Source organism: Arthrobacter luteolus NBRC 107841, from assembly GCF_001552075.1.
GTDB lineage: Bacteria > Actinomycetota > Actinomycetes > Actinomycetales > Micrococcaceae > Arthrobacter_B > Arthrobacter_B luteolus.
Window position 1 is genome coordinate 172,315 of record NZ_BCQM01000002.1, and the last position, 115,343, is coordinate 287,657.

Annotated in this window: 106 protein-coding genes and 1 riboswitch (2 of these 107 only partly in view); of the genes, 76 read left to right on the forward strand and 30 right to left on the reverse strand. The window is 65.6% G+C overall.

Going from position 1 to position 115,343, the window contains the following annotated elements; genetic code table 11:
* Both AL3_RS04820 and AL3_RS04825 read left to right on the forward strand, forming a co-directional pair.
* On the forward strand, positions 1 to 84 hold the final stretch of the coding sequence (locus tag AL3_RS04820) for an ABC transporter permease (RefSeq protein WP_083521455.1). Its footprint begins 786 nt before the window's first position; only the last 84 of its 870 coding nucleotides appear in the window; its start codon lies off the left edge, out of view; the stop codon is at positions 82 to 84.
* 50 nt (positions 85 to 134) lie between these two features.
* Positions 135 to 1,295, forward strand: a complete 1,161-nt coding sequence (locus AL3_RS04825) for an ABC transporter substrate-binding protein (protein WP_066297469.1) — start codon at positions 135 to 137, stop codon at positions 1,293 to 1,295.
* Between the two features lie 80 nt (positions 1,296 to 1,375).
* Here AL3_RS04825 and AL3_RS18775 read toward each other — a convergent pair whose 3' ends face one another.
* The gene (locus tag AL3_RS18775; RefSeq protein WP_205054112.1) at positions 1,376 to 1,612 is read right to left on the reverse strand and encodes an alpha/beta hydrolase family protein; all 237 of its coding nucleotides are present in this window, start codon (positions 1,610 to 1,612) and stop codon (positions 1,376 to 1,378) included.
* A gap of 410 nt (positions 1,613 to 2,022) precedes the next feature.
* On the opposite strand from AL3_RS18775, the gene AL3_RS04835 reads away from it, so the two are divergent.
* A complete protein-coding gene (locus tag AL3_RS04835; RefSeq protein ID WP_151723944.1) occupies positions 2,023 to 4,494 on the forward strand; it encodes a YncE family protein in 2,472 nt (823 codons plus the stop codon).
* Between the two features lie 40 nt (positions 4,495 to 4,534).
* On the forward strand, positions 4,535 to 5,488 hold the full coding sequence (locus tag AL3_RS04840; RefSeq protein ID WP_066297478.1) for a carbon-nitrogen hydrolase family protein: 954 nt from the start codon (positions 4,535 to 4,537) through the stop codon (positions 5,486 to 5,488).
* Between the two features lie 27 nt (positions 5,489 to 5,515).
* Here AL3_RS04840 and AL3_RS04845 read toward each other — a convergent pair whose 3' ends face one another.
* The 4 genes from AL3_RS04845 to AL3_RS04860 are packed head-to-tail and all read right to left on the reverse strand — an operon-like array spanning position 5,516 to position 9,515.
* Positions 5,516 to 6,325, reverse strand: coding sequence for an amidohydrolase family protein (locus tag AL3_RS04845; protein WP_151723943.1), 810 nt, complete (start codon positions 6,323 to 6,325; stop codon positions 5,516 to 5,518).
* Complete coding sequence (locus tag AL3_RS04850; RefSeq protein WP_066297485.1) at positions 6,322 to 7,071, reverse strand: amidohydrolase family protein; 750 nt, start codon at positions 7,069 to 7,071, stop codon at positions 6,322 to 6,324. Before AL3_RS04850 ends, AL3_RS04845 begins: the two co-directional genes overlap by 4 nt.
* On the reverse strand, positions 7,068 to 8,288 hold the full coding sequence (locus tag AL3_RS04855) for an aminotransferase class III-fold pyridoxal phosphate-dependent enzyme (RefSeq protein ID WP_083521457.1): 1,221 nt from the start codon (positions 8,286 to 8,288) through the stop codon (positions 7,068 to 7,070). Before AL3_RS04855 ends, AL3_RS04850 begins: the two co-directional genes overlap by 4 nt.
* 57 nt (positions 8,289 to 8,345) lie before the next feature.
* Positions 8,346 to 9,515 carry an ROK family transcriptional regulator gene (locus tag AL3_RS04860; protein ID WP_066297491.1) on the reverse strand — a complete coding sequence of 390 codons (1,170 nt, stop codon included), beginning with the start codon at positions 9,513 to 9,515 and terminating at the stop codon, positions 8,346 to 8,348.
* 176 nt (positions 9,516 to 9,691) lie between these two features.
* Between AL3_RS04860 and AL3_RS04865 the strand changes: the two genes are divergently transcribed.
* The 6 genes from AL3_RS04865 to AL3_RS04890 all read left to right on the forward strand — a co-directional run bounded on the left by AL3_RS04865 (position 9,692) and on the right by AL3_RS04890 (position 15,998).
* Positions 9,692 to 10,930 carry an ABC transporter substrate-binding protein gene (locus AL3_RS04865; protein WP_066297493.1) on the forward strand — a complete coding sequence of 413 codons (1,239 nt, stop codon included), beginning with the start codon at positions 9,692 to 9,694 and terminating at the stop codon, positions 10,928 to 10,930.
* Positions 10,931 to 11,060: 130 nt separating this feature from the next.
* Positions 11,061 to 11,984: a carbohydrate ABC transporter permease gene (locus AL3_RS04870; RefSeq protein WP_151723993.1), complete on the forward strand. Its 924-nt coding sequence runs from the start codon at positions 11,061 to 11,063 to the stop codon at positions 11,982 to 11,984.
* A complete protein-coding gene (locus AL3_RS04875; protein ID WP_083521458.1) occupies positions 11,981 to 12,883 on the forward strand; it encodes a carbohydrate ABC transporter permease in 903 nt (300 codons plus the stop codon). The genes AL3_RS04870 and AL3_RS04875 overlap by 4 nt, the downstream gene beginning before the upstream one ends.
* Positions 12,884 to 12,924: 41 nt before the next feature.
* Positions 12,925 to 13,959 (forward strand): NAD-dependent epimerase/dehydratase family protein, encoded by a 1,035-nt coding sequence (locus tag AL3_RS04880; RefSeq protein ID WP_066297500.1) that lies wholly within the window; start codon positions 12,925 to 12,927, stop codon positions 13,957 to 13,959.
* A gap of 170 nt (positions 13,960 to 14,129) precedes the next feature.
* Complete coding sequence (locus tag AL3_RS04885; protein WP_246168576.1) at positions 14,130 to 15,023, forward strand: dihydrodipicolinate synthase family protein; 894 nt, start codon at positions 14,130 to 14,132, stop codon at positions 15,021 to 15,023.
* Between the two features lie 12 nt (positions 15,024 to 15,035).
* Entirely contained in the window at positions 15,036 to 15,998 is a 963-nt protein-coding gene (locus tag AL3_RS04890; protein WP_151723942.1) for a Gfo/Idh/MocA family oxidoreductase, read from the forward strand.
* Between the two features lie 48 nt (positions 15,999 to 16,046).
* Here the strand turns inward: AL3_RS04890 and AL3_RS04895 are convergent, their stop codons facing one another.
* Entirely contained in the window at positions 16,047 to 16,949 is a 903-nt protein-coding gene (locus AL3_RS04895) for a class I SAM-dependent methyltransferase (protein ID WP_083521459.1), read from the reverse strand.
* Between the two features lie 47 nt (positions 16,950 to 16,996).
* Between AL3_RS04895 and AL3_RS04900 the strand changes: the two genes are divergently transcribed.
* The 4 genes from AL3_RS04900 (at position 16,997) to AL3_RS04915 (ending at position 19,451) form a co-directional block, all read left to right on the forward strand.
* Positions 16,997 to 17,587 carry a helix-turn-helix domain-containing protein gene (locus AL3_RS04900; RefSeq protein ID WP_066297505.1) on the forward strand — a complete coding sequence of 197 codons (591 nt, stop codon included), beginning with the start codon at positions 16,997 to 16,999 and terminating at the stop codon, positions 17,585 to 17,587.
* Positions 17,588 to 17,675: 88 nt separating this feature from the next.
* A complete protein-coding gene (locus AL3_RS04905; RefSeq protein ID WP_066297509.1) occupies positions 17,676 to 18,140 on the forward strand; it encodes a hypothetical protein in 465 nt (154 codons plus the stop codon).
* Entirely contained in the window at positions 18,137 to 18,328 is a 192-nt protein-coding gene (locus AL3_RS04910) for a helix-turn-helix transcriptional regulator (RefSeq protein WP_066297511.1), read from the forward strand. The genes AL3_RS04905 and AL3_RS04910 overlap by 4 nt, the downstream gene beginning before the upstream one ends.
* A 67-nt stretch (positions 18,329 to 18,395) precedes the next feature.
* Positions 18,396 to 19,451, forward strand: coding sequence for an NAD(P)H-dependent flavin oxidoreductase (locus AL3_RS04915; RefSeq protein WP_066297514.1), 1,056 nt, complete (start codon positions 18,396 to 18,398; stop codon positions 19,449 to 19,451).
* Between the two features lie 65 nt (positions 19,452 to 19,516).
* On the opposite strand, the gene AL3_RS04920 is transcribed toward AL3_RS04915, so the two are convergent.
* A complete protein-coding gene (locus AL3_RS04920; protein ID WP_066297516.1) occupies positions 19,517 to 19,768 on the reverse strand; it encodes a hypothetical protein in 252 nt (83 codons plus the stop codon).
* A 108-nt stretch (positions 19,769 to 19,876) separates the two neighbouring features.
* Between AL3_RS04920 and AL3_RS04925 the strand changes: the two genes are divergently transcribed.
* Positions 19,877 to 20,920 carry an adenosine deaminase gene (locus tag AL3_RS04925; RefSeq protein ID WP_066298425.1) on the forward strand — a complete coding sequence of 348 codons (1,044 nt, stop codon included), beginning with the start codon at positions 19,877 to 19,879 and terminating at the stop codon, positions 20,918 to 20,920.
* Here the strand turns inward: AL3_RS04925 and AL3_RS04930 are convergent, their stop codons facing one another.
* Complete coding sequence (locus tag AL3_RS04930) at positions 20,921 to 22,192, reverse strand: APC family permease (protein ID WP_066297517.1); 1,272 nt, start codon at positions 22,190 to 22,192, stop codon at positions 20,921 to 20,923. It abuts the gene before it with no gap.
* A gap of 126 nt (positions 22,193 to 22,318) precedes the next feature.
* Between AL3_RS04930 and aspS the strand changes: the two genes are divergently transcribed.
* Positions 22,319 to 24,115, forward strand: a complete 1,797-nt coding sequence (gene aspS, locus AL3_RS04935; RefSeq protein ID WP_083521461.1) for an aspartate--tRNA ligase — start codon at positions 22,319 to 22,321, stop codon at positions 24,113 to 24,115.
* Between the two features lie 70 nt (positions 24,116 to 24,185).
* On the opposite strand, the gene AL3_RS04940 is transcribed toward aspS, so the two are convergent.
* Positions 24,186 to 25,049 carry a PhzF family phenazine biosynthesis protein gene (locus AL3_RS04940; RefSeq protein ID WP_246168573.1) on the reverse strand — a complete coding sequence of 288 codons (864 nt, stop codon included), beginning with the start codon at positions 25,047 to 25,049 and terminating at the stop codon, positions 24,186 to 24,188.
* Between the two features lie 264 nt (positions 25,050 to 25,313).
* On the opposite strand from AL3_RS04940, the gene AL3_RS04945 reads away from it, so the two are divergent.
* Positions 25,314 to 28,574, forward strand: a complete 3,261-nt coding sequence (locus AL3_RS04945; protein WP_066297523.1) for a M66 family metalloprotease — start codon at positions 25,314 to 25,316, stop codon at positions 28,572 to 28,574.
* A 121-nt stretch (positions 28,575 to 28,695) separates the two neighbouring features.
* Here the strand turns inward: AL3_RS04945 and AL3_RS04950 are convergent, their stop codons facing one another.
* A complete protein-coding gene (locus tag AL3_RS04950; RefSeq protein ID WP_066297527.1) occupies positions 28,696 to 29,199 on the reverse strand; it encodes a flavin reductase family protein in 504 nt (167 codons plus the stop codon).
* A 48-nt stretch (positions 29,200 to 29,247) separates the two neighbouring features.
* Positions 29,248 to 29,367: riboswitch (SAM riboswitch) on the reverse strand.
* 127 nt (positions 29,368 to 29,494) lie between these two features.
* On the opposite strand from AL3_RS04950, the gene AL3_RS04955 reads away from it, so the two are divergent.
* From AL3_RS04955 to nusB, 14 genes are all read left to right on the forward strand, one after another.
* A complete protein-coding gene (locus tag AL3_RS04955) occupies positions 29,495 to 30,331 on the forward strand; it encodes a PhzF family phenazine biosynthesis protein (RefSeq protein ID WP_066297528.1) in 837 nt (278 codons plus the stop codon).
* A gap of 106 nt (positions 30,332 to 30,437) precedes the next feature.
* Positions 30,438 to 31,841 carry a replication-associated recombination protein A gene (locus tag AL3_RS04960; RefSeq protein WP_066297530.1) on the forward strand — a complete coding sequence of 468 codons (1,404 nt, stop codon included), beginning with the start codon at positions 30,438 to 30,440 and terminating at the stop codon, positions 31,839 to 31,841.
* Between the two features lie 280 nt (positions 31,842 to 32,121).
* Positions 32,122 to 32,748, forward strand: coding sequence for a 30S ribosomal protein S4 (gene rpsD / locus AL3_RS04965; protein ID WP_055242205.1), 627 nt, complete (start codon positions 32,122 to 32,124; stop codon positions 32,746 to 32,748).
* A gap of 199 nt (positions 32,749 to 32,947) precedes the next feature.
* Positions 32,948 to 33,322, forward strand: a complete 375-nt coding sequence (locus AL3_RS04970) for a DUF948 domain-containing protein (RefSeq protein WP_066297533.1) — start codon at positions 32,948 to 32,950, stop codon at positions 33,320 to 33,322.
* Between the two features lie 31 nt (positions 33,323 to 33,353).
* Positions 33,354 to 33,608 carry a hypothetical protein gene (locus tag AL3_RS04975; protein WP_306303023.1) on the forward strand — a complete coding sequence of 85 codons (255 nt, stop codon included), beginning with the start codon at positions 33,354 to 33,356 and terminating at the stop codon, positions 33,606 to 33,608.
* A 61-nt stretch (positions 33,609 to 33,669) separates the two neighbouring features.
* The gene (alaS, locus tag AL3_RS04980) at positions 33,670 to 36,363 is read left to right on the forward strand and encodes an alanine--tRNA ligase (RefSeq protein WP_066297534.1); all 2,694 of its coding nucleotides are present in this window, start codon (positions 33,670 to 33,672) and stop codon (positions 36,361 to 36,363) included.
* Between the two features lie 8 nt (positions 36,364 to 36,371).
* Positions 36,372 to 36,941 carry a Holliday junction resolvase RuvX gene (gene ruvX, locus AL3_RS04985; protein ID WP_066297535.1) on the forward strand — a complete coding sequence of 190 codons (570 nt, stop codon included), beginning with the start codon at positions 36,372 to 36,374 and terminating at the stop codon, positions 36,939 to 36,941.
* On the forward strand, positions 36,938 to 38,266 hold the full coding sequence (gene mltG, locus AL3_RS04990) for an endolytic transglycosylase MltG (RefSeq protein WP_246168570.1): 1,329 nt from the start codon (positions 36,938 to 36,940) through the stop codon (positions 38,264 to 38,266). Before ruvX ends, mltG begins: the two co-directional genes overlap by 4 nt.
* Positions 38,267 to 39,145 (forward strand): shikimate dehydrogenase, encoded by an 879-nt coding sequence (locus tag AL3_RS04995; protein WP_066297537.1) that lies wholly within the window; start codon positions 38,267 to 38,269, stop codon positions 39,143 to 39,145.
* A 32-nt stretch (positions 39,146 to 39,177) separates the two neighbouring features.
* Positions 39,178 to 40,389: a chorismate synthase gene (gene aroC, locus AL3_RS05000; protein WP_066297539.1), complete on the forward strand. Its 1,212-nt coding sequence runs from the start codon at positions 39,178 to 39,180 to the stop codon at positions 40,387 to 40,389.
* Positions 40,382 to 40,897: a shikimate kinase gene (locus AL3_RS05005; protein WP_246168568.1), complete on the forward strand. Its 516-nt coding sequence runs from the start codon at positions 40,382 to 40,384 to the stop codon at positions 40,895 to 40,897. The genes aroC and AL3_RS05005 overlap by 8 nt, the downstream gene beginning before the upstream one ends.
* On the forward strand, positions 40,897 to 42,018 hold the full coding sequence (gene aroB, locus AL3_RS05010) for a 3-dehydroquinate synthase (RefSeq protein WP_066297541.1): 1,122 nt from the start codon (positions 40,897 to 40,899) through the stop codon (positions 42,016 to 42,018). The genes AL3_RS05005 and aroB overlap by 1 nt, the downstream gene beginning before the upstream one ends.
* A gap of 113 nt (positions 42,019 to 42,131) precedes the next feature.
* Positions 42,132 to 42,695 carry an elongation factor P gene (efp, locus tag AL3_RS05015; RefSeq protein WP_066297543.1) on the forward strand — a complete coding sequence of 188 codons (564 nt, stop codon included), beginning with the start codon at positions 42,132 to 42,134 and terminating at the stop codon, positions 42,693 to 42,695.
* The gene (gene nusB, locus AL3_RS05020) at positions 42,692 to 43,102 is read left to right on the forward strand and encodes a transcription antitermination factor NusB (protein ID WP_066297545.1); all 411 of its coding nucleotides are present in this window, start codon (positions 42,692 to 42,694) and stop codon (positions 43,100 to 43,102) included. The genes efp and nusB overlap by 4 nt, the downstream gene beginning before the upstream one ends.
* 112 nt (positions 43,103 to 43,214) lie before the next feature.
* Here nusB and AL3_RS05025 read toward each other — a convergent pair whose 3' ends face one another.
* Entirely contained in the window at positions 43,215 to 44,411 is a 1,197-nt protein-coding gene (locus tag AL3_RS05025) for a PrsW family intramembrane metalloprotease (RefSeq protein ID WP_083521463.1), read from the reverse strand.
* Positions 44,412 to 44,524: 113 nt separating this feature from the next.
* On the opposite strand from AL3_RS05025, the gene pyrR reads away from it, so the two are divergent.
* From pyrR to AL3_RS05095, 14 genes are all read left to right on the forward strand, one after another.
* A complete protein-coding gene (gene pyrR, locus AL3_RS05030) occupies positions 44,525 to 45,106 on the forward strand; it encodes a bifunctional pyr operon transcriptional regulator/uracil phosphoribosyltransferase PyrR (protein WP_066297548.1) in 582 nt (193 codons plus the stop codon).
* Positions 45,103 to 46,101, forward strand: a complete 999-nt coding sequence (locus AL3_RS05035) for an aspartate carbamoyltransferase catalytic subunit (protein WP_066297550.1) — start codon at positions 45,103 to 45,105, stop codon at positions 46,099 to 46,101. The genes pyrR and AL3_RS05035 overlap by 4 nt, the downstream gene beginning before the upstream one ends.
* 56 nt (positions 46,102 to 46,157) lie before the next feature.
* Positions 46,158 to 47,498 (forward strand): dihydroorotase, encoded by a 1,341-nt coding sequence (locus AL3_RS05040; protein ID WP_066298439.1) that lies wholly within the window; start codon positions 46,158 to 46,160, stop codon positions 47,496 to 47,498.
* Entirely contained in the window at positions 47,486 to 48,004 is a 519-nt protein-coding gene (locus tag AL3_RS05045) for a PH-like domain-containing protein (protein WP_066297552.1), read from the forward strand. The genes AL3_RS05040 and AL3_RS05045 overlap by 13 nt, the downstream gene beginning before the upstream one ends.
* A 38-nt stretch (positions 48,005 to 48,042) precedes the next feature.
* The gene (gene carA / locus AL3_RS05050) at positions 48,043 to 49,179 is read left to right on the forward strand and encodes a glutamine-hydrolyzing carbamoyl-phosphate synthase small subunit (protein ID WP_083521518.1); all 1,137 of its coding nucleotides are present in this window, start codon (positions 48,043 to 48,045) and stop codon (positions 49,177 to 49,179) included.
* Positions 49,179 to 52,475: a carbamoyl-phosphate synthase large subunit gene (gene carB, locus AL3_RS05055; protein ID WP_066297556.1), complete on the forward strand. Its 3,297-nt coding sequence runs from the start codon at positions 49,179 to 49,181 to the stop codon at positions 52,473 to 52,475. The genes carA and carB overlap by 1 nt, the downstream gene beginning before the upstream one ends.
* Positions 52,468 to 53,343 carry an orotidine-5'-phosphate decarboxylase gene (gene pyrF / locus AL3_RS05060; protein WP_066297560.1) on the forward strand — a complete coding sequence of 292 codons (876 nt, stop codon included), beginning with the start codon at positions 52,468 to 52,470 and terminating at the stop codon, positions 53,341 to 53,343. The genes carB and pyrF overlap by 8 nt, the downstream gene beginning before the upstream one ends.
* 141 nt (positions 53,344 to 53,484) lie before the next feature.
* Positions 53,485 to 53,802, forward strand: a complete 318-nt coding sequence (gene mihF / locus AL3_RS05065) for an integration host factor, actinobacterial type (RefSeq protein ID WP_066297568.1) — start codon at positions 53,485 to 53,487, stop codon at positions 53,800 to 53,802.
* A gap of 59 nt (positions 53,803 to 53,861) precedes the next feature.
* A complete protein-coding gene (gene gmk, locus AL3_RS05070; RefSeq protein WP_066297571.1) occupies positions 53,862 to 54,431 on the forward strand; it encodes a guanylate kinase in 570 nt (189 codons plus the stop codon).
* 54 nt (positions 54,432 to 54,485) lie between these two features.
* Positions 54,486 to 54,746: a DNA-directed RNA polymerase subunit omega gene (gene rpoZ, locus AL3_RS05075; RefSeq protein WP_066297574.1), complete on the forward strand. Its 261-nt coding sequence runs from the start codon at positions 54,486 to 54,488 to the stop codon at positions 54,744 to 54,746.
* 37 nt (positions 54,747 to 54,783) lie between these two features.
* Positions 54,784 to 56,103 (forward strand): bifunctional phosphopantothenoylcysteine decarboxylase/phosphopantothenate--cysteine ligase CoaBC, encoded by a 1,320-nt coding sequence (gene coaBC, locus AL3_RS05080; RefSeq protein ID WP_066297577.1) that lies wholly within the window; start codon positions 54,784 to 54,786, stop codon positions 56,101 to 56,103.
* Positions 56,104 to 56,209: 106 nt separating this feature from the next.
* Positions 56,210 to 57,436, forward strand: a complete 1,227-nt coding sequence (gene metK / locus AL3_RS05085; protein ID WP_066297579.1) for a methionine adenosyltransferase — start codon at positions 56,210 to 56,212, stop codon at positions 57,434 to 57,436.
* Positions 57,437 to 57,441: 5 nt separating this feature from the next.
* Complete coding sequence (locus tag AL3_RS05090) at positions 57,442 to 59,700, forward strand: primosomal protein N' (protein WP_066297581.1); 2,259 nt, start codon at positions 57,442 to 57,444, stop codon at positions 59,698 to 59,700.
* Between the two features lie 23 nt (positions 59,701 to 59,723).
* Positions 59,724 to 60,245, forward strand: a complete 522-nt coding sequence (locus AL3_RS05095) for a DinB family protein (protein WP_066298441.1) — start codon at positions 59,724 to 59,726, stop codon at positions 60,243 to 60,245.
* Positions 60,246 to 60,274: 29 nt separating this feature from the next.
* Here AL3_RS05095 and AL3_RS05100 read toward each other — a convergent pair whose 3' ends face one another.
* Both AL3_RS05100 and ccmA read right to left on the reverse strand, forming a co-directional pair.
* Complete coding sequence (locus AL3_RS05100) at positions 60,275 to 61,009, reverse strand: ABC transporter permease (protein WP_066297583.1); 735 nt, start codon at positions 61,007 to 61,009, stop codon at positions 60,275 to 60,277.
* Positions 61,006 to 61,722, reverse strand: a complete 717-nt coding sequence (gene ccmA, locus AL3_RS05105) for a heme ABC exporter ATP-binding protein CcmA (protein ID WP_066297585.1) — start codon at positions 61,720 to 61,722, stop codon at positions 61,006 to 61,008. Before ccmA ends, AL3_RS05100 begins: the two co-directional genes overlap by 4 nt.
* A gap of 75 nt (positions 61,723 to 61,797) precedes the next feature.
* Here ccmA and AL3_RS05110 point away from each other — a divergent pair, with 75 nt between their 5' ends.
* Entirely contained in the window at positions 61,798 to 62,811 is a 1,014-nt protein-coding gene (locus AL3_RS05110) for an NADP-dependent oxidoreductase (protein ID WP_066297588.1), read from the forward strand.
* 32 nt (positions 62,812 to 62,843) lie between these two features.
* Here AL3_RS05110 and AL3_RS05115 read toward each other — a convergent pair whose 3' ends face one another.
* The 3 genes from AL3_RS05115 to AL3_RS05125 are packed head-to-tail and all read right to left on the reverse strand — an operon-like array spanning position 62,844 to position 65,701.
* The gene (locus tag AL3_RS05115) at positions 62,844 to 63,941 is read right to left on the reverse strand and encodes a glycosyltransferase family 4 protein (protein WP_066297591.1); all 1,098 of its coding nucleotides are present in this window, start codon (positions 63,939 to 63,941) and stop codon (positions 62,844 to 62,846) included.
* Positions 63,938 to 64,864 (reverse strand): alpha/beta fold hydrolase, encoded by a 927-nt coding sequence (locus AL3_RS05120; protein WP_066297595.1) that lies wholly within the window; start codon positions 64,862 to 64,864, stop codon positions 63,938 to 63,940. The genes AL3_RS05115 and AL3_RS05120 overlap by 4 nt, the downstream gene beginning before the upstream one ends.
* Positions 64,865 to 65,701 carry an aldo/keto reductase gene (locus tag AL3_RS05125; protein WP_066297598.1) on the reverse strand — a complete coding sequence of 279 codons (837 nt, stop codon included), beginning with the start codon at positions 65,699 to 65,701 and terminating at the stop codon, positions 64,865 to 64,867.
* Between the two features lie 264 nt (positions 65,702 to 65,965).
* Between AL3_RS05125 and AL3_RS05130 the strand changes: the two genes are divergently transcribed.
* From AL3_RS05130 to AL3_RS05155, 6 genes are all read left to right on the forward strand, one after another.
* A complete protein-coding gene (locus AL3_RS05130; RefSeq protein ID WP_066298443.1) occupies positions 65,966 to 66,709 on the forward strand; it encodes an MIP/aquaporin family protein in 744 nt (247 codons plus the stop codon).
* Positions 66,710 to 66,755: 46 nt separating this feature from the next.
* Entirely contained in the window at positions 66,756 to 68,282 is a 1,527-nt protein-coding gene (gene glpK / locus AL3_RS05135; protein ID WP_066297601.1) for a glycerol kinase GlpK, read from the forward strand.
* Between the two features lie 317 nt (positions 68,283 to 68,599).
* A complete protein-coding gene (gene leuS / locus AL3_RS05140) occupies positions 68,600 to 71,101 on the forward strand; it encodes a leucine--tRNA ligase (protein ID WP_066297604.1) in 2,502 nt (833 codons plus the stop codon).
* Between the two features lie 11 nt (positions 71,102 to 71,112).
* Positions 71,113 to 72,237 carry a DegV family protein gene (locus AL3_RS05145; protein ID WP_083521465.1) on the forward strand — a complete coding sequence of 375 codons (1,125 nt, stop codon included), beginning with the start codon at positions 71,113 to 71,115 and terminating at the stop codon, positions 72,235 to 72,237.
* A 99-nt stretch (positions 72,238 to 72,336) separates the two neighbouring features.
* Positions 72,337 to 73,434, forward strand: coding sequence for a ComEA family DNA-binding protein (locus AL3_RS05150; protein WP_066297606.1), 1,098 nt, complete (start codon positions 72,337 to 72,339; stop codon positions 73,432 to 73,434).
* Positions 73,435 to 73,670: 236 nt separating this feature from the next.
* On the forward strand, positions 73,671 to 76,202 hold the full coding sequence (locus AL3_RS05155; protein ID WP_066297609.1) for a ComEC/Rec2 family competence protein: 2,532 nt from the start codon (positions 73,671 to 73,673) through the stop codon (positions 76,200 to 76,202).
* A gap of 135 nt (positions 76,203 to 76,337) precedes the next feature.
* Here the strand turns inward: AL3_RS05155 and AL3_RS05160 are convergent, their stop codons facing one another.
* Together AL3_RS05160 and AL3_RS05165 are read right to left on the reverse strand one after the other, a co-directional pair.
* Positions 76,338 to 76,844: a DinB family protein gene (locus tag AL3_RS05160; RefSeq protein WP_066297612.1), complete on the reverse strand. Its 507-nt coding sequence runs from the start codon at positions 76,842 to 76,844 to the stop codon at positions 76,338 to 76,340.
* 58 nt (positions 76,845 to 76,902) lie between these two features.
* Positions 76,903 to 77,859, reverse strand: a complete 957-nt coding sequence (locus tag AL3_RS05165) for a DMT family transporter (RefSeq protein WP_066297615.1) — start codon at positions 77,857 to 77,859, stop codon at positions 76,903 to 76,905.
* A 181-nt stretch (positions 77,860 to 78,040) separates the two neighbouring features.
* Between AL3_RS05165 and holA the strand changes: the two genes are divergently transcribed.
* Complete coding sequence (gene holA / locus AL3_RS05170) at positions 78,041 to 79,060, forward strand: DNA polymerase III subunit delta (protein ID WP_066297619.1); 1,020 nt, start codon at positions 78,041 to 78,043, stop codon at positions 79,058 to 79,060.
* Positions 79,061 to 79,097: 37 nt separating this feature from the next.
* A complete protein-coding gene (locus tag AL3_RS05175; protein WP_066297621.1) occupies positions 79,098 to 79,757 on the forward strand; it encodes a pentapeptide repeat-containing protein in 660 nt (219 codons plus the stop codon).
* 36 nt (positions 79,758 to 79,793) lie between these two features.
* Here the strand turns inward: AL3_RS05175 and AL3_RS05180 are convergent, their stop codons facing one another.
* The 3 genes from AL3_RS05180 to AL3_RS05190 form a co-directional block, all read right to left on the reverse strand.
* Positions 79,794 to 80,771, reverse strand: a complete 978-nt coding sequence (locus tag AL3_RS05180; protein WP_066297623.1) for an NAD-dependent epimerase/dehydratase family protein — start codon at positions 80,769 to 80,771, stop codon at positions 79,794 to 79,796.
* A gap of 117 nt (positions 80,772 to 80,888) precedes the next feature.
* A complete protein-coding gene (rpsT, locus tag AL3_RS05185; RefSeq protein ID WP_066297624.1) occupies positions 80,889 to 81,149 on the reverse strand; it encodes a 30S ribosomal protein S20 in 261 nt (86 codons plus the stop codon).
* Positions 81,150 to 81,348: 199 nt separating this feature from the next.
* The gene (locus AL3_RS05190; protein ID WP_066297631.1) at positions 81,349 to 81,957 is read right to left on the reverse strand and encodes a type II toxin-antitoxin system PemK/MazF family toxin; all 609 of its coding nucleotides are present in this window, start codon (positions 81,955 to 81,957) and stop codon (positions 81,349 to 81,351) included.
* A gap of 217 nt (positions 81,958 to 82,174) precedes the next feature.
* Here AL3_RS05190 and lepA point away from each other — a divergent pair, with 217 nt between their 5' ends.
* Positions 82,175 to 84,028, forward strand: a complete 1,854-nt coding sequence (gene lepA / locus AL3_RS05195) for a translation elongation factor 4 (protein WP_066297636.1) — start codon at positions 82,175 to 82,177, stop codon at positions 84,026 to 84,028.
* Complete coding sequence (hemW, locus tag AL3_RS05200) at positions 84,025 to 85,254, forward strand: radical SAM family heme chaperone HemW (RefSeq protein WP_066297638.1); 1,230 nt, start codon at positions 84,025 to 84,027, stop codon at positions 85,252 to 85,254. Before lepA ends, hemW begins: the two co-directional genes overlap by 4 nt.
* 67 nt (positions 85,255 to 85,321) lie before the next feature.
* On the opposite strand, the gene AL3_RS05205 is transcribed toward hemW, so the two are convergent.
* Both AL3_RS05205 and AL3_RS05210 read right to left on the reverse strand, forming a co-directional pair.
* Entirely contained in the window at positions 85,322 to 85,750 is a 429-nt protein-coding gene (locus AL3_RS05205; RefSeq protein WP_066297640.1) for a DUF4870 domain-containing protein, read from the reverse strand.
* A gap of 164 nt (positions 85,751 to 85,914) precedes the next feature.
* A complete protein-coding gene (locus AL3_RS05210) occupies positions 85,915 to 86,757 on the reverse strand; it encodes a DUF3097 domain-containing protein (protein WP_066297643.1) in 843 nt (280 codons plus the stop codon).
* Between the two features lie 213 nt (positions 86,758 to 86,970).
* Here AL3_RS05210 and hrcA point away from each other — a divergent pair, with 213 nt between their 5' ends.
* From hrcA to AL3_RS05225, 3 genes are all read left to right on the forward strand, one after another.
* Positions 86,971 to 87,984: a heat-inducible transcriptional repressor HrcA gene (gene hrcA / locus AL3_RS05215; protein WP_066297646.1), complete on the forward strand. Its 1,014-nt coding sequence runs from the start codon at positions 86,971 to 86,973 to the stop codon at positions 87,982 to 87,984.
* Positions 87,985 to 88,084: 100 nt separating this feature from the next.
* On the forward strand, positions 88,085 to 89,215 hold the full coding sequence (gene dnaJ / locus AL3_RS05220; RefSeq protein WP_066297647.1) for a molecular chaperone DnaJ: 1,131 nt from the start codon (positions 88,085 to 88,087) through the stop codon (positions 89,213 to 89,215).
* 14 nt (positions 89,216 to 89,229) lie between these two features.
* Positions 89,230 to 90,015, forward strand: coding sequence for a 16S rRNA (uracil(1498)-N(3))-methyltransferase (locus AL3_RS05225; RefSeq protein WP_066297650.1), 786 nt, complete (start codon positions 89,230 to 89,232; stop codon positions 90,013 to 90,015).
* A 27-nt stretch (positions 90,016 to 90,042) separates the two neighbouring features.
* On the opposite strand, the gene AL3_RS05230 is transcribed toward AL3_RS05225, so the two are convergent.
* Positions 90,043 to 90,930, reverse strand: coding sequence for a GerMN domain-containing protein (locus AL3_RS05230; RefSeq protein ID WP_066297653.1), 888 nt, complete (start codon positions 90,928 to 90,930; stop codon positions 90,043 to 90,045).
* Between the two features lie 423 nt (positions 90,931 to 91,353).
* Here AL3_RS05230 and AL3_RS05235 point away from each other — a divergent pair, with 423 nt between their 5' ends.
* The 8 genes from AL3_RS05235 (at position 91,354) to AL3_RS05270 (ending at position 100,317) form a co-directional block, all read left to right on the forward strand.
* Positions 91,354 to 92,391 (forward strand): PhoH family protein, encoded by a 1,038-nt coding sequence (locus AL3_RS05235; protein ID WP_083521470.1) that lies wholly within the window; start codon positions 91,354 to 91,356, stop codon positions 92,389 to 92,391.
* On the forward strand, positions 92,388 to 92,861 hold the full coding sequence (gene ybeY / locus AL3_RS05240) for an rRNA maturation RNase YbeY (RefSeq protein ID WP_066297657.1): 474 nt from the start codon (positions 92,388 to 92,390) through the stop codon (positions 92,859 to 92,861). The genes AL3_RS05235 and ybeY overlap by 4 nt, the downstream gene beginning before the upstream one ends.
* Positions 92,862 to 92,881: 20 nt before the next feature.
* A complete protein-coding gene (locus AL3_RS05245; protein WP_370665093.1) occupies positions 92,882 to 94,192 on the forward strand; it encodes a hemolysin family protein in 1,311 nt (436 codons plus the stop codon).
* The gene (gene era / locus AL3_RS05250; RefSeq protein ID WP_066297661.1) at positions 94,185 to 95,114 is read left to right on the forward strand and encodes a GTPase Era; all 930 of its coding nucleotides are present in this window, start codon (positions 94,185 to 94,187) and stop codon (positions 95,112 to 95,114) included. The genes AL3_RS05245 and era overlap by 8 nt, the downstream gene beginning before the upstream one ends.
* A gap of 112 nt (positions 95,115 to 95,226) precedes the next feature.
* Positions 95,227 to 96,753, forward strand: coding sequence for an LCP family protein (locus tag AL3_RS05255; protein ID WP_066297667.1), 1,527 nt, complete (start codon positions 95,227 to 95,229; stop codon positions 96,751 to 96,753).
* Positions 96,754 to 96,931: 178 nt separating this feature from the next.
* Positions 96,932 to 98,689, forward strand: coding sequence for a 2-isopropylmalate synthase (leuA, locus tag AL3_RS05260; RefSeq protein ID WP_066297670.1), 1,758 nt, complete (start codon positions 96,932 to 96,934; stop codon positions 98,687 to 98,689).
* A 72-nt stretch (positions 98,690 to 98,761) separates the two neighbouring features.
* Positions 98,762 to 99,514, forward strand: coding sequence for a DNA repair protein RecO (gene recO / locus AL3_RS05265; RefSeq protein WP_066297672.1), 753 nt, complete (start codon positions 98,762 to 98,764; stop codon positions 99,512 to 99,514).
* 2 nt (positions 99,515 to 99,516) lie between these two features.
* Positions 99,517 to 100,317: an isoprenyl transferase gene (locus AL3_RS05270; RefSeq protein ID WP_246168567.1), complete on the forward strand. Its 801-nt coding sequence runs from the start codon at positions 99,517 to 99,519 to the stop codon at positions 100,315 to 100,317.
* Between the two features lie 11 nt (positions 100,318 to 100,328).
* Here the strand turns inward: AL3_RS05270 and AL3_RS05275 are convergent, their stop codons facing one another.
* Positions 100,329 to 101,372 carry an alpha/beta hydrolase gene (locus AL3_RS05275; protein WP_066297677.1) on the reverse strand — a complete coding sequence of 348 codons (1,044 nt, stop codon included), beginning with the start codon at positions 101,370 to 101,372 and terminating at the stop codon, positions 100,329 to 100,331.
* 92 nt (positions 101,373 to 101,464) lie between these two features.
* On the opposite strand from AL3_RS05275, the gene AL3_RS05280 reads away from it, so the two are divergent.
* A complete protein-coding gene (locus AL3_RS05280; protein WP_066297679.1) occupies positions 101,465 to 102,541 on the forward strand; it encodes a quinone-dependent dihydroorotate dehydrogenase in 1,077 nt (358 codons plus the stop codon).
* A 147-nt stretch (positions 102,542 to 102,688) separates the two neighbouring features.
* On the opposite strand, the gene AL3_RS05285 is transcribed toward AL3_RS05280, so the two are convergent.
* Entirely contained in the window at positions 102,689 to 103,297 is a 609-nt protein-coding gene (locus tag AL3_RS05285; protein ID WP_066297686.1) for a DUF3043 domain-containing protein, read from the reverse strand.
* Between the two features lie 136 nt (positions 103,298 to 103,433).
* Between AL3_RS05285 and AL3_RS05290 the strand changes: the two genes are divergently transcribed.
* The 7 genes from AL3_RS05290 to AL3_RS05320 all read left to right on the forward strand — a co-directional run bounded on the left by AL3_RS05290 (position 103,434) and on the right by AL3_RS05320 (position 110,140).
* Entirely contained in the window at positions 103,434 to 104,840 is a 1,407-nt protein-coding gene (locus AL3_RS05290) for a dipeptidase (protein WP_066297688.1), read from the forward strand.
* Positions 104,841 to 104,984: 144 nt separating this feature from the next.
* On the forward strand, positions 104,985 to 105,377 hold the full coding sequence (locus AL3_RS05295; protein WP_066297691.1) for a HesB/IscA family protein: 393 nt from the start codon (positions 104,985 to 104,987) through the stop codon (positions 105,375 to 105,377).
* 183 nt (positions 105,378 to 105,560) lie between these two features.
* Positions 105,561 to 106,406, forward strand: coding sequence for an aa3-type cytochrome oxidase subunit II (gene ctaC, locus AL3_RS05300; RefSeq protein ID WP_066297694.1), 846 nt, complete (start codon positions 105,561 to 105,563; stop codon positions 106,404 to 106,406).
* Positions 106,407 to 106,424: 18 nt separating this feature from the next.
* Positions 106,425 to 108,152 (forward strand): aa3-type cytochrome oxidase subunit I, encoded by a 1,728-nt coding sequence (gene ctaD / locus AL3_RS05305; RefSeq protein WP_066297696.1) that lies wholly within the window; start codon positions 106,425 to 106,427, stop codon positions 108,150 to 108,152.
* Positions 108,149 to 108,550: a cytochrome c oxidase subunit 4 gene (locus tag AL3_RS05310; RefSeq protein ID WP_066297700.1), complete on the forward strand. Its 402-nt coding sequence runs from the start codon at positions 108,149 to 108,151 to the stop codon at positions 108,548 to 108,550. Before ctaD ends, AL3_RS05310 begins: the two co-directional genes overlap by 4 nt.
* A gap of 212 nt (positions 108,551 to 108,762) precedes the next feature.
* Entirely contained in the window at positions 108,763 to 109,557 is a 795-nt protein-coding gene (locus AL3_RS05315) for a GntR family transcriptional regulator (protein ID WP_246168635.1), read from the forward strand.
* A gap of 25 nt (positions 109,558 to 109,582) precedes the next feature.
* Positions 109,583 to 110,140 (forward strand): hypothetical protein, encoded by a 558-nt coding sequence (locus AL3_RS05320; protein WP_066297701.1) that lies wholly within the window; start codon positions 109,583 to 109,585, stop codon positions 110,138 to 110,140.
* 96 nt (positions 110,141 to 110,236) lie between these two features.
* Here the strand turns inward: AL3_RS05320 and qcrB are convergent, their stop codons facing one another.
* From qcrB to ctaE, 4 genes are all read right to left on the reverse strand, one after another.
* Positions 110,237 to 111,931 (reverse strand): cytochrome bc1 complex cytochrome b subunit, encoded by a 1,695-nt coding sequence (gene qcrB / locus AL3_RS05325; RefSeq protein WP_066297702.1) that lies wholly within the window; start codon positions 111,929 to 111,931, stop codon positions 110,237 to 110,239.
* 2 nt (positions 111,932 to 111,933) lie between these two features.
* A complete protein-coding gene (gene qcrA, locus AL3_RS05330; protein ID WP_066297703.1) occupies positions 111,934 to 112,959 on the reverse strand; it encodes a cytochrome bc1 complex Rieske iron-sulfur subunit in 1,026 nt (341 codons plus the stop codon).
* Between the two features lie 85 nt (positions 112,960 to 113,044).
* Positions 113,045 to 113,830 (reverse strand): cytochrome bc1 complex diheme cytochrome c subunit, encoded by a 786-nt coding sequence (gene qcrC / locus AL3_RS05335; RefSeq protein ID WP_066297704.1) that lies wholly within the window; start codon positions 113,828 to 113,830, stop codon positions 113,045 to 113,047.
* A 78-nt stretch (positions 113,831 to 113,908) separates the two neighbouring features.
* Positions 113,909 to 114,547 (reverse strand): aa3-type cytochrome oxidase subunit III, encoded by a 639-nt coding sequence (gene ctaE, locus AL3_RS05340; protein ID WP_083521473.1) that lies wholly within the window; start codon positions 114,545 to 114,547, stop codon positions 113,909 to 113,911.
* Between the two features lie 159 nt (positions 114,548 to 114,706).
* On the opposite strand from ctaE, the gene trpD reads away from it, so the two are divergent.
* A protein-coding gene (gene trpD, locus AL3_RS05345) for an anthranilate phosphoribosyltransferase (protein ID WP_066297706.1) crosses the window boundary here: on the forward strand, positions 114,707 to 115,343 show its 5' portion. It continues 410 nt past the right edge of the window; only the first 637 of its 1,047 coding nucleotides appear in the window; the start codon lies at positions 114,707 to 114,709; its stop codon lies off the right edge, out of view.

Consider the following 115,343-nt stretch of genomic DNA (forward strand, 5'->3'; position numbering starts at 1 on the left):
GGGGCGGTCCTGCTGGGACTGCTGTTCTACGCGGTGACTGCCGGCCTGGAGAAGTACTTCTCCCGGCACACTGCGCGCACCTGATACACGCTCCATTTCATCCGCATCATCGTCCGCACGAAAAGGGGAATTCCATGAACCGACAGAACAAACCGGGCCAACGGCTCACTACGGTGGCTGCGGCCGTGGCTGTTTCAGCCCTGGTCCTGGCCGGCTGCGGCGGAGGCGGCGGGGACAGCGGTGACAGTGGCGAGGCAGCCGGGGAGCTGACACCGGTGAAGCTCCAGCTGCAGTGGTTCGCGCAGGCCCAGTTTGCGGGGTACTACGCGGCACTGGACCAGGGCTTCTTCGAGGAGGAAGGCCTCGACGTCGAAATCCTGGAGGGCGGTGCGGACATTGTGCCGCAGGATGTCCTGGCCTCCGGCGACGCCGACTACGCCATCTCCTGGGTGCCCAAGGTGCTCGGTTCGATCGAACAGGGCGCGGCTATCACCAACGTCGCCCAGATCTTCGAGCGGAGCGCCACCCTGCAGGTATCCATGGCGGACTCCGGGATCGACGGCCCCGAAGACCTGGCCGGCAAGAAGGTGGGCTCCTGGGGTTACGGCAACGAATGGGAGCTCTTCGCGGGGATGCAGCAGGCCGGCGTCGAAATCGGTGACATCGAGTTGATCCAGCAGGCGTTCGACATGAACGGCTTCCTCGCCGGGGACATCGATGCCGCCCAGGCCATGACCTACAACGAGTACGCGCAGGTGCTGGAGACCGAGAACCCCGAGACGGGGGAGCTCTACCAGCCGGAGGACCTGTCCGTTATCGACTGGAACGAGGAAGGCACCGCCATGCTCCAGGACGCGGTCTGGGCCGATACCCAGCGCCTGGAAGATGACGAGGAGTACCAGGCTACGACTGTCGCCTTTATTAAGGCTGCCATCAAAGGCTGGGCCTACGCGAAGGACAACCCCGAGGAAGCCGCTTCCATTGTGACCGGCGCCGGATCCACGCTTGGACAAAGCCATCAGCTGTGGATGACCAACGAGACGAACAAGCTGATCTGGCCGTCCACGAATGGTGTCGGCAAGATTGACGAGGCCGCCTGGGAACAGACCGTGGAGATAGCTCTGGGGACCAAGAACGAAACAGGTGCCACCATCATCACCGAGGAGCCGCCGGCCTCCGCCTACACCAACGAGTACGTGGAGAAGGCATTGGCGGAGCTGGAGGAAGAGGGCGTGGACACCAAGGGTGCAGACTATGAGCCCATCGAAGTGACGCTCGTGGCCGGGGGCAACTGACCGTTTGTGCGGCAGAACCACTGGAGTCCTGCTTCAACAACTATCCTGCCCGCTGGGAGCCCCTGCGGGCAGGATAGCTGTTAGACGGTTCTGGCGTAGAAGGCGAACAGCTGGCTGAGCGCTGCCTCCACGTAGGCATCGACCCAGTACGTCTCGATGCGGGTGGCACCGTCGATGAGGAACAGGTCCTTATCCTCGGTTCCCGTTGCCTTGGGCAGCGCTTCCTCGCTCAGATAGCGCGTATCGGCCTTGCTGCCCGCGATCATCAGGAGCGGAACATCAATCAGACCCAGCTGGTCTGTCGCATCAAAACTCATTAAATCGAGGAGACTGCTGAGCGTATACCTAGCCGTCGAGCCTGGGCACACATGGCTTTTCCCGTAGTATTCGAAACCCTGCCGGTACAAGTCGAACGGGAGTGCGGCGATCTGTTCATCCGTCAGGACAGAATCGCCGGCATACAGCACCTCTCCTGGCTGTCAAGGTTTACGACTGCTGCGCAGCCGCGCCGCTGCGGCCTGCCCCGCGACGAACCACAAGGCGCGACGTTGACGCGCACGCCACCCCCCTTTACGCGACACGAGTGTGAAGACGGAGGCGAGTGGGGCACTTCCCCTGGATTTCTAGAGTGTATGGGGCGTTGCTTTATCACATTGCAGTGGGATAAGTTGTCTTCACATCGCGGCGACGCAGTCACGGTGAGGTTCGCGAACATGGAGGTTCTCGATTGCGCAGATCAGCTCTCATCGGTGTGACACTTGTTGCCGCCGCGTTGCTCCTTGTTCCCGCCGCACCCGCGGTTTCTCTGGCGGGGGAGGCTCCGCGCGTTGGAGGCGTGGAGCGTCTCGACGCCGCCGCGGAGCCAGCCGGTCCGGCAGTGACCGATCTGGGCCCAGCCTCCTCTGTCACTTCGACTAATGCCGCCGAGCAGATCGGATCTGAGATCTGGACGGCCACCTCCGGGGTATCTCCGGTCAGGATCGGAGCGTTCGATGTTGGAACCCGGCAAGTCGAGCGCACCATCGATCTGCCCAGCGGCACCGGTGTCTGGGCGATGGCCCACATCGGCACCGATCTCTATGTGGGAACCTACGAGCCGGGGGACCTTTACCGGATCGACACCCTGACCGGCGGGCTGACGAAGGTGGCGTCCTTCGGGTCGTTTATCTGGTCGTTGGCTGCGTCCCCGGATGGAACCATCGTTGCCGGCACTTATCCCGACGCCGGTGTCCACAGCTACAACCCTGCAACCGGGGAGACCCGGTCCTACGGGACAGTGGCGCCTGGTGAAATGTATGTTCGCAGCATCGCTGTCGACGAGCACACAATTTATGCGGGCATCGGTTCGCGTGCGCAGCTGATTACCGTCGACCGGGAGAGCGGCGAGACAGCCAACGTCCTGCCGGCGGAGTTTGCGGACCGGACGTTCGTGGCGACTCTCGCCCTGGAAGGAAACCAGCTGGCTGCCGGATTCTCGCCGACAGGCACGATGGTGGTCTTCGATACCGACGATTTCAGCGCCGCGCCGCGGGTTGTGCAGCCCCCCACCGGTGATCAATATGTGACGGCGATCAGCCATGATCCGGCCAGCGACGACATTTTCTTCGGTACGCGGGCGTCAGGCACGCTCTACCGTGTGGCGGGGGGCAGCAGCGTCCCGGAGCCAATGGGTCAGCCCTACGAGGGGGCGTACTTTAACCGGATCCTGTTCGACGGCGGCCAATTGCGCGCGAGCCTGACCAGCCAGATCGTCACCTACGACCGGGCAACCGGGAAGTTCTCCGGCGTCGACCTCGGTCAGGCCGGCCTGCCGCCGGCACCCGAGCTTGCGAACCAGATCGCCGCGACCAATGAAAGCGTCCTGGTCAGCGGCAAGGCCGGGATCCAGGTGCACGATCTCGCGGCCGGCACGAGCAGCCGGCCGTTCCTGCCGGGAGCGGCCAAAACGATGACCCCCGTGGGGGATGAGGTCTATCTGGGCGTCTACACCCTTGCACGCCTCTGGTCCATGAAGCCCGACGGCGCGAATCTCCGGGAACTGGCACAGATTGAGAATGAGCAGACCCGGCCGACGGATGCCTGGTATGACGAAGAGTCCGGCCGCCTGCTGATCTCCACCGAAGCGGACTACGGCAAGCTCGAAGGGGCACTGGCGACGTACGACGTTGCCGCCGAAGAACTGACCGTCAACCGCGGCGTCGTACCGCGGCAGTCGATTCAGTCAGTCGCGGTCGAGGGCGGCATCGCCTACTTGGGCAGCGCCACCCGCAACAGCCTGGGCACAACACCGATTGAGGTGGAGGCAACGGTCTCCCGGGTGGATCTGGCCACGGGAAACGTTCTCGACCAGATCGTTCCAGTGCCTGGTGCGCAGCTGGTGACGGACCTGATGCCCTACGAGGGACATATCTACGGCACGACCGAGACGGGCGACCTGTTCGTTCTTGACGCCGGCGGCCGCGAAGTGATCACCACCACGAAGATCGGCGACGGCGCGGCTACGCTGGTCCGTGCCCGCGGGGGCCTATACGGCACGGACGGCACACGTATCTTCAAGGTCAAGGGAACTGACGAGGTGGAAGTCACCACGGTCCTCGATGGACTGGCCGCACAGACGTTCACCGTCGGGCTGATTGCCGCCTCACCGGACGGCAACACGCTGTACACGATCAAGGAACGAAACCTGATCGCCGTGACTCTGAAGGAGGACGACCCGGTTGCCCCCGAGCCCACGCCAACGCCCGAACCCACTCCCAGCTCTGAGCCCACGGCAGGACCCGGACCAAGTGCGGCACCGACGTCCGAGCCGGCAGTAGAGCCCACTCTCTCGCTGGGAGCGGCCACCGTCGTCGCCGGCGGATCGCTCATGATCAGCGGGACCGGTTTCGCTCCCAATGCCGGCGCCGGCATCGAACTGCACTCCACCCCTGTCACGTTGGCGGCCATAAAGACGGGCGCCGGCGGGGAACTGCGGGCCACGGTGACGATTCCCACCGATACAGCGCCGGGCCGCCACACGATCGTCGTGGAAGACGCGCAAGGCACCAGGGCCTCAGCGGCCATCTCAATCGGCGCCGCGGTGCTGCCTGCCACCGGCGCAGCCGCGGTAACCCCCTGGATGATTGCCGCCGCGCTGACCCTTCTGCTGGCGGGCGGAGTCCTTATCCTCGCCACGCGCCTGCGCCGGCGCCGGGTGTAACCCCCTCCCGGAATGAACTCTTTTTCGATGAAAGGTGAACATGCGAAACGTTTGCGCGGCAGCCGTTACGGCTCCGCCGCTGGTGCTTTCCAAGGACGTGCGTCCGGGCGAGGCCGTCGACCGCATGCGCGGGCATTGGCGCTCACGCATCGAGCGGGTGCTGCCGGACCGGCCGGACATCATCGTGCTCCCGGAGAACTGCGACCGCCCGCACGGCGCTGGATTCCGGGACGCCTGGTACCAGGAATACCTTGAGGCCAGGGGCGATGGCATCCTCGAAATGCTCTCCGAGCTGGCGCGTTCCCACCGTGCTGCCGTGGCCTACCCCGCGCATCGTCGGGATGAGTCCGGACGCTGGTTCAACTCGACTCGGATAATCGACGATCGCGGGGAGGTCGCGGGAACCTACGACAAGGTCTTTTTGACCATCGGGGAGAACGAGGATGACGGACTGGCCTATGGTGACAAACCCGTGGCCGTGGAACTCGGATTCGGCCGGGTCGCCCCGATCATCTGCTTCGACCTGAATTTTGAGGAACTCCTGGCGCAGGTGCGCACACTGGCACCGGACATGGTGCTCTTCAGTTCTGCCTTCCACGGCGGCTACCTGCAGCAGCATTGGGCCTACACACTGGGTGTTCCTTTTGTGGCCTCCGTATACCCGCCTGCTCCATCCGGGGTCCTGTCGGCGACCGGGGAGCACCTGGCACGGACCACCAACTACAACGAGGAAGTGACAGTCCGGTTGAACCTGGACGCCGGCCTCATCCACATGGCGTACAACGAGGAGCGGTTCGGCGAGATCAAGCTACGTTATGGGTCACGCGTGCGAATCCACGATCCCGGCCGCATTGGTGTCGTCCTGATTTCATCGGAAGACGAGAATCTCGCGATCGAGGACGTGATGGCGGAATACGGGCTTGAGCGGGTACGGGACTACTTCGATCGAGTGCGCTCCCACCGCACTCAGGCAGTCGCCGTCCGGGTGCCCTAACGGCCGGGGGATAGGGTCCTCCCCGGGTCAGCCGCGCTCCGCAAACATCGCCGAGGCGTTCCCCGAGACAATGGCCCGGACATCGTCCTCGTCGAGGGTGGATGCCGCCAGCTGAAGTGCCGTGGCCTCCGGAGTCTGGATGGGAAAGCCGGACCCGAACACCCAACGGCCGGGGTCATTGCCTAATCCGTCGGCGACGTGGGTCGGTCCGTTCATGTGCCAGAGGTCAAGCCGGACCTGCCGCGGCACATGGTCTCCGAGGTGCCGTCCGAGCTCCAGCCACTCGGCCAGGTTCAAGCCGCTCAGCAGTACCGGTGTTTCACCGCAGCTCCGGATAACGTCGGCCACCAGATGAAGTTGCGGATCCACTGCGGGAGAAAGCGGATGCCTTACACGAAAGTCGTCGAGCCGGAAAATAAGCTGCAGCGGCAGGTGGTGCTGTTGGCAGGCGTCGAGCACCGGCTGTAACTGTGCCGGCTGGCGTCCGTGGAAGCCTGGGGCGACGCGGATGCCGTGGAACCCGGCCGCTGCCGCCCACTCCAGCTCCGTGTGCCAGGACGGCTGGCCGGGGTCGATGGTCGCAAACAGCCGGAACAGGGGATCGCCTGCGCATGCCGCCAATGCCGCGTCATTGCCCGTCCGTGTGTCGAAACCGAACAGTGACGCCAGATGCGAGACCCAAACAGAGCGGAGTCCGAGCCGGGCGGCATAGGCCCTCAGCCCATCAACGTCGGCCGCGTTGCCCAGGCGGTAGGGCCACTGCCCGAGGAAGCAGCTGGTGTCGGTGGCACCGAGGCCGGCGAAGTTCCGCAGCAGCATCCGTCCACGATCCGTCATACCGCCACCTCGTTGAGCCAGCCCGCCACTGTTGCGCCGAAGATCCGGTGTTCGTCCGCCGGATCGAGGCTCGCGCCGAGTACCTTGCCCACGTTCGCAGCCAGGTCAATGTGGTGCAGGTCCGAACCGAACACCACGCGGTCGGCACCCAGCCGGCGGACGGCCAATTCCACTTCGCCGGCGCCGATGATCGTCCCCGAGGTGTCTACGGCCACGTTCGGCACATCCCGGACCGTATTCATGGCCGACTCAGCCTGCCCGCCCAGGTGCGCCATAAGGAACCGGACGCCGGGGTGACGCCGTGCAGCTGCGGCAATGTTTTCGGCGGTGGATTCGTAGGGGTATTGCTCGACCGTCTTCTTCCACGCGTGGGCCAGCACGATAAGCCGGTGCTCAGCGGCGTACTCGAGGATAGGGTCACACAACGGGTCGTCGGCGAGAGTCGCGATCCAGAGTTTGATGCCGATCATCCCCTCACCCTCAACATTGCGGCGGAGGTCTTCGAGGCTCTGCGCACCGAAGCGCGGGTTCACGTAGCAGTACCCGCGCAGCCGATCCGGGTAGCGGCGCAACTCGCCGGCGAGGCACTCGTTCATCGCACGCACCTCGTCCAGCCCGGGGTGCGGCTGGAAGGCGCCGAGATTGCTGCAGAGATACAGGCCGATTCCCAGGCGGTCGCCGAGATTGAAGACGGCGGGGTCGAAGCGGCCGTCGTCGAGGTGGGTGTGGGCATCTATACCGATCATGAGATCCCCATTTCGTGCAGGGCGGTGCCGACCCGTTGCAGGGTTTCGTTGATGTCGAGATCCGTGTGCGCGGCGTTAACGTAGACGACGCGGTAGAAAGAGAGGCCGTTCCGGAACGCCGCGCGGAAAAACTCCTGGACGAGTGCCTCATCGCCCGTGAACTGAGGGCAGGCAGGATGTCCCACGAGACGGATATCCATCCGTGCCTCTGCGAAGAGGGCGTTCATGCTATCCCGAAGCCGGGCGCCGGAGACGTGGAGCCGCTCGAGGATCGGCTCGTCGCGCATGGCTGTCATGGTGGCGGTAGCAGCTGCCAGCGACAGCGTCTCCCCACCGTGGGTGCTTGTGACCACTACTTCTCCGCGGTCGAGAACCGACAATACGTCCCGGCGTCCACAATAGACCGACAGCGGCATTCCATTGGCGATACCTTTGCCGAAGACCGACAGGTCCGGAATGACTCCCGTGGTCTCCGCGATCCCGCCGAGCGCTATCCGGAAGCCGGTCACTATCTCGTCGTAGGCGAGCAGCGCGCCGTGCCGGGTGGTGAGTTCGCGCAGATAGCGGTAGAACCCAGCGGCATCCGGAATCGACGGATAGTCCGCCGCAACCAGCACGACAGCAATGTCGGCGCCGTAGGCGTCAAACAGCCGGATCAGCTCATCGCGGTCATCCCAGTCCACCGCGTGGTGCAGTGCGGCGAGGGCTGCCGGCACACCGGGAATGGCATCGGCAGCTGCCCCTGGCAGGACACGTGCTCCCGGGGCCAGGGAATTGAGCCAGCCGTTGTAACCGATCTGCACGACGTGGTCACGTCCGGTGTGTGCGCGGGCAACACGGACGACGGCGGCGAGGGCCTCACCGCCTGTCTTCAGGAAGCGCGCGGCTTCGGCGCTCGTCACGAGGGAGCAGAAGAGCTCGGCGGTAGTTGTCTCCAGCGGGTGCGGATGACCAAACAGGATGCCGTCATCGAGCTGGGCACGAATCGCGGCGTCGACCCGCGGATCGCGGTAGCCGAGCGTAACCGGGCCGAGGGCGCACCGAAAGTCGATGAACTCCCGGCCGCGATCGTCCCTGACACGGCATCCGCTGCCCGCGACGATGACCTCGGGCTCCTCCGGGAGCAGGGTCGGTGCCTTCGAATTTGTGCTGGACCCAACGGGCATGACAGCGAGTGCACGCTCTCGCCACCCGCGAAGCTTGACGGGGGTGCTCATATCTGGCCTCTCTGCCGTATGGAGATGCTGCGAAACTGGTGCGGTGCGATCCGCGGTTCAGAGCCGCGCCGCGCCCTCCGTGGCGCAGACGGGCTTGTCATGCGGGAGCGGGACTATGGATGGCACCCGCATTCCCTCGACGCCGTAGATCTCGACCGAGTGACGCTGGAAAGCGTGAATGACGGCACCGTGCGCCGCAGCCTCGGCGCCGAGCCGCGCCCCGGCGATCGGAACTTGGAACGGCAGATCGATGTACCGGGGGAGTGCCTCCCGAAGCGGAGCGAGCAGCTGCTCGTGAGCTTCGGAAAGCCCGCCGCCAATAACGATCATGGCCGGGTCAACGGTCATGGTTAGCATGGCGATGCCGTGAGCGAGCTCGTCGATGAAGGCGTCCAGCTCGGTCTGTGCCTGTCCATCGCCCGCCAGAGCGAGGGCGAAAACCTCGGCTGCAGTTGGCGCTGTGCGCCAGAGGATCTGGCCCGTCGAGGTTCTCAGGCCGCGGAATGCCAAGCGGCCAATGTCGCCGGCGGCGTTGTGGACGCCTCGGCGCGGCCGCCCCCCGAGGATCAGCCCCATTGCGATCCGGTTCCCGACGGACAGATAGATCACGTCTTCGACCAACTGCGCTACCCCGAGGTGGTGCTCGGCAACGGCGGCCAGCCGCACTCCGTTGTCAACGGACACAGGGCGACCGAACGTGTGCCGCAGCTGCGCGCCGATGTCGATGCCGGACCACTCCGGGATCACGACGGACGTAGTCACGAATCCTGCGTCATCCACGATTCCAGGGAGCGAGACACCGATCGCCCGGACGCGGGAGGGGGGTATCGCAGCGGTTGCGAGCGTCGCGCGGATTCCGTCTGCGACAGCGGCAAGCTTTGCGACACCGTCGAAGTGCGCCGAGACCCCGTCATATGTCTGCTGCGAAACGACGTCGCCGCCCCGGTCGGCCACGATCACGCGAATGCTCGCGACGCCGATATCAACGCCGACGACCACTCCGGCGTCCGTGCGAAATGCATACTGCCGAGCGGGGCGCCCGGCGGCCCCGCTGGTCACGACAGGGCTCTCGGCTACAAGACCAGACTCGATCAGAACGCTGATCGCGTTTTCCACTGACGTACGTGAGAGCTCCAGGCAACGGGACAGCTCATTGACCGTCGCCGGCGCCGCGTCACGCAGATGCAGTGCGACACGCGCTGCAATGGGTGGCTGAATCGCCTCCACCTACTTCACCATCCTCTGGGCTCGTTATGCGAATCAAAATACCATAGTGCGTGCGGATAAAGCTGTTCCCGCAGCATGCCTTATTTAGAGGGCGAATAAATTGCCCCTTGACGGATTATCACATGAGCGTGGCATAATGACGCCCGAATAGCTTTCCGCAAACGCAAAGGAGCATTATGCGCGTCAGCAAGTCCATCGCCATCACCGCCGCAGGCATCGCCACCGCGATGATATTGGGCGGATGTTCGGCCGGAAACAGCAGTAATCCACAAGAGCAGGACATCATGGTCTGGCTCTACCCAGTCATCGCCGATGAGGCCGAGAACAAGGCGTTCTGGGACTCGACGGTCGAAGCGTTCGAGAAAGAGAACGAGGGCATCAACGTCTCGTACGAGATTTTCCCCTGGGCGAATCGCGACGAGGCGCTGCAGACTTCGATCGCAGCCGGTAAGGGACCGGATCTTGTGTACCTGATCCCCGATCAGCTGCCCGCCTACCAGCGGTCAATCGCCCCCCTCAACGACCTGCTCAGCGAAGAGCGGCAGAAGGACCTGCTTCCCAACGTCAAGGCATCTGTGACGATCGACGGCGACATTCTGGGCGTGCCGGTGCTGACAAGCGCGACGCCGCTGCTATGCAACGCCGCGGCGTTCGAGGCGGCCGGTGTTACCGAGTACCCGGAGACGTGGGACGACGTTCGCGACATGGCGCCGGCCTTCGCAGAGAAGGGTATGTACGCGCTGAACTACCCGGGCTCGACTGAAGTCGGACTTAACCTCAGCTTCTACCCGCTGCTGTGGCAGGCAGGCGGGGAAGTGTACGACGAGGACGGTGCCGTGGCCTTCGACAGCCCGGAGGCGGAGGACGCACTGACGTTCCTGTCGGACCTCGTCGAGGCCAAGGCTCTCGACCCGGAGGCAATCACCACCAACGCGCCGGTTGAACAGACGGCGGTGGGCCAGGGCAAGACCGGCTGCACCTACAGCAACACTGTGGTCGATATCGAGCCGTTCTGGGGAGCCGAGAACATTGTGGTGCTTCCGGCGCTCAAGAAGGAGACCTCCATCGCCTACGGCACTGTGGGTTCGCTGGCAGTGCTCAAGGACTCCGAGGCCCCGGAGGCAGCAGCCAAGTTCGCCGAGTACGCAACCGGCGCGGAGGCGATTGAGCCCTACCTCAAGACTTCAGGATTCTTCTCGGCACTGAGCACGACCGAGCCGCTCTACGCGGACGATCCACTGCTCGGCGAGGTGGAGAAATATGTGCCTGACACGACGGTCGGTGAGCTTGCTCCGAGTTCGCGGGCGATCATCGGTGTTCTCTCTCCTGAGATCCAAGCGGTACTGCTCGGCCAAAAGTCGCCTGCCGAAGCGCTGAAGACCGCAGCGGATGCCGCGGCCCCGCTGATCAAGTAAGGATCGACGAACGGATGCGGAAGGTGCCCAAGACGCGCCTTCCGCATCCATCCAGACGGTGGAGTGATGTGGGGATGATGACAATGGGGACAAACGACGGCCACGGCTGCGTGAGGTGCAGATGATGACAATGACGACGACGGCCGGCAAGCCGCAAAGCGCTGGGAAGGCGAAGCCAGCTTCGGCGGCGACCCGGGTGCTCGCCCGCCGTGAGTCACGGGTGGCGCTGATGTTCGTGCTCCCCGCGTTCCTTCTCTTCCTCGCGTTCCGTTTCGCACCGACCTTCGCCGGCGTCGCGCTGAGCCTGTTCGAATACGACATCTCGGGGGAGGTCGCCTGGACCGGCATCGCGAACTTCCAGCGGCTCATCGCAGATCCGCTCTTTTGGCGGTCACTGGGAACGACGGTGGCCTACACCGTCTGCGCCGTCCCGCTCTCGCTCGTGCTCTCGACACTCATGGCACTCGGAGTGCGGCGTGCCTTCCGGGGTGCCCGTTTCTTCCGCTCCATCTTTTTCCTCCCCGTGATCACCTCCCTCGTCCTGGCAGGTTCCATCTTCGTTTGGATCTTCTCGGCAAACGGGCCGTGGGCCGCGCTGATGACCCCGCTGGGAATCAGCGGATCCTGGCTGGGCAACACTGCTCTCGTTGTGCCGGCGATCGTCTTGGTCGGCGTGTGGTCCCGTTTCGGCTACGGAATGATGATCATGATCGCCGCCCTGCAGGACGTCCCACGCGAGCTCGAAGAGGCAGCGCTCATGGATGGAGCGAACGCCTGGCAGCGCTTCCGGTGGATCATTCTGCCGTACCTGCGCCCCACGATTTTCTTCCTGGCCGTCATCGAGACGACTTTCGCGATCCAAGTCTTCGACGTCATCTATGTGATGACCCAAGGCGGCCCCGCGCACGCCAGTTATTCACTCGTCTACATGCTTTATGACCAGGGTTTCCGGTACTTCGACTACGGTTATGCCGCCGCAATCGGCGTCGCGCTCTTCGTTATGACCCTGATCGTTGCCCTCATTCAGCGCCTCGTGATCGGAAAGCAGAAATGACCGGAACGACCGAGCGGATCCGCACTGAGAAGGCCCGCCGTGAACCTGCCGCGCCGAGCCGCAACCGCTCATTCCGAGCTCTGGAGCCGACGCGCAAGGGCGTCGTGCTGCGCTGGATCTGGCTTTCGGTGGCCGCTGTCTTCAGCTTCTTCCCGTTCTACGCGATGATCGTGCTGAGCTTGAAGCCGGGCCAGGTCGTCGAGCTTCCCGGGTCCCTGCTGCCGACGGGATTATCCTTCGACGCCTATTCGCAGGTTCTCAGCGGTCAGAACATCCTGGGGTGGCTCGGCAACACGCTGATCTACTCGCTGGTCTCTGTCGTCGTCGTACTGTTCCTGTCGGCTCTCGCCGGATACGCATTCGCCAAGAAGCGCTTCGCGGGCAAAGAGGTGATGTTCTGGTCGTTCATCGCGATGGTCATGGTGCCCTTCCACGTAACGCTCATCCCGACGTTCATCCTGATGGCCGGACTCGGCGGCATCAACACATACTGGGGCTTGATCCTGCCAACCCTTGCGAACGCCCAAGCGGTGTTCCTTATGCGGCAGTTCATCCAGGGGATGCCGGACGACCTCTTCGAGGCGGCCCGCATCGACGGTGCCGGGGAATTCCGAATCTTCCTGCAGATCGTGCTCCCGCTGTGCAGGCCGATCCTGGCCACTCTGGGAATATTCGTCTTCCTTTGGCACTGGAACGACTTCCTGTGGCCCCTCATCATCGCCAAGTCCAATGACATGTTCACCCTGACCGTGGGCATCTCCTCACTCCAACAGCAGACGGTACCGCTGAGCACGATGCTCGCAGGCTCGGTCGTCGCTCTTATCCCCATTTTCTTCGCGTACCTCATCGCTCAGCGGTACGTGCAGGAGGGCGTGACCAGCACCGGAATTAAGGGCTGACGCCTGCCTTGATATCTCCTCACTTTAGGAAGGACCTACACGTGACAGTTCACGCATTCGACGGAGAAGCGGCACTTGAAAACGTGCTCACCACCCCCAGCGAGGCTCTCGTCGCCGACCTTGCCAAAGGAGCCGGCGATCTCGTGATCCTCGGCGCCAGCGGAAAGATGGGCCCGACACTTGCCGTGCTGGCGCGCAGGGGGATGGATGCCGCCGGCCGCGCCGGCGATCGAGTGTTCGCTGTTTCCCGCTTCAGCGACGCCTCCGTCCGCCAGCGCCTGGAGTCTTCGGGCGTTACGGCCATTCCCTTTGACCTCGTCGCGAACGACGACTTCTCCTCGCTCCCCGACGCCCCGAACGTTGTCTTTATGGTTGGTGCGAAGTTCGGTGCCTCCACCGCCCCCTCCTGGGCATGGGAAGTCAACGCTGCCCTTCCCGACCGGATAGCGCGACGCTATCGGAACAGCACGATCGCCGTTATGTCGACCGGTAATGTGTACCCGTTCGTCCCGGCATCTTCGGGCGGCGCCTCCGAGGATATCTTCCCTGCTCCGATCGGCGAGTACGCACAGTCGTGCCTGGGCCGCGAGCGCGTTTTCGAATTCGCAGCGCAGGAGCGCGGGACACGTGTATCGATTATCCGCCTGAACTATGCCATCGACCTCCGGTACGGGGTGCTCGCCGACATCGCGAGCGCCGTGCATGCAGGACTGCCCGTGTCGGTCGCGACGGCAAACGTGAACGTGGTCTGGCAGGGCTACGCGAATGAGGTGGTACTCCGCAGCCTCGAACAGGCATCGTCCGATGTGTTCACCATCAACCTCACCGGCCCGGAGACTCTTAGCGTCGCTGCCGTCGCACGCCGGTTCGGCCAACTTTTTGTGCGCGACGTCGAGCTGATCGATGAGCCAATGCCAACGGCACTGCTGAGCGACTCCAGGCGCTGCATGGCACTGTTTGGCTACCCGCCGATCACGGCTGACGCCTTGATCGAGCTGCAGGCGGCGTGGGTCGAGGCCGGGCATCCAATGTCGGCAAAGCCGACCAAGTGGGCCGTCCGGGATGGCAAGTTCTGATGCCGTCTGTCCTTGGCCTGCGCCCTGAGGCAGCACGCACGCTGGCGCGTGGCGCGGTTATCCCAGCGCATCCACTTGCTCTGACGGCTGAGCGCCGTCTCGACGAACGCCGTCAGCGTGCCTTGACCCGGTACTACCTCGAAGCCGGCGCCGGAGGCGTCGCAGTAGGTGTGCACACCACGCAGTTCGAGATCCGCGACGCCGAGCATGTCCTCTTCGAGCCTGTGCTGGCTCTCGCCGCAGAAGAGCTCGACGCCCACGGTGAAGCAGGCGTTCTGCGCATCGCGGGTGTCGCGGGGGGAACGGCGCAGGCAGTGGCAGAGGCCGAGGTCGCACGGTCGCTCGGATACGACGCCGTCTTGGTGAGCCCGCGCGTCGAAGGCGCGGATAACCGGTTGCTCCTGGACCGGGCGGCGGCCGTGGGAGAAGTGCTCCCCGTAATTGGCTTCTACCTCCAGACGGCGATCGGCGGGCCGGTGCTGGGGCGGGACTTCTGGCGCGACTTCGCGTCGATCCCGTCGGTGGTGGCGGTCAAGGCCGCGCCGTTCGACCGCTATCGTACGCTCGAGCTGGTGAGGGGCGTCGCGGCGTCCGGCCGCGCGGACGAGATCGCGCTCTATACCGGCAACGACGACGCGATCATTACCGATTTGCTGACGGAGTTTCACGTCGACGCGCCTGATGGGCCGTGCACGCTCCGTTTCGCCGGGGGCCTCCTCGGCCAATGGGCGGTGGGGACCAAAGCTGCAGTTGCTCTGCTTGAGAAGGCCCATCAAGCCGCGGCCGGAGACGCCGGCTCACGCCGCGAGATGCTTCGTCTCTCTGCCGACCTTGTCGACTTCAATCAGGCGGTATTTGATCCTGCGAACGATTTCCACGGCGTTATCGCCGGGGTGCATGAAGTGCTCCGCCAGCAGGGCCTCCTCCAGGGCATCTGGTGCCTGAACCCCGAGGAGGGACTGTCGCCGGGGCAAGCGAAGGAGATCGAGCGCGTGCGTCTGGCATACCCCGAACTCAACGATGACAGCTTCATCTCGGAGAACCGGGATCGGTGGCTGCGGTGAGGGCGCTCCGGATTGTGCCTACCAGGATCGGCTAAGCGGATGCGCGTCGCCTTCGTGGGGCTGGCGCACTCGCACCCGTATGCCGATGCCGGCAACCTCCTGGCGCTTGGGGGTGAGGTTGCCGGCGTGCACGACGTAGATGCAGCCGCAGCTGCGGATTTCGCGGATCGCTTTGGCGGGAGACCAGCATCCTCGATCGCCGCGCTCCTGCGCGTGCGCCCCGACGTCGTCATCGCGACGCCGCATCCCCATCAGGTATTGACCGTCGCGTCCGCGCTGCGCGACGCCGGGACGCTCGCTTTCTTCAACAAGACGGTCGCCGCCACAGACGCAGCGATCAAGGGCTGGGAACGCTCGATCGCCGGTGCGGAACACCGAATCGGCACCTGCTCGGTGCTACGCTTCGCCCCGGCGCTCGAGGAGTTCGCCGACACGCTCGCGGGATCCGAGGTGCTCGCCGTGCGGGTCACGGCGCAGCACGATGCCGCAGGCTTCCGAACGGTGGGGCGGCGGTGGCAGGACGACCCAGGCTCAGGTGGAGGTACCGCAGTGACAGTGGGCGTACACGCCTGGGAGCTGATCGACAAGGTGCTGCCCGGTGCCTGGATCGTAGACGGCACGGGCTGGACGTCCACGAAGGAGGACCAGCGAACCCTCTCGGAAGATGTGGCGGGCGTGGGCGTAAAGATGCGGACGCTCCCGGGGCGCTCCGTGCCTGTGCACGCCCTGATCTCCGGACTTCCAGGCAGCGATGCCTACGCGCTCGAGGTGCTTACGGACCGCGGTTACCACAACCTGTCGTTGGACATCACTACCGCTAACACCGCGCTCGGATTCCGGGGGCTCATACAACGCCTTGAAACAGAAGTGCCGCTCGGCCGCGTTCCCGCGCCCTGGACCGAGTCCCACTTTGGGGTGCGCAATACGGTTCGCGCCGCAGCTATCGCCCGCAGCGACCTGTCCTCGAAACGCTGACGGGACCCGGCCCTCTGACCCCGTTGAGTCGAGACCGAACTCCCGGAGTTATGACTGGCAGAGGCGGGCAGCCCACACCGTGCGGCTCCCACGCATCGAAAGGTCCGTGCGCCGGGCCAGGGACTGCGGGCCGTGCGGGTCCAGCAGCTGATCCAGGGTGGCCAGGTCCTCCGCGGACAGGGCCTCCTCGAGTCCGGTGCGCATGCGGGACAGGAAGGCCTGGGCGTTTTGGGCGATCAGTTCCGGTTTGCGCTCCGTGGCGTAGGCAAAGGTGCGCTGTCCGGCGATCGCCATACCGGCCTGCTGTATCGCCGGTGCCCAATCCGGATGTGAGTTCCAGCCGGCAGCCGCGACGGCCGCATGGCAGCGCTGCTCCAGTCCCGGTGTGCCGAATCCCAGATCATCGGGGAGATACCGCGGCAGGGTATCCATTTCCACAACCACCAGCAGGCCCTCCGGTGCCAGTGTCCGGGAGATCCGGTCAAATACGTGCGCAGGGTCGCTCATATGGTGCATTGAGGAGGCTGCCCAGACCAGATCAATGCCGGACAGCTGGGGCCAGCCGGTATCGAGATCCGACTGGAGGGTGGAGACCCGGTCCGAGAGCCCCTGGTTTTCCATCATTGCGGCCACCCGCTGCAGCATAAATTCGGACTGGTCCACTGCTACCACCTGGGCAGCGGGAAAGGTCCGGGCCAGCCCAAGGGTGCCGGTCCCGGTTCCCGCACCCAGGTCCAGGATGGTCGCCGGGTTTGGCTGATGGGCAGCGGTCCACTCGAAGATCTCCTGCAGATGCTCCTTCAATAAGAGGGCATCGAGGTCCAGCACCTCGGCCAGGCCGGACTCGTCACCGTGCTGGTGGTTATGGTGTCCACTCTGCTGCTGGCTGTGCTGGCTGTGCTGGCTGTGCTGGTGGGTCTGCCGGGAACCGTGCTGATGCGGGGATGTCATGGGTTAAGCCTAAACAAGACTTGCCATAGTCGAATACACTCTTGCCTATGACGCAAGATCTTCAGGACCTTTCCTTGGATACGGTAATCCGGCAGCGCATCAAGGGCCTGCGTCTGGCGAAGGGCTGGTCGCTGGATGCCCTGGCTGCCCGCTGCTTCCTCAGTCCGTCAACCCTCAGCCGCATCGAGACCGGACACCGCAGGATTGCCCTGGACCAGCTGGTGCCGCTGGCCAAGGCGCTGGGGACCACGCTGGATCAGCTGGTGGAATCAAATGCGGATGACGACGTCGTGATCCGTGCCGAGCCACAACACCAGCGCGGCGTCACGACGTGGCTCCTCTCGCGGGAGCATTCGGCCAGCGGCACCACCGTGGCGAAGATGCGGATCACCGCGGAACGCTCAGCAGACGACGGCGGCCTGAGTGTCCACCCGGGGAGGGAGTGGTTCACTGTCCTGTCCGGCACCGTCAGCCTGATGCTCGGGGAGCGGACCATCCTGGTCCATGAAGGGCAGGCCGCGGAGTTCTCCACGATGGTGCCGCACCATGTCGGCGCGCATGAAGGCCCGGTGGAAATCCTGACGATTTTCGACCATGGCGGGGAAAAAGCACACCTGCACGCGCCCGCACGGTCCTGATGCCCTAGTAAAGCTCACTTTACGTAAAGGTAGCTTGACTGTACAGTTTCCTTGACAGGGCATTTCCGTCTTTTCGAAGGGCAGTCAGATGAGCACCAAGGTTCAGCGGACCAAATGGGGCCGTGCACGTTTTGGGGGCGGTGCCGCGGCATTGCTGAGCGCTTCCCTGATGGCCGGAATCCTCACAGCCGCCGGTTGCGGCGCACTGTTTAGCTGGCTGCGGAACGGTGAGAATCCGCTGATCGAGTTCGCCGTGATGGGGGCTGCTGTCCTACCGGTTGCAGCCGCACTTGCCTGGGCGGTGCTCGTTGACCGCTCGACCCTCGCCGGAGCAGTCGACAAACCTGAGGATTCCGTGGAGTCCTCCTGGTATGACAAAGCAGCGAGTGGTGCCTTTACGGACATTCTGCTGGTTGCCGGGATCAGCTGTGCAGCAGTCGCATTTCTGGGGATTGAAGGCCCCGCCAGTCTGGTCCTTGCAGTCGTGATTCTCTTTTCCATGCTGGATTTCGGTGCACGATACCTCTGGCTGAAAAAACTGGCGGGCGCATGAATAACACGCTGCCCCAGCGCCGCCAGGAAATCGGGTGGTCCCAGCAGCGCCTGGCCGATGAACTCGGAGTCTCGCGCCAGACCATCATCTCCATCGAAAAGGGACGCTACGACCCCTCGTTGCCGTTGGCGTTCCGGCTGGCGGGCGTCTTCCACTGCCGGATCGAAGAGCTGTTCCTGCCGGAGTAGAGCATCCGAGCAGATCCAGTGTTACGGGCGGAAGGACAACACGATCCTCAAGTGAGAGGGTTTTGATATGCAAGAACCGCTGCTGAAGTCCCGCCTGCCGATCGCCGCTGCTCCCATGGCCGGCGGCCCAACGACGACGGCGCTGGCCCTCGCGGTGGCGGAAGCCGGAGGTTTTCCGTTCCTGGCCGGAGGGTACAAAACCCCGGAAGCCCTCGGCATGGAGATCAAACAGCTCCAGGCCAGCGGGCATCCGTTTGGGGTGAACCTCTTCGTACCAACGGACCCCACCGTCGATGAAGGTGCTTTCCGGAGCTACGCACGTGAGCTGCAGCCCGACGCCGGCCGATACGGTTTGACGCTCGACCCGCGGCCCGTGCAGGACGAGGATTTCTGGGACCAGAAGGTGGCCCTGCTGCTCCAGGACCCGGTGCCGGTGATTTCGCTGACCTTCGCCCTGCCCGAGCCGGCTGTCATCGCAGCGCTGCAGCGGGCAGGAAGCCGGATCCTCGCCTCCGTGACCACTGCGGGCGAAGCACAGCAGGCGGAGGCAGCCGGCGTTGACGGGCTGGTGGTGCAGGGTCCGTCCGCGGGAGGGCACAGTGCCACGTTCGCCCCGGAGCGCAGGATCGATCCGATCAGCACCGAAGACCTGGTCCGGACGGTCCGCGCCGGAACCAGGCTGCCGATCATCGCCTCCGGCGGCATCGACGGTCCGGAGGCTCTCCGCGGGCTCCTGGATGCCGGCGCCGAAGCGGCCGCGGTGGGCACCCTGCTGCTCCTCGCCGATGAGGCCGGCACCTCACCAACGCACCGGACCGCACTGGCTGATACCGCCTACACCGAGACCGTCCTGACCCGTGCCTTCACCGGCCGCCCGGCCCGGGCCCTGCGCAACGGCTTCATTGACCGGCACGAGCAGCACGCACTGAATGCCTACCCCGCCGTCCATCACCTCACCCGTGCCCTGCGCCAGGCCGCCGGCAAAGCGGGGGACAGCGGCACACTGCACCTCTGGGCCGGCACCGGGTGGCGCAGCGCTTCGGGCGGGCCGGCCGCCGGCATCCTCGGGTGGCTGGCGGACGAACAGCCGCGGCCACCCGCGGCGGGGCTGCCGGGCACGTGAGGGTGCAGCTTTGCTGACCCGGCCGTAAAACAGCCAGCCGGGCTCGGTCCCCTCAACAGGGGCCCCTACGTGTCCTCAGCGTTGGCGGTTGCCTCGATCCAGTCGATGACTTCATCTGAGTAGTACAGGCCGGCCTGGCCGCCGCCTTCCTCAGCAGGCACCTCGGCGGGCAGGGCTGCCGGTCCTCCCGCACGCAGGACTTCAGCTGCCACGCCGCCGGGCACAGCATCGCCGTTGTTGTTCATCAACCACGCGCGGGTGCCGGGTTCCAACCGTGACCACCACCGTTTGTTCACTGCCTGCTGGCCGCTGCTCATTTCCCCAGTATGGCCTGGTGCTCCGGGCACGGCACAGTGCTTAGCCGAAGGAACCGCCAGCAGCTGGAATGGTCTCCGCGGCGCAGGCGTCTTAGGCTGAAAGGGACGCTGCGGCACGCCGCAGCCGCCGGATCATTTGAAAGGACTCCCTTGAGCAAGCTGCCCTGCGCTGAACTCCACCTCCACATCGAAGGAACCCTGGAGCCGGAGCTGATCTTTGAACTGGCTGCCCGCAACGGCATCGAACTGCCGTATGCGGACCTCGATGAGCTTCGTGCCCGCTACGAGTTCACCGATCTGCAGTCCTTCCTGGACCTGTACTACGCCAATATGGACGTCCTGCGCACCGAAGCAGACTTCGCGGATATGACCCGCGCGTACCTGGCCCGGGCAGCCGCTGCCGGCGTCCGGCACGTGGAAATGATGGTCGATCCGCAGGCGCACCTGATCCGCGGCGTCGCCCTGGAAACCTGCATCAACGGTGTTGCCTCCGTCCTGGCGGTGTCCCAGGAGGAGTTCGGCATCTCCTCGGCCCTGATCGCCGCGTTCCTGCGGGACCGTTCGCCGGAAGAGGCTGCCGGGGTCCTCACCGACCTGCTGGCCATGAACGCCCCGATCATCGGCATCGGCCTGGATTCAGCGGAGCTGGGCAACCCGCCGGAGAACTTTGTGCCGCTGTACGCGCAGGCACGTGCCGCCGGCCTGAAGCTGGTGGCCCACGCGGGCGAAGAAGGCCCGTCGCACTACATCGAGCAGGCGCTGGACCTGCTGCTCGTGGACCGGATTGACCACGGGATCCGCTGCATGGATGACCCGGCTCTGGTCGAACGCCTGGAACGGGACCAGGTTCCGCTGACCATCTGCCCGCTGTCCAACGTCCGCCTGCAGGCTGTGGATGCACTGGAAAGCCACCCGCTGCCGCTGCTGCTGGAACAGGGACTGAACGTCTCCGTCAATTCGGATGATCCTGCCTATTTTGGCGGCTACGTTGACGACAACTTCGCCGTGCTCCGCGAGACCTTCGATCTGAACCCCGCCCAGCTGGCCCAGCTGGCCGGCAACTCGATCACGGGTTCCTTCGCTTCCGCTGAACGCAAGGATGAGCTGCTGGCTGAGCTTGAGGCCTGGCTGCTGGTGCAGGGGACCGCTTAGTCACCGTCCCCGCCGGAAGGTCAGGCGCACGACGGCGCCGGCCACAATGGCCATCAACCCCAGGGAGATGACCAGCAGCGGCAGGGACAGGGCCAGCAGCAGTGCACCGGCCAGCCCCAGCAGGTTCAGCACGCGCGGTGTATACCACCGCCGTGACCGCAGGCTGAAGGCGGTCACGGCGGTGGCGCCGGCGTAAAGCAGGCCAAAGAAGGCTGCCACCCCCAGCAGGGTGCCGGGCGGAAAAGCCGCCACCAGGACAACGACGACGGCGGCTCCCGCGGTGACGCCGGCCCAGTGCGTCTCCGGGCGCCCCTTCAGCGCAGCCCGGGTCCGGCCGAACACCGAGGGCAGCTCGCCTTCTTCCGACATGGCCGAGGCGACGCGGGCGCAGCCCGCATTGAGGGCAGAGAGCGCACCCAGCCCGGCGGCGGCCGCGGCGATCAGCACCGCACCGGTGCCAATGCTGCCGCTGACCTGCGACACCGGACCCAGGACCGGGGCGGCTTCCGCCGCCAGGGCCGGAGCGCCAAAATAGCTCAGCAGTGACTGCCCCACCAGCAGATACAGGCCCAGGACGACGGCGAGGGCGGCGGGCAGCGCCAGCGGAATGTTGCGTGCGGGGGAGCGGACATGCGGTCCCAGCGACGCGAGATAACCGTAGCCAATGAACGCGAAGTAGAGCAGTGCGGCCGACTCCAGGATGCCGGCAAGCCCCGGCTCCGGCAGTGTTGCCAGTTTTACGCTCCCGGGAGGATGGCCGGAATTGAACGCGGCCACCGCCACGAAGGCCAGCACCGCAATCACGAACGCGACAATAAACCGGGACACCCAGTCGCTGCGGGTGATTCCAAAGATATTCAGCACAGCGGTCAAGACCACGGCGCCAACCGCCACCGGAACCGCGAAATCCGGCAGCAGATAGGTACCAAGCATCAGGGCGGCAACAGCGGAGGCCGCCAGCCGGGAACAGAGGAACACCCAGCCGGTGACAAAGGCGGCCGTGGGACCGAGGAGCAGGCGCGCTGCGCGGGTGCCGCCGTCGTCGTAATTAGCTTGATCCGCATCCAGGGCGGCACTGACCTGGAAGATCGACACGCCGCACGCATAGGCGACGACGGCCGCGATGAGCAGCGGCACCGCCAGCCCGCCGCCGTCCGCAGCCACAGCAGCGGGAAAAACCACAAACACCCCGGCGCCAACGATGGATCCGATGCCGGCCATTGTCGCATCGAAGCCGCCAAGGGGCCGGTTCAGGGCAGCGTTGCCGGACACTCATCCTCCGATCAGTCTGCCCTTGGCCGGGAACAGAATGGATCACCGGTAAACTCGAAGAAGATCTCTACTCACAATGGGCGGGAACAGGTGTTTCCGCAAGCAATCAAACTTGAAAGGACTGCTGTGCTGCGCACACACGCCCTTGGTTCCCTGAGGGCCGAGCATATTGGACAGACCGTTACCCTGGCCGGCTGGGTTGCCCGCCGCCGCGACCACGGAGGCGTCGCCTTCCTCGACCTGCGTGACGCCTCCGGCGTGGCCCAGGTGGTTGTCCGGGAAGAAGACGTTTTCCACGGCCTGCGCAACGAGTACGTCCTGCAGATCACCGGCAAGGTCGAGCGCCGTCCCGAAGGCAACGAGAACCCTGCGCTGGCCACCGGCGAGGTTGAGGTCATTGCCGACGAGGTTGTTATCCTCAACACCTCCGATCCGCTGCCCTTCCAGATCGACGAGCACGTGGAAGTTGGCGAGGAAGCCCGCCTGAAGCACCGCTACCTGGACCTGCGCCGCCCGGCTCCGTCCGCGGCACTGCGCCTGCGCTCCGAAGCCAACCGCATTGCCCGCGAGCTGCTGCACGGCGAAGGTTTCGTGGAGATCGAGACGCCGACCCTGACCCGTTCCACCCCCGAAGGTGCCCGCGACTTCGTGGTGCCGGCCCGCCTGGCGCCCGGTTCCTGGTATGCCCTCCCGCAGTCGCCGCAGCTCTTCAAGCAGCTGCTCCAGGTCGGCGGGTTCGAGAAGTACTACCAGATTGCCCGCTGCTACCGTGACGAGGACTTCCGCGCCGACCGGCAGCCGGAGTTCACCCAGCTGGACATCGAAGCCAGCTTCGTCGAGGAAAACGACATCATTGCCCTGGGCGAGGAAATCGTCAAGGCACTCTGGAAGCTGATCGGCGTCGAAATCGAAACGCCGATCCGCCGCATGACCTACGCCGATGCCATGGCCCGCTACGGCTCGGACAAGCCGGACCTGCGCTTCGGCCTGGAACTGACCGAACTGACGGAGTTCTTCAAGGACACCACTTTCCGCGTATTCCAGGCTCCGTACGTCGGTGCCGTGGTGATGCCCGGCGGTGCCTCGCAGGCCCGCCGCACGCTGGACGCCTGGCAGGAATGGGCCAAGCAGCGCGGCGCCAAGGGCCTGGCTTACGTGCTGGTCCAGGAGGACGGCACGCTGACCGGTCCGGTCGCCAAGAACCTGACCGACTTTGAGCGGGAGAACCTCGCTGCGAAGGTTGGCGCCAAGCCCGGCGACTGCATCTTCTTCGCCGCGGGCCAGACCTCCGAAGCACGTGCCCTGCTCGGCGCGGCCCGCGTCGAAATCGGCCACCGCACCGGCCTGATCGATCCCAAGGACTGGGCTTTCGTCTGGATCGTCGACGCCCCGATGTTCGAGCCGGCCGCCGCAGCCGTCGCTGCCGGCGATGTTGCTGCCGGTGAAGGCGAATGGACCGCTGTGCACCACGCGTTCACCTCGCCGAAGCCTGAGTTCATGGACACCTTCGACAAGGATCCCGGCTCCGCCCTGGCCTACGCCTACGACATTGTCTGCAACGGCAACGAAATCGGTGGCGGCTCCATCCGTATCCACCAGCGCGACGTCCAGGAGCGCGTCTTCAAGGTGATGGGCATCTCCGAGGAGACCGCGCAGGAGCAGTTCGGCTTCCTGCTCGAAGGCTTCAAGTACGGTGCTCCGCCCCACGGCGGAATCGCCTTCGGCTGGGACCGGGTGGTAGCCCTGCTGGCCGGTGCCGACTCCATCCGCGACGTCATTGCCTTCCCGAAGTCCGGCGGCGGCTACGATCCGCTGACCTCCGCTCCGGCGCCGATCAGCGCCCAGCAGCGCAAGGAAGCCGGCGTCGATTTCAAGCCGGAGAAGAAGCAGGACAAGCAGCAGGAGAAGCCCGCGGCTGAGTAGCAGCAGCAGCAGTTGAAAGCCCGGCCGTCAAAAAACGGCCGGGCTTTCTGCTGTCCGGATAGCCCCGGAACTAGAGGGTGACGGTCCCGGAAATCCGGGTCCTGCAGTCGCCTCCGACCCAGACATCGGTTCCATCGGAGCGTACATGGACCCGGCCGGCCCGCCCCAGCACGGTTCCCTGGGAAGCCACATAAGATTCCGGCGCCCGCCCGGAGGAGATCAGCCACTGCGCGGCTCCCGCATTGAAGCTCCCGGTGACCGGATCCTCAACCGGAATGTCCCCGGGGATGAACGTGCGCACCTCGAAGTCCACGGATCCGCCTCCGGAATAAGGACCGAGGATTCCAATCTCGAGCCCCGCCATCGCCTGGTAGTTGGGGCGGACGGCAAGGACTTCCTCCGCGGATCCGAGCAGCACGCCGATCCATTCCGGGCCGTTCACCAGCCACGAGGCATCCACCAGCGCTGCACGGGGAAGATCCAGGGCAGCCGCTATCTGCTGCATCTGCGTTTCCGCGACCGGCCCGTACCTCGTCAGCGGAGGCGCTGCGAAAGCGAGGCGTCCCCCGTGATTCTGCAGCCGGACGAGTCCGGCAGCGCACTCCTGGACGATACCTCCCGCGCCGGCCGGGGTGCCGCCGGCTTCGAGCCAGGCATGTGCAGAGCCGAGCGTGGGATGACCGGCGAACGGCAGTTCCCCATCCGGGGTGTAGATCCGCACGCCGTAGTCAGCGGCGGGATCGGCCGGCGGGACAAGGAAGGTGGTTTCGGACAGGTTGGTCCAGGTGGCGAACTGCTGCATCTGCTGATCGGTCAGCCCTCCGGCGTTGTGGACAACGGCCAGCGGGATGCCGCGGAAAGGCTGCGGGCTGAAGACATCGACTTGCCGGAATGGCCGGGGGACTGCTGCGGAGAGCGGTATTTCCTGTTTCACTGTGGCAGGTTATCAGCGGCTGGCGTTTCCGGTCCCAGGCGGGCTTTCCCGGTGTCAATGTTGGCCAGGTTCCATCACCGGATATAAGAAGCATGCTTGCGGTTTATCGGCTGAAGATTAGTTTGCGGAATCGCGTGCGGGTTTGGCCGTTCGCTATTCCAGCGGAGGAATGACGGCCATAGGGTTTTAAAGGCGATTATTTTCTGCCAGCACCTGACAAATATGTCACATCGCCGATTCACCGCAGGCCGACGAGGAACACGAATGCAGCGTCAAGATCCGCGCAACAAGAACCGCAACAAGAAGCGCTACAAGAAATCCGGCAAAAAATCCGGCAGCAGCCACAAACACCCGCTGGCGGCCCGGCTCACCACCGTATCGCTGGGGACGGCCCTGGTCCTGGGGCTCACGGGCTTTACGACGGAGGTACCCCGGACCGGAGAAGGCGGTGCCGCGACATTGGCAGCGGAACCAGCGTCTTCCGTGCTTCCGCTGGACATCCCGGGATTCTACGACACCACGGCGTCGGGGGCGCAGCGGCAGCTCCGCAACGACCTCACCGGAAATCTCGAAGGCCAGGTGCAGTTTGCCCAGAGCCATACAATCAACGCAAAGGGAAACGCTGCGGCGAAAATGCCGTCCCTGGTCGCCGAAAGGGCTGCACTGGTTCTCTTCTCACCGCTTTCCGGAGCCACACGCGTAAGTGTCACGGCTACGGTCAACGGCACCGCGCAGGGGACACTGGAGCTGGCGGCGCCGGCGGATATTCCCCGCTCAGATATGAGCATTACCAATAACAGGCCGGACATCGCATATTCCTCGACGGCCTGGACAGCTGAGCTGCCGTGGAATTGGATGAAACCGGGCCTGGAACTGACGTTCACAACGGATACGGGCAGCGGCGTCCTCGCACGGAACGGGATTGAATTTGCGGCCCCGGCCGAAATGATCATCAGCTCCATCCAGCTCGGCATGCTTACCGACTATCCCAAGACCGACGGTCACTACATGTTCAACGAGCCGGAGAAATCGGGCGCCGACTATTTCCAGACCATTCCTGTCTCCAAACTGACGATGGCCATCTACGAGCCGGTGCGCCTGGACAAAGTGATTGTTGGCTCCGGGGTGATCTACGACCAGAAGAGCGCCGTCAACGGCGACGTCTACTCGGGCGACATGCGCGAAAGCGTTGGCAAGGCGCAGGTGAGCACCGGCATCAACCTCGCGAACTTCGGCACCACCAGCGGGCCGATGGACCAAAAGCAGCCGGGCACCTTCAACCAGCGGATCATCCATCACTCCGCCGGAAACTACGCCAACGGGGTGCAGTCCCACGGCCTCAGCGGCGGCAACGGCATGGCGACCCTGTATGACTCGGTGGGGAACGAACTCAGCCACGAACTCGGGCACTCCTACGGGCTGGGGCACTACCCCGGCATCGACACCTCCAAGCAGGGCGACGAGCGGGTCATTAACGCCAGCCACCACAGCGAGAGCGGCTGGGGCTACATCGCCTACCGGGACCGGATGCGTTCCAACCTCTCCGCAAACACGGCCTTTACCGCGGCCGGCTTCGATCTGAGCGCCGGAAACTTCACCCAGAACTATCAGGGCATCTACAACTACCACCGGGACACCATGTCCGGAGGCAGCAATTCGAGCACCCTCTCCCGTTACACACACCTCACCGGCTACAGCGCCGAGATTGCCCAGCGTTCCTTCCGCACGGTGGTGCCGGATCTGGACTATCCGAGCGGCTACCGCGACTGGGATTCCGCAGCCGGCGGATACGTCGATGCAAAGGTGAAGACGCCTGCCTTCTCGGCCCCCCGGCCCTCCGAGGTCGGTGTGCCGGTGTACACCCTGCTTGGCGGGTACAACCCCGCAGTGCCAGAGCAGACAGTGCTCTACCCGGCCTTCCGCAGCAACTACGGAAACGTCTTCGACCTCCCGCAGGCAGACACCACGGCCACGGACTCCACCCGCAGGTGCTGGATGGAAATCAGCTTCCAGGACGGACGGGTGGACAAAACCGCGCTGCTGGCCACCAACGGGGTGAAGCAGTTCAACATCAACCTGTCCCACGCGGACAAACCAACCGGTGCCTCCATCCACTGCCGGGTGAACGGCACAACCACGAAGCTTGGCAACTCCATCACCATCGCCTCAGACCAGGAGCCGCTGCGGCCCGCCGTCGTCATTGGCCAGGACGCAGGCTACGAAGCCCTGCGCGCCGTCGAACTTCCGGAGCTTGAGGCGAAGCTCCAGGCCGCCGCCAACCAGGCGGTACCGCTGCTGGACACGGACGGCACGGTCCTGCTGGAGAGCTGGAAAGACGATCTGAGCGGCCTCACGCCGGTAGCCCAGGGTGTGGCAGCAGCTGTCCAGAAGCAGTCGGCCGCAGCTGCCTCGGTCGATGCTTTCATCCAGCGCAATCAGGCAAAGCTCGACGCCCAGGACCCGGCCGCCACAGCGGAGCTGTTCACCCTGATGTCTTCCCTCGGACTGGTGGAGAGTCCCACGCAGGTGCTTCCTGCCGGTGGCCGGCTGCTGGTCGACGGCGGGCATTGCCTGGTGCTGGGTGCGGACCTCGGCGTCACAGTCCCGCAGGACAAAACCCTCTGTGCAGACACTGCCGCCCAGCGCTGGGTGATGGACGCACGCGGGGCGGTTCACAGCGAAGAGCGTCCGGACCTGTGCCTGATTCCCGGTACACCGGTGAAGACGGCGGCGTGCGCCACGACCGCAGCGTCCCAGGTGTGGATCGCCGAGGCCGACGGACACCTGAAGAGTGCGGTGTCCAACTACCTCGACTTCTACCGTCACCAGGGAATCGCCGGCATGTACGGCCGGACGTCCGGAGCCAATCAGATCTGGCAGGGACTGGCCGCCTCGCAGAACCCGGGAATGGCAACGCTGAAGGCCAGCAGCATTGCCACCCTCTCCGGGCTGAATTTCGCCACTGCCGCGATCGACACGTTTATCCAGGACAATCAGGCAAAGCTCGATGCGAAGGACGCGGCAACCACGGCGGAACTCGCCGCCCTGATGTCCTCAAACGGCTTCACGGAAAGTTCCACCCGGATACTGCCGGCTGGAAGCCGGCTGCTCGTCAACAACGGCCACTGCCTGGTGCTGGGCGGAAACCTCAGCGTTACTGTCCCGAAAAACAAGGCACTGTGCGCTGACACCGCGGCCCAGCGCTGGTTTATGGATACCCGCGGGGCGGTCCACAGCGAAGCACGGCCCGATATGTGCCTGGTGCCCGGCACCCCGGCCAAGGTCGCTGCCTGCTCTGCCGGCGAAGCAAACCAGGAGTGGCTCCCCGAAGCAGACGGACATCTCAAGAGCGCGGTTTCGAGTTACCTCGACTTCTACCGGGACGAGGGAATCGTGGGGATGTATTCGAAGAACGCCGGAGCGAACCAGATCTGGACCGGACTCACAACATCCGCCAACCCGGGGATGGCCAGCCTGAAAGCCGGCAGCATCGCGACGCTGTTCAGCCTTGGACTGGACGCGTAGCTCGGCAGCAGGGATTTAGCAGCAGGGATCCAGCACCGGAAAGGGTGCACACCCCGGGCCATTTCAGCCCGGGGTGTGCACCCTTTTCCTTGGTACTGAGTCCGGCGGCTGCCTGTCCCGGTCAGGCGAACTCAGGAACCGCCAGATTACGGAACGCTGAACCGTGGAACACCAGCGGTTCATGGGCGTCCTCGTGGGTGGAATAGCCGTGGACCCGCAGGAGCACCACGGCGTGGTCTCCGGCCGGCACCTCATTTTCGATCGAGCAGTCGAGCCACAGGGCGGCTTCGTCCAGGAACAGTGCGCCCTCAGCTTCGTGCAGTTCGAGGCCGGCGAACCGGTCGCCGTCGCGGGAGGCAATCTGGCGGCAGACGCCGTCGTGCCCTGTCCCGAGGACGGACACACCGATCCGCTGCGCGGCGCGCAGCACCGGCCAGGTCCGCGAGGTGTTCTGGACCGCGAACATCACCAGCGGCGGCTCCATGGAGACCCCCACGGTGAAGGACGACGCGACGATGCCCTGCGGTGCGCCGTCAATATCGGCGCACAGGGCCGCGATTCCGGAAGGGAAACGGCCAAACGCGCGGCGGAGGGCAGTGGGCTGCAGATCGGTTTCAAGGGCCATGGGACTTCCTCTGCCTGATGCGCCCGCTGCCCGGAAGGCAGCACGGGGACGCTGTACTTGCCGCACCGGGAGATCCACCGGGACGGCCGAATCGTCACCTGGAGCACCCCGCTATGGCGAGAGGGTTGCCGTCCAACCGGCCAGGGCCTGTGGCTGGAACTCTTGATTCTGCCCATCAATCTAGGGGCGGGGCAGGGGCGGGCGCAAACCCGTGTCACACGCAGTGGCGGATCCGCAACACTTCGTAACCGCCGGGCTGCCAGCCTGCTGCCGGGGGAGCCACTAAAGTGTCCGCATGAGACAACGCTGGTTCAAGCAGGTAGACGTCTTTGGCAGCCGCCCCTTTCAGGGCAATCCGCTGGCGGTGGTGCTGGACGGGGACGGCCTTGACGATGAAGCCATGCTCCAGTTCGCGCGCTGGACAAATCTCTCGGAGACGACGTTCGTGCTCCCGGCCACGCAGGAGGAAGCCGACTACCGGGTCCGGATCTTCACGCCGGGGGGAGAGATTCCGTTCGCGGGCCATCCAACACTCGGCACCTGCCATGCGTGGACCGAGGCCGGGAATACCCCGGTACGGCCGGGGCTGGTGATCCAGGAGTGCGGAATCGGCCTGGTGCCGCTGCGGGTCAATGCCGGGCTGGCCGCGTTCGCTGCGCCGAGGCTCATCCGGACCGGGCCCGTGGAGGAGGACATCCTTGCCCGGGTCACCGCTGCACTGGGGCTCACCCCGAACCAGGTGGACGGCCACCAGTGGGTGGACAACGGCCCGGGGTGGCTGGGGCTGCTGCTGCCCGACGCGGAGACAGTGCTTTCGCTGCGCCCGGACCACGCCGCGCTCGGCAACCTGCGGGTCGGTGTGATCGGCCCGCAGCCCGAAACCGCTGAAACCGACTTCGAGGTGCGCGCCTTCGCCCCCGGCCTTGGCGTCTCCGAGGACCCGGTAACCGGCAGCCTGAACGCCGGCCTGGCCCAGTGGCTGATCGGTGAAGGCCTGGCCGGGGAACGCTACACGGTTACGCAGGGCACCGCAGTGCACCGTTCCGGCCTGGTCCGGGTCTTTATGCGGGAGGGCCGCATCTGGGTGGGTGGAGAGTCCGTAACCTGCATCGACGGTTCGGTTTCGCTCTAACCCGCGGGTTTCCTTCCAGTCCCTGAACTCCGCTGGCCGCCTGGGACTGCATCCGCCGGGGACCGCTGGTCCGCAGAGAGGGAGAGCGCGCGGGTAGCCTTGGGATGTGAGTGACTTGTTCAGCAGCGATGAGGACCTGGACCCCGAAGACAGCGGCGGTTCGGGGGAGCCGGACGCCGACGGCGGTGCCCGCCAGCGCCCGCGCAGCCCCCTGGCGGTCCGCATGCGTCCGCGCAGCGTCGACGAGGTGGTGGGACAGCAGCACCTGCTGGCACCGGGTTCCCCGCTGCGGACCCTCGCCGAAGCCCCCCAGGGCGGGCCTGCCGGCCCGTCCTCGGTGATGCTCTGGGGGCCTCCCGGCACCGGCAAAACCACCCTTGCCCACGTTGTCGCCCGTGGTCCGGGACGGAAGTTCGTTGAACTGTCCGCCATCACCTCCGGGGTAAAGGACGTCCGGCGCGTGATGGATGAAGCACTGACGGCCAGGGACCTGCACGGTGTCACCACGGTGCTTTTCCTGGACGAAATCCACCGGTTCAACAAGGCCCAGCAGGACGCACTGCTTCCCGGGGTGGAGAACCGCTGGGTGGTGCTGATTGCGGCGACCACCGAAAATCCTTCCTTCTCCGTCGTCTCGCCCCTGCTTTCCCGGTCACTGCTCCTGACACTGAAGCCGTTGACCGAGGCTGATATCTCCAGCCTCCTGCTCCGCGCCGTGGCCGATGAGCGTGGCCTCGCCGGGCGGATTCAGCTTCATGATGAAGCACTCGAGCACCTGGTCCGCCTGGCCGCCGGTGACGCCCGCCGGGGGCTGACCGCGCTGGAAGCCGCTGCCGGTGTTGCCTATTCCGAACGTGATCCGGACGAAGAGGTGCCGACCGTCCTGCTCTCCCACGCCGAGCAGGCACTGGACGTGGCCGCCCTGCGCTATGACCGGGCGGGGGACCAGCACTACGACGTCACCAGTGCGTTCATCAAGTCGCTGCGGGGATCCGACGTTGATGCCGCCCTGCATTACCTGGCCAAGATGCTCGAAGCGGGGGAGGACCCGCGCTTTATCTCCCGGCGCCTGATGATTTCCGCTGCCGAGGACGTGGGTATGGCAGACCCGACGGCGCTGCAGACCGCTGTTGCCGCGGCACAGGCGGTCCAGATGATCGGTATGCCGGAGGGCCGGTTGATCCTGGCCGAGGCCGTTGTCCATATTGCGACAGCACCGAAATCCAATGCCGCGTACAAGGCGATCGGCGCTGCGACAGCGGATGTGCGTGCCGGTTACGGCACCGGAGTGCCTTCCCACCTGCGGGACGCCCACTATCCCGGGGCGAAACAGCTGGGCCACGGCAAGGGCTACATCTACTCCCACGACGAACCGCACGGGGTCGCCAAGCAGCAGTATGCCCCCGATGACCTGGTGGGCAAGGACTACTACAAGCCCACCGCCAACGGTGCGGAACGGGATATTTCTGCGCGGCTGGAGCGCCTGCGGGGGATCATCCGGGGGCAGTGACGCCCGGCAGGCAGCCGGCATCCTGGCGCCGCGGCCTCGGGCCGGCCCATGCTAGGATTGATGGTTGACTGGCAAGCGCTCTGCCGGACATTCCAATTCTGATTCAGCCGGGTTCACCCCGGCAGGGCAGAGGCGTGTCATGGCAGCAGCGTTGCAGCGGAAGGCAGCGGTTGGCCGGAGCTCTCCCTAATGGAGGCCAGTGACTACGTATTAGCTGCGGAAACGGTGGGCTTGTCCCGGCGCAGACGCAGCGAAACCGCCAAAACAGTGAAAGGTGAACGTGGCTAATTCAACACGTGCACGCCGTCAGGCCCGCGCTTCGCGCGCCCTCGGCATTGCTTTGACCCCCAAGGCAGCAAAGTACTTCGAGCGTCGGCCTTACCCCCCGGGTGAGCACGGCCGCGCCCGCCGCAAGCAGGACAGCGACTACGCAGTACGTCTGCGTGAAAAGCAGCGCCTGCGTGCACAGTACGGCATCCGCGAAGCACAGATGACCCGTGTCTTCGAAGAAGCCCGCCGCACCGCCGGCCTGACCGGTGAAAACCTGATCGAGCTTCTCGAGATGCGTCTTGACGCCCTCGTGCTGCGTGCCGGCTTCGCCCGGACGATCGCCCAGGCCCGCCAGCTTGTTGTGCACCGCCACATCATGGTTGACGGCGCCCGCGTGGACCGCCCGTCGTTCCGCGTGTCCGAAGGCCAGCTCATCCATGTGCACCAGCGCAGCGAGACCATGACGCCGTTCCAGGTTGCCGCTGCCGGCGCCCACCGCGACGTCCTGCCCGCTGTTCCGGGTTACCTGGATGTCTCCCTGGACAAGCTGCAGGCCCGCCTGGTTCGCCGCCCGAAGCGCTCGGAAGTCCCCGTGACCTGCGAAGAGCAGCTCGTGGTGGAATACTACGCACGCTAATTCGACTGTCTTCCCGGTTCCCGGGAACACAAGGCGAAACCGGAACAGCCCGTGGCCCCGTGCCGCGGGCTGTTTCGTTTGGTACAGCCACACCGGGCTGGATGCAACCGCAGTCCCGCAGTGTTCAAGTGAGTGTCCCGGCCCGCGAATGGGTAAGGTACATAGCGGAAATGTCTTCGAACCGATCCCAAGGAGAACCATGTCAGGTGGAGATATCGCCGGTCTGATCGCAGCCGGTGTGTTTGCCGTGCTGGTTGCGCTGCTGGCCGTACCCATCATCAAACTGGGAAAGGTCTTCGATGAACTTCGCGGATCCATTAAGACCCTCAGCGACGAAACCACTCCGTTGATTGACGAAGTGACCACCACTGTTTCCACCACCAACCTGCAGCTGCAGAAGGTGGACGGCATTTCCTCGAATGTCTCCGACGCGTCCGCGAACGTCTCGGCCCTGACGTCGCTGATCGCGGCTACCGTCGGCTCCCCGCTGATCAAGGTCTCCGCTTTCACCTACGGTGTACGTACCGCACTGGCTGCCCGCCGGCCCGCCGGCCGCGGACGACGCAGCCGCTAGGCCCGACCGCCACACCACCACAGGAGCAGCCATGATTAAGCGTGTGTTTTGGATGTCGATCGGCATCACGATCGGCGTCATCGCCGTCCGCCGTCTTTCAGACGCCAGGGAAACGCTCGGTCCCGCCGGGCTTAACCGGGCCGTCGGCAGCGCCACCGACGCCGTGCACCACTTCACCGACGCGTTCCGCGACGCCATGAACCAGCGGGAGGGCGAGCTCCGCTCAGCCCTGGGGCTGGAAACCACTGACACCGTCGCCGACACCATGTCAGCTGCGCGCCGCTGATTTTCCTCCCGCGTGCAGCTGCCCTGCGCGTGCCTGATTTACCAGAAGGGTAAGAAACACCATGAAGTCCCACGAGATTGCACGCCGCTGGCTGGATTTCTTCAGCCGGAAGGGCCACACGGTCGTTCCCTCCGCGTCGCTCGTTTCCAATGACCCGTCGCTGCTTTTCACGGTCGCCGGCATGGTGCCCTTCATCCCGTACCTGACCGCACGGGAGACGCCGCCGTACAACCGGGCGACCAGCGTCCAGAAGTGCATCCGCACCGCCGATATCGAAGAGGTCGGCAAGACTGCCCGCCACGGCACCTTCTTCCAGATGGCCGGAAACTTCTCCTTCGGTGATTACTTCAAGGAAGAGGCCATCACCTTCGCCTGGGAGCTGCTCACCAGCCCGGTGGAAGACGGCGGTTACGGGCTGGATCCCGAACGTCTCTGGGTCACCGTCTACCAGGACGGCGACGAGCGCGACGACGAGGCCCGCGCCATCTGGCGGGACAAGATTGGTGTGCCGAACGAGCGGATCATCGGCACCGGCAAGGAAGACAACTACTGGACCACCGGCCAGGCCGGTCCGGGCGGGCCCTGCTCCGAGATCTACTATGACCGCGGTCCGGCCTACGGCCAGGAAGGCGGCCCGGCCGTCGACGAGACCCGGTACATCGAAATCTGGAACCTCGTCTTTATGCAGTACCAGCTCTCCGCCGTCCGCTCCAAGACCGACTTCGATGTTGCCGGCGAACTGCCGCAGAAGAACATAGACACCGGCCTCGGCCTGGAACGCCTTGCGATGATCCTGCAGGGCGTGGAAAACATGTACGAGACCGATCAGGTCCGTCCGGTGCTGGACAAGGCCGCAGAGCTCGCCGGCAAGGAGTACACCTCCGCCGAAGACCCGTCGGACCCGCACCACACTGACGACGTCCGGATGCGTGTTGTCGGCGACCACATCCGCTCCGCCCTGATGCTGATTTCCGACGGCGTGACCCCCTCCAACGAAGGCCGCGGCTACGTGCTGCGCCGCCTGATCCGCCGTGCCGTGCGGGCCATGCGCCTGCTCGGCGTCGAAACCGCTGTGCTGCCGGAGCTGCTGCCGGTATCCCGGGACGCGATGAAGGGAACCTACCCCGAGGTTGAAACCGACTTCGCCCGGATCTCCCGCATCGCCTACGCCGAGGAAAAGGCGTTCCTGCGCACCATCGCCTCCGGCACCGAGCGGCTCGACGCCGCTGTGCAGGAGTCCAAGGCAGCCGGCCGTCCGCTCTCCGGCGAGGATGCCTTCGCGCTCCACGACACCTACGGCTTCCCGATCGACCTGACCCTGGAAATGGCAGAAGAGGCCGGGCTCAAGGTGGATGAGGCCGGGTTCCGCTCCCTGATGCAGGAACAGCGCCAGCGCGCCCAGGCCGACGCCCGGGGCAAGAAGCACGGCCACTCCGATGTTTCGGTCTTCAACGAACTCCTCCGTGCCGGACAGACCGTCTTCACCGGCTACGACGAGCTGACCACCGAATCCGCCGTCCGCGGCATCATCGCCAACGGGGAATCCGTCTCCCACGCCGGCCCGGGCTCCGAAATCCAGCTGGTGCTGAACGAAACACCGTTCTACGCCGAGGCTGGCGGCCAGGCAGCCGACGTCGGGCTCATCACCGGTGACGGCTTTGTGCTTGAGGTCTCCGACGTCCAGCGCCCCGTCAAGGGCCTGACCGTGCACAAGGCGATCGTGCGGGAAGGCGAAATCTCTGCCGGCGCCCTGGCCCTGGCCGCAGTCGACGCCGAGCAGCGGCACGCCGCTGAGCAGGCGCACTCCGGCACGCACATCGTGCATGCCGCCCTGCACCAGATCCTCGGCCCGGAGGCCCTGCAGCGCGGCTCCTTCAACAAGGCCGGCTACCTGCGCTTCGACTTCTCCTGGGGCGAAGGCCTGTCCGATGCCGCGAAGTCGGAAATCGAAGAGGTCTCCAACCTGGCGATCCGCAACAACCACAAGGTCGAAACCAAGGTCATGCCGCTGGCAGAAGCCAAGGCCCTCGGTGCCATGGCGCTGTTCGGTGAAGCCTATGGGGACAACGTCCGCGTGGTGGAGATCGACGGCGACTGGTCCCGTGAACTCTGCGGCGGTACGCATGTGGAGTCGACTTCCCGGATCGGCAGCCTGACCCTGCTCGGCGAACAGTCGGTCGGGTCCGGAAACCGCCGGGTGGAAGCCTTCGTTGGTATGGACGCCTTCCGGCACCTCGCCGCTGAGCGCGCCCTCGTGAACGAGCTCTCCGATCTGCTGAAGGTTCCCTCGGTGCAGCTGCCGGAGCGGGTGGCCGCGACCCTGGCCAAGCTCAAGCAGGTGGAGAAGGAGCTGGAGCGCCTGCGCCGCGAGCAGCTGGCTGCCTCGGCCGCAGCCCTGGTGGGCACCGCCGTCGACATTGACGGCGTCCGTCTCCTGGCGCACGACGCCGGCACCGTCTCCGGTGCCGACGACCTGCGGACGCTGGCGCTGGACCTGCGGTCCCGGCTCGGCAGCGAAGCCGCTGTGGTTGCCGCCGCCGGTGCTGCCAACGGCCGGCCCGTGGTCATCGTGGCCACCAACGAAGCCGCGCGTGCCGCGGGTGTGAAGGCCGGTGCGCTGGTGAAGACCGCTGCCGGTGTCCTCGGCGGCGGCGGCGGAGGCAAGGACGACGTCGCCCAGGGCGGCGGAACCGACGCCTCAAAGGTGTCCGAAGCCCTGACTGCCATCCGCGCCGCGGTGGCGAACCGGGGCTAGCACCGGCGATGGCCGAGTATCCACGCGGACCAAAGCTCGGCGTAGACGTTGGACTGGCGCGCGTCGGGGTCGCTTCCTGCGACCCCGACGGTGTCCTGGCAACCCCAGTCCGGACGCTGAAGCGTGACGCGAAGAAGAACAGCGACATCGCCGTGCTGGTCCGGGAGGCCGCCGAACGGAGTGCAGTAGAGGTTTTTGTGGGCCTGCCGCAGAGCATGCGCGGCACGGAAACCGCTTCAACGGAGATGGCCCGCGGCTACGCGCAGGCCCTTGCCGAAGCACTCGACCGGGCCGGCCTGGACGTCCCGGTGCGCCTGATTGACGAGCGTCTGAGCACGGTCAGTGCCCACCGCTCGCTAAGAGAAGCTGGCTTGGACACCAGAAATCACCGTAGAGTGGTAGACCAAGTGGCCGCTGTGGGTATATTGCAGCAGGCCATTGACATGCAGCGTTCCCTTGGACGCGATGTGGGGGCATCGGTCACATTTCGCCGGAGCACGCGATCCGCGGCTCCGGCCCCAAACGAGGAGCTAACTATTTCCGAGGACAGCCGCCCCGAAAGCGATTCCGCGCCGTGAGCCACAGGTATCCCGAGCATCGTCCGCCGGGGCAGGAACCGGAATCCAGTCCAAGCGCCGGCGGCTACGCCGGCGAAGATGTTCCTGCGCACGAATTTGATCCAGTCCATGGCCACCAGGACGTCTACGCAGACGCCGGTGTCTACGAAGGCGGCCAGCACCGCGGTGCCGACCACGGCTACGAGCCCGCCCCCGTCGTCCAGACCTTCTTCGCCGAGGAACCACCCAGCCGGCGCAGCCGCCGGCCGTCCCGGGACAAGCAGCGCAGGCGCCGCCGCCGCACCCTGGTGATGGTCGTTGTCCTGGCCGTTTTTGCCGGCGTCGTCTTCGGCCTCACGCTCTTCCTGCGGGACCTGCTCGGGATGAACGAGACCAAGGACTACCCGGGACCGGGTGAGGGATCGGTTTCCTTTGTGGTCCATCCGGGTGAAGGGCCGCTGCTGATCGGGGACAACCTTGTTGCCCAGGACATCGTGGCCACCAGCAAAAAGTTCGTTGAAGTCTTCCAGCAGGAAGCCGGCGGGCGCGAAATCCAGCCTGGCACCTATGAGATGCGCCAGCAGATGTCCGCCTCCGGCGCCGTTTCCGCGCTGCTTGGCGACGGCGGATCCGCGGTTCATTATGCAGCGGTCGCCCGGGACCTGCGCCAAAGCGAAACCTTCGACATCCTGGTTTCCTCCACGGGAATCCCGCTGGCGGAGTTTGAGGCCCTCGCCGCCAAACCGCAGGACTTCGGCCTGCCGGAAAAGGCCGTGAGCCTGGAAGGGTACCTGTTCCCGGGCGAATACCGTTTCCCGGTTGATATCACCGCCACGGAAATCGTCACCGAGATGGTGGATAACGCATTCGCCGCCCTCGAAGAAACCGGGGTAAGTGATCCCGCTGCACAGTACGACGTCCTGACCAAGGCCAGCATCATCCAGGCCGAAGCAGGCGAAGCGGATTACGACAAGGTTGCCGGAGCGATCGAAAACCGGCTCCGCGCCGACAACACGGAAACCAACGGGCTGATCCAGTCCGATGCGACCGTGACCTACGGACTGGGCCGCAAGAGCTACAACCTCACGCCGGAAGAGAAGGCAGATACCGCCAACCGGTACAACACGTACGCGAACCGCGGACTGCCCGTGGGGCCGATCGGTTCGCCGAGCGTGGAGGCGATCGACGCGGCTGCCCATCCTGCCGATGTCCCGTTCTTCTACTGGGTCACCGTCAACCTGGACACCGGTGAGACCAAGTTCTCCTCGACCCTGGCCGAACATGCCCGCTATGTCGGCGAGTACCAGGAGTGGTGCGGCACCCAGGAAGCCGGAAGGTGCGAGTAGTTGCCTGCGAACACCCGCCGTGCGGCGGTCCTGGGGCATCCCATCGGACACTCCCGCTCGCCTGAGCTTCACCGGGCTGCCTACCGGTACCTGAAATTCGACTGCGCCTACGATGCAATCGATGTTGAAGAGGGAGCCGCCGCGGACTTCGCGGCGGCGGTCCGGCAGGAGCCGGGATGGAACGGCCTGTCCGTCACCATGCCGCTCAAGAGCGCCATGGCCGCGGCCGTGGACAAACTGGATCCGCTGGCCCAGGCGCTGGGAGTGATCAATACGGTCACGTTTGAACCAGGCCCCGGGGGCCCGGTCCTGACCGGGTGGAACACGGATGTCGCAGGGCTGGTCAACGCCCTGCGGCATGCGGGTGCCGCTCACGCACCCCGGGCGGCTGTTCTCGGTGCCGGCGGCACCGCAACAGCTGCCGTAGCGGCCCTGACGGAATTAGGCTGCAGCAGCGTGGACATTTACGCCCGCAGTTTCCGGGGCGAGGCCGGCGGCCAGCCGGCAGTCCGGGAAGTGGGCGGCCGGCTGGGCACTGAGGTGGTGCTGCACGGCTGGGACGCTGCCGCCGCGGCCTGTGCGGAAGCCGACGTCGTGATCTGCACCCTCCCGCCGCACGGCGCGGACGGGATTGCCGGCGAGTTCGCGGCCCTGGACTGCCGCCGCGGGGGCGCGGTATTGCTGGACGCTGCCTACGATCCCTGGCCCAGTGCCATTGCCGGCGCCTGGCAGGCAGCCGGCGGAACGATCGTGCCCGGGCTGGAAATGCTCCTCTACCAGGCGGTGGAACAGGTGCGCCTTTTCACGGGGGATGCCTTCCGCGACGAAGATGCCGTCATAAACGTGATGTGTGACGCAGTGGGGCTGCCTCCGCGCTGAAGCCCCCTGCCGGACATGGCAGTATTGAAGCCATGTTGCGTTGGTTGACCGCCGGTGAGTCCCATGGGCCTGCACTGGTTGGAATTGTAGAGGGCGTCCCCGCCGGCGTCGAAGTGAGCACGCCGTCCATCCAGGAAGCCCTGGCCCGCCGGCGGCTTGGCTACGGCCGCGGTGCCAGGATGAAGTTCGAACAGGACGAGGTCCGGATCCTCGGTGGTGTGCGCCACGGCCTGACCCAGGGCGGTCCCATTGCCATTGAGATCGCCAACACCGAGTGGCCCAAATGGGAACAGATCATGGCATCTGACCCGGTGGACCCGGAGATCCTGGCCGACCAGGCCCGTAACGCCCCCCTCACGCGTCCCCGCCCCGGCCACGCCGACTTCACCGGTATGCAGAAGTACGGCTTCGATGAGGCACGGCCCGTCCTGGAGCGGGCCAGTGCGCGGGAAACGGCAGCCCGGGTTGCCCTTGGCGCCGTCGCCGCCGCGTTCCTGAAGGAACTCGGCATTGAACTCGTCAGCCACACCGTGGGCATCGCCGCAGTGGCTTCGCCGGAAGGGGCGGCCCTGCCCGTGCCCGCCGACGTCGCTGCCCTGGACGCAAATCCCATGCGCTGCTTCGACCCCGCCGTCACCGAAGCGATGGTTGCCGAGGTGGACGCCGCCCACAAGGAGGGCGAGACCCTCGGCGGCGTGGTGGAGGTCCTTGCCTATGGACTGCCGCCGGGACTTGGCAGCTACGTGCACTGGGACCGCCGCCTGGACGCCAGGATCGCCGGGGCCCTGATGGGCATCCAGGCGATCAAGGGCGTCGAGGTAGGAGACGGTTTCCTGACTGCCACGCGCCGCGGATCGGCCGCCCACGACGAAATCCTGCAGGACGAAAACGGCCAGGTGATCCGCTCCGGCAACCGGGCCGGCGGCATCGAGGGCGGGATGAGCATCGGTGAAGTCCTGCGGGTCCGCGCAGCGATGAAGCCCATCGCCACTGTGCCCCGGGCACTCAAGACCATCGATGTCAGCACCGGTGCACCCGCACGGGCACACCACCAGCGCTCCGATGTCTGCGCCGTGCCGGCAGCCGGCGTCGTCGCCGAGGCGATGGTCGCCCTGGTCCTGGCCGAAGCTGTCACCGAGAAGTTCGGCGGCGATTCCGTGGCCGAAACTGCCCGGAACCTGCGCACGTACCTCGAGAACATTCCGGCATCCCTCGGATCAACCGGCACCGGCACCGGTGCCTGAGAAGCATCTGGTCCTGATCGGGCTGATGGCCGCCGGCAAATCAGTTGTCGGCCGGTCCCTCGCTTCCCGGCATGGACTGCCCTATGTGGACACCGATCAGGTGGTGGTGGAGGAACACGGACCCATCCCGGAGATTTTCGCCAGCCACAGCGAAGCGTACTTCCGTGAGGTGGAGGCCCGCGCCGTCGCCGGCGCGCTGGATTCACCGGTCCGGTCCGTGGTCTCGCTGGGGGGCGGTGCGGTGCTGGACGCCGGAACGCAGCAGCTCCTGCAGCGCGCTACCGTGGTGTTCCTGGACACCGACCTGGATACCGTCCTGCCGCGGATTTCGCGTTCCGGCCACCGGCCGCTCCTGGCCGGAGACCCGGTAGCCCGCTGGTCCGCGCTGGACGAGGCTCGCCGCCCGCTTTATGAAACGCTGGCAGACATTGTTATAGACACCAGGGGACTGGCCGTTCCGGAAGTCGTGGAACGTATCACCGCCGCCCTGGACGAAGGAGAACGCTAATGCCCGCTGAACCCACCATCATCAAGGTCACGGGCGACAAGCCCGCCGAAAACTACGACGTCGTCATCGGCAACGGCCTGCTCGGCCGCCTGCCCGGCATGCTGGGGGAGCGGGTCCGCCGCGTCCTGGTGATCCACCCGCGTGCCCTGCGCACCACGGGTGACACGGTCCGGGACGAACTGGCAGCGGCCGGCCTGACCGCGCTTACTGCGGAAATCCCCGACGCCGAAGAGGGCAAGCACATCCAGGTCGCGTCCTTCTGCTGGCAGGTCCTGGGCCAGAACGACTTCACCCGCTCCGACGCGGTCGTCGCCGTGGGCGGCGGCGCGGTCACCGACGTCGCCGGTTTCGTCGCCGCCACCTGGCTGCGCGGCATCAAGGTAGTGCACGTCCCCACCAGCCTGCTCGGCATGGTGGACGCCTCCGTCGGCGGGAAGACCGGGATCAACACGGCCGAGGGCAAAAACCTGGTCGGCGCGTTCCATCCGCCCGCCGGAGTCCTCGCGGACCTCGATGCCCTGGGTTCCCTGCCGAAGAATGAACTGCTCAGCGGGATGGCTGAAGTCGTCAAGTGCGGCTTCATTGCCGACCCGGAAATCCTGGACCTGATCGAAGCCAACCCCGAAGCAGTTGCCGATGGAAGCTCGGACGTTGTCCGCGAGCTGGTCGAACGCGCTGTCCGGGTCAAGGCCGAGATTGTTTCCGGTGACCTGCGCGAGGCCGGACGGCGGGAATTCCTGAACTACGGCCACACCCTGGGCCATTCGATCGAACTGGCCGAACGCTATCAGTGGCGGCACGGCGCGGCGGTGTCCGTGGGCCTGGTCTTTGCGGCCGAGCTCGGCCGGATGGTCGGCCGGCTGGACGATGCCACGGCGGACCGGCACAAGGCCGTCCTCACCTCCCTCGGCCTGCCGGTCACCTACCGGAAGGACCGCTGGAGCGCCCTGCTGGACGGCATGCGCCGGGACAAGAAATCCCGCGGTGACCTGCTCCGCTTTGTTGTCCTGGACGGACTGGCCAAACCCTCCATCCTGGAAGTGCCGGACACCTCGCTGCTGTTCGCCGCTTACCAGGAGATCGCATCCGAGCCCGACGGCGGGATCCGGCTCAGCCTGTAGCGCTGAGCGTTCCGTCTCCGGCCGCGCCCTGCGGAGCGTGTATGGATTCGCCGAACAGGTAGAATGGTCGACGGACAAGACACGTAGTTACGCGAAACGACGAAAGAGAAACTGTGGCAACGACCAACGACATCAAGAACGGCACGGTGCTGAAGCTTGAAGGCAACCTCTGGAGCATCATTGAGTTCCAGCACGTAAAGCCGGGCAAGGGTGGTGCGTTCGTCCGTACCAAAATGCGCAACGTCCGTTCAGGCAAGGTCGTCGACAAGACGTTCAACGCCGGCATCAAGATCGAGACTGCCACCGTTGACCGCCGCGATTACCAGTATCTGTACAAGGACGGCGACGACTACGTGTTCATGGACACATCGGACTTTGATCAGCTCACCGTACCGGGCGCAATCGTCGGCGACTACGCCAACTTCATGCTCGAGTCCATGATGGTCACCATCGCCATCCACGAGGGTTCCCCCCTCTACATCGAACTGCCGGCTTCGGTGGTCCTGGAAATCACCTACACCGAGCCGGGCCTGCAGGGCGACCGCTCCACCGGCGGCACCAAGCCCGCCACCGTGGAAACCGGCTACGAAATCCAGGTTCCGCTGTTCCTGGAACAGGGCACCAAGGTCAAAGTTGATACCCGCACCGGCGACTACCTGGGACGCGTTAACGAGTGAGTGCACGCAGTAAAGCCCGGACCAGGGCACTCGAAGTGCTCTTCGAAGCGGAACAGCGATCCATGTCTCCGCTTGAGTCCCTCCGCTCCCGCCGGGAGCAGACGGACCAGGTCATTAACCCGTACACCATGGACCTGGTGGAAGGGGTTATTGCCAAGCAGGCTCAGATTGACGAGTTCCTGAGCACCTACTCGCAGGGCTGGGCGCTGGACCGGATGCCGGCCGTTGACCGCATCATCCTGCGGATCGGCAGCTGGGAACTGCTCTACAACGATGACGTTCCGGACAAGGTCGCCATCAGCGAAGCCGTCGAACTGGCCAAGACCCTCTCCACCGATGAATCACCCGCATTCATCAACGGGCTGCTTGGCCGGCTGCACCAGCTCAAGGACTCACTGCTGGCCTAAGCTCCGTTCAGTTAGACCCCAGCATCCTGACTTCCAATGCCCGGCAGGTTCTCCTGCCGGGCATTGTGCTGCCCGGCGGGAGGACGGCCGCACAGCGCATGCCGGGGGACGGTCAGGACGGCCGGGCGGTGCCCGCCGTCTGCAGGAGAACGGCGCGGGTCCGGATCAGCCCCGCCAGGATCCGCTCTTCACGGGCTGCGTTCATGCGGGGGTCGCGCCCGTTGACCAGCTGCTGCCGGGTCAGCGCCAGGTGGGTCGCGTCGCGGATGAAAGTCCGCATGGCAGGCTTGGCCCCGAAGCCACCGGCCCAGCGCAGGGCCTGCCGCCGGCCGGACCGGGTGGCGAGCATCTCCACCTCGGCAGGGGTGAACCAGCCGGCCGCCGCGTATTCGCCCAGCCGTGCCCGCGTCAGCCGCTGCTCCGCACGGCGCAGATAGGCCACGCCGGCCAGGGCCAGGACGAACAGCGGCACCTGGAGCAGGAAGTAGAACAGGAAGAAATCGTCATAAACCAGCGCCATACCGCCGTTCCAGAACATGTGTCCCAGAACCGCTGCGGCCAGGCCGGCGGTGAAGCCCACCACAATCCGCGCTCCGCCCGGCTTCCGGACGGCGAGGCCCAGGGCCAGTCCCACCGCCGCGGTGAAGAGCACATGGGCGAAGGGGGAGAACAGTCCGCGGAGCACGAACACGAAGCCCAGCTGCAGGCTGACACCGCCGGTTTCGAAGAGCGCGGCACTGAAGTAGAGAATGTTCTCCGTGAAGGCGAAACCGGCGCCGATGGTGCCCGCATAAACGATTCCGTCGAGCGGGCCGTCGAAATGGCTGCGCCGCGCAAAAACCAGGATCAGGACCCCCAGGCCTTTGGCAGCCTCTTCGACCAGCGGGGCCTGCACCACTGTGGCAATGACATCCGCCGGGGTCAGCGGCAGCAGCGTCATCAGGACCTCATTCACCATGCTCCCCAGCAGCACGGTGATGGCCACGGAGACCCCTGCGCCCCAAAGGAAAGCGAACAGCAGGGCGGCCCGCGGTTCCGGCTCCCACCGGTCAATCCAATGCAGTCCCAGCAGGCAGATACCCAGCGGAATTAGTGCCAGGAAGCCGCACAGGATGAACGCTTCGCTGCCCAGCGCGGCGAACAGGAAGAACCCGACCAGTACCACCACCACCGCGGCGGCAGTGATGAGCAGCACATTTAGAACAGTGCCGTTCCCGGCCCGGGATCCGGAGGGCACCTGAAGGGGTGCGATGCTGTCAGCAGGCTCCCCGGGCAGGCCCGAGAGCCCCGGTCCGGGCTGGGAAATCATGAACGTTTGCCTGTCATGGACCCAACAATATCCGGGCCCGCCCGCTGTGATAGCTTTGAAGGGCATTCAACCTTTAAGTCCGTCCTGTGAGGCGGGGAAGGAGGAAGCAGAATATGGATCTTAGTGATCCCACGCAGGCCCCCGCGCCTGCCCGCACCGTTCTGGCTTCAGCTGATATTGACCGCGCCCTGACGCGGATCGCCCACGAAATCCTCGAGGCGAACAAGGGCGGCACCGACCTTGTCCTGATGGGTATTCCGCGCCGCGGATATCCACTGGCCCGTCGCCTGGCCGCCAAGATAGCCGCCGCCGATCCGTCCGTGGACGCCGCCGCAATCACCGGGCAGCTCGACGTCACGATGTTCCGTGACGACCTCGCCCACCAGCCCACCCGGCCCCCGTATCCCACCGAGCTGCCGCCCAGCGGCATTGACGGCAAAGTCGTTGTCCTGGTGGACGACGTGCTTTACTCCGGGCGCACCATCCGGGCCGCCCTCGACGCCCTGGTCGACCTGGGACGTCCCCGCGCCGTGCGCCTTGCCGTCCTCGTTGACCGCGGGCACCGGGAACTGCCCATCCGCGCCGACCATGTGGGCAAGAACCTGCCCACCGCCGCCGTGGAAAAGGTCCGGGTCCGGCTGGTCGAAACCGACCTGCCCGCCGCAGACGAAGTCGTGATCGAAGGCACTGTATGAAGCACCTGCTCTCCACCCTGGACCTCTCACACCAGGATGCGATTTCCATCCTGGACACCGCGGAGGCCATGGCCGCAGTAGGGGAGCGGGAAGTGAAGAAGCTCCCCGCACTGCGCGGCCGGACAGTCGTCAACCTGTTCTTCGAAGACTCCACCCGCACCAGGATTTCCTTCGAGGCTGCTGCCAAGCGCCTCTCCGCAGACGTCATCAACTTCTCGGCGAAGGGGTCCTCGGTCTCCAAGGGCGAATCGCTCAAAGACACCGCCCAGACCCTTGCCGCCATCGGTGCGGACGCCGTCGTCATCCGCCACGGCGCGTCCGGTGCTCCGGCACGGCTCGCCAACTCCGGCTGGATCGACGCCGCAGTCCTGAACGCCGGCGACGGGACGCATGAGCATCCCACCCAGGCACTGCTGGACGCCTTCACCATGCGCCGGCACTGGGCCCGGCTGCACGGTACACCGTCCCAGGGCACCGACCTGTCCGGGATGCGCGTGGCGATCGTCGGGGACATCCTGCATTCGCGGGTGGCGCGCTCCGACCTCTGGCTGCTCAAGACCCTCGGTGCCGACGTAACGCTCGTGGCCCCGCCCACCCTGCTGCCCTTCGGCGTGGAATCCTGGCCCTGCAAGGTCAGCTACTCACTCGATGAGACCCTGGAAACCCGACCCGACGCCGTGATGATGCTCCGGGTCCAGGCAGAACGCATGCACTCGGCGTTCTTCCCGACCGTCCGGGAATACTCGCGCCGCTGGGGATTTGACGACGTCCGGCTGGACCGGCTCGATTCCTTTGGCCTGGACGACACGATCCTGCTGCACCCCGGCCCCATGAACCGCGGGCTGGAGATTTCCTCCCGCGCCGCCGATTCACCGCGTTCGACCGTCCTGGCCCAGGTCAGCAACGGCGTTTCCGTCCGGATGGCGGCCCTCTATCTCCTGCTCTCCGGCGAGGGCAGCTCCCAGCGAACACCACAGGAAGTTTCCGCACAGTGAACACCGCAACACACACTGCAACTGCAGCAGCGCCCGCACCGGCCGCACAGCCGACCCTGTCCCCGAACGGCGCCTACCTGATCCGCGGCGCCTCACTGCTGGGGATTGAACGCGCCGACCTCCTGATCCAGGACGGCCTGATCTCCGCCGTCGGCCAGGAGCTCGCTGCCCCCGAGGGCACCCTGGTCATCGACGCCGAGGGCCTCATCGCGCTCCCCGGCATGGTGGACCTGCACACCCACCTGCGCGAACCGGGCCGCGAAGACGCCGAAACGGTGGAGACGGGTACCCGTGCCGCCGCGCTGGGCGGCTTCACCTCCGTGCACGCCATGGCCAACTCCAACCCCGTCGCAGACACTGCCGGCGTCGTGGAACAGGTCTACAGCCTGGGCCTGAAGTCCGGCTGGGTGGACGTCCGCCCGGTCGGAGCCGTCACCGTCGGGCTCAAGGGCGAACGGATGGCCGAACTCGGTGCCATGGCCGACTCCCGGGCCCGGGTCCGGGTCTTCTCCGACGACGGCATGTGCGTCCACGACCCCATCCTGATGCGCCGTGCCCTGGAATACGTCAAGGCGTTCGACGGCGTGATCGCGCAGCACGCCCAGGAACCGCGGATGACCGAGGGCGCCCAGATGCACGAAGGCGACGTCAGCGCGGTGCTGGGCCTGCCCGGCTGGCCCGCCGTGGCCGAGGAATCCATCATTGCCCGCGACGTCCTGCTGGCCCAGCACACCGGGTCCCGCCTGCACGTGTGCCACGTCTCCACCGCCGGTTCCGTGGAAATCATCCGCTGGGCCAAGGAACGCGGCATCAACGTCACGGCTGAGGTCACCCCGCACCACCTGCTCCTGACCGACGAATCCGTGCGAAGCTACGACCCGGTGTACAAGGTCAACCCGCCTCTGCGGACCGAATCCGACGTTGAAGCCCTGCGCCGCGGCCTGGCCGACGGCACCATCGACATCGTCGGCACCGACCACGCTCCGCACCCCAGCGAGCACAAGGAATGCGAGTGGGCGCAGGCCGCCATGGGCATGACCGGGCTGGAAACGGCCCTCTCCGTGGTCCAGGCAACCATGATCGACACCGGCCTGATGACCTGGGCGGACTTCGCCCGGGTCACGTCCGCGGCCCCCGCCGCCATCGGCCGCGTCACGAGCCAGGGCAGGCCGCTGGAAGCGGGCGAACCGGCCAACGTCATATTGGTTGACCCGGCTGCACGCCGGACGGTCGACCCCCATAAGATGGCAACCATGGGCAGGAACAGTCCGTACGCCGGGCTGGAGCTGCCCGGAGTGGTGCGGACCACCTTCTTTGCCGGCCACCCCACCGTCCTTGACGGAGCACTGAACACGCCGCGGGCCGCGGCTGCGGAGGAGACACCATGGATTGGCTGATCTTCCTTCTCTGCGCCCTGGCTGGCGCAGCACTTCTGCTCGGACTGTTTGCCCTCGGCTGGCGGGGACGCCGCCGCCGGCAATCAGATATTCCCCGGCCCCGCCCCCTCCCGGACGACCTGGAAATGCCCCGTTTCCAGGCTGACGGGCAGTACGTCGCCACCACCACGGCAGGCGACTGGCTGGACCGGGTTGCCGTCTACGGCCTGGGGGTGAAGTCAACTGCAACCGTAGCCGTCTTCCCGGAAGGCCTCTTTTTCGCCCGCAGCGGCGCCCCTGACGTCTGGATTGACCGCACTGACCTGCGCGGCGTCCGCCTGGAGCGCGGCATGGCCGGCAAATTCGTTGAAAAGGACGGGCTGGTCATGGTGACCTGGCAGCTCGGCCCCAAAACCGTCGACACCGGGTTCCGCACCCGGTCAGCCGACTCAAAAACCCCCCTGGTTTCGGCCATCAAGGCGCTGCTGCCGGAATCATCTGCAACATCTAGCGAGGAACAACTGTGACAGTGAACCAAACTCCCGCCCCGACCACAGCTGTCCTTATGCTCGAGGACGGCCGCAGCTTCCGCGGCCGCAGCTACGGAGCAACCGGAACGGCCCTGGGCGAGGCCGTCTTCGCCACCGGCATGACCGGGTACCAGGAGACCATCACCGATCCCTCCTACGCCCGCCAGCTGGTCGTCCAGACCGCCCCGCATATCGGCAACACCGGTGTGAACAGTGACGACGCCGAGTCCCGCCGCATCTGGGTCGCCGGCTACATCGTCCGCGACGCCGCCCGGCGGCCCTCCAACTGGCGCTCGGAACGGACGCTGGACGAAGAGCTCGAGGCGCAGGGCGTCGTTGGCATCTCCGGCGTCGATACCCGTGCCATCACCCGGCATCTGCGCGAACGCGGTGCCATGAAGGCCGGCATCTTCTCCGGAGCCACCGCGGCCCGCACCGACGCCGAGCTGCTCGCCGACGTTCGTGCGCAGGAATCCATGGCCGGCGCCCGCCTGGCCGAGGAAGTCAGCATCGATGCCGCCTACACGGTGGAACCGGCTGCGCACGGCTGGGACAAGGAACCGCTGTTCACCGTCGCTGCCCTGGACCTCGGCATCAAGTCGATGACCCCGGTGCGCTTCGCGGAACGCGGCGTGCGCGTCCAGGTCCTGCCCGCCTCCGCCACCCTGGCGGACGTCCAGGCAGTCAACCCGGACGGGGTGTTTATGTCCAACGGACCCGGCGACCCCGCCACCGCGGATGACCAGGTCAAGCTCCTGCGCGATGTCCTGGACACCGGCGTGCCGTTCTTCGGCATCTGCTTCGGCAACCAGATCCTCGGCCGCGCGCTGGGCTTCGGCACCTACAAGCTGCCCTACGGCCACCGCGGCATCAACCAGCCCGTCCTGGACCGCCGCACCGGCAAGGTGGAAATCACCAGCCAGAACCACGGCTTCGCCGTCGACGCCCCGCTCGACGGCCCGGTCACGGCCCCTGAAGCGCGCTTCGGGCAGGTCGAAGTCAGCCACATCAGCCTCAACGACAACGTGGTGGAGGGCCTGGCGTGCCTGGACATCCCCGCGTTCTCCGTCCAGTACCACCCCGAGGCTGCCGCCGGCCCGCACGACTCCGCGTACCTCTTCGACCGCTTCGTCGACCTGATGGCCGCCAGCAAGAACAAGGAATCCAACTAATGCCCCGCAGAACCGACCTCAAGTCCGTCCTGGTGATCGGCTCCGGCCCGATCGTTATTGGCCAGGCAGCCGAATTCGACTACTCAGGCACGCAGGCCCTGCGCGTCCTGAAGGAAGAAGGCCTGCGGGTCATCCTGGTCAACTCCAACCCGGCCACCATCATGACCGACCCGGAGTTCGCCGACGCCACCTACGTTGAGCCGATCACCCCCGAGGTGGTCGAGAAGATCATCGCCAAGGAACGTCCCGACGCCGTCCTGCCGACCCTGGGCGGCCAGACCGCGCTGAACACGGCAATTGCCCTGGATAAAAACGGTGTGCTGGAGAAGTACAACGTGGAACTCATCGGCGCGAACATCGAAGCCATTGAGCTTGGTGAGGACCGGGAGAAGTTCAAGGGTGTCGTCGAGCGCTGCGGTGCCGAATCCGCCGAGTCCATCATTGTGCACAGCATGGATGAGGCCTTCGCAGCCGCCGAGAAGCTCGGCTACCCGATGGTCGTCCGTCCGTCCTTCACCATGGGCGGGCTCGGCTCCGGTCTTGCCTACAACGCGGAAGACCTGCGCCGCATCGCCGGCGCCGGTATCCAGTACAGCCCGACCTCCGAGGTGCTGCTCGAAGAGAGCATCCTCGGCTGGAAGGAATACGAACTGGAGATGATGCGGGACAAGAACGACAACGTGGTTGTCGTCTGCTCCATCGAGAACTTCGACCCGGTGGGCGTGCACACCGGCGACTCCATCACCGTCGCCCCGGCCATGACGCTGACCGACCGCGAATACCAGAAGCTGCGTGACATCGCGATCGCCGTGATCCGTGAAGTCGGCGTCGACACCGGCGGCTGCAACATCCAGTTCGCCATCGAGCCGGACACCGGCCGCGTCGTCGTGATTGAAATGAACCCCCGGGTTTCGCGTTCTTCGGCGCTGGCCTCGAAGGCCACCGGTTTCGCGATCGCCAAGATCGCCACCAAGCTCTCGCTGGGCTACACGCTGGATGAAATCCCCAACGACATCACCAAGAAGACGCCGGCGTCCTTCGAACCGACCCTGGACTACGTCGTCGTGAAGGTGCCGCGGTTCGCGTTCGAGAAGTTCCCGGCAGCGGATCCCACGCTGACCACCACCATGAAGTCGGTCGGCGAAGCCATGGCGATCGGCCGCAACTTCACCGAAGCCCTGCAGAAGGCGCTGCGGTCCCTGGAGCAGAAGGGCGCGCAGCTCACCTTCGACCCGGTGGACCCGGCCGATGTTCCCGGCCTGATCGAGGCGGCCAAGCGGCCCACCACAGACCGCCTGGCCCAGGTCCAGCAGGCACTGCTGGGCGGCGCCACCAACGAACAGCTTTACGCGGCCACCGGCATTGACCCGTGGTACCTGGACCAGCTTGAACTGATCAATGAGGTCGCCGAGGAGATCCGCAGCGCGCCCCAGGTCACCGAGGACGTCCTGCGGCTCGCCAAGCGGCACGGCTTCTCCGACGAACAGATCGGGAAGCTGACCAACCAGTCCGAGTCCGTGATCCGCGGCGTCCGCCATGTGCTGGGCATCCGCCCGGTCTACAAGACCGTGGACACCTGCGCCGCTGAATTCGCTGCCTACACCCCGTACCACTACTCCTCCTACGACGAAGAGGACGAGGTCGCGGAGCACGCCAAGCCGTCGGTGATCATCCTCGGCTCCGGTCCGAACCGGATTGGGCAGGGCATCGAGTTCGACTACTCCTGCGTCCACGCGACCATGGCCCTGCGCGAAGCCGGCCACGAGACCGTGATGATCAACTGCAACCCGGAGACCGTGTCCACGGACTATGACATCTCCGACCGGCTCTACTTCGAGCCGCTCACGCTCGAAGATGTGCTGGAAGTCATCTACGCGGAGCAGCGCACCGGCGGTGTGCTGGGCGTCTTCGTGCAGCTCGGCGGCCAGACCCCGCTGAAGCTGGCACAGGCCCTGGCCGACGCCGGCATCCCGATCCTGGGCACGTCCCCGGAAGCGATCGACCTGGCTGAACACCGCGGCGCCTTCCAGCGCGTGCTCGATGAGGGCGGCCTCATCGCCCCGAAGAACGGCACCGCCGTATCCTTCGACGACGCGAAGAAGATCGCCGACGAGATCGGTTACCCCGTCCTGGTCCGCCCGTCCTACGTGCTTGGCGGCCGCGGCATGGAAATCGTCTATGACGAAGCCAACCTCTCCCGCTACATCATGAACGCCACGGAAATCACCCCGGACCACCCGGTCCTGGTGGACCGTTTCCTGGAAGACGCAATCGAGATCGACGTTGATGCTCTCTTCGACGGCACCGACCTCTACGTCGGCGGCATCATGGAGCACATCGAGGAAGCCGGCATCCACTCCGGCGACTCATCCTGTGTGCTGCCTCCGATCACCTTGGGCACCGATGTCATCGACCGGGTGGTTGACGCAACCCGTGCGATCGCCTCCGGCGTGGGTGTGCGCGGCCTGATCAACATCCAGTTCGCGCTGGCCTCGGACGTGCTCTACGTGATCGAAGCGAACCCGCGTGCCTCCCGCACCGTCCCGTTCGTCTCCAAGGCGACGGGCGTGCAGCTGGCCAAGGCCGCCGCCCTGATCGGCACGGGAACCACCATCGCGGAGCTGCGTGCCGCCGGGAAGCTGAAGGCCACCGGCGACGGTTCGGTCCTGCCGCTGGACGCCCCCGTGGCGGTCAAGGAAGCCGTGCTGCCCTTCAGCCGGTTCCGCACCCCCGAAGGCACTGTCGTCGACTCCCTGCTCGGCCCGGAAATGCGTTCCACCGGTGAAGTCATGGGCATCGACAAGTACTTCGACACCGCGTTCGCGAAGTCCCAGGCCGCAGCCAACTCGGCGCTGCCCACGTCCGGTAAGGTCTTCGTCTCGGTCGCCAACCGGGACAAGCGCTCCATCATCATGCCGGTGAAGCTCATGGTGGACCTCGGCTTCGAGATCCTCTCCACGGGCGGCACCGCTGAGGTGCTGCGCCGCAACGGCATCCAGGCGACCACCGTCCGCAAGGTCGGCGAAGGCAGCGGACCGGACGGCGAGGGCACCGTGGTGGACCTGATCACCGCGGGCGACATCAACATGGTGATCAACACCCCGTCCGGCGGCCAGGCCCGCGGCGACGGCTACGAAATCCGGGCCGCCGCCACCTCGATCGGCTGCCCGGTCATGACTACGGTCTCCGAGTTCGGTGCCGCCGTCCAGGCCATCGAAGCCATGCGTTCCTACGAGTGGGATGTCTGCTCGCTGCAGGAATACGCTGCCAAGCTGCAGGCTTCGGCCGGTGCCTGAACAGCAGGCTGGCGGCAAGGATATCGCCGTCCCCGGGCGCGCACCCTTCGGTGCGCGCCTGCGGGCGGCCATGGACACCCGCGGCCCGCTGTGCGTCGGAATCGATCCGCATCCGGCCCTGCTGGCTGCCTGGGGACTGAACGACGACGCCGCGGGCCTGGAGCGCTTCTCCCTCACGGTGCTGGACGCCGTGGGGGAGCAGGCCGCCGCCCTGAAACCTCAGGTCGCGCTCTTTGAACGGCATGGCTCGTCCGGCATGGCCGTGCTGGAGAAGCTGCTGGCTGCCTGCACGGACGCCGGCGTGCTGTCCATCGCCGACGCCAAGCGCGGGGACATTGGTTCCACCATGGCGGCTTATGCCGATGCATGGCTCCGGGACGGATCCCCGCTGGCGGCCGACTCTGTGACGCTCAGCCCGTACCTGGGATTCGAGTCATTGCGCCCGGCCCTGGACCTGGCGGCCGGAACCGGCCGCGGAGTCTTCGTCCTGGGACTGACCTCCAACCCGGAGGGCGCCTCCGTGCAGCACGTTGGTGCTGACCGTTCGGTGGCAGCCCGCATTGTCGACGCAGCTGCCGTGGAAAACTCCGGCTCGGGAACGCTGGGTTCCACCGGTCTGGTGATCGGCGCAACCGTTGGCTCCGCGCTGGGCGACCTGGGGATTGACCTGGCCGCCGCCAACGCACCGATTCTGGCGCCCGGGCTCGGTGCCCAGGGAGCCACCGGCGCGGATTTGCGGAGCACCTTTGGTGCCGCCTACGCCAACGTGCTGGCGACGTCGAGCCGGGACATCCTCAAAGCCGGCCCGGACCGGGTGTCGCTGCAGGCCGCGGCGGCACGGACGCTGGAAGGACTGCCGCGCGCATAGCGGTGCCGGCGGGGGTTTCCCCGCCGGTATCCGTTGCAAAGCGGGACCCTTGCGGATAGGTTCGGACACTAGCTCAAGTAACCGAAAGACCGCTGGCGGCACCCCGTGCCTAAGCGGTTCGTCTTCGCCCGGGAGAGTCAATTGAACCTCAAACCACTGACTGAAGAAGAGCGCACCAGGGCGCGGGAGAAAGCCACAGCCGCGCGCACCGTGCGGGCCGACATCAAGTCCAAAATCAAGTCGGGCGAACTCTCCGTCGAAGAGGTCATCGTTTCGCGTTCCGGCGAGGAAGCGGTGGGCCGGCTGAAGGTGGTTGATCTGCTGCGCGCGCTGCCTGGTGTGGGGGAGCGCCGCGCAGCTGGAATAATGGCTACCGTGGGTATCGCCCCAACCCGCCGCGTGCGGGGGCTCGGTGTCCACCAGCGCAAGGCGCTGATCGAATTATTGGAGTCCGACTAAAGCTGTTCCGCTTACCGCGGGCGGCGGCGTCGGACCAACCCTAAACAAGTGAGGTCTACGTGTCGCAACCGCGGCTGACAGTTCTGGCAGGTCCCACCGCCGTTGGCAAAGGCACTGTGTCCACCTATATCCGGGACAACTATCCCGAGGTCTGGCTTTCCGTTTCCGCTACCACCCGCGCTCCGCGCCCGGGTGAGGAAAACGGCGTGCACTACTTCTTCGTCACCGCCGAGGAATTTGACGAGCTGGTTGCCGAGGGGCAGATGCTCGAATGGGCCGTGGTCCACGGGCGCAACCGCTACGGTACGCTGCGGCGCACGGTGGAAGCTGCCATGGCAGACGGACGATCGGTGCTGCTGGAAATCGACCTGCAGGGTGCGCGCCAGGTCAAGGAGTCCATGCCGGAGGCGAATTTCGTGTTCCTGGCCCCGCCGTCGTGGGATGAAATGGTCCGCCGTCTGGTCGGCCGCGGCACCGAAACACCCGAAGAGCAGCAGCAACGGCTGGAAACCGCTAAACTGGAACTTGCTGCCGAGTCCGAGTTCAATCACACTGTCATCAACGATGACGTCCAGCGGGCCGCAGCAGAGCTCGTATCACTCATGGGGATCAGTCCCCGCCCACGCTGATCTGCTCTGGCGCAGGCGCAACCTACTGACCCGCACGAATACTTTGGAGATCTTTTGTCTACCCAGCCTGAAGGCATTATCAACCCGCCGATCGACGACCTGCTGACGGCCGCCGACTCGAAGTACGCCCTGGTCATCTACGGTGCCAAGCGTGCCCGCCAGATCAACGCGTACTACTCCCAGCTGCACGAAGGCCTCTTCGAGTACGTTGGCCCGCTGGTGGAAACCAAGCTCAACGAAAAGCCGCTGTCCATCGCCCTGCGCGAGATCAACGACGGCATGCTGGTCTGCCGCGCCAACGAAACCGCCGAGTAACTAACGGCAGAACCGCTGCAGGGGAGGTAGGGCAGGCGTGCGCATTGTCCTGGGGGTAGGCGGCGGCATCGCCGCCTACAAGTCGGCATCGCTGCTGCGCCTGTTCACGGAGGCCGGACACAGCGTCCAGGTCATTCCCACGGAAGCCTCCACCAGGTTCGTTGGCATAGCCACCTGGGAAGCGCTTTCCGGCCACCCGGTCAGCACCTCGGTGTTTGACGCTGTTGACACGGTCAACCACGTCCGGCTGGGGCATGAAGCAGACCTGATCGTGGTGGCCCCGGCCACCGCGGACCTCCTCGCGAAGGCGGCCGCCGGCCTGGCCTCCGATCTGCTGACGAACACGCTGCTGATGGCGCGGGGACCTGTCTTCTTCGCCCCTGCCATGCACACGGAAATGTGGAACCACCCGGCAACCCGGGCCAACGTGGCAACACTGCGTTCACGCGGCGCCATTGTGATGGAGCCGGCCTCGGGGCGGCTCACCGGCAAGGACTCCGGTCCGGGCCGCCTGCCTGACCCTGAGGACATCTTCGCTGCAGCCCTCGCCGCCGCCGGAGCAACTGACGGTGAAGCAACTGACGCCGAAAAGTCCGCCGCTGAAATCATGGACCGGGACACTTCGCTGAACAGCGGCCGGCTCGCCGGCAGGACCGTGACGGTCACAGCCGGCGGCACCCGCGAACCGCTGGACCCGGTGCGTTTCCTGGGCAACCGCTCGTCAGGCAAACAGGGCGCCGCGATCGCCGAAGCCGCCCTCGCTGCCGGCGCCCGGGTGCGCTTCATCGCCGCCCACATGGAGGTTCCGGTACCCGCTGGCGTCGAACTGGTCCAGGTGGAAACCGCCCTGGAACTGCGCGATGCCGTCCACCAGGCCGCCGCCGGGACGGACGTCCTGGTGATGTCCGCCGCGGTGGCCGATTTCCGGCCGGGCGAGAACGCCGATACCAAAATCAAGAAGCGCGACGACGGCACGGACCCCGTGATCACCCTGGTCCGCAACCCGGATATCCTGCGCGAGGCCGTGCTGCACCGGGCCGAAGCGGGCACCGGAGCTTCCGCGCGTCCTTTCGTTATTGTCGGGTTTGCCGCCGAAACCGGAGACGGATCCGCCTCCGTCCTGGAATACGGCCGCCGCAAGCTGGAACGGAAGGGCTGCGACCTGCTGGTGCTGAACCAGGTGGGCCGCTCCCTGGTGTTTGGCCAGGACAACACCGAAGTCCGCATCCTCTCGCCGCAGGATGGTCCCGGCTTTGAGCCGGAGGCAATTTCCGGCAGTAAAGCCGACGTCGCCCGCCGCCTCATGGAGCGGATAGCCGACCACCTCGACGCGGCAGTGCCCTCCATTAAGCAATAAGAAGCCAAATGACGCTGCTGTGTCCTTGTGTTGCCCAGCTCAGCTGGCGCGCGGCACGGCAGGTCCCCGGACAGGGACTGTCCCCGGAACGAAGTAGAGTAAACCCGTGACTTCCAGCAATACGCCTGCCCCCGCCGATCCGCGCTCCCTGCGGCTGTTCACCTCCGAGTCCGTGACCGAAGGCCATCCGGACAAAATCTGTGATCAGATCAGTGACGCCATCCTCGACGGCCTGCTCAAGGCCGATCCCGAGTCCCGCGTCGCCGTGGAAACCCTGGTGACCACCGGGCTGGTCCACGTCGCCGGCGAGGTTACCACCGAGGGCTACGTGGAGATCCCTCAGCTGGTCCGCGACACCATCCTTGAGATCGGCTACGACTCCTCCGCCAACGGCTTCGACGGCGCCCGCTGCGGTGTCTCCGTCTCGATTGGGCAGCAGTCCCCGGAAATCGCGTCACGGGTCTTCAACTCAGTCGAGAACCGCGCCGGCAGCGCCGTTGATCCCCTCGATGCACAGGGCGCCGGTGACCAGGGCATTATGTTCGGATTCGCCAGCGACGAGACCAGCGTGCTGATGCCCACCCCGATCTGGTTGGCGCACCGGCTCTCCGAACGGCTGACGCAGGTCCGCAAGGACGGGACGCTGGACTACCTGCGCCCGGACGGCAAGACCCAGGTCACCATCGGCTACGACGGGGACAGGCCGGTCTCCGTGGACTCCGTGGTGGTTTCCACCCAGCACGCAGCGGACCTCGATCAGGAACAGCTGCACCAGGACATGATCTCCCTGGTTGTTAACCCCGTCCTCGCGGGCACTGAGCTGGACACCTCCAATGTCCGGCACATCATCAACCCGGGCGGCCCGTTCGTGATCGGCGGTCCCGTGGGGGATGCAGGCCTCACCGGACGCAAGATCATCGTCGACACCTACGGCGGCTTCTCCCGGCACGGCGGAGGCGCGTTCAGCGGCAAGGATCCTAGCAAGGTGGACCGGTCCGCTGCCTACGCCATGCGCTGGGTTGCCAAGAACGTGGTTGCAGCCGGCCTGGCGCGCCGCGCGGAAATCCAGATCGCCTACGCCATCGGCATGGCCCGCCCGGTTGGCATCTACGTGGAGACCTTCGGGACCGAAACCGTCGATCCGATGCGGATCGCGGCGGCCATCAACGAGGTCTTCGACCTGCGTCCGCTGGGCATCATCAATGCCCTGGACCTGAAGCGCCCCATCTACCAGAAGACCGCAGCCCACGGCCACTTTGGCCGTGAAGAGGAAGGCTTCACCTGGGAGCGCCTCGATAAGGTCGAGGACCTGCGCAGCTACTTCAGCGCCTGACTCCCATGGGACAGCGGCCGGAAGGAAACGCCCGGGACGGCGAGGCCGTGCAGCTTTCGCTGCTCCACGGCTTCACGCCGCCGGCGGCTCCGGTCGGCAAGACACAGCCGGCCCCTCACCTGCCCATTGGGCGGGTCCTGCTGGACTCGCCGCTGCCGCACCTGGACCGGCCCTTCGACTACCTGGTTCCGGCGGAGTACGACGCCGCTGCCCGCCCCGGCGTCCGGGTCAAGGTACGGTTCGGCGGCCAGGAGCTGGCGGGATATCTCACCGGCCGGCTGGAATCCACAGATACCACCGCACGGCTGATCGCCCTCGGGAAGATTGTGTCGCCGGTTCCGGTCCTGAGCCCGGAGGTCCTGCTGCTGGCCGAGGCAGTCGCTGCCCGGTATGCCGGTTCCGTGCACGACGTGCTCCGCGTCGCCGTCCCGCCGCGGGTGGCGCGGGTGGAAAAGGAGTTCGCCGGACGGGTTACACCGGAATCAGTGGAGGTGCCGGATGCTCCGGGCACACCGGACGCTCCGGGCGCACCGGAAACAGTCGAAACACAGGACGCTCCGGAAACAGCCGAAATACCGGACGTACCGGACGTACCGGCGGCAGCGGACTCTACGCCGGCGGACTCCGGCGAACCCGGCAAGCCCGGCAAGCCCAGCGAAGCCGAAGAACCCACACCCTTCCGGCGTTACCCGCACGGCCCCCGGTTCCTGGGCCATCTGGCTGCCGGGCACAGTCCCCGTGCCGTCCTGTCCTCCCTCCGCGGCTACGGACCCGATGCCTGGCCGGCAGAAATTGCCGCCGCCGTCGAAGCGGCCGTGCGCTCAGGCCGCGGCGCCGTCGTGGTGGTTCCGGACCAGAAGGACCTGGCCCGGGTAATGGCCGCGCTGGAGGACCGCCTGCCGGAGGGCACGGCCGTGCGCCTGACTGCGGAAGACGGTCCAACCCCGCGCTACCGCAGCTTCCTGCAGCTGCTTCACGGTGATGCCACCGTGGCCGTGGGAACGCGTTCCGCAGCCTACGCGCCGGTGGCGAATCTTGGCCTGGTCTGCATCTGGGATGACGGTGATGACCTGCATGCCGAGCAGCGGGCACCGTATCAGCATGCCCGCGACGTCCTGCTGCTGCGGGCAGAAATGGCCGGCGCAGGGATGCTCGTGGCATCCCACACCCGCAGCACCGAGGCACAGCGTCTGGTGGAATCCGGCTGGGCCGCGCCCCTCAACGCCGAACGAACGCTGGTCCGCGAATCGACGCCGCGCGTTATGAGCACCGCCGACACCTTCAATATGGAGCGTGACCCGCTGGCAGCCCGCGCCCGGATTCCGCATGCAGCGTGGAAGGCTGCCCAGGATGGGCTGAAGCGGGGGCCGGTGCTGGTGCAGGTAGCGCGGACCGGTTTTTCACCCGCGCTGTCCTGCCAGGACTGCCGCGAGCCGACCAGGTGCCGCCAATGCCGGGGCCCGATGGCCCAGGCAGGCCGCAACGCCCTGCCTTCCTGCCGCTGGTGCGCCCGGCCCGAACCGCGCTGGCACTGCCCGTCCTGCGGCAGTTTCCGGCTGCGTGCCTCCACCGCCGGGGCTGGACGGACAGCGGAGGAGCTGGGCCGCGCCTTCCCATCAGTGACAGTGGTTTCCTCGGCCGGGGATCACATCCGGCCCGAGGTTCCGGACACCCCGGCATTGGTGGTGGCGACGCCCGGAGCCGAACCGGTCGCGCCATCGGGCTACGCTGCCGCGCTGCTGCTGGACGGTACCGCGATGCTTTCGCGGCAGTCCCTGCACGCGCAGGAAGAAACCCTGCGCCGCTGGTTGACCGCAGCGGCCCTGGTGCGCCCTGCAAGGGACGGGGGAGTGGTGGTGGTGACAGCTGATGATACGGCCACGGTGGGCCACCTGCTGCGCTGGGACCCGGCGGGCGCCGCAGAACGTGAACTTGCCCTGCGCCGCGAGCTCGGACTTCCGCCCGCCGTCCGGTATGCCGAGCTGACCGGTTCACGGGAGGGCCTGGAGGGATTTGTGTCCCGGCTTGGCCTGCCGGAACGCGTCCGGATCGTGGGCCCCGCGCCGGTGGAGGAACCGCCGTCGTCCCGCGGGGATGATCCCGGCACCCTGAACGGCACCGGCCGCTGGCGGACCCTGTGCTTTTTCCCGTACGGTGACGCGCCTGCGGTCACTGCGGCCATGCGGGCCGCGAAGGCCGCGCTTTCAGCCCGCCGCACCGGGGATCCCGTGTATGTCCGGGTGGACGGAACCGGCGTCCTGTAACGGTTTTCCATTACAGTGTGCAGATGGTCATAACCCCTGATACCAAAAACTGGACCTGGGTCCTGGACAAGCCGTGCCCCGAATGCGGGTTCGACGCCGCTGCCACCGCTTTCGATGACGTTCCGGGCCTGCTCCGGGACAGTGCGGACGCGTGGCAGGAAGTCCTCGCCGGCGCGGACGCCGTGCAGCGTCCCGATGACGCGACCTGGTCGCCGCTGGAATACGCGGCCCATGTCCGCGACCTGTGCCGTGTCTACCGGATGCGGCTGAACCTGATGCTGGAGACCGACGGCGCCGGCTTTGCTGACTGGGACCAGGATGCCACCGCGGTGGCCGAACGGTACGGAGAACAGGATCCGGCGGTGGTCGCGGCCGAACTCGCTACCGAAGCTGAGGCGACGGCGGCAGCCTTCGCCGCCGTCGCACCCGGCCAGCTGGCCCGGCGCGGTCTGCGTTCGGACGGCAGCGCCTTCACCGTGGATTCACTGGCCCGCTACTTCCTTCACGACGCGCTCCACCACCTCTGGGACGTCCGTCCCCGGTAAGGATGCGGGCTGAGGGCTCCGGCCGCAGGCTAGGGGGTCCGGCGGCGCAGGGTCACCGAACCCAGCACCAGGAACGCCACGGTGAATGCCGCCAGGATCCCGACTTCCCGCAGGACATCGGGCGCAGCATCCGTTTCGGTGGAGACGTCCTGGAGCGCTGATATTGTGTGCGAGAGCGGAAGCCAGTCGGAGATTGCCGCCAGCACGTCGGGCATCTGGTCGCGGGGAATGAAAATCCCGCCGAGCAGGATCTGCGGAAACACAATGGCCGGCATGAATTGGATGACCTGGAACTCGGTGGCGGCAAAAGCGCTGGCGAACAGGCCCAGGGTGGTCCCCAGGAGGGCATTCATGACCGCTACCAGGACGAGCAGCCACGGTGAGGAACTGACTTCCAGGCCGCAGACCCAGACGGAGAAGCCGGCGGCGATCAGCGACTGGACCGTGCCCAGCAGCCCGAACGCGATGGCATAACCGGCGATCAGGTCGAACTTGCCCACCGGGAGCGTCATCAGCCGCTCCAGCGTGCCCGAACGCCGCTCGCGCAGGGTGGTGATGCTGGTGACGAGGAACATCACCACAAACGGGAAGAGACCCAGCAGCGCCGGCCCCACTTGGCCAAATACCGGAGTGTCCACGAAGATCCAGGACATCAGGCCGATCAGCAGGCTGGGCATGACCAGGAGCAGCACAATGGTGCGGGGATCGTGCCGGACCTGCCGGAGGACCCGGACGGCGGTGGCGAGGGCCAGGCGCGGCTTCACGGGGCACCACCCAGGAGGACCAGGAACGCCCGGTCAGCGTCATGTGCACCGGTTTGTTCCAGCAGCTCAGCGGGCGTGAGATCAGCCAGCAGCTGCCCGTTGTGCAGCAGCAGCAGGCGCCCGCAGCGGCTGGCCTCATCCATCACGTGGCTGCTGACCAGCACGCTGGTGCCGCGCTCGGCGAGCTGCGCGAATAACCGCCACAGCTCCTGGCGCAGCAGCGGATCGAGCCCGACCGTCGGCTCATCCAGGACCAGCAGGTCCGGCGCGCCAACCAGCGCTGCAGCCAGGGACACCCGGCTGCGCTGGCCCCCGCTGAGCCCGGATACCAGCCGATGAGCCTCGGGGCCGAGATTTACCTCACGGACCGCCTGCTCCGCCGCGTCCCGCCCGCGTCCCAGCAGCCGGGCGAAGTACATCAGATTCTCCGTTACCGTGAGGTCCTCGTACACGCTGGGGGACTGGGTCATATAGCCGATCCTGCCCCGCAGCTGGACCGAGCCGGCGGGCTGGCCCAGCACGGTAACCGCTCCGCCGCCGGTCTTCTGGGTGCCCGCCACGGAGCGCAGGAGCGTTGTTTTGCCGCTGCCGCTCGGCCCCATCAGGCCAACCACCTGGCCGCGGGGAACCTCCAGCGACAATCCGCTGAATACCTCCCGCCCGCCGCGGCGCACCGCCAGGTCCTGCACGGAAACCGCTGGTAGTCTTTCCATGGCACTCAGGATAGACAGGGTGCTTATGAAATACCCGGGCGCCCGTCGATAGAAGGCGCCCCACGAAGGAGATCGATGTCCTACCCCCAGACAAGCCGCGAAATCCACCTGGCCTCCCGTCCCGACGGATGGCCCGTTGACGGGAACTTCCGGCTGACCGAGGTCCCCGTTCCAGCACTGCAGGACGGCCAGGTCCTGGTCCAGAACACGGCCATGTCCGTTGACCCCTACATGCGGGGCCGGATGAACGACGTCAAGTCCTATGTGCCGCCCTTCCAGCTCGATCAGCCGCTCGACGGCGGTGCGGTGGGCGAAGTCGTGGAGTCCCGCTCAGCGGACCACAAACCCGGAGATACCGTGCTGCACGGCCTCGGCTGGCGGGACTATGCCGTCCTGGACGGTGCCCGGGCCCGCAGGATCGACACCAGCCTCGCACCGGCCAGCGCCTACCTGGGCGCCCTCGGACTGACCGGGCTGACCGCCTACGCCGGCCTGACCAAGGTGGCCGAATTCAAGGAAGGCGACGCCGTCTTCGTCTCCGGCGCTGCCGGAGCCGTCGGATCCCTGGTGGGCCAGATCGCCAAGGCCCTGGGCGCCAGCCGCGTCATCGGCAGCGCCGGCTCCGCGGACAAGGTGGCGAGGCTGCGTGAACTGGGCTTTGACGCCGCGTTCAACTACCACGATGCCCCGGTCAAGGATCAGCTTCAGGCGGCCGCCGGCGAACAGGGCATCGACGTCTATTTTGACAACGTGGGCGGAGACCATCTCGAAGCCGCGATTTCGGTCCTGAACAAGTACGGACGGATCGCCATGTGCGGCGCGATTTCGCAGTACAACACCACCGCAAAGCCCACCGGACCGCGCAACCTCGCACTTGCCATCGGCAAGGAGCTCACACTTCGCGGGTTCATCGCCAGCAGCTACAACCAGTATGCGGACGAGTTCGCCGGGCTCATGGCCGGCTGGCTGCGTGAGGGCAGCGTCAGCTACGACGAGACCTTCGTGGACGGGCTGGAAAACGCACCCCAGGCCTTCATCGACCTGATGAAGGGTGCCAACAAGGGCAAAATGGTGGTGCGGCTGGACTAGCCCGCACCACCCGGTTCAGCGAACGGCCCGCCTCAGCGGGCCGTTCGGCGTTTCTTCGCCGCGAACAGGCGGGAGGCCTCCGCCGCCGCGTCTACCAGCTGCTTGGCTGACGCATCCCAGTCGTAGTCGCCGGCCCGGCGCAGCCCGGCAGCGGCGGCCTCCTGCCAGCAGCCGGCGTCAGAGAGGGTTTCCACAGCCGCGGCGAACGCTTCCGGGCGGTCCGGATCCACGAGCATCGCCGCGCCGCCGGAAACCTCCCGGAAAATCGGGATGTCACTGGCGATCACGGGGGTGCCCGCAGCCATGGACTCAATCACGGGCAGCCCGTAGCCCTCCGCCTTGGACAGCGTGACCAGCGCGGTGGCGCGGCGCAGCAGGGCGTCGTACTCCGCATCGGTTACTCCGTTGTGGAAGACCAGCCGCGACGGATCCGCGGTGAGTGCCTCCAGCTCCGCCCGCCGGTCCGGGCTGATCCTGCTGAGCAGGTGCAGGGTGTACCCCGGCAGATGCGACATCCCCCGCACGATCGTCTCGACGTTCTTGTACGGCATAAAGGAACCCATGTAGAGCAGGGTCCGGTCGGGTGCGGAACCGGCCTCACGCGGCACGGTTCCGGGCTGGGGTGCGTTGGACACCAGCCGCACCGGGCGGCGGGTCAGGCGGTGCCATTTGATCAGGTCCGCTGTGGTGTGGCTGATGGTGGCGACGGCGTCGGCCCGGTTCAGGAGCACCCGCTGCGGCCAGTAGGCCAGGTGGTAGAGCCGCCACAGCAGGCGCACCGGCAGCGGAAGGAAACCCGGCGGCGTCGGGTTCTGGTAGTAGATCAGGTCATGCAGGGTGAGGATCAGCGGATAGTTCCGCCCCCAGCTGCCCATGGTCTGCATGGGACAGACCACCGCGTCTGCGTCGAGCCGGTTGAGTCTGCGGGCGACGAAAAGCTCCGCGGGGGAGAGCGGGGAGTTGACCTTGACCCAGGGCACGTCCGGAAGCAGGGCCAGCTGCCTCTCATCACTGATCAGTATCTGCACCTGCGCGTGCCGGGACACGGCCTCGATCAGGCTGGCACCGTACCGGCTGATCCCGTCGTGCTGGTCGGTGCGCGTGAACCGGGCATCAAACAGAATCTTCATGCCCGGTGCCTCCGGTCCAGGAAATCGGCGATCAGGGCGGCCGCCACATCCGGGGCTTCATAGTGCACCAGATGCCCGCAGCCCTCGATAATTTCCAGCTCAGCGTCCGGGATCATTCCGGCGAGCCGGCGCTGCGCGGGAACCGACCCCAGATCATCCCGGTCCGCGGCGATCAGCAGGACCGGCATCCGAAGATCGGCGGCGGAATCCCGCACGGTCTCGGAAATCGAGGAGCGGAAGGCTTCCAGTACGACGGCGCGGGAGGCGAAGGCGCTGAAGTAGGCATCGTGCTGGGCATGGATCCAGCGGCGCAGCCCCGGATCGGAGGTCTTCGCCATCATGATGCTCATACCCCGGACGATCAGGGGATTAGCCAGCAGGGCGTGCCCGGCAGCCTCCGGCAGCTTCGCCGCGGCCCGGTAGTACAGTTCGGCTGCTTTGCTGGTGATGCCCTTCGGCCCCTCCAGCGCCGGTTCGCAGATGGGGTTGACGAGGACGAGCTCGCTGATCAGTTCCGGGGACTGCGCTGCAGTGCGTGCCGCGATGATCGAGCCGAAGGAATGGCCCAGGAGGACAGTTTCGGAACCGAGTCCGAGTGCGCGGAAACCGGCATGGACAAAATCCGCGTAGGCGGCGGCGTTGTGGCTGCCCGGCAGGACGGAACCCTGGCCGAAGCCGGGCAGGTCCGGGACGATGACGCGGTGGTTCGGCAGGGCTTCCACAATGCGAAGCAGCCCGTGGTGGTCGCCGCGGAAACCGTGGACCATAAAAACCGGCGGTGCGTCCGGAGCCGCACCGGAAGCCGGGAAGTCCCAGCACCGCTGCGAAGTTCCCTGGACCCGGTAGGTGCGGACATCAGCTTCTCGGGTGAACGGTCCGGGAGCTCCCGTTCCGGCTGTCCCGGGCCGGCGCAGCAGCCGCATTTAGTTCACCTCGCGGGGGTCGGAGCCGGTGCGCTGGCCACGGTCCAGTGCGTCGAGGGCGGCCATCTGGGCGTCGTCGAGCTCGAAGGAGAACACATCGAGGTTCCCGGTGATCCGGTCCTCGCTGCTGGCTTTCGGGATCACGGTGTTCCCGGCCTGGACATGCCAGCGCAGGACCACCTGGGCCGGAGTCCGGCCCAGCTCGGCGGACATCTCCTTGATGACCGGGTCGGCCAGGACAGCGCCCCGGCCCAGCGGGCTCCAGGCAACAGTGCGGATGCCGTGGGCCTCATGGAAGCCGCGCAGTCCGCGCTGCGCCAGCCACGGGTGAAGCTCCACCTGGTTCACCGCGGGCACAATCCCGGTGGCCGCGGCCAGTTCTTCCAGGTGCTCCTGGGTGAAGTTGGAGACGCCAATGGCGCGGACCCGGCCGGAGGCATAAATTTCTTCCAGCGCTCGGTACGTTTCCACGAAGAGCCCACGTCCGGGGCAGGGCCAGTGGATCAGGTACAGGTCCAGATAATCGAATCCCAGCCGGTCCAGCGAGGCATCAAAAGCCCGGAAGGCGGCGTCGTAACCCTGGTCCGCGTTCCACAGCTTGGAGGTGACGAACAGGTCTTCCCGGACCACATGCCCGGCGTCGGTGAAGTTCCGGACCGCCGCGCCGACGCCTTCCTCATTGCCGTACAGGGCAGCAGTGTCGATGTGCCGGTAACCGGCGTCCAGGGCGGACGTAACCAGCGCCGCGGTTTCCTCCGGCGGGACCTTGTACGTGCCGAATCCGGCCTGGTCCATCTCCACGCCGTTGTTCAAGGTCAGTTTCGGTGCCCGTTGCATGCTCAAACTCTACCGAGATCGGGCGCGGGGGTTGTATCGGGGGTCGAGGAGCTCCCCGGACGCAGCTATTGTGGGCTGCTGACCTGCACTTTTAAAGTTTTCATGGCGCTGGAGGTAAAAGCTTGATTGCATAGGGCCTACAGTGCGCCGAGCTGGAAGGCCCCCGACTGCGCTTCACCCAGGTCTATCCCGCTCTCAGAACACGATCAATCCATGAGAACCGCTCAATAAAAACATCAAACTATGGATCGGAGGGAGTCGATGGTGACTCTAGGACAGGTATTCGTCAGCGAAATGCTGGGTACCGCAGCGCTGATCGTCCTGGGCTGCGGCGTCGTCGCAAACGTGGCTCTGGCGAAAACCAAGGGCAACGGCGGCGGCTTCCTGATGGTGAACTGGGGGTGGGGCCTCGGTGTTTTCGCCGGCGTCTACCTGGCAGCCATTTCGGGCGCCCACATTAATCCCGCCGTGACGGTGGGCATCATCACCAGCGGCGCCGAGGAGTTCGTCCCGGGAATCCCCGTGGACATCGGCTCCACGCTGACCTACTTCGCGGGGCAGCTGCTCGGTGCCATGATCGGAGCCTTCGTGGCCTGGCTGGCCTACAAGAAACAGTTCGATGATGAGCCGGACCCGGCCAACATCCTTGGCGTGTTCTCCACCGGGCCTGCCATCCGGTCCTACGGCTGGAACCTCGTCACCGAGATCATCGGTACGTTCATGCTGATGTTCGTGATCGTGGCGTTCGCCGGTTCGGTCACCGGGCTGGGCCCCCTGGCCGTGGCGCTGCTGGTTGTCGGCATCGGTGCGTCGCTCGGCGGTCCGACCGGGTACGCCATCAACCCGGCGCGTGACCTCGGCCCCCGGATCGTTCACGCCCTGCTGCCCATCCGCAACAAGGGAAACAGCGACTGGTCCTACGCCTGGGTGCCCGTCCTCGGGCCCCTGATCGGCGGAGCACTTGGCGGCTGGGTCGGCTCGTTCATCCCGCTGCCGGATATCCTCTAACCGATCCCCGGGCCGCACGATCTACTCACCTCGAAGGAGAGACCAAGTGTCAGACAGCAAGCAGCAGTACGTCATTGCGATCGATCAGGGAACCACGAGCAGCCGGGCGATTGTCTTCGACCACGCCGGCAGCATCGTGTCCTCCGGACAAAAAGAACATGAGCAGATCTTTCCCCGCGCCGGCTGGGTGGAGCACAACCCCGAAGAAATCTGGACCAACGTCCGCGAAGTCGTCGGAACCGCGCTCTCCAAGGCCAACCTCACCCGGCACGACATCGCCGCCGTCGGCATCACCAACCAGCGCGAAACCGCGGTGGTCTGGGACCGCTACACCGGCAAACCCGTCTACAACGCCATCGTCTGGCAGGACACCCGGACCCAGCCGATCGTGGACGCACTGGCCAAGGACGGGGGGATGGACCGGTTCAAGGCCAAGGTGGGCCTGCCGCTGGCAACCTACTTCTCCGGCACCAAGATCAAGTGGATCCTCGACAATGTCGACGGTGCCAGGGAAAAGGCCGAAAAAGGCGAACTGATGTTCGGGAACACGGACTCCTGGGTGGTCTGGAACCTCACCGGCGGGGTGGAAGGCGGGGTCCACATCACCGACGTCAGCAACGCCTCACGGACCATGTTTATGGACCTGGACACGCTGCAGTGGGACGACTCGATCCTTGAGACCTTCACCGTTCCGAAGTCGATGCTCCCCGAGATCCGTTCCTCATCCGAGGTGTATGGAACGGTGCACGGCTCCCAGCTGCTGCGGGAGGTCCCGGTGTCCGGGATCCTCGGCGACCAGCAGGCCGCCACCTTCGGGCAGGCAGCCTTCGGAATCGGGGATGCAAAGAACACCTACGGGACCGGTAACTTCCTGATCTTCAACACCGGCGAAGAGAAGGTGATGTCCCAGAACGGCCTGCTCACCACGGTGGCCTACAAAATCGGGGACAGGCCCCAGGTCTATGCCCTCGAAGGTTCCATCGCCGTCACCGGCTCACTGGTCCAGTGGCTGCGGGACAACCTCGGCATCATCAAGAGCGCCCCGGAAATCGAGAAGCTGGCCCAGTCGGTGGAGGACAACGGCGGCGTGTACATCGTTCCGGCGTTCTCCGGCCTCTTCGCGCCGCACTGGCGCGCGGATGCCCGCGGTGTGATCGTTGGCCTCACCCGGTTCGTGAACAAGAACCACATTGCCCGGGCCGCGCTGGAAGCCACGGCCTTCCAGACCCGGGAGGTGCTCGACGCCGTCAACGCCGACTCCGGTGTTCCGCTCACCGAACTGCGGGTCGACGGCGGTATGGTCGCCAACGATGCGCTGATGCAGTTCCAGGCGGACATCCTGGGTGTGGACGTTGTCCGCCCCGAGGTCGTGGAAACCACGGCCCTCGGAGCCGCGTACGCCGCGGGCCTCGCCGTCGGCTTCTGGAATGACACCGCGGAACTCGCCTCGAACTGGAAGGAAGACAAGCGCTGGACTCCGCAGATGGACCCGGCGGAGCGCGACCGCCAGATGCGGCTGTGGAACAAGGCCGTCACCCGCACCTTCGACTGGGTGGACGAAGACGTAAAGTAGCCCGGCCGGAGTCCTCCTGTGCCGGCACAGGTAATGCCGTTTCCTCCGGGAAACGGCATTACCTGTGTTCCGGGAAGCCCGGGTGGCGGGTCCGCGGCACACCCCGGTCCGCTGCCGCCGTCGGGCCTTCCCTGTTGTAAAGTGGATAAATGACCGCTTTGCTCCTCCTTACATAGCCGCGTTTGTGTAGAACGCGGCAGCCCCTTGCATTTGACGAGGGGCTTTTGTGTGTCTGGGAAGAGTCAACAGCGCAGGCGGAGACGGCGGCACGCCGGAAACCGCGGATCACCAGGATTCATTGAGGACAGAGGCGAAGCATAGTGAGCACGCAGTCACAGACTGACCAGTCGGAAGAGGCCGTATACAGTTTCGCGGCCATGGAGCAGAAGTGGCCGGCTGTCTGGGACGACCTAGGCGTTTTCACCCCGGCCGACGACGGAACGCGTGAACGCCGCTACGTCCTGGACATGTTCCCCTACCCCTCCGGCGACCTGCACATGGGCCACGCTGAAGCATTTGCCATGGGCGATGTTGTGGCCCGCTACTGGCGCCAGCTCGGCTACGACGTGCTGCACCCGATCGGCTGGGACTCCTTCGGCCTGCCCGCTGAAAACGCGGCCATCAAGCACAACGCCCACCCCAGCGAGTGGACCTACCGCAACATTGACACCCAGGCGGAGTCCTTCAAGCGTTATGCGATCAGCGTGGACTGGTCCCGGCGCCTGCACACCTCCGATCCCGGCTACTACCGGTGGACGCAGTGGCTGTTCACCCGCTTCTACGAGCGTGGACTGGCCTACCGGAAAAACTCCCCGGTCAACTGGTGCCCCAAGGACCAGACCGTGCTGGCCAATGAGCAGGTTGTCAACGGGGCCTGTGAACGCTGCGGCACCCAGGTCACCAAGAAGTCCCTGAACCAGTGGTACTTCAAGATCACCGACTACGCCGACCGGCTCCTGGACGACATGGAACAGCTCAAGGGCCACTGGCCGGAGCGCGTCCTGGCCATGCAGAAGAACTGGATCGGCCGCTCCGAAGGCGCCCACGTCCGCTTCAATATCGAAGCCGCCGACGGCAAGCCCGAAGAGCAGGTCACCGTCTTCACCACCCGTCCGGACACCCTCTTCGGAGCAACCTTCTTCGTTGTCGCGGCCGACGCCCCGCTGGCACTGGACCTGGTGACAGAAGACCACCGTGCGTCCCTGCTGGAGTACCGCGAGCAGGTCAAGGCACTCTCCGACATCGAACGCCAGGCCACCGACCGCACCAAGACCGGTGTCTTTACCGGCCGTTACGCGGTCAACCCGCTCAACGGTGAAAAGCTGCCGGTCTGGGCTGCCGACTATGTGCTGGCCGACTACGGCACCGGCGCCATCATGGCCGTGCCGGCCCACGACCAGCGCGACCTGGACTTCGCGAAGGCCTTCAACCTGCCCGTGCGCGCCGTGCTCGACACCGGTGAAGAGGATCCCGCCGTCTCCGGCACCGCCACCACCGGCGAGGGAACGCTGGTGAACTCCGGCAGCCTGAACGGCTTGCCGAAGGCCGAAGCCATCCCGGCGGCCATCAGCGTCCTCGAGGAGAAGGGCACCGGCGAGAAGTTCGTGAACTTCCGGCTGCGTGACTGGCTGCTCTCCCGGCAGCGCTTCTGGGGAACCCCTATCCCGATCATCCACTGCGAAAAGTGCGGCGAGGTTCCGGTCCCGGATGACCAGCTGCCGGTGACCCTGCCGGACAACCTGAAGGGTGAGGCGCTGGCGCCCAAGGGCACCTCGCCGCTGGCATCGGTCGAGGAATGGGTCAATGTGGACTGCCCGTCCTGCAGCGGTCCGGCCAAGCGGGACACGGACACCATGGATACGTTCGTGGACTCCTCCTGGTACTTCATGCGCTTCGTTTCCCCGCACTTCACCGAGGGTCCTTTCGATCCCGAAGCCGTGCGCAACTGGATGCCGGTGGGGCAGTACGTGGGCGGCGTGGAGCACGCCATCCTGCACCTGCTCTACTCCCGCTTCTTCACCAAGGTCGTCAAGGACATGGGCCTGATCGAAGCCGACGAGCCGTTCTCCGCCCTGCTGAACCAGGGCCAGGTACTCAACGGCGGCAAGGCCATGTCCAAGTCGCTGGGCAACGGTGTGGACCTGGGCCAGCAGCTGGACAAATACGGTGTCGACGCCGTCCGCCTCACCATGATCTTCGCCTCCCCGCCCGAGGACGACGTCGACTGGGCGGATGTCTCGCCGTCGGGCTCCGCCAAGTTCCTGGCCCGCGCCTGGCGCCTGGGCCAGGACATCACCAGCGAACCCGGCGCGGACGTCTCCACCGGCGACAAAAAGCTCCGCGCGGTAACCCACCGCACGGTCGCCGACGCCGCCGATCTGCTGGATGCCGGCAAGTTCAACGTGGTCATCGCCAAGTTGATGGAACTGGTCAATGCCACCCGTAAGACCATCGATTCCGGTGCCGGCGCAGCCGACCCCGCCGTCCGCGAAGCCGCCGAAGCCGTAGCCGTGATCCTGAGCCTCTTCGCGCCGTACACGGCTGAAGACCTCTGGAACGCGCTGGGCCACCCCGCTTCCGTGGCGAACGCCGGCTGGCCGGCAGTAGACCCGGCCCTGCTGGTCCAGGACACGGTGACTGCCATCGTCCAGGTCAAGGGCAAGGTCCGCGACCGGCTCGAGGTGCCGGCAGACATCACCGAGGATGCGCTGCGCGAGCTGGCGCTCTCCTCGGAGCAGATCATCAAGGTCCTCGACGGCGCCGGGATCCGCACGGTGATCGTCAAGGCCCCCAAGCTCGTGAACATCGTGCCGGCCTAGGACTGGGCTTCATGGACTGGACGGCGCTGCGCGGACGGTGGTTCAAGCCCCGGGCAACCGGGCCTGGCCCTGTGCCGCCGCCGCGCGTCGCCGTCGTTACCGATTCATCCTGCTCCCTGCCCAGCGGCTGGGCAGGGTCGGACCGTGCTGCGGACCTGGTCCGGGTCGTTTCGATGCCGGTGATGATCGGCGACCAGATCTACGGTGAGGGCACCGACAAAATGATCGGTGCCCTGGCCCTGGCCCTTGCCCAGGGACAGGACGTCCGCACGTCCCGGCCGGCGCCGGGCCAGTTCGAGGCGGTGTACGCCGAACTCGCTGCAGCCGGTTATGCCGCCGTGGTTTCTGTCCACCTGTCCGGGAAACTGTCCGGCACCGTGGACTCTGCCAGGCTGGCGGCGCGGACCGCAGAAATTCCGGTCCGAGTGGTCGACACCGCGTCCGTGGCCATGGGACTGGGATTTGCGGTTGAGGCAGCTGCGGAAGCCGCTGCGGAAGGTGCGGACGCTGAGACCGTGGCGGCAGCAGCCGCGTCCTGTGCCGCAGCAGCGGACATCCTGTTTTACGTCCCCAGCCTCGAGCAGCTCCGCCGCGGCGGCCGGATCGGCGCGGCGGCCGGATGGTTCGGAACGCTGCTTGCGGTCAAACCGATCCTGGCTATCCGCGACGGCCTCGTGGTTCCGATCGAACGCGTCCGCACCGCGCCCAAAGCCCTGGCCCGGCTGGAGGAGCTCTGCCGTGCGGAGCTCGCCGCCCGCACCGGACCGGTGCGCGTGGCTGTCCACCATTTCGGCAACGAAGCGGAGGCCGAGCGTCTGGCGTCTGCGGTGATCCGCGAACGCCCCGGGGCGAAGGTCCTGCTGTGTCCACTGCCGGCGGTGCTGGCGGCGCACGCGGGTCTCGGTGTGTTGGCTGTGGCTATTTCGACGGCGGTGGTCCCCGGCGAGGCTGAGGCTGGCACGAAGGCCAGCGTTTCTGCCGGCCCCGGACCGGCAGAAACCAAGGATGCGGGCCAGCGGCATCCGGCACCGTCCCGCAGCCAGCGGCCGGTTACCGCCGGGCAGGCAGAGGCCCCCGCTCCGGCCAGCGGCCCAATCCCGGTGCAGGACCCGCACGGGGATACGGACATCGACTGACCCTCCACAACTTCCGGCAATCACTGGAAAAGCCCGAAGGCGTCCACAACTGCAGGTGGTGACCCGCCTGGACAGGGAGTCCAGGCCTAGGTTGCAGTGATGGCCGCACACCGCTGGGACACCGAACCTGCACAGATCCTGCCCTCACGCCTGGCGGTCCGCCGCCGCAGGGAACGGCAGGCGACTGGCCTGCCGGAAGCAGCGTCCGGCGGATTGGACGGTCCGCACCCGCGCAGTCCCAAGCCGCTGGGGACCCGTCTGGGCGGGACCGCTTCGGACCAGGTTCCCCCGTGCAGCAGCACTGAGGGCGCCGCAGAACACCTACAGGACGAGCCCGCTGAGCGGCGGGCCGTCCCTCCGCGGCGGTGGCGGTTTCCGCTGCGTGCGGCCGCCCTGTTCGCGTGCCTGCTGCTGGCGGCCGCGGTTGCCATACCCCTGCTCCGGATCCGCGCGCCACATGAGTCCATTGCCGTAGATCTCGGTGCCGATGTGAATACCGCAGTGGGCAGCACGGCAGGCGATGCCGAGCTGTCACGGTCCTCAGCAGGGAAGCCCGGGCCGGACCAGACCGGGCCCAATCTTGCACCGGACCAAGGATCGAATCCGGGAGCTGCCTCCCCGGATTCGATGCCCGGCAGCTCCCGGCAGGGACCGGAACACGGAACCGCCACCGGCCCGGAACTGGTGGTCCATGTGGCAGGTGCGGTGGCAGCTCCGGGCATCGTGCGCATCAAGACCGGTGGAAGGGTGGCCGACGCTGTTGGCGCAGCCGGCGGGGCTCTGCCGGAAGCTGACCTCACGCTGGTGAACCTCGCCGCGCCCATGGAGGACGGAAGTATGGTGGTGGTCCCCGTGGTGGGTGCAGCGGTTCCGGGGCCATCTGGAGTGTCCGGAGCCGTCGTTCCTGCCGGGCCTGCTGGACAGGGGAGCCTCAGCGGTCTGGGCAGCACCGGGGGACATCCGCCCGGGTCGGGGGCCGGGTCAGGTGCCGGAAAAGCAGCCGCGGGACCGGTCAACCTCAACACCGCCACTGACGCTGAACTTCAGACCCTGCCCCGTGTAGGGCCGGTCCTGGCGGCACGTATCGTGGCCTGGCGGACGGAGCACGGATGGTTTACCCGGCCGGAGGATCTGGACGCTGTTCCAGGAATCGGGGAGGCGATGCTCGCAGCGCTCGTGCCGCTGGTCACGGTCTGACCCGTGGAAATGTTAGCTGGGAAAACCGGGTGAAACGGCAGACCCGCTGGGCCCGCTACACGGCGGCTGCTGTGTCACCTCTGCCGGATGCGCCGCCTCCACTCACGGAGGCGTCCTTCGGGCCCGGCAGGTTGCGCTCCGACAATGCTGGAAGCGGACACCCACGCATGCCGCCGTCCGGCGCGCATCGAGCCGCCGAAGCAGCCGCAAGGCTCTTCGGGACATCAGGCACACCTTTGCCCCTGACGGAGCTTCGGCTGGTTCCCGCAGCGGCTGCGGCCTGGTTCGCCGCCGCTGCCACGATCCGGATGCCGGCAGCGGCCGCTTTCCTCACGGCAGGTGCGGGGACAATCCTGCTGCTCGTTCTTGGCGCGGTGGTCCTGCTCCGGCACAGCGGCGCGGAGCGGCGGGCGGCAGCAGCGTGCGTTGCTCCGCTTGCCGTCGTCGTCTTGGTTGCTGCCGCGGCTGGAACCTCCCTGCTGCACCGCACCAGCGGTCCGGTCCACGATGCGATTGCTGGACAGAGGGTTATCTCGGGGGAGTTCCGCGCCGCAGGGGATGCCCGGCCCGGGGCTCCGGACCGTTTTAGCGGAGAGATCCGTTATCTGGTGTCGGCACGGCTGGAGAATTTCACACTGGGTGGGAAACGCTCGACCGCCGAGGCGCCGGTGCTGGTCATCGGCGGTAACGCTTATGCGGACATCCGGCTGGGAGACAGGTTCTCCACCTCCGGTACCCTTACGGCAACCCAAGCGGGGGACCCGGCCGCAGCGGTGCTCCGGGCCGGCCAGTCTCCGGCGGTCATCCCGGCGGAAGGACTCTACGGCACGGCATCGGACCTGCGGGAGAACTTCACGGAACTCTCGAAGGAGCTGGGACCTTCCGATGCCTCCGGCCTGCTGCCCGGCATGGTGCTGGGAGACCGGGCAGCACTTGCAGACGACCTTGCGGCAGCCATGAAGGACACCGGGCTGACCCACCTCACGGCGGTCTCCGGCGCCAACTGCAGCTACCTGCTGGCTTTCGTATTCCTGGCAGCGCGGCTGCTGCGGCTGCCGAGGTTCTGGGCAGCGGCCGCAGGGCTCACGGTCCTGGCCGCGTTTGTGCTGGTGGTGCGTCCGGACCCCAGCGTCCTGCGTGCCGCGGTGATGGGATCCATTGGAACGGCTGCGGTGCTGACCGGGCGGGGCAAGGTCCCAGCCGCACTCCTCTGCCTGTGCACAACGGTTCTTCTGGCCATCGATCCGTGGCTCAGCGGGAGCTACGCCTTTATTCTCTCGGTGTGCGCCACCGCCGGGCTTATTGTCCTGGGACCCAGGTTCGCAGCATCGCTGGAACGGGTTCTGCCCCAGCCGCTGGCAGTGCTCACGGCCGTGCCGCTGGCAGCGCAGGTTGCCTGCGCACCGGTTCTCATCCTGCTGCAGCCCAATGTGCCGCTCTATTCGGTGCCTGCCAATATCGCAGCTGCGCCGGTGGTCCCCATGGTCACCATCGTAGGCATGGCCGCTGTCATCCTGGCGTCCGTCCTCCCGGCCCTGGCCTTCCTGCCGCTGTGGACAGCCGGCGCGGGCGCAGGTTGGGTGGCAGCGGCAGCGCGCTTCTTTGCCGACGCCCCTGGTGCCCTGCTGCCGTGGCTGCCCGGCGCCGCGGGTGCTGTCCTGATGACGGCTGCCAGCGCGGCCCTGGCCGGCGGCATCCTGTTGCTCGGCAGGAGCCGGCCGGCGGCTGTATCCGGTGAGGGGGAAAGCCGTAGGGTCCGGATAGTCCGGAGAAACGGCGACGGGAGCCCATCTTGGAGCAACTGGCGCTGGCTGGCGGTGGGCGCAGTTCTGCTGCTGGCCGTGACAGTGTTCCTGTGGTGGCGGCCGGGTCAGGGCACTCCCGCGGCCGGAGACTGGGCTGCTGCTGCCTGCGACGTGGGTCAAGGCGACGCGATGGTGATCCGCACCGGTCCCGCAGCGGCGGTCGTTATCGACGCCGGGCCCGAACCACGGGCCCTGGACCGCTGCCTTGATGACCTGGGGATAGACACCGTTGACCTCCTTGTTATCAGCCACGTCCACGCCGACCACTACGCAGGCGCTGAGGCAACAGTTGATGGACGGACGGTGCACGGCCTGGCCTTTTCCTCGGCAGAAACGGAACTGCCCCGGGAGATCGCAGGCCTGGCGGCGGGGCTGGACGTGGAGCCGCAGCGGCTCACCCGCGGGATGCACGGCGAAAGCGGAGACGTGCAGTGGCAGGTCCTCTGGCCGCCTGCCGGTGCGCCGGCTGGACCAGGAACATCGCCTGGTGCTGGTGCTGGTGCTGGTGCTGGTGCTGGTGCTGGTGCTGGTTCACGTACCGGTGCCGGCGCTGAGGCCGGCACCGGAAGGGCCCCGGGAATGATCACGAATGAGAACGATGCCAGCGCTGTCCTGCTGCTCCAGGCCGCCGGCCTCACGTTTCTCTTTACCGGGGACATCGAAGCGGAGGCCGCGGTCCGCCTGCTTCAGTCCACCCCGGCCCTGCGGGATACACGGATCGATGTCCTGAAAGTGGCACACCACGGCGCCCGCAACGGTGGTGCAGCTCTGCCGGCTGCCCTTCAGCCGAGGCTGGCAGTCATTTCAGTGGGCGCGGACAACACCTACGGCCATCCGTCCCCCGACACACTGGACGCCCTGGAGGCGGCAGGGGCGCAGGTTGCCCGTACCGATCTGCTGGGGACGTTCACCCTGCGGACTGACGGACACCGCCTGACCGTGGAACGGCTTCGAGGCGGCTAGGCGGAAGGTGAGCTGGCAGCAGCCAGGCTCCGCCATGCCGCTCCGCCATACCGCCCCGTCTGCGGGCCAAACACGCGCGGGCCGGCGACCAGCGGGGAACTGGCAGTCAGAGGGGGGGTGGGGCGGGGACCTAAGTCAGGGCAGGGGGACCGGGCGTGTGGCCAGGATCTGTTCGCGCAGAATATCCGCGTGACCGCAGTGCTGGGCGAGTTCCCGCAGAACGTGAAGCTGCACCCACCGCAGCGGCAGTGGCCCCCGCCGATTTCCGCGGAGCAGGTCATCCCCGCTCATTCCGGCAACGGCCGCCCGGGAGGCGGAAACCGCTTCGGTGTAGGCCGCCAGGACCGAACTGATGCTGTCCGTTTCCGCCAGGTCAAAGGACTCGCCGGGCGTTTCCGGCAGGCCGAGTTCAGCCCGGGACCGGCCCGTGACCGCTTCACTGAACCAGACCTTTTCGACGAACGTGGCGTGTTTGACCAGTCCAAGCAATGTGGTCTTGGAAGGGACGAGGCGTCTTCGAGCCTCTTCGTCCGTCAGTCCGCGCAGAGACTCAGCCAGCATGCTGCGATGCTGCTCAATGAAGAGGGTGGATTGGATGTCGGCAGGTGCCTGGTAAACCGAGGCATCATCAGGGTTCGTCATGGTGTTCCTTCCCTCCGGGGCTTTTTCATTCAGGTTCACTCAAGGCAGCAGATTCAGCTCAGGAAACCCGCCGCCGCCGGAGCGTAGCGACAGCCACGCCGGCCAGGGCCAGGGCACCGCCGAACAGTGCCGCGGCCGGCGGCACCTCGCCCAGCAGCAGCCAGGATAGGAGCACAACAACCGCGGGTACAGCATAGGTCGAGGCGGCCGTCCGCCCGGCGCTCGACCGGGACAGGACGTAGCCCCACGTGGTGAAGGCGATGGCGGTGGGGAACACCCCGAGGTAAACAACGGCGAGGGTAGAGGAGAGCGGTGCCGTGCTGACGGCCTCCACAAGCTGCGGGGTGAAGGGCAGGCAGACAATAGTCCCGGCGAGACAGCCTATCCAGGTCATGGTGGGAGCATCCACATGCCGCAGCAGGCTTTTCTGCAGCGTCGCTGCGCTGCCGTAAAGAACAGCTGCCAGCAGGCCAAGGCCCACACCAAGGGCGTCGAACTTTCCGGTGGAGGTCGACACAGCGATGAACACAACGCCGATGAGTGCGATGAACATGCCGGTGATCAGCCGCCGTGGAAACCCTTCCCCCAAAAACAGGCCGGCCAGGACAGCCACAATCATCGGCGCCAGATTGACCAGCAGTGCGGCGGTCCCGGCGTCAATATGCTGCTCGGCAGCATTCAGGGCCACATTGTAGGCAGCGAACCAGGCCACGCCCCACACAATAATGAGGGCGAGGACCCGGCCCCGTGGCAGGCGTATCGTGGCAGCCGGTGCCTGCGGGGTGAAGCGTCTGCGGCCCAGCGCCCGGGTTAGGGGAAGCATCAGCGCCAAAGTCAGGGTGCCCACGGCGATCCTGCCCAGGGTGAGGGCTCCCGGGGAGTAGTCGGCCGCAGCAGTCCGGATGCCGACAAAGGCCGATGCCCAGAGCAGGACCGTCACTGCGATGGCTGCCCACACCAGCTTTCCGCTGCCGGCTTTTTCCATGGCGGCGGCGGACCGCGGTGCTGGTGTCATGGAAGCATCATTCCCGGTTACGGGACGGGGCACCAACCGGAGTCCTGATATGTCTGAGCCGCTGTTGTTCCGGGCGTGCCGGATGTGGCTGAAACGACCGCCGGGGGAGTTGGCCCCAGGCGCAGCGCGTGGCAATGTTGGGAGTGATCTTTCCCAATCCCAGTCCAGGAGCAGCACACCCGTGAATCCGGCCGTACCTAAGAAGTCTTCCGCGAAGCCGGCGGCCGGATCAATTTCCTGGCGGCAGGTGGAGCCGGCACCAGTGGTGCTGCTCACCGGACCGGAAGAGTACCTCGCCGGGCGAGCGATGGAGAGCATCCGCCGGCAGAGCCGCAGCCAGGCACCGGACACCGAAGTCATCCGGATCGATGCCGCCGCCTACACGGCGGGAGAACTGACCCTGATCGCCAGCCCCTCACTTTTTGGTGAAGCCAAGCTGATTGAGGCAGCCAACCTGGCCCACATGAGCGAGGATTTCCTCATTGACACGCTCGCCTACCTGAAAGATCCCGCACCGGACACCGTGCTGGTGCTGCACCACGCGGGAGGCAACCGGGGGAAGAAGCTCCTCGACGCAGTGAAGGCAGCCAAGGCACCGGTGGTCGACTGCCAGCCATTCAAGAAGGACTCCGACAAGGTGGACTTCGTGACCCAGGAGTTCCGGTCCGCGAAACGCCGCATTGACAGTGCGGCCGTCCGGGCACTGGTCAGCGCTGTCGGCTCAAGCCTGTCCGAACTCGCTGCCGCCTGCCAGCAGCTGATGAACGATGCCGCCGGGGAAATCACCGAGGAAACCGTCGAAAAATACTACGGCGGCCGCGTGGAAGCCACCGCTTTCAAGGTGGCCGACGCCGCGCTGGCCGGGCGTGCCGGAGCGGCACTGTCCATGCTGCGGCATGCCCTGGCCACCGGGGTTGACCCGGTGCCGCTGGTGGCTGCGCTGGCGATGAAGGTCCGTGCCGTGGCACGGGTCGCCGACCTCCGGGGATCCTCTGCGTCCCTGGCCAAGGACCTGGGCATGGCACCCTGGCAGGTTGACCAGGCCCGCCGGGACGCGCAGCGTTTCTCCGCCGAGTCGCTGATCAAGGCAGTCCAGGTTCTCGCCGAAGCCGATGCCCAGGTCAAGGGCGCCGGCCGGGATCCGGTGTACGCCGTCGAACGCGCCGTCACCGTCATCGCCCTGGCCGCGTCGGGCCGCTGACCGGCTCCGGAGAAGTAGACAAAGAAGACAAGAAGACATGGCGAAGAAAACGCTTCATCCGCCGCGGATCAGCGGCATCACGCTCCCGGCTCTGGCGCAGGGAGAACCGGGACTCCTGCGGGCCCACGGACAGTACGACGGCGAGAGCTTTGCGGGTGCCGACCTGAGCGGACAGGTCCTGGATGGAATCTCCTTCAGTGAATGCGAGCTCACCGGCGCGGACGCCCACGAGGCCAGTCTCCGGAATGCCCGGTTCCTGGATACCAGGGTGGAGCGGCTCAACGCTCCGGTCCTCACGGCACCAGGCCTGGTCCTCCGTGATGTCTCAATCGGGTCCTCCCGGATCGGGTCTGCCGAAGCCTTTTCATCGGAGTGGAATGCCGTGAGCATAGACGGCAGCAAGCTGGACTTCCTCAACCTGCGGGGATCGGTACTCAGGGACGTTTCCTTCAGTGATTGCGTTATCGGTGAACTGGACCTCGGCGGCGCCAGACTCACCCGGGCGTCTTTTAACAACACCCGGATCGACTCCCTGCTGCTGGATCAGGCAGTCCTGGAACACGTGGACCTGCGCGGTGCCTCCATCCGCGGAATCTCCGGACTGGGCTCCCTCCGCGGGGCGACGCTGAGCTCCCTCCAGCTGGTTGATTTCGCCGGTGCGCTGGCGAACCATCTGGGGATCAACATTTCGGACTAACAGCGCAGCCGCCGGCTCTCAACGCAGGCGGCAAGGCTATTCAGCGGCGAGGAGCCCCAGCAGCTCAAGTTCCTCTCCCCGCGTGAGCCCGGATCTGCGCGGCCGGTCCAGCCCGCGCTCCCGTTCATCTCTGACCACCCGGTCCAGAGTGTCGCCGAGCGCCGAGATTTCACCGCCGGCGGCGTGGAAGGCAGCATTGTTCCGCTGGGCAAACCCGGCGTCCACACCAGGCAGCCACAGTGGAAGCGACCGGGGCCCGGCCCAGTAGTGCACATCCTTCTCCAGCAGCCAGCTCTCCGGAGCGCTGACCAGCTCACCGTCAAAACCGGCAGCGTCGGCAGCCTGGTCCAGCACCTCCCGGAGGGAATACCTGTCTCCGGTAGCATTCAGGACGCCGGTTAGGCCCTCGGCACCCGCAGCCACCAGCCAGGATGCCAGATCAGCGGCCTCGAGGACCTGCACCCAGCGGCCCTCACATTCCGGCACCAGCACGGGACCGCTCCCGGCCAGGGCAAAGCGGGCCGGCCAGTACCCGAACCGGTCGCTGGCATCTCCCGGACCGGCCAGCAAGCCAGGCCGGACAATCAGCAGCCGGTCCGCCAGGGCATCGGTGCTCATGCGTTCGGCAGCGGCTTTTGCTCCGGCATAGTCCTCCGCACCCACCGACTCGACCAGGGCAGCGGACTCGTCCGCATCCGGGGTTGAGTCCCCGGCGTAAACCGAGACGGAGGAAATCAGTGTCCAGTGCGCCGCCGTCGGACCTACCGCCTCCAGCGCGCCGGAGACCAGTGTTGCCTCGTACCCCAGCTCGATCACTTCGTCCCAGGGCTGTCCCTCGACGGCGGCGTAGGCGTCCGGGAGCAGCCGGTCGCTTCGGAGAAGCGAGGCACCCGCTGGAACCTGGCCGGATTCGCCCCTCGCGAGGCAGGTGACGGCGTCGCCGTGGTCCAGCAACGCTCCGGCTAATTCGCGGCCAAGCCAGGCGGTGCCGCCCAGGATGAGTACTCTGCGCATGCTGCCAGTAAAGCACCATGCCGGTGCCGTGACACACGCTGCCGTGAAGGCCGTTTAAAAGCAGTATGGCCGGTCCCGAAGGACCGGCCACACCTGGTAAGACTAAAGCCGCAACGCTTAGAGTGCGTTGACCTTCTTGGAGATGGCCGACTTGCGGTTAGCAGCGTTGTTCTTGTGGATAACGCCCTTGCTGACAGCCTTGTCCAGCTTGCGGGTCGCAGCCTGCAGCGCTGCCTGAGCGGCATCCTTGTCAGCTGAGGTGACGGCAGTATCCACGTTGCGGATAAGCGTCTTCAGCTCGGACTTCACCGAGTTGTTGCGCTGGCGCGCCTTCTCGTTGGTGAGGATGCGCTTCTTCTGGGACTTAATATTGGCCACTTATAAACTCTCTTTGTATTGCGGACTTGGTCGGTGAGGGAATTTCAGACCAGACATTGACTGAGCGGCGTGGGGATACCGTAATGGCGCCCGGCCTGAAGTGCCCGTCGACCTGCGCGGACACACAGCAATAAATGTTAGCAGAACTTTGGCCTGGATGTGTGATCCGGCGGCACCCGGAGCACGCTCCCGGCATTCCTTATCCGGAACGCGCCGTGAGCCGCGCCGCTACTTTCTCGAAGACCGCCCGGCTGACGACGGCGCCCTCCCGCCGGATCGAGCCCGGCTCAAGCTGCAGGATCCGGTCCAGCTTCACCTCGCTGGGCCGGCCCTTGCTGTCCCAGGCGCCGGTGCCGATGTCGACATAGTCCGGATCGGCGTCGAATGCGTTGTTACGGTCCCGGGAGGTGAGCATCAGTCCCAGCAGCTGCCGCCCGGAACGTCCGATCAGCAGGACCGGACGGTCCTTGCCCTGGGCCGGATCCTCCTCATACGGAACCCAGGCCCACACCACTTCGCCTGGATCCGGGGAGCCGTCCGGCCGCGGGGCGTACACCGGTGAAACCGGACCCCGGTAGTCTCCGGCGTAGTTCCGGTTTCCATGGGATGCTCCGGACGACGGCGGTGCTCCGGACGACGACGGCGGTGCTCCGGATGACGATGGCGGTGCCGGCCGGGGAGGGGTCCGGGAACCGGTGCGGGCAGTACCAGAAGGCCGGGACGGCCGGGCCGGTCCCGGGGCGAGGGAGCGGGCCGCGCGCAGCACGGTCCGGGCCAGTCCGATCAGGTTCCGGGAAGAAAACGCCATACCTGCATCCTAGGTGCCCTGCCTGGCCGCCGGAGTTCGGGTCCGGCGGCCGAAACGTGGGAGACTGTTAAGTTAGAAACAGCTTATAAACCCATCTGCTCCACCAACCCTGCGCGCAGGTCCACACCCGCCCGAGCAGCCAACGGCCCACAGCACTACGGCCGCAGGCGTACGGCCAGGAAACGGACACGACGCAAACAGCAAAGGAACCGCCACAGTGTCACCCATGGCCCGCTTCTCACCGGTGCCTGCCGCGACGGATCCGGCGATCATCAGAAACTTCTGCATCATCGCCCACATCGACCACGGCAAGTCCACCCTGGCCGACCGCATGCTCCAGTCCACCGGCGTCGTCGAGCACCGGAACATGAAGGCCCAGTATCTGGACCGGATGGACATCGAGCGTGAGCGCGGAATCACCATCAAGTCCCAGGCCGTGCGGATGCCGTGGGAGCTCGACGGCGAGTCCTACGCCCTGAACATGATCGATACCCCGGGCCACGTGGACTTCACCTACGAGGTCTCCCGGTCCCTGGCCGCCTGCGAAGGCGCAGTGCTGCTGGTGGACGCTGCCCAGGGCATCGAGGCCCAGACGCTGGCCAACCTCTACCTGGCGATGGAGAACGATCTCACCATCATTCCGGTCCTCAACAAGATCGACCTTCCGGCAGCGCAGCCGGAGAAGTACGCCGAGGAACTGGCGAAGCTGATCGGCGGCGATCCCGCGGATGTCCTGCGCGTCTCCGGCAAGACCGGTGTGGGCGTCGAAGCCCTGCTGGACCAGATCGTCCGCGACATTCCGGCGCCGGTGGGGGATCCCGACGCTCCGGCCCGCGCCATGATCTTCGACTCCGTGTATGACACCTACCGCGGCGTCGTCACCTATGTCCGTGTGGTGGACGGCAAGCTCTCGCCCCGGGAACGCATCCAGATGATGTCTACCCGGGCCAGCCACGAACTCCTCGAAATCGGTGTCAGCTCGCCCGAACCCACCCCGTCCAAGGGGCTGGGCGTCGGCGAGGTTGGCTATCTCATCACCGGTGTGAAGGACGTGCGGCTGTCCAAGGTGGGCGACACCGTCACCAACCTGGCCAAACCCGCATCCGAGTCACTGCCCGGCTACGCCGATCCCAAGCCCATGGTGTTCTCCGGGCTGTACCCGATCGACGGCGCCGACTACCCGGTGCTGCGCGACGCGCTCGAAAAGCTGATGCTCAATGACGCCGCCCTGGTGTACGAACCCGAAACGTCGGCGGCACTGGGCTTCGGTTTCCGCGTTGGCTTCCTGGGCCTGCTGCACCTGGAAATCACCCGCGAACGGCTCGAGCGCGAATACAACCTGGACCTGATCTCGACTGCCCCCAACGTGGAGTACGAGGTGACGCTGGAGGACAAGAAGGTCGTCACCGTGACCAACCCCAGCGAATACCCCACCGGAAAGATCGCCGAAGTCCGCGAGCCGATGGTGTCCGCCACCATCCTGGCACCGAACGAATTCGTCGGCGCCATCATGGAGCTGTGCCAGACCCGCCGCGGCGTCCTGGGCGGCATGGACTACCTCTCCGAGGACCGGGTGGAAATCCGGTACCGCCTGCCGCTGGCCGAGATCGTCTTCGACTTCTTTGACATCCTCAAGTCCAAAACACGGGGCTACGCCTCGCTGGACTGGAAGGCCGACGGCGAGCAGGTTGCCGACCTGGTCAAGGTGGACATCCTGCTGCAGGGCGAACAGGTGGACGCGTTCAGCTCCATCACCCACAAGGACAAGGCGTACTCCTACGGAGTGATGATGACCGGCAAGCTCCGCGAACTCATTCCGCGGCAGCAGTTCGAGGTGCCGATCCAGGCGGCTATCGGCTCCCGCATCATCGCCCGCGAATCCATCCGCGCCATCCGCAAGGATGTCCTGGCCAAGTGCTACGGCGGCGACATCAGCCGTAAGCGCAAACTGCTGGAAAAGCAGAAGGAAGGCAAGAAGCGCATGAAGATGGTCGGCCGCGTTGAGGTGCCGCAGGAAGCCTTCGTCGCCGCGCTGTCCTCCGATGAGTCCAAGGACAAATCCAAAAAGTGACACCCAGCGCACTGCCCCTCGGAGATCCCGCTCCGAAGGACGGGATCCTTCCGGCCCAGGCCGCCGCCGCGGCGGCCGGGCGCCGGTTTGGCCTCTACGTCCACATTCCGTTCTGCGCCGTCCGCTGCGGCTACTGCGATTTCAACACCTACACCGCCACGGAACTGGGCGGCGGCGCCTCGCAGGTTGAGTATGCGGCGACGGCGCAGCAGGAAGTCCGGTTCGCCGCCGGCGCGCTGGAAGCCTCCGGAGTCCCGCACCGCCCCATCGAGACGGTGTTCTTCGGCGGCGGGACACCCACTCTGCTCCCGGCGGAGGACCTCGCCGCAATCCTGGGCACCGCCGTCGAACAGTGGGGGCTGGCCCCGGGCGCTGAGGTGACCACCGAAGCCAATCCCGATTCCGTGACCCCTGAATCGCTGCAGCTGCTCGCTGACGCGGGGTTCACCCGGGTGTCCTTCGGTATGCAGTCTGCCGTTCCGCATGTGCTGGCGGTCCTGGACCGCACGCACACACCGTCCCGCGTCCCGCAGGCCGTGAAGTGGGCGCGCGACGCCGGCCTGAAGGTTAGTGTGGACCTGATCTACGGGACGCCGGGGGAGTCCCTGGCGGACTGGAAATACTCGGTCGAGGAAGCGCTCAGCTACGAACCCGACCACATCTCCGCCTACGCGCTGATCATCGAAGACGGCACCAAGCTCGCGGCACGCATCCGCCGCGGCGAGGTGCCCCCAATCGATGACGATGACCACGCGGACAAGTACCTGCTGGCGGAGGAAATGTTCTCGGCTGCCGGTCTCACCTGGTACGAGGTAAGCAACTGGGCACGGACTCCGGCGGACGAATGCCGGCACAACATGGCCTACTGGCGCAGTGACGACTGGTGGGGAATCGGTCCTGGCGCACACTCGCACGTCGGTGGTATCCGCTGGTGGAACGCCAAGCACCCCACCGCGTACGCGGGCCGCATCGCCGCCGGTGAGTCTCCCGCCGTCGGACGCGAAACCCTGGACGCGGACACCCGTTACCTCGAAGACGTGATGCTGCGTGCCCGGCTGGCCGAAGGCATTGCCCGGGACCACCTACGTCCCGAAGGCCGCCTTGCCATCGCCGGCCTGATCGCGGACGGGCTTGTCGAGCCGCGGGCAGCCTTCTCGGGCACCGTGGTCCTCACGCTCAAGGGCAGACTCCTGGCCGACGCCGTGGTGCGAAGGCTGCTGCCTTAGGACGACAAGCTGCCTGGCACACGGAAAAGCCCGCCATCATGTGATGGCGGGCTTTTCCGTTGAGCGGCTAGCGGATCCGGCGCAGGTTGAAACGGTAGCGGTACGGGCGGCCGCGGTTGCATTCGATCCCGGCAATCACCGAAGCCACGGCAACGGTGATCCAGAGCAGTGCGTTGATAACGGCGAAGATGCCGCCAACCACCGGGATGAAGGACAGCAGCCAGGCCAGCAGCGCCAGCAGGGTGGGAGGCAGCGTGAAGTTCAGCGCTTCCTTCGATTCCTGGGCGGTGAACGGCCCGCGGTCCTTGAACACCAGGTAGATGATGAGGGAGGGCACAAAGCCGAGGATGCCGCCGAAGTGGGCCATCGTGGCCCACTGCCGGTCCTCGGAAGCGGTCAGGGGAAGGGCGTTGGCAGGGGCACCCTGATAGTCCGGGCGCGCCGGTGAACCCTGGTTCTCCGGTTGTGGCGGATGGTTCTGGCGTGTGTTGGACACGGTTGCATTCCTTAAACTCTCAGATGACGCTGGGTCTGCACCCACGGGTACCTGTTGTTCCATCTAGGGTACTGGGTCCGGCAGCGTGGACATGAACCGGCGGGTCCGCGTGGCGGAAGATGCCCGGAGCGGGCAGCCGCAGCGCTGCCGGGTGCAGCGGGCGGTCAGGGCACGGTGAGGAAATCGATGACTTCCTCCACCCGGCCCAGCAGGGTCGGTTCCAGGTCCGCATAGGTGCGGACCGAGCCCAGCAGCTTCTTCCAGCCCAGGGCGACATCGGTGTGGCCGCGGTGCGGCCAGCCGAGGCCCTTGAGGATGCCGGTCTTCCAGTCTTCGTGCCGCGGCACCACGGGCCAGGACTGGAGGCCGATCACGTGCGGCTTGATGGCCTGCCAGACGTCCACGTAGGGATGCCCCACAATAAGCACGTTGCCGGCGGCGCCCGGAACGGCCATCGCTTCGGCAGCAATTCTCGACTCCTTGGAACCGGCCACCAGATGGTCCACCAGGATGCCAAGCCGGCGCCCGGGGCCCGGGGCGAAGTCCCGGATGGCGGCGGCCAGATCGTCTACGCCGTGGAGCGGCTCGACGACGATTCCTTCGACCCGCAGGTCATCGCCCCAGACCTTTTCCACCAGTTCGGCGTCGTGTTTGCCTTCCACCCAGATCCGGCTGGCCCTCGCGGTGCGGGCGCGCTGATTTGCGACGGCGACGGAACCTGAGGCGGTCCGCTTCGCAGCCGGGGCTGAGGCCTTGACCGCGGGGACGACTTCCACGGCCTCGCCTTCAAGCAGGAAACCGAAGCCCAGCTCGAAGGACCGGGTCCGGCCGCGGCCGTCTTCCAGGACCATCAGATGCAGCCCGCCTGACTTCTCTGTGCGGATCACGGCGCCTACCCAGCCGGTCTGCACGTCTTCAAGCACCAGGCCCTTTTCCGCGCCAACCTGCCGCAGCGCCTTGCGGGCCGGAGCCGTAATATCCTGCGGCCCCCACTGGTAATTCGACACGGAATCTTCCTCATTCCTGGATGCGGTGCGCTGCGCCGGCGAAGCTGCGGGCACGCGAAGTTCAATGCTAGCAACGCAACCGGATCGTATTAGACTTAGCACTTGAGGACACTGAGTGCTAACAGGTGCTAACAGGTGTTAACCAGCGCCAGCAGCCAGTGCCAACCGTGCAAGTCCGCAGAATCCGCCGAAGACAACGAGGGAGGGGAATCAATGAGCGAACCACGCCGGCTTGAGGTGCTCCGGGCCATCGTTGAAGATTACGTCCATTCCCGCGAACCCGTTGGCTCAAAGGCACTGGTGGAGCGGCACCAGCTGGGGGTCTCCTCCGCGACCATCCGCAACGACATGGCCGTCCTGGAAGAAGAAGGCCTGATCGTGGCGCCGCATACCTCGGCGGGGCGGATCCCCACGGACAAGGGCTACCGGCTCTTCGTGGACCAGCTCTCGGACCTGAAGCCGCTCTCCGCAGCGGAGCGCAGGGCGATCCAGACCCTGCTTGAAGGCGCGGACGACATTGACGACGTCCTCGACCGCACAGTGCGGCTGCTGGCCCAGCTCACCAACCAGGTGGCGGTGGTCCAGTACCCGCACCTGGGCAACGCCAAGGTGCGGCACATTGAGTTTGTCCTGCTGGCTCCGTCCCAGGTTTTGGTGGTCCTGATTTCCACCACGGGACGTGTCGAGCAGCGGGTGACTGCCATTCCTTCCGCCGTCAGCGAACCCTCGCTGCACGAACTGCGCCAGCACTTCCTGCAGGCACTGGCCGGGACCACGCTCACGCGGATCACCAGCCACCTCACGGATGCCCTGGCAACCGTGCCCGTGCAGCTGCGCGGAATTGCCGGTTCGCTCGCCCGCTGCCTGGAACAGCTGGCCGGCATCAACCGGGAAGACCGGATGGTGATGGCAGGAACCGCCAACCTGGCCCGGTCCACGGGCGACTTCCCGCTGACCATCGGTCCCATTCTCGAAGCGCTCGAAGAGCAGGTCGTGATGCTGCGGCTTCTCTCGGAGATGGAACAGGACGCCAAGGGTGTCTCAGTCCGCATTGGATCGGAAAACCCCTACGGCTCACTTTCGGAAGCATCCGTGGTGGCCACTGGGTATGGCCGGGACGCGTCCGCTATGGTAGGAGTCCTCGGTCCAACCCGGATGGACTATCCCAACACCATGGCTGCGGTCCGCGCCGTCGCCCGCTACCTTTCGCGGGTCCTGAACAGCTGAGCATCCCAAGACCGGATAGAAGTGGCAGCTGCTGCGGCACTGCCGGTAAGACAAGTTACCCCCGAGGCGGGGCACGCAATACAGGAAGCGATGTGCACGAGTGAGTGATCACTACCAGGTACTCGGCGTGAGCCGGGACGCCACCGGTGAGGAAATCAAGAAGGCCTACCGCAAGCTTGCCCGCAAGCTGCATCCCGATGTTAACACCGCTCCCGGTGCGGGTGACGAGTTCAAGGCCGTGACGCACGCCTACGAAGTACTCTCCGATCCGCAGAAGCGGCGCGTATATGACACGACGGGGCAGGAGAACGGGACCGACAACGGTTTTGGCGGCGGCTTCAGCGGCCAGGGCTTCGGATTCCAGGACATTTTCGATACCTTCTTCGGCGGGGCCGGCGGCGGCCGGGGACCGGCATCACGGACCCGGCGCGGCCAGGATGCCCTCATCAACGTCCGGATCGACCTCAAGGATGCCGTCTTCGGCACCAACAAGAAGATCGACGTCGAAACCGCCGTCGTCTGCCCCACCTGCGACGGCTCCTGCTGCCAGCCCGGCACCTCGCCGCGCACCTGCGACATCTGCCACGGCAGCGGCCAGGTCCAGCGGGCCGTGCGTTCGATCCTCGGCCAGGTCATGACCACTGCACCCTGCGGCTCCTGCCAGGGCTTCGGCACGGTCATCCCCGATCCGTGCCACGAATGCGCCGGCGAAGGGCGGGTCCGGAGCCGCCGCACACTGACCATTAAGGTTCCCGCCGGTGTTGCCACCGGCACCCGTATCCAGCTCAGCGGACAGGGCGAGGCCGGCACGGCCGGCGGCCCCCAGGGCGACCTCTATGTCGAGATCCGCGTCAACGCGGACCCGGTGTTCGTCCGCGACGGGGACGACCTGCACGCCACACTGACCGTTCCGATGACGGCCGCGGCGCTGGGCACGGTCATCAGCATGGACACGTTTGACGGCGCACGGGACATCAACATCAAACCGGGCACCCAGTCCGGCGAAATCACGACCCTCAAGGGCCTGGGCGTCACGCACCTCCGCGGCTACGGCCGCGGGGACCTGCTGGTGCATATCCAGGTCGAAACGCCGCAGAAGCTCGACGCCGATCAGGAAGAGCTCCTGCGTCAGCTGGCGGCCCTGCGCGGCGAAGAGTTCGCCGAGGGCCGGGTCGGCAGCGGCAGCACCGGTGTCTTCGCCAAACTCCGTGACCGGCTGGGCAACCACTAACCGGTGACGAAACCATGACGAACCCGATCTTCTTCGGTGATCCGGAACAGGTCGCAGCGGCCGTCCCAGGCGCCGTGTTCTCCCTCACCGGTCCGGAAGCCAGGCACGCCGTAGCAGTCAAGCGGCTGGCACCGGGGGAGGACGTTGACATTGTCGACGGCGGTGGTCTCCGGCTCCGCGGAACGGTCCGTTCGGCGGATCCGTCCCTGCTGGAGGTGGAGGTGCGGGAAGTCGAAACCGAACCGGCAGCCGGGCAGGAACTGATCCTGGTCCAGGCGCTGGCGAAGGGTGACCGCGACGAGCAGGCCATCGAAGCGGCCACCGAGCTCGGGGTCGATACTGTTATCCCCTGGCAGTCCGAGCGCAGCATCGTGCGCTGGCGCGCAGAAAAAGCAGCCAAGGGCCGGGCGAAGTGGCAGGCCGTGGTGACATCCGCCGCCAAGCAGTCACGGCGTTCGCGGCTGCCTCAGGTACTGGACGTCACGGACAGCAAGGCGCTGCCTGCAAGACTGGCCGGGGTGGACCTGGTCCTGGTCCTTCACGAGGAAGCCGACGCACCGTTCGCCCAGGCGGTTGAGTCCATCCGGCGGGGTCAGGCCGCCGGATCGGCAGACGCCGGCAACCCGGTCTCCATCGCGGTGGTTGTTGGTCCCGAAGGCGGGATTAGTCCGGCCGAGCTCGACGCACTGCGCGCAGCCGGTGCCACTGCGGTCCGCCTTGGCCCGCACGTGCTGCGTTCCTCAAGCGCCGGACCGGCAGCACTGGTTCTGCTCAACCACCTGCTGGGCCGCTGGTCCTGATTTCGGGCCGGATCCGGGTTCCGCGGGTCAGTAAACGGTAATCCGCTTCGAATCCTCATTGGCGCCCGCGCCGTGGAAGATCCGCAGGTTGTACTCACCCGGCTCCAGCTTGATCGGCACATCAAACAGGGCTGTCTCCCCGGCGGATGCGTCCAGGCGGATGGTGCCCGAGGCCACCTGGGTCGCTTCCGGGCGTCCGTTGGTAATCGGTTCCACACTCCAGGAGAGCTGCTCATCGCGGACTACCGCGGATCCGGAGACCGTCAGTGACGTTTCCGTTGCCTCGCCCTCCTGCGGCGTGATGATCCAGATGGGTGCAGGCAGTGAAACATCGCGCTCGAGCGGCTGTTCCAGGCTCTCGTGTCCGAAGGCCGAGTAACCGGCCTTTCCGTCGACCAGGACAACCACGCTGGCGCTGAACCCCGCCGTTGTCAGCCCCGCATTGGCGGCGGCAGCGGTGGCCGTGTAAACCAGCTGCTGGACGGCACGGTGAGCCATGCCGGCATCAAGGGAGGCCTTGAACGCATCGGAGGTGATGTCCACGGTGATGACGTTCTTGCTGGAGATCGAAGCAGTCACGTTCGACGCCGGATGCCAGGGAGTGAAGTAGTCGCCGTCCCGCGGGGATTCCCGGGTCATCGCCCTGACCGCTTCACCGATCGGATCTCCGTTGTTCTCCGAGGGCAGGAACTCACGGTAAAGCTGCACGTCGGATTCATTGAGTCCAAGCCAGTACACGGGCATCACCACCTTGGAGACGGTGGCCTCCGCCGGAGCCGAGACAGCCATGGGGCGGCCCTCTGAGCTGGCGCTCCCGCTAAAGGAGTTCGGCATGCTGGTCGTGGGGAGCTCGGCGACAACGCCGCAGCTGCCCAGCAGAAGAGGTGCTCCGGCTGCCAGCAGCAACAGGGACATGCGGCGGCCGGGTCCGGATTTGCGGTGCGGTGAGATGAACGGTCCCTGCCTTCCTCTGTTCCTGGCTGCGGTCCGTAGACCGCAGCTGTGTGGGGGGAGTCTGCCGGGGCGGGAACCGGCAGCACGCATTCCAGCTTGGCATATCGCCCGCCCGCAAACCGGGGGCTTAACGGTTCTGCGGCGGGACTGAAACCCGATTGAGACCCAGCCGATGCCAAGCCGAGATATTGGGTGTAACACTGCTCACGAAGCCCCGCAGTCCGTGCGCCGGAAGCCGGCTTCTGGTATGGATGCCGGAGGCGTACCGCGGCGGTGATCAAGTAACATTAACCAGGGTGTGTGTAAGGCCGGTCAGGCCTTTGCCGCCGGGACTGCAACCCAACTTCCTTAAAAGGGGCGATGAAAGGCCGAGGGGCCGAATATATGACCGAATCTTCAGCAGGAATCGGCACTATCCGCGAAGACCAGCAAAAGATCGTCTTCGATTCAACGGAGCAGATGGTCCAGTCGCTGGGCGCCAACGATGAAGCACTGAAAATCATCGAGGCTGCTTTTCCCGAGGTGAACCTGCACGTCCGTGGAAACGAACTCTCCGTCACGGGGCCCGCGGTGGCGGTTGACCGCACCGTCCGCCTGGTCAACGAGGTCCGCGTGCTGGCACGCCACCAGACGCGCGTCACGCCCCAGATCCTGGAACAGCTCATCACGATGCTGCGGGATCAAAGCGCAGAGCGTCCAGCGGACGTGCTCACGCAGAACATCCTGTCCACGCGGGGACGCACCATCCGGCCCAAGACCTTGAACCAGAAGAACTATGTCGACGCGATCGACAAGAACACTGTGGTCTTCGGGATCGGCCCGGCCGGCACCGGAAAGACCTACCTGGCCATGGCCAAGGCTGTGCAGGCGCTGCAGCAGAAGGAAGTGAACCGGATCATCCTGACCCGGCCCGCCGTCGAAGCGGGGGAGCGGCTCGGATTCCTGCCCGGCACCCTCAGCGACAAGATTGACCCTTACCTGCGCCCGCTCTACGACGCCCTGCACGACATGATGGACCCCGATTCCATTCCGCGGCTGATGGCGGCCGGAACCATCGAGGTGGCACCGCTGGCGTATATGCGCGGACGGACCCTCAATGATGCCTTCATCATTCTGGACGAGGCGCAGAACACCACACCCGAACAAATGAAGATGTTCCTGACCCGCCTTGGCTTCGGCTCCAAGATGGTGGTCACCGGTGACGTCACGCAGGTGGACCTGCCCGGCAGCACCGTGTCCGGCCTCCGGATTGTCCACGAGATCCTGGACGGCATCGAGGATGTGCAGTTCTCGGAACTGACAGCTACCGACGTCGTCCGGCACCGGCTGGTCAGCGACATCGTAACCGCCTATGGCGAATGGGATGAGCAGCGCCGCACCCGCACCGCATCGCGGGGCGCCGGCCAGGAGAACAAACGATGAGCATTGAAGTAAACAACGAATCCGCGCTTCCCGCAGACGAAGAGGCGCTGGCCCGGCTGGGCCGTTTCCTGCTGGACGCCCTGTACGTCCACCCCGAAGCGGATCTGTCGATCATCCTGGTGGATGAAGACGCGATCGAGAAGCTGCACATCGAATGGATGGACCTGCCCGGCCCTACCGATGTCCTCTCCTTCCCGATGGACGAACTCCGCCCCGGATCTCCCGGGCGGCCGACGCCGGCCGGAGTCCTGGGCGACATTGTGCTCTGCCCGCAGGTCGCGGCCCAGCAGGCGGAAACCGCCGGTCACAGCATGGAGGATGAACTGCTCCTGCTGACCACGCACGGAGTGCTTCATCTGCTGGGCTACGACCACGCAGAGCCGGAGGAAGAAGCCGAAATGTTCGGGCTCCAGCGGCACCTGCTCTCCGACTTCCTGGGCAAGGATGCCCCGAAGGAGACGCGCAGTTGAGCATCGGCATCCTGGTAGTCATGGCCTTGGCCTTTATGGTCCTGGCCGGATTGCTCACTGCCGCCGAGGCTGCCTACGGCTACCTGCCCCGCCACGAAGCCGAGGCGCTGCTTAACGGCCGGGCCGGAAAACCGCTGAAACGGATCCTGCAGCACCCGGTGGCGCACATGCACGCCCTGCGTTTCTGGCGGGTGTGGTTCGAGATGGCCATGGCGGTTTCCGTGGCCATGGCCTTCCAGCTGCTGGTGCAGAACCTCTGGTTGGCCGGTCTGCTGGCCACAGTGACGATGGCCGCCGTCGGCTTCGTCCTGGTGGGCGTCTCGCCCCGGCAGATCGGCCGGAAGCACGTCACCGGCGTGGTTGTCCTCACCGCAGGGCTGGTGAGCGTCCTGCGCACCGTGCTGGGACCCATACCGGGATGGCTGGTAAAGATCGGCTCCGCGGTCGCACCCGGGGCCAACGGTGTGGACGCCGCCTTCTTTACCGAGGAGGAGTTCAGGGAACTGCTGGACCGGGCGTCCGAAGCGGACATGATCGAAAACACCGAGGCGGAGCTGATCCACTCCGTCTTCGAACTCGGTGATACCAAGGTGCGCTCCGTTATGGTCCCGCGTACGGACATGGTCTGCCTGGAATCCGGGTCCACCCTGGGCCAGGCTATGTCCCTGTTCCTGCGCTCGGGGTATTCCCGCGTCCCGGTGATCCGGGACAGCGCCGACCAGATCCGCGGCATCCTCTATCTCAAGGACGTCGCGGCGCAGCTGCACGGACGGGATGGGGACGCCTCCGCCCAGACGGTGGACGGCCTCTGCCGCCCGGTCCGCTACGTACCCGAATCCAAGGCCGTCGATGAACTTCTGCAGGAACTGCAGCGTGAATCAACGCATTTGGCCATCGTGATTGATGAATACGGCGGAACTGCGGGACTGGTCACCCTGGAGGACCTGATTGAGGAAATCGTCGGCGAAATCGTTGACGAATACGACTCCGAACGGCCTGAGATTGAAGACCTGGGCGGGGGCCGCTACCGTATCAGCTCCAAAGCAGGCATCGACGACCTCGGCGAACTGTTCGACATCACCCTTGAGGACGACGAGGTGGACACGGTCGGCGGACTGCTTGCCAAGGCCCTGGGCCGCGTGCCGATTGTCGGCAGCGAAGTGGTTGTCGAAGGAATCGTCCTCCACGCCGAAAGACTCGAAGGCCGCCGCAACCGGGTTTCCCACGTGCTGGCCTGGAAACAGCCCGCGGGCGATGAAACTGAAACCCACGACGACGCCGAACCCCGCCGCCGTACGAAATCAACAGAATTGGTACCCCGAAATGACTGAGCCCACGTTCCGCGCCGGATTCGTGTCCCTGGTGGGCCGGCCCAACGCCGGCAAGTCCACCCTGACCAATGCCCTGGTTGGCCAGAAGGTGGCCATCACGTCCGCCAAACCGCAGACCACCCGTCACACGATCCGCGGCATCGTCCACCGCGATGACTCCCAGCTGATCCTGGTAGACACCCCGGGGCTGCACCGGCCGCGCACCCTGCTGGGCCAGCGGCTGAACGACCTGGTGGCTGACACCCTTGCCGAAGTTGATGCCATCGGGTTCTGCCTCCCTGCCAATGAAGCCGTTGGCCCGGGCGACCGCTACATCGCGAACCAGCTGGCGGCACTTAAGCGGAAGCCGGTGATCGCGCTGGTCACCAAGACCGACCTCGTGGACCGCGCCGCGCTGGCGAAGCAGCTAATGTCGGTCACCGCGCTGGGCACTGAAGTCCTCGGCGAAACCGGATGGGCCGACGTCGTGCCGGTCTCAGCCGCTGACGGTTTCCAGGTTGATACCGTCGCCGACGTGCTGTCCTCCCACATGCCGTCCTCCCCGCCCCTGTACCCGGACGGCGAACTGACTGACGAGCCCGAAGCCGTGATGGTCGCCGAACTGGTCCGTGAAGCGGCGCTGGAAGGTGTCCGGGACGAGCTTCCGCACTCCCTGGCCGTAGTCGTCGACGAGATTGTGCCCCGCGAAGGCCGCAGTGCGGAAAACCCGCTGCTCGACGTGCGCGTAAACCTCTACGTTGAACGATCCTCGCAGAAAGCGATTATTATTGGCCGGGGCGGAGCGCGCCTTCGCGAAGTGGGAACCAACGCCCGCCGCGGCATTGAGGCACTGCTGGGCACCAGGGTTTACCTGGACCTGCATGTCAAAATTGCCAAGGACTGGCAGCGTGACCCCAAGCAGCTGGTAAAACTGGGCTTCTAGCAGCCACGGCCACCGCCAGCGCACCCCAAGCTTCTTCACAGGAGCGCCCCGTACACTTTGTACATCCATTTTCGCCTGCTCGATTTTCACTGACTCATGGGAAGGACCGGCTATGCCATCACGCCGTGCCGCAACAGGTCCTGGTCCCTCCGGGTCAGCCACACGGGCAGGCCGCCGCGGCACCGCCGTCCCCGGCAGCCGCCATCTCGGCAGCGGTCCGGCCAGGGGAGGGCACCCGGTTCTTGCAACACTTGCCGTCCTGCTCTCCCTCACCCTGGTGTCCGGACTGGTCTTCGCCGGGGTGCAGCTCATGCGCCTGCAGAGCAACTTTGACACCAAACCGCTGAACATCGGCCAGGGCCAGGACGAATTCCCGGCGGACACCAACAAGGATTCCATGCAGATCCTGGTGCTCGGCACGGATAACCGGGACGGCCAGGACTCCAACAACTCCGACGTGATGATGCTGGTGAACATGGCGGCGGACAGGTCCCACGTGACCGTCGTCAGCTTCCCCCGTGACCTCCTGGTTCCGCTGCCCGCCTGCACCGACCCGGAATCCGGCATGCAGTACCAGGCAATGGACCTCGGGCAGCTCAACGGTGCCCTGGGCAACGGTGGTCCGGGCTGCACCGTGGCAGCGATCAACGAGGTCACCGGGCTGAACGTCGACCACTTCATGATGGCCGATTTCAACGCCGTCGAAGAGCTTTCCAACACCCTCGGCGGCGTGGAAGTCTGCGTCAACCAGCCCATCGACGACCCGCTGTCCGGCCTGAACATTCCCGCCGGAGTCTCCAGCATCCAGGGAGATCAGGCCCTGGCCTTCCTGCGCACCCGGCACGGTTTCGGCAACGGCGGAGACGAAGGCCGGATCGCCGCCCAGCAGAGCTTCCTCGCCTCCATGTTCCGCAAGGTCCAGGGCGAGGGCACACTGAACAACCTTCCCCGGCTGTACTCCATTGCCGAAACGGTCACCAAGAACCTGACAGTTGATGAGGGCCTCACTGACATTCCGACGCTGATCGCCTTGGCAGGCCGGCTCAAGGACGTGGACCTCGGCAACGTGGCGTTTGTGACGGTTCCGGTCACGCCCTATGAGCTGGACCCCAACCGGCTGGTGCTCGATGAGGCAGCAGCCCAGCCTCTGTTCGACGCGCTGGTTTCGGACCAGCCGGTGACGGGCGAGGCCGAACCGGAAGCGCCGGCGGCGGAAGCCACCGAAGGCACCCAGACACCCGCACCCGAGGCCACTGAACCGGCCGTGGATCCGGCTGCGATCCCTGTGACCTTCCTGGACGGCATCAGCGGCGAGGCCAGCGGACGCGACGCTGAACTTGCGCGCTACCTCCTCAGTGAAGGATTCACGCAGGCGATCGCCGGCGGGCTCTCCCAGTCCACCACCCCCGGTACCCAGGTCTTCTTCACCCCCGGCTACGACACCATGGCCCAGCAGGTTGCTGATGCGCTGAACATTCCCTCCTCCCAGGTGAGTGCCAGCGCAGCAGTGAGCGGCGTCGTCGTGCAGGTGGGTGCCGACTTCCGGACCGGTAACACCATGAAGGATTCCGGTGACCTGGGCAGCCTTACGGGACAGACCGCGGCGCAGGTTACGTGCCAGTCGGCCTTCGGTTACTAACGCTTTCCGGCAGCCCGTGACCTGCGTGCTAGTCTGGGCAGGTGCGCGCAGAGAACCTCCTTCTTAGCTGCCGCGGCGAGGCCTCACAATCCACTGATTAGGCCGAACCCTCGCTGCGGAGTTTGTGTTGCCCGGCCACCATTTCTGAAGCTCTCAAAGAAAAGGCCACCCAGACATTATGCGTAACGCACAGCAGCCCTCCGGAATGCCGGTCCATAAGTACGTGCCGTTCCAGGACCAGATCAGCGTCGAGCTGCCGGACCGCACCTGGCCGGACAAGGTCATCACGAAAGCCCCCCGCTGGTGTGCGGTGGATCTCCGTGACGGCAACCAGGCGCTCATCGATCCGATGACCCCCGAGCGCAAGCACAAAATGTTCGACCTGCTGGTCAACATGGGCTACAAGGAAATCGAAGTCGGGTTCCCCTCAGCCTCGCAGCTGGACTTCGACTTCGTCCGCCAGCTGATCGAAGGCGACCGGATTCCGGACGACGTCACCATCCAGGTCCTCACCCAGTCCCGCGAACACCTGATCGAGCGCACCTATGACGCACTCGAGGGCGCCGACCGGGCGATCGTGCACCTGTACAACTCCACGTCCGTCCTGCAGCGGAAAGTCGTGTTCAACACCGACCAGGACGGAATCGTGGACATCGCCCTGACCGGCGCGCGCCTCTGCAAGAAGTATGAAGAGCAGCTGCGCGGCGTCGACGTCACGTATGAATACTCACCGGAGTCCTACACCGGCACCGAGCTGGAGTTCGCGCTGCGGATCTCCAACGCCGTCGCCGAGGTCCTCGAAGCTTCCCCGGACCGGCAGATGATCCTGAACCTGCCCGCCACCGTGGAAATGGCGACTCCCAACGTGTACGCCGACTCCATTGAGTGGATGCACCGCAACCTGGCGAACCGCGATTCGATTATTCTCTCCCTGCACCCGCACAACGACCGCGGAACCGGCGTCGCCGCCGCCGAACTGGGCTACCTGGCCGGAGCAGACCGGATCGAGGGCTGCCTGTTCGGCAACGGTGAGCGCACCGGCAACGTGGACCTGGTGACCCTGGGCATGAACCTGTTCGGTCAGGGCATTGATCCGGAGATCGACTTCTCCAACATGGACGAGATCCGGCGCACCGTTGAATACTGCAACCAGCTGCCCGTCCCGGAGCGGTCCCCCTACGGTGGAGACCTGGTCTTCACCGCCTTCTCCGGCTCGCACCAGGACGCCATCAAAAAGGGCTTCGAAGCCATGGAGAAGGACGCCGCTGCCGCCGGCACGTCCGTCGACGAGCTGGAATGGGGCGTTCCCTACCTGCCGATCGACCCGAAGGACATCGGACGCAGCTACGAAGCCGTTATCCGGGTCAACTCGCAGTCCGGCAAGGGCGGGGTCGCCTACCTGCTGAAGAGCGAGCACAACCTGGACCTCCCGCGCCGGGCCCAGATCGAATTCTCCGGCGTTATCCAGCGCCGCACCGACACGGTAGGCGGAGAAGTCACCGGGGCCGAACTCTGGAAGGTCTTCCAGGACGAATACCTGCCCACCACCCCGGACTCCGGCGGTGAGCCGTGGGGCCACTATGCACTGTCCTCGGTCACCGCAGACACCTCGGAGAACGGCGATTTCCTGCTGACCGCCAGCCTGCGCACCGGCGGGACGCAGCAGCGCCGGGCCGCTTCGGGAACCGGCCCCATCGACGCCCTGCTGGGCATCCTGGGCCAGGACGGCGTGGACGTCCGCCTGCTCGATTACACCGAGCACGCCCTGTCCGCCAGCGGCAACGCCATGGCCGCAGCCTATGTGGAACTCGCCGTCGGTGAGCGTGTCCTGTGGGGTGTCGGGATCGATTCCAACACCACGCTCTCGGCCCTGAAGGCCGTGATCTCCGCCGTCAACCGGGCTATCCGCGACGGCGCTCCCTCGCAGGAGCGCTGACGGTTCCGTACCAAAACGGCACGCCCGGCTGCATCCGCGGCCGGGCGCTGCCGTTCATGGGAAAATGGCACCGTGGCCACTAAGTCTTTCGCGTCGCGGACGTACCGCGATGAGGGTGTTGTCCTGCGCACCCATAAACTCGGCGAAGCAGACCGGATCGTCATCCTGCTGACCCGGAATCACGGACAGGTGCGGGCCGTGGCCAAAGGCGTACGCCGCACGTCCAGCAAATTCGGGGCCCGGCTGGAGCCCTTTATGGTCGTGGACCTGCAGCTCAGTCATGGCCGGACCCTGGACATCGTGACCCAGGTGCAGACCAAAGGTGCCTATGGGGCGGGAATCGCTGCGGACTATGCAAGCTATACCGCTGCCGCCGCCATCGCGGAAACAGCCGAGCGCCTGACCGACGTCGACGGCGAATCGGCCAACGCGCACTACCACCTGGTGATCGGTGCGATGGCCGCACTCAGCAGGGGAGCGCATGCACCCGAGCTGATCCTCGATTCCTATCTTCTCCGCGCGCTGGCCACGGCAGGCTGGGCGCCTACCTTCACCGACTGTGCCCGCTGCAATGCCCCCGGGCCGCACACCGCGTTTTCGGCCCCGCTGGGCGGTGCCGTGTGCCCGTCCTGCCGCCCGCCCGGCTCCGCCTCACCGTCGGCGGAAACCATGCTGCTGCTCGCCGCGCTGCTCAGCGGCGACTGGGAAGCGGTGGACGCATCCGGACCGCAGCCGCGGCGGGAGTCGGCCGGGCTGGTGGCCAGTTACCTGCAATGGCATCTGGAAAGAGTCGTTAGATCCCTTCAACATGTGGAGCGTGTATAGCTTTGTTCTCCTCCCGAACCACCCCGGTCAGCGCGCCCTGGCCGCACCCCTCCGGTGCCGTGCCGCCGCCGGTGCCCAAGGACCTGGTGCCGGCGCACGTGGCTATTGTGATGGATGGCAACGGACGCTGGGCCAACCAGCGCGGACTCCCGCGCACCGAAGGGCACCGTGCCGGTGAAGCGGCGCTGTTGGATGTGATGGCCGGGGCCGTGGAGATCGGCATCCGGCACGTTTCCGTCTACGCGTTTTCCACCGAGAACTGGAAGCGTTCCCCGGAAGAGGTCCGATTCCTCATGGGTTTCAGCCGCGATGTGCTCCGCCGCCAGCGGGACCAGCTCGATGAGTGGGGCGTGCGGATCCGCTGGTCCGGACGGCGTCCGCGGCTCTGGCAGACTGTGGTCCGCGAACTCGAGATTGCCGAGGAACAAACCAAGGCCAACACCACCTGCACCCTGAACATGTGTGTGAACTACGGTGGCCGGGCGGAAATCACCGACGCGGTCAGCGCGATTGCGGCGGATGTGAAGAGCGGGAAACTGCGTCCCGGTGGCATCTCGGAGAAAACCATCCAGCGCTACCTTGACGAACCCGACCTGCCCGACGTGGACCTGTTCCTCCGCACCTCCGGCGAGCAGCGGCTTTCCAACTTCATGCTCTGGCAGTCCGCCTACGCGGAGATGGTCTTTATGGATACGCTCTGGCCGGACGTTGACCGCCGCACGCTGTGGGAAGCTGTTGAAATCTATGCCCGCAGGGACCGCCGCTACGGGGGTGCGGTGGACCAGTCCGCGGCAGGTTCCTAGCTGCGGTCCACTCAGCGCAGCAGGTAGGTGGAGGACCAGCGGTCCAGCTGCAGGTAGACCTGCCGGCGGACGGGCTTGGCGGACAGCAGGATGTCATGCAGCGCCCCGTCAAAACGCAGGACCGTGACAGCCGGCCCCAGCAGCAGGCCCCGCTGGACCATCAGGGTGACGTCAAGAACGCTGTCCGACGTCATCATGGACTCATTCCAGGTGGCTCCGATGGTGGACCGGGCAGAGGCCATCAGCAGGATGGGGGCGGTGATGTCGAGTCCGCGGGCAACCTGGGCATGGCCCGCCAGCACCGCCGTGATCCACCCGGCCCGGACCGGCCAGCTTCCCCGTGGTTTCCAGGCGGGATGCAGATCCCACTCGCCGTCGGCCTCAGCGCTGACGCTTCGCCAGTAGAAGTCCAGTTCGGGGATCTTGAGCCGGGCTTTCGGCCGTGTCCTGGCCAGCGGCTCCAAAAGTCCGGCGGCAGCGTTCCGCGCCAGGGACGAGCCGCGCAGCTCCAGCCAGGGGCTGTTGAGAATGAGCGCTTCGATCCTGCCCGGGTTCCGGTGGGCCCACAGTGACGCCACCAGGCCCCCGGTGGAATGGGCCATCAGGGATATCCGCACCGGGGTCTCTTCACTCGTTCCCGTGCGGATGTCCTCGGTGGCGGCGGCCAGCGCCGCCTCAATGTCGGCGTCGTAATCAGCCAGGTCCGTAATGAACCCTTCCGACTGGCCGGGGCGCAGGCTCCGCCCGTATTTGCGCAGGTCCAGGGCATAGAACGCCACACCGCGCTCAGTCCAGAAGCCGGCCAGCTCGGTCTGGAAAAAGTAGTCCGTCCAGCCGTGGATATAGATGACGGCATGGACAGGTTCAGGCTCCACTGGCGCCGGAGTCCGGGACAGCGCCTTGCGCAGCCGGCCCAGGAACGACGGCGGGGGAGGGGGCTCGGCGGTATAGGAGACCAGCGTGGCCGCAACGGGACCTTCATCATCTTCGCCGAGATCAAGGGTGAGGTAACGGTAGCCGTCGCCGAGTCTGTCAGGTTGCCAGTTTTGCCCCATACACCGAGGTTACTGCACCGGCACTGCGTCATCGCCCGGTGCCGGCGGCCATGGATTTGGTGCCGGGGACGCGGAATGGAAGCATTAAAACCATGCGCGTCTACCCCACGTTCTTCCGGATTGTCTTCTCCGGCATGGACCCAGAAAAAGCCCACAAATTCGGCTACCACATGATCCGTGCAGCGGCCTGCACACCCGCCGGGCCCCTCATGCGTGCCCTCATGCGGCCGGCTCCGGAACTGGCCACCGAAGCACTCGGCCTGTCCTTCCCCTCACCATTCGGTGTTGCCGCGGGCTTCGACAAGGAGGGGGCGGCCATCGTAGCGCTGAGCAACCTCGGTTTCGGGCACGTTGAAATCGGCACCGTCACGGCCCAGGCCCAGCCGGGCAACGCCAAGCCTCGGCTGTTCCGCCTGGTCGAGGACCGGGCCGTCATCAACCGGATGGGTTTCAACAACGACGGCGCGGCTGCGGTGGCACCGCGGATCAGGAAGGCCGTGGACGGCCTGCACCGGCGCTGGGGCCGCAGCCGGCCCATTGTGGGGGTGAACATTGGCAAGACCAAGAAGGTGGATCTCGCCGATGCCGTTGAGGACTACCTTGCCAGTACCAGGCTGCTCGCCGCGGACGCGGACTATCTGGTGGTGAATGTCAGCTCACCCAATACGCCCGGCCTGCGCCAGCTGCAGAACATCGATTCGCTGCGCCCCCTGCTGGCCAGCGTGGGCCGGACCGCGGACGAAACTGCCGGCCGGCACGTTCCGCTGCTGGTCAAGATTGCTCCGGACCTTACCGATGAAGACATTGACGACGTCGCGCGCCTCGCCCTGGACCTGAAGCTCGACGGCGTGGTGGCCTCGAATACCACTGTGCGCCGCGACGGCCTGGTAACGGATCCGGAGACCGTCATCGCGGCCGGCGTCGGCGGGCTCAGCGGCGCCCCGCTGAAGGAGCGGTCGCTGCAGGTGCTCCGCCGCCTGCGCACGGCACTGGGGGAGGGGCCGGTCATCATTTCCGTGGGAGGCGTCGAGTCCGGAAGCGACGTGCAGCAGCGCCTGGACGCCGGTGCGAACCTGGTGCAGGGCTACACGGCTTTCCTTTACGAAGGGCCGTTCTGGGCTGCCCGGATCAACCGGCAGCTGCGGAAACTGCAGCGCGGCGGACACTAGGTCAGGCTGCGGCAGCAAAAAGGGAGGGGCCGCGTTGGCGGTCCCTCCCTTTTTCATCGGTCAACTTTCATCGGTCAACCGGGTTGATCCGGCTGCTGGATGAACTGATTGTGGGTTGGTTCAGATGCCTTACACAGGTGCGGCTGGTCAGGAGACCTTGTCGCCGCGGCGCACCTGGGGCTTCGGCAGACGGAACCGGCGCAGCTGCAGTGCCCGGGAAACGCCGTACCAGACGTCACCCTGGTTCGGGGAGCCGAACTTGGCAGTGAGCCGGCGCCGCAGGACAAACCGGATCCTGATGCTGTCAGCAATAACCAGGAGGATCAGGACCCAGAAAGCCATCAGGATAAAGCTCTGGACAGCGAGGTTCTGGATAAAGCTGGCCACCACGAAGACGGCGGCGGCGATCATCACGAACTCGCCTACGTTCCAGCGGGCATCCACGACATCCCGGACGAACCGGCGGTTCGGTCCCTTGTCGCGCAGCGGCAGGTAGCGCTCGTCCCCGGTGTCCAGTGCGGCGCGCGTCTTAAGCCGCTCTTCACGCATGGCAGCGCGGTTCGCATCGCGGGCCGCCTTGCGGTCATTAGGCACGAGCGGGCGCTGGCGGGCAGCCACCTGGTCTTTGCGGCGCGGGGTAGGAGCTCCCTTGCCAGCCGACGAGGACGCAGTTCTCCGCGCCTCTTCCGCTTGGGCCGAGGCTGCCAGATCCACAGTTTCCTGCGCGGTGGGCGCTTCTTTCTTTCGTCCGAACACTCATCAAGGATACCCTGAACCGCCCCCGCCGCGCGTGTACGCGCACGCCCGGGCCGCAACGGCCAAAACCGGCTGGTCCCAGGCCTGATCAGCACGGACGCAGGGGAGCAGGAGGCACAGTTGTAGGGTTTTGCCTATGACATCTACTCCCGAATCATCCAGCGTCCTGCCGGACGATGCGGCGCTGCGCGCCAGCGTCGCCGCGGCTTTTCCCCGCACTTTGGAAGACCTCACCAAACTTGTTGCCATCCCCGGCATCGCCTGGGATTCCTTCGACCCGGTGCACCTTGACCATTCCGCAGAGGCTGTCGCGGCCCTGCTGCGCGGCGCGGGCCTGACCGACGTGCAGATCCTGCGCGGTGAGCAGGACGGCAAACCCGGCGGTCCCGCCGTCGTCGCCCGCCGCCCCGCGCAGGAGGGCAAGCCGACGGTGTTGCTCTACGCGCACCATGATGTGCAGCCGCCGGGTGACCTGGAACTGTGGGAGACCGAACCCTTCACGGCGACGGAGCGGAACGGCCGCCTGTATGGCCGCGGTGCCGCGGATGACAAGGCCGGCATCATGGTGCACGTGGGGGCGCTGCGTGCCCTTGATGAGGTTCTCGGCGCCGGCCCGGGTGTTGGCATCACCTTTTTCATCGAAGGAGAAGAGGAAGCGGGTTCGCCCACCTTCCGGAACTTCCTCGAAACGCACCGGGACCTGCTGCAGGCCGATGTGATCGTCGTCGCGGATTCAGGCAACTGGAAGCTCGGCACCCCGGCACTCACCACCAGCCTGCGCGGGCTGGTGGACGGCACGTTTGAGGTGCGCGTCCTCGGCCACGCCGTTCACTCAGGCATGTTCGGCGGACCCGTGCTGGACGCGCCGACCCTGCTGGCCCGCCTGATCAGTACCTTCCACGACGAGCAGGGCAACCTTGTGATCGACGGCCTGACCGGGTTCGACGACGCCGGGGTGGACTACCCGGAGCAGGATTTCCGGGAGGACTCCTCGGTCCTGGACTCCGTCCGGCTGGCTGGCAGTGGGACCATCGCCTCCCGGCTGTGGACCAAGCCGGCTCTTTCCATCATTGGTATCGACGTGCCGTCGGTGGCGATGGCCTCCAACACGATCCAGCCGGCGGCCAGGGCAAAGTTCAGCATCCGGCTGGCACCGGGACAGGACCCGGCTGCAGCCATGGATGCTGTGGCCCGGCACCTTGAAGCGCACCGCCCGTTTGGTGCGGAAGTGCGGTTCACCCCGGGGGAGAGCGGCAACGCCTTCGCCACTGACACGTCAGCCCCGGCCGCGCAGACAGCGCTCTGGGCACTGGAGACAGCCTGGGGCACTACCCCTGTGGAAATGGGAGTCGGGGGTTCCATTCCGTTCATCGCTGACCTCGTGGAGGTCTTTCCTGCCGCGCAGATCCTGATCACGGGGGTTGAGGATCCGGACTCCCGCGCACACTCGGCCAACGAATCGCTGAACCTCGCGGACTTCGAGAACGCCATCCTCGCGGAGGCGCTCCTCTTGGCACGGCTGGGAATACAGGAAACCCCCTAGACGGTTACGGGACCGGGGGTGCCCCGACGTACCATGGAGTGAACTGGCTCCCGGTCCCGCAGCGTTGCCCATGGCGGAGTATGAATGACCGACATGAGGAACGGCTGCCGGCAGACCGGGTGCCCGGACGGAAAGAGAGAAGCAATGAGTACTTCCACGAGTGAGAATGCCGCCGGCCTGAGCGGGACGGAAACGGAAGCAGAACTGCCGATCCACGACGTAGCGCTGTCCGACGTGGCAGCCGGCAAAGTACGCTCCCTCCTGGAGCAGGAGGGCCGCACCGACCTGCGTCTGCGTGTGGCCGTGCAGCCGGGCGGCTGCTCCGGACTGATCTACCAGCTCTACTTTGATGAGCGGGTGCTGGAGGGGGATGCAGTGCGCGACTTCGACGGCGTCGAAGTAATCGTCGACAAGATGAGCGTGCCGTACCTGTCCGGGGCCTCCATTGATTTCGAGGACACCATTTCCAAGCAGGGCTTCACCATCGACAATCCCAACGCCGGTGGCTCCTGTGCCTGTGGAGACTCCTTCCACTAGGCCCGGCACGGTCTCCGGACCGTAATAGAGGGTATTCTGCCCGGCACGCGGTGCGGTCTGTCACTGGACAGCACCGCGTCCGGGGTAAGCTCTACACGTAGTAGTAAAACTGATCGTGCGCAGCTGGGGGTTTTTTTATGTCCGCTGTGCCGCACTTGCACGTAACAAGAGGAAGGGCCGTCTGTGAGTTCGCAGGACCGAACCAGCAGCCGACGCGCCAGGATCTTAAAGATCTCAGCCGTAACGTCGGCCGGCGCGTTGTTTTTATCGGGTTGTTCGTCGGATGTCCAAAAGGGCTGGTTGCCCACGGAACACGACACGACCAACCACACCGGCCGCATCATGGACCTCTGGGTCAATTCATGGATCGCCGCTCTGGCCGTTGGTATCCTCACCTGGGGTCTGCTCCTCTGGTGCATCATCGCTTACCGGCGCCGCAAGAATGAGACGGGCTACCCCCGCCAGCTGAGCTACAACCTGCCGCTGGAAATCTTCTACACGGCCATCCCGCTCTTCATGGTTCTGGTGCTGTTCTTCTTCACCGACCAGGACATCCGGGCACTTGAAGCCCGCGATGACAACCCGGACGTCGTCGTCGATGTCCGCGGCAAGCAGTGGTCTTGGGACTTCAACTATGTCAATGAAGACAAGTACTACAGCGGAGTCCAGGTCAACCTCGACGGCCAGGAGAAGACCGAAACCGAGATGCCGACCCTGTACCTTCCGGTGAACAAGTCGGTTGAACTGCAGCTCAACGCCCGCGACGTCATCCACTCCTTCTGGGTCCCCGCGTTCCTGCAGAAGAAGGACATGATCCCGGGCCGCACCAACTACATCACTCTTACCCCGCAGCAGGAAGGCACCTTCGAAGGAAAGTGCGCTGAGCTCTGCGGCGAGTACCACTCCGAGATGCTCTTCAATGTGAAGGTTGTTTCCGAGGCCGAGTACGAGGCCTACCTGGCCACCCTCAACGATGGCCAGCTGGGTGCGGAATACGACCGCAACACAAACCTGAATCCGACGAAGTAAGGAGGTAGGAGGAAAGCAATGACTACCCTGGAATACACTTCGGAGGAATCACGCACGCAGGTCGCCCCGCGCGTTGTGCCGGTCTCCAAGGGACGCATCGTCGTCAACTGGATCACCTCCACTGACCACAAGACCATCGGGTACATGTACCTGATCGCCTCATTCATTTTCTTCTGCCTCGGCGGCGTGATGGCCCTGGTCATCCGTGCCGAGCTGTTTGAACCCGGTATGCAGATCCTGCAGACCAAGGAGCAGTACAACCAGCTCTTCACCATGCATGGCACTGTCATGCTGCTGATGTTCGCCACCCCGCTGTTTGCAGGATTCGCCAACGTCATCATGCCGCTCCAGATCGGCGCACCCGACGTCGCGTTCCCGCGGCTCAACGCCCTCGCCTTCTGGTTCTTCCTCTTCGGCAGCGTCATCGCAGTCTCCGGCTTCATCACCCCGCAGGGCGCAGCGTCCTTCGGCTGGTTTGCCTACGCACCCTTGTCGAACACAACGTTCTCGCCAGGTGTCGGCGGTGACCTCTGGGTCTTCGGCCTTGCGCTCTCCGGCTTCGGCACCATTCTTGGCGGCGTCAACTTCATCACCACGATCATCTGCATGCGTGCCCCGGGCATGACCATGTGGCGGATGCCGATCTTCACCTGGAACACCCTGGTGACGGCCATCCTGATCCTGATGGCTTTCCCGCCGCTGGCTGCTGCACTGTTCGCCCTCGGCGCTGACCGCCGGTTCGGCGCTCACATCTTTGATCCGGAGAACGGCGGTGCCATCCTCTGGCAGCACTTGTTCTGGTTCTTCGGGCACCCTGAGGTCTACATCATCGCGCTGCCGTTCTTCGGTATCGTTTCGGAGATCTTCCCGGTCTTCAGCCGCAAGCCGATCTTCGGCTACAAGGGCCTGGTCTACGCAACGATCGCGATCGCAGCCCTCTCCGTGACCGTGTGGGCACACCACATGTACGTCACCGGCGGCGTGCTGCTTCCGTTCTTCGCCTTCATGACGATGCTGATCGCGGTGCCTACCGGGGTGAAGTTCTTCAACTGGATCGGCACGATGTGGCGGGGGTCCATCACCTTCGAGACTCCGATGCTCTGGAGCATCGGCTTCCTCATTACCTTCCTGTTCGGCGGACTGACCGGCATCATCCTGTCCTCCCCGCCGCTGGACTTCCACGTTTCGGATACTTACTTCGTGGTCGCCCACTTCCACTACGTGGTCTTCGGAACCGTTGTCTTCGCAATGTTCGCCGGCTTCTACTTCTGGTGGCCGAAGTGGACCGGAAAGATGCTCAACGAACGCCTCGGCAAGATCCACTTCTGGCTGCTCTTCCTGGGCTTCCACGGCACGTTCATGATCCAGCACTGGCTGGGTGTCATCGGCATGCCGCGCCGTTACGCGGACTACCTGGTGGAAGACAACTTCACCGCTATGAACCAGTTCTCCACGATCGCCTCCTTCGTCCTGGGAGCCTCGCTGATTCCGTTCTTCTGGAACGTCTACATCACCTGGCGCCACGGCAAGAAGGTTGAAGTTGATGACCCCTGGGGCTTCGGTGCATCGCTCGAGTGGGCTACGTCCTGCCCGCCGCCGCGCCACAACTTCACGTCGCTGCCGCGCATCCGTTCGGAACGTCCGGCACTGGATCTCCACCACCCGGAACTCCAGCAGACCGTGACCAATGAGTCCGCAGCGGGCAAGGTGCTCGGGTCCGCTGACCGCAAGGAGGCCGTGAAGTGAAAATCGAATCCAAGCTCTTCCTTCTGATGGCTCCGTTCTTCCTCCTGGTGGGCGTTGTGTACGGCTACCTCGTGGAGTGGATGGAACCGGTTGGCTTCCTGGCGCTCTTCCTGACCGCCGGCATGTCACTGATGGTCGGTTACTACCTGGCCTTCACCGCACGCCGGGTCGGCATGCGGCCGGAGGACCGGCTGGATGCTGAAATCCACGAAGGTTCCGGCGAGCAGGGCTTCTTCAGCCCCTGGAGCTGGTGGCCCCTGGTTCTGGCTACGGCCTGTGCTGCAGGCTTCCTGGGCCTCGCAGTCGGCTGGTGGGTCTTCTATATCGGTGCTGGCCTCGCTGTCATTGCCCTTGTTGGCTGGGTCTTCGAGTACAGCCGCGGAAACCACGCACACTAAGGTGTTCCGCAGGTAGTTCAGGTTCGACGAGAGGGAGGATCCGCAGTTCGCTGCGGATCCTCCCTTTTGCTGTTCCTGCGTGTCTTTCGTCCGGCCCGGATGTGCTGGCGCTTCCCGGTGTACCGGTATCCTAAAGACAGTGCCGCTCCATCCTCTACAGGGGGTTCCCTCCGCATGTTCGCTGTGTCCTTCCCGGCTCCGGTCTGTCCGTGATAGCCAGGGCCCTGCGGGACTTCCCCGATTCCATCGACATAGCGTCCGGCGTCCCGAAGCACCGGCAGCTTGAGGACATCCTGCGCCGGTTTGTCGACCAGCATGCCCCAGCGGGAGCAGCCCTGCCTTCGGAACGGGAACTCGCCGCACACTTCAACGTTGCCCGGATGACAATCCGCCAGTCCATCGATGCGCTGGTTGCTGATGAGGTCCTGGAGCGTGTGGTGGGCGTCGGTACGTTTGTGGCGCGGCCCAAACTCGACCTGCAGATCAAGCTCACGTCCTACAGTGAGGAGATGCACCGCCGAGGCATGGTCCCGGACGCGCGCGTGCTGACCTTTGAGCAGGTGCCAGCATCCCACCTGGTGGCCCGGGAACTGCAGATCGACCCGGGACAGCCCGTGGTCCGCTTCCGCCGTCAGCTGCTCGCTGACGGGGAGCCAATGAGTGTGGACGAGAATTTCATTCCCGCCTGGCACGTACCGGGCATGCTCGACGAAGAGCCGCCCACGTCGCTGTACCGGGTTCTGAGTGAGCGTTACGGGATGGTCATCGAATGGGGCGAGGACACCATCGAGGCCACAGCCGCTTCAGCGTCCATCGCCCGCCTGCTCAACGTCGAGCTGGGCGCCCCGCTGCTGAAGATCCAGCGCCATGCGTATGTTTCCCGGTCCATGGTGGACTATTCCGTCTCGTACTACCGCGCGGACCGGTACAAGCTCTGGGTGCCGCTCCAGCGGCCCGGCATCCGGACACCGCGCACCTATCACCCCGGACGCCACCAGGCGACCTGACAAAGAATGGAGGGATCAGCCAAGAATGGAGATCCTGAGGATGTACAAGCAGGATCCGCCCCGCGCGATGCTGTTCAAAGAGGCAGTCTACGAACCCGAAGACGGTTCGCTGATGACAACGCAGGGGAGGGTCGGGAATGAGGGCACCGTAGCCGTCCGTGAAGACGTCGACGCCGAAAAGGCCGAGACCCTCCTGGCCACCTTTGGTGCAGCAGCAGCTGCCGCCGGCTACGCCGAGATCCCGGAGGAGGAACAGCACTGGGTGATTGCCCAGTACCGGCTGAAATCCCGTGAAGGCACCGAACGGGACCGCTACCTCGAGCACAAGGCGGCGACAGCCATCGGGACATACTTTTCCTGGCGGGGGCTCGGATCGGTGGAGGAAACCGCGTTCAGTCCCTACAAGCTGAACATCCTCTGCCTGGTCCCGGACGTCAAGCTGGCGGTCAAGGGGATTCAGGTGGTCATTCGGGAATCGCGCCTGGACTTCACGAAACTGAGTATCGGAGCAGCTCCCTTCGCCGATTTGGAGCATCCCGTCCGCAAGCATCCGCTGCCTTCCCGGGAACCATTCGAGCTCTAGTAACGCCCGCCCGGCAACCCGGCAGTCTTCACACCGGATACAAAAAAGAGCTCCCGGCCAGCAATGCTGGCCGGGAGCTCTTTTTGTGCGGAGGGGCTAGTGCTTCTCGAGGGAAGCGGGAGCCTGATCCTCTTCGCTTGCCTCAACTTCGGCAGGCGCTTCGTGATGGTGTGCTGCTTCGAGCTCGGCCGGCGTCACCGGAGCAACGCGGTCCTCGAAGAAGAACCGGGAGAGTGCTCCGCGGCGCTTCTCCTGGCGGCTGATCTTGCCCTTGGCATCCGGCTGGGCCGGCTGGACCTGGGGAGAATCGAAGGCGACCAGCTTGTAGCGCTTGTACTCGTCCAGCGGTTCGTGGACCTCGATGTACTCACCGTGCGGGAGGCGGACAATACGGCCGCTTTCCACACCGTGGAGCACAATTTCACGATCCTTGCGCTGCAGCGCCAGGGCGATGCGGCGGGCCACGATGAAACCGATGACCGGACCGAAGAAGAACAGAGCGCGCAGCCAGTAGGTGACATCGTTCAGCGACACATGGAAGTGCGTGGCGATGAGGTCGGAGCTGGCAGCAGCCCACATAACGCAGTAGAAGATCACGCCGGCAACGCCGATGGCGGTGCGGGTCGGCGCGTTGCGCGGACGATCAAGCAGGTTGTGGATCCGCTTGTCCTTGGTGACCCAGGCTTCGATCCACGGCCAGGTGAAGAGCAGCGTGAAGACGATGCCCGCGGGGACCAGGGCCGGCAGCAGCACGTTCAGGGACAGTGTGTTGACGCCCCAGGGGAACGGAATGTTCCATTCGAACGGGAAACCGAACAGCCAGCCCGGCATCAGACGGAGTGCACCGTCAACCCAGCCGATGTACCAGTCAGGCTGGGTGCCTGCCGAAACGGGGGAGGGGTCGTACGGGCCGTAGTTCCAGATCGGGTTGATCGTGAAGACCGCGGAGATAAACGCGATGATGCCGAAGACGATGAAGAAGAATCCACCGGCCTTGGCCGCGTAGACCGGGCCGACAGGGAAGCCGACAACGTTGTTGTTGGTACGTCCCGGACCGCGCCACTGGGTGTGCTTGTGGATAACGACCATAAACAGGTGGATGGCGATCATCAGGAGGATGAGGGCCGGAACCAGCAGGATGTGCAGCACGTACAGGCGGCCGATGACCGCAGTACCCGGGAACTCCCCTCCGAAGAGGAAGAAGCTGATGTAGGTACCAACAACCGGGACTGCCTTGATAACACCGTCGATGATGCGCAGGCCGTTACCGGACAGCAGATCATCCGGCAGGGAGTAACCGGTGAAGCCGGCAGCCAGGGCCAGGATCAGCAGCACGCCGCCGACAACCCAGTTGAGTTCGCGCGGCTTGCGGAACGCGCCGGTGAAGAAGACGCGAAGCATGTGCACGGAGACTGAAGCCACGAACAGCAGGGCCGACCAGTGGTGGACCTGGCGCATGAACAGTCCGCCGCGGATGTCGAACGAAATGTCCAGTGACGAAGCGTATGCCACGGACATCTCCACGCCCTTGAGCGGCACATAGCTGCCGTCGTAGTGCGTTTCGGCCATTGACGGGTCGAAGAAGAACGTCAGGAACGTTCCGGAGAGGAGAAGGATGACGAAGCTGTAGAGCGCCACTTCACCAAACATGAAGGACCAGTGGTCAGGAAAGACCTTGCGGCCGAATTCCTTGACCATCATGGAGCCGCTGACGCGGGAATCCACGAAGTTGGTGATGCGCCCGAGCTTGGTCTTCGGCTCGTAGGTGCCGGTTGCAGAGGTAGCAGTCATGATCAGCCACGCTCCCAGTAGCTCGGTCCAACGGGTTCTGTGAAGTCGCTGGTGGCGATGAGGTAACCCTCGTCATCAACGGCGATCGGCAGCTGGGGCAGCGGCCGGACGGCCGGCCCGAAGATCACGGCGCATTCCTGCGTCAGGTCGAACGTGGACTGGTGGCACGGGCACAGCAGGTGGTGCGTGTGCTGCTCGTACAGTGCCACGGGGCAGCCGACGTGCGTGCAGATCTTCGAGTAGGCAACAATGCCGTCCACCGACCAGTCTTCACGGCCGGGGGAGGGGTTGAGCTTGGACGGATCGAGGCGCATCAGCAGGACAACAGCCTTGGCCTTCTCCTCCAGCTTGTGCTCGGCGTCGTTCAGGCCTTCGGGAATGACGTGGAACGCGGAACCGAGGGTAACGTCCGATGCCTTGATCGGGGTGCCGCTGGGATCGCGGGTCAGGCGGACGCCGTTGTCCCACATGGTGTGGCGCAGGACGTCGCCCGGGAGCGGGCCCAGATCGCGGAACATTGCGATCGCCGGCAGCGGAGCCAGTGCAACCGCACCCAGGAGGGTGTTGCGGATGAGCGGGCGGCGCTTGATCCCGGTCTCCTCGATGATGTCGCCGATCATCTTCTCGGCGACAACACGGTCTTCCTCCGGACGGACTTCGTGACGTTCCTCGATGACTTCGTGGTCCGGCATGAGGGTCTTGGCCCAGTGCACGATGCCGACGCCGATGCCGAGCATCGCGAAGGCGGTGCCGAGGCCGAGGAAGAGGTTCTGCACCCGCAGGGTGCCGATGGTCTCATCCAGGCGGATAAAGAAATACGCGTAGAAAAAGAGCAGCGTTCCGATGACCGAGATGGCGAAGAGAATCGCCACCTGCTTTTCGGCGCGCTTCTCTGCCCGGGGATCCGTGTCGGCCAGGCGAGGGCGGTGCGGGGGAAGTCCAGGATTCTGGAATTCCCCTTCGACGCCCTGGCCAGCCGTAGCAACGGTGCCCGAGGTGTTCGGACTGCCGTGACTATGGTCGCCCATGATCCCCCTCATCCTTCTCTTGAAACTGCATTAGTAGACCTATGTGTAACTGTGATGTCACCCCGTGGGGTGAGCGCGGCGATGGTTAGGAAGACCGGGAGGTCAACCAGATGGTGAAAGCAATGATCAGGCCAAGTCCGGCTGTCCAGATGAACAGGCCTTCGGAAACCGGACCGAGTGAACCGAGTTCTGCGCCGCCGGGGGAACCGTTGGCTTCGACGGTCTTCAGGAAGGTGATGATGTCCTGCTTCTCCTCGGGGGAGATGTTGGCATCGGAGAAGACGGGCATGTTCTGCGGGCCGGTGACCATGGCCTCGTAGATGTGCTCTTCGCTGACACCTTCAAGGGCCGGTGCGAACTTGCCACGCGTCAGGGCGCCACCGGCGCCTGCTGCGTTGTGGCACATGGCGCAGTTGACGCGGAACAGCTCGCCGCCGGCAGCTGCGTCGCCGGTGGTTTCGAGGTACTGCTCTTCCGGGACGGACGGGCCTGCGCCGAGGGAGGCAACGTAGGCAGCCAGCTGCGCGGTCTGTTCGTCGTTGAACTGCGCCGGCTTCTGCTGGGCCTGGGGGCCCTGCATGGCCATCGGCATACGGCCGGTGCCGACCTGGAAGTCGACCGATGCCGCTCCGACGCCTACAAGGGACGGTCCGTTTTCGGTGCCGGTGGACTCCATGCCGTGGCAGGTGGCGCAGTTGGCAATGAAAAGCTTCTCGCCCTGCTGCACATCATCGGCAGTGTAGGTAGTGGCGGCCTGTGCCTCGTTCGCTCCGCTGGCGGCTGCATAGATGCCACCGGTAACGATGAGGCCCAGCAGCAGCAGTACTACTGCTGCCAAGGGGTGACGTCGCCTTTGCGATAGTGCCTTCACTTAGTGGTTCCTAACTTGTGTGGTCTTTTGGTTGCTCGTGCCACTTTGAATCTGGTGTGGTGATGCCCAGCTGGCGGGCTACTTGAGGAAGTAGATGATGACGAAGAGGGCAATCCAGACCACGTCAACGAAGTGCCAGTAGTAGGACGTCACGATCGCCGACGTTGCTTCGAAGTGGCCGAACCGCTTGGCGGCGTAGGCACGTCCGATGATGAACAGGAATGCGATCAGACCGCCGGCCACGTGCAGGCCGTGGAAGCCGGTGGTGATGTAGAAAGAGGATCCATACGCGTTGGAGGAGAGCGAGATCCCGTGGGAAACAAGCTCCGCGTATTCGTATGCCTGAACGGATACGAAGATCGCTCCGAGGATGAAGGTCAGGAAGAACCACTCGACCATTCCCCAACGTGCGATCTGGAAGAAGCCGCCGGTACGGCGCGGCTGGAGCCGTTCAGCGGCAAAGACGCCGAACTGGCAGCTAAAGGAACTGGAAACAAGGATCACCGTGTTCACGAAGGCGAAGGGCACGTTCAGCTTGGCTGTTTCGATCTCCCACATCTCGCCCGAGGTGGAGCGGAGAGTGAAGTACATCGCAAACAGCGCAGCAAAGAACATGAGCTCGCTCGAGAGCCACACCACGGTCCCTACGGAGACCATATTGGGGCGGTTCAGCGTGGGGTGAGCCGGGGTACTGGGGGCATGGGTCGCTGTTGTCACATAGACATTATGGCCGCAAAACTGCCCAGTTCACCAACAGAACCGCACGAACGGCGCGTCCGATTCGTTCCCAAACGGCCCGCTTCCCAATAACGGCGCGGAACTGGCGCTCCGGAAACAAATCAGCATTTTCTACAATTCGTAGATAACCTAGGTTGTGTGAGTACGTTTCCGAGTTCCAAGCACACCTGGCCGACGCTGATCAACGCGCTCATTGCGGGAGAGGACCTGAGCACCGAACAGACCTGGTGGGCCATGAACACGATCATGGCCGGGGATGCAACGGACGCCCAGATCGCGGGGTTCCTGGTGTCCCTGAAGGCCAAGGGTGAAAGTGTCGAGGAACTCACCGGCCTGGTTGAGGCCATGCTGGAGAATGCCCGGCCCATCCATATCCCGGGCGAAACACTTGACATCGTGGGAACCGGCGGAGACCGTCACAACACCGTCAACATTTCGACGATGGCCGCGCTGGTGTGTGCCGGCGCCGGAGCCAAGGTGGTAAAGCACGGCAACCGGGCGGCGTCGTCGTCCTCGGGTTCCGCGGATGTGATTGAAGCGCTGGGCGTCCGCCTGGACCTCCCGGTGGAGCGCGTTGCCGAAGCCGCAGTTGAGGCAGGGATCACCTTCTGCTTCGCCCAGGTGTTCCACCCGTCGATGCGCTTCGCTGCTGTCGCCCGGCGCGACATGGGTGTGCCCACGGCGTTCAACTTCATGGGGCCGCTGACCAATCCTTCGCGTCCGTCCGCCTCGGCGATTGGCGTGGCCGACGAACGCCTTGCACCGCTTATCGCCG

What these genes read in the sequence shown, in the direction of transcription:
- AL3_RS04825 (WP_066297469.1), top strand. Translation starts at nt 135, where the DNA reads ATGAACCGACAGAACAAACCGGGCCAACGGCTCACTACGGTGGCTGCG.
- AL3_RS18775 (WP_205054112.1), bottom strand. Translation starts at nt 1,612, where the DNA reads ATGAGTTTTGATGCGACAGACCAGCTGGGTCTGATTGATGTTCCGCTC.
- AL3_RS04840 (WP_066297478.1), top strand. Translation starts at nt 4,535, where the DNA reads ATGCGAAACGTTTGCGCGGCAGCCGTTACGGCTCCGCCGCTGGTGCTT.
- AL3_RS04845 (WP_151723943.1), bottom strand. Translation starts at nt 6,325, where the DNA reads ATGACGGATCGTGGACGGATGCTGCTGCGGAACTTCGCCGGCCTCGGT.
- AL3_RS04850 (WP_066297485.1), bottom strand. Translation starts at nt 7,071, where the DNA reads ATGATCGGTATAGATGCCCACACCCACCTCGACGACGGCCGCTTCGAC.
- AL3_RS04855 (WP_083521457.1), bottom strand. Translation starts at nt 8,288, where the DNA reads ATGAGCACCCCCGTCAAGCTTCGCGGGTGGCGAGAGCGTGCACTCGCT.
- AL3_RS04865 (WP_066297493.1), top strand. Translation starts at nt 9,692, where the DNA reads ATGCGCGTCAGCAAGTCCATCGCCATCACCGCCGCAGGCATCGCCACC.
- AL3_RS04870 (WP_151723993.1), top strand. Translation starts at nt 11,061, where the DNA reads ATGACGACGACGGCCGGCAAGCCGCAAAGCGCTGGGAAGGCGAAGCCA.
- AL3_RS04875 (WP_083521458.1), top strand. Translation starts at nt 11,981, where the DNA reads ATGACCGGAACGACCGAGCGGATCCGCACTGAGAAGGCCCGCCGTGAA.
- AL3_RS04895 (WP_083521459.1), bottom strand. Translation starts at nt 16,949, where the DNA reads ATGACATCCCCGCATCAGCACGGTTCCCGGCAGACCCACCAGCACAGC.
- AL3_RS04900 (WP_066297505.1), top strand. Translation starts at nt 16,997, where the DNA reads ATGACGCAAGATCTTCAGGACCTTTCCTTGGATACGGTAATCCGGCAG.
- AL3_RS04905 (WP_066297509.1), top strand. Translation starts at nt 17,676, where the DNA reads ATGAGCACCAAGGTTCAGCGGACCAAATGGGGCCGTGCACGTTTTGGG.
- AL3_RS04910 (WP_066297511.1), top strand. Translation starts at nt 18,137, where the DNA reads ATGAATAACACGCTGCCCCAGCGCCGCCAGGAAATCGGGTGGTCCCAG.
- AL3_RS04915 (WP_066297514.1), top strand. Translation starts at nt 18,396, where the DNA reads ATGCAAGAACCGCTGCTGAAGTCCCGCCTGCCGATCGCCGCTGCTCCC.
- AL3_RS04920 (WP_066297516.1), bottom strand. Translation starts at nt 19,768, where the DNA reads ATGAGCAGCGGCCAGCAGGCAGTGAACAAACGGTGGTGGTCACGGTTG.
- AL3_RS04945 (WP_066297523.1), top strand. Translation starts at nt 25,314, where the DNA reads ATGCAGCGTCAAGATCCGCGCAACAAGAACCGCAACAAGAAGCGCTAC.
- AL3_RS04950 (WP_066297527.1), bottom strand. Translation starts at nt 29,199, where the DNA reads ATGGCCCTTGAAACCGATCTGCAGCCCACTGCCCTCCGCCGCGCGTTT.
- AL3_RS04955 (WP_066297528.1), top strand. Translation starts at nt 29,495, where the DNA reads ATGAGACAACGCTGGTTCAAGCAGGTAGACGTCTTTGGCAGCCGCCCC.
- AL3_RS04970 (WP_066297533.1), top strand. Translation starts at nt 32,948, where the DNA reads ATGTCAGGTGGAGATATCGCCGGTCTGATCGCAGCCGGTGTGTTTGCC.
- AL3_RS04975 (WP_306303023.1), top strand. Translation starts at nt 33,354, where the DNA reads ATGATTAAGCGTGTGTTTTGGATGTCGATCGGCATCACGATCGGCGTC.
- alaS (WP_066297534.1), top strand. Translation starts at nt 33,670, where the DNA reads ATGAAGTCCCACGAGATTGCACGCCGCTGGCTGGATTTCTTCAGCCGG.
- ruvX (WP_066297535.1), top strand. Translation starts at nt 36,372, where the DNA reads ATGGCCGAGTATCCACGCGGACCAAAGCTCGGCGTAGACGTTGGACTG.
- aroC (WP_066297539.1), top strand. Translation starts at nt 39,178, where the DNA reads ATGTTGCGTTGGTTGACCGCCGGTGAGTCCCATGGGCCTGCACTGGTT.
- aroB (WP_066297541.1), top strand. Translation starts at nt 40,897, where the DNA reads ATGCCCGCTGAACCCACCATCATCAAGGTCACGGGCGACAAGCCCGCC.
- AL3_RS05025 (WP_083521463.1), bottom strand. Translation starts at nt 44,411, where the DNA reads ATGATTTCCCAGCCCGGACCGGGGCTCTCGGGCCTGCCCGGGGAGCCT.
- pyrR (WP_066297548.1), top strand. Translation starts at nt 44,525, where the DNA reads ATGGATCTTAGTGATCCCACGCAGGCCCCCGCGCCTGCCCGCACCGTT.
- AL3_RS05035 (WP_066297550.1), top strand. Translation starts at nt 45,103, where the DNA reads ATGAAGCACCTGCTCTCCACCCTGGACCTCTCACACCAGGATGCGATT.
- AL3_RS05045 (WP_066297552.1), top strand. Translation starts at nt 47,486, where the DNA reads ATGGATTGGCTGATCTTCCTTCTCTGCGCCCTGGCTGGCGCAGCACTT.
- carA (WP_083521518.1), top strand. Translation starts at nt 48,043, where the DNA reads ATGCTCGAGGACGGCCGCAGCTTCCGCGGCCGCAGCTACGGAGCAACC.
- carB (WP_066297556.1), top strand. Translation starts at nt 49,179, where the DNA reads ATGCCCCGCAGAACCGACCTCAAGTCCGTCCTGGTGATCGGCTCCGGC.
- AL3_RS05090 (WP_066297581.1), top strand. Translation starts at nt 57,442, where the DNA reads ATGGGACAGCGGCCGGAAGGAAACGCCCGGGACGGCGAGGCCGTGCAG.
- AL3_RS05095 (WP_066298441.1), top strand. Translation starts at nt 59,724, where the DNA reads ATGGTCATAACCCCTGATACCAAAAACTGGACCTGGGTCCTGGACAAG.
- ccmA (WP_066297585.1), bottom strand. Translation starts at nt 61,722, where the DNA reads ATGGAAAGACTACCAGCGGTTTCCGTGCAGGACCTGGCGGTGCGCCGC.
- AL3_RS05110 (WP_066297588.1), top strand. Translation starts at nt 61,798, where the DNA reads ATGTCCTACCCCCAGACAAGCCGCGAAATCCACCTGGCCTCCCGTCCC.
- AL3_RS05115 (WP_066297591.1), bottom strand. Translation starts at nt 63,941, where the DNA reads ATGAAGATTCTGTTTGATGCCCGGTTCACGCGCACCGACCAGCACGAC.
- AL3_RS05120 (WP_066297595.1), bottom strand. Translation starts at nt 64,864, where the DNA reads ATGCGGCTGCTGCGCCGGCCCGGGACAGCCGGAACGGGAGCTCCCGGA.
- AL3_RS05125 (WP_066297598.1), bottom strand. Translation starts at nt 65,701, where the DNA reads ATGCAACGGGCACCGAAACTGACCTTGAACAACGGCGTGGAGATGGAC.
- AL3_RS05145 (WP_083521465.1), top strand. Translation starts at nt 71,113, where the DNA reads ATGGACTGGACGGCGCTGCGCGGACGGTGGTTCAAGCCCCGGGCAACC.
- AL3_RS05150 (WP_066297606.1), top strand. Translation starts at nt 72,337, where the DNA reads ATGGCCGCACACCGCTGGGACACCGAACCTGCACAGATCCTGCCCTCA.
- AL3_RS05160 (WP_066297612.1), bottom strand. Translation starts at nt 76,844, where the DNA reads ATGACGAACCCTGATGATGCCTCGGTTTACCAGGCACCTGCCGACATC.
- AL3_RS05165 (WP_066297615.1), bottom strand. Translation starts at nt 77,859, where the DNA reads ATGACACCAGCACCGCGGTCCGCCGCCGCCATGGAAAAAGCCGGCAGC.
- AL3_RS05175 (WP_066297621.1), top strand. Translation starts at nt 79,098, where the DNA reads ATGGCGAAGAAAACGCTTCATCCGCCGCGGATCAGCGGCATCACGCTC.
- AL3_RS05180 (WP_066297623.1), bottom strand. Translation starts at nt 80,771, where the DNA reads ATGCGCAGAGTACTCATCCTGGGCGGCACCGCCTGGCTTGGCCGCGAA.
- AL3_RS05190 (WP_066297631.1), bottom strand. Translation starts at nt 81,957, where the DNA reads ATGGCGTTTTCTTCCCGGAACCTGATCGGACTGGCCCGGACCGTGCTG.
- hrcA (WP_066297646.1), top strand. Translation starts at nt 86,971, where the DNA reads ATGAGCGAACCACGCCGGCTTGAGGTGCTCCGGGCCATCGTTGAAGAT.
- AL3_RS05225 (WP_066297650.1), top strand. Translation starts at nt 89,230, where the DNA reads ATGACGAACCCGATCTTCTTCGGTGATCCGGAACAGGTCGCAGCGGCC.
- AL3_RS05230 (WP_066297653.1), bottom strand. Translation starts at nt 90,930, where the DNA reads ATGTCCCTGTTGCTGCTGGCAGCCGGAGCACCTCTTCTGCTGGGCAGC.
- AL3_RS05235 (WP_083521470.1), top strand. Translation starts at nt 91,354, where the DNA reads ATGACCGAATCTTCAGCAGGAATCGGCACTATCCGCGAAGACCAGCAA.
- ybeY (WP_066297657.1), top strand. Translation starts at nt 92,388, where the DNA reads ATGAGCATTGAAGTAAACAACGAATCCGCGCTTCCCGCAGACGAAGAG.
- AL3_RS05245 (WP_370665093.1), top strand. Translation starts at nt 92,882, where the DNA reads ATGGCCTTGGCCTTTATGGTCCTGGCCGGATTGCTCACTGCCGCCGAG.
- era (WP_066297661.1), top strand. Translation starts at nt 94,185, where the DNA reads ATGACTGAGCCCACGTTCCGCGCCGGATTCGTGTCCCTGGTGGGCCGG.
- AL3_RS05255 (WP_066297667.1), top strand. Translation starts at nt 95,227, where the DNA reads ATGCCATCACGCCGTGCCGCAACAGGTCCTGGTCCCTCCGGGTCAGCC.
- leuA (WP_066297670.1), top strand. Translation starts at nt 96,932, where the DNA reads ATGCGTAACGCACAGCAGCCCTCCGGAATGCCGGTCCATAAGTACGTG.
- AL3_RS05275 (WP_066297677.1), bottom strand. Translation starts at nt 101,372, where the DNA reads ATGGGGCAAAACTGGCAACCTGACAGACTCGGCGACGGCTACCGTTAC.
- AL3_RS05280 (WP_066297679.1), top strand. Translation starts at nt 101,465, where the DNA reads ATGCGCGTCTACCCCACGTTCTTCCGGATTGTCTTCTCCGGCATGGAC.
- AL3_RS05290 (WP_066297688.1), top strand. Translation starts at nt 103,434, where the DNA reads ATGACATCTACTCCCGAATCATCCAGCGTCCTGCCGGACGATGCGGCG.
- AL3_RS05295 (WP_066297691.1), top strand. Translation starts at nt 104,985, where the DNA reads ATGAGTACTTCCACGAGTGAGAATGCCGCCGGCCTGAGCGGGACGGAA.
- ctaD (WP_066297696.1), top strand. Translation starts at nt 106,425, where the DNA reads ATGACTACCCTGGAATACACTTCGGAGGAATCACGCACGCAGGTCGCC.
- AL3_RS05320 (WP_066297701.1), top strand. Translation starts at nt 109,583, where the DNA reads ATGGAGATCCTGAGGATGTACAAGCAGGATCCGCCCCGCGCGATGCTG.
- qcrB (WP_066297702.1), bottom strand. Translation starts at nt 111,931, where the DNA reads ATGACTGCTACCTCTGCAACCGGCACCTACGAGCCGAAGACCAAGCTC.
- qcrA (WP_066297703.1), bottom strand. Translation starts at nt 112,959, where the DNA reads ATGGGCGACCATAGTCACGGCAGTCCGAACACCTCGGGCACCGTTGCT.